This is a genomic window from Actinomadura sp. SCN-SB (assembly GCF_043906805.1).
Classification (GTDB): Bacteria; Actinomycetota; Actinomycetes; order Streptosporangiales; family Streptosporangiaceae; genus Spirillospora.
Genome location: NZ_JBIMPP010000012.1, coordinates 1 through 112460, shown reverse-complemented (window position 1 = coordinate 112460; position 112460 = coordinate 1). Strand labels below are relative to the sequence as shown.

Annotated in this window: 105 protein-coding genes, 1 tRNA gene, 1 pseudogene and 1 riboswitch (1 of these 108 running past the window's edge); of the genes and pseudogenes, 45 read left to right on the top strand and 62 right to left on the bottom strand. The window is 72.9% G+C overall.

From position 1 onward, the window contains the following. Window positions 1-43, bottom strand: partial view of an FHA domain-containing protein gene (locus ACGWYJ_RS10910; RefSeq protein WP_395105702.1) — the 5' portion only. 491 nt of this gene lie to the left of the window's left edge; only the first 43 of its 534 coding nucleotides appear in the window; the start codon lies at window positions 41-43; its stop codon lies beyond the left edge, outside the window. Window positions 44-362: 319 nt separating this feature from the next. Beyond that, on the bottom strand, window positions 363-1016 hold the full coding sequence (locus ACGWYJ_RS10905; protein WP_395105700.1) for a LysE family translocator: 654 nt from the start codon (window positions 1014-1016) through the stop codon (window positions 363-365). A 104-nt stretch (window positions 1017-1120) separates the two neighbouring features. Between ACGWYJ_RS10905 and ACGWYJ_RS10900 the strand changes: the two genes are divergently transcribed. Beyond that, entirely contained in the window at window positions 1121-2473 is a 1353-nt protein-coding gene (locus ACGWYJ_RS10900) for a PLP-dependent aminotransferase family protein (RefSeq protein WP_395105780.1), read from the top strand. Window positions 2474-2475: 2 nt separating this feature from the next. Here the strand turns inward: ACGWYJ_RS10900 and ACGWYJ_RS10895 are convergent, their stop codons facing one another. Next, complete coding sequence (locus ACGWYJ_RS10895) at window positions 2476-4974, bottom strand: sugar phosphate nucleotidyltransferase (protein WP_395105698.1); 2499 nt, start codon at window positions 4972-4974, stop codon at window positions 2476-2478. Then, window positions 4971-5618, bottom strand: a complete 648-nt coding sequence (locus ACGWYJ_RS10890; protein WP_395105778.1) for a CDP-alcohol phosphatidyltransferase family protein — start codon at window positions 5616-5618, stop codon at window positions 4971-4973. The genes ACGWYJ_RS10895 and ACGWYJ_RS10890 overlap by 4 nt, the downstream gene beginning before the upstream one ends. Before the next feature lie 138 nt (window positions 5619-5756). Between ACGWYJ_RS10890 and ACGWYJ_RS10885 the strand changes: the two genes are divergently transcribed. From ACGWYJ_RS10885 to ACGWYJ_RS10850, 8 genes are all read left to right on the top strand, one after another. Beyond that, window positions 5757-6284, top strand: coding sequence for an NUDIX hydrolase (locus ACGWYJ_RS10885; protein ID WP_395105696.1), 528 nt, complete (start codon window positions 5757-5759; stop codon window positions 6282-6284). Between the two features lie 59 nt (window positions 6285-6343). Continuing rightward, window positions 6344-6457: riboswitch (TPP riboswitch) on the top strand. Continuing rightward, window positions 6450-8186 carry a phosphomethylpyrimidine synthase ThiC gene (thiC, locus tag ACGWYJ_RS10880; RefSeq protein ID WP_395105694.1) on the top strand — a complete coding sequence of 579 codons (1737 nt, stop codon included), beginning with the start codon at window positions 6450-6452 and terminating at the stop codon, window positions 8184-8186. It overlaps the preceding riboswitch by 8 nt. 250 nt (window positions 8187-8436) lie before the next feature. Beyond that, window positions 8437-9006, top strand: coding sequence for an RNA polymerase sigma factor (locus tag ACGWYJ_RS10875; protein WP_395105692.1), 570 nt, complete (start codon window positions 8437-8439; stop codon window positions 9004-9006). Window positions 9007-9120: 114 nt separating this feature from the next. Continuing rightward, window positions 9121-10089, top strand: coding sequence for a maleylpyruvate isomerase family mycothiol-dependent enzyme (locus ACGWYJ_RS10870; RefSeq protein WP_395105691.1), 969 nt, complete (start codon window positions 9121-9123; stop codon window positions 10087-10089). Window positions 10090-10236: 147 nt separating this feature from the next. Then, complete coding sequence (locus ACGWYJ_RS10865; RefSeq protein ID WP_395105689.1) at window positions 10237-11781, top strand: DUF4331 family protein; 1545 nt, start codon at window positions 10237-10239, stop codon at window positions 11779-11781. A gap of 94 nt (window positions 11782-11875) precedes the next feature. Then, window positions 11876-13207 (top strand): tetratricopeptide repeat protein, encoded by a 1332-nt coding sequence (locus ACGWYJ_RS10860; protein WP_395105687.1) that lies wholly within the window; start codon window positions 11876-11878, stop codon window positions 13205-13207. Then, window positions 13204-14598 (top strand): nickel/cobalt transporter, encoded by a 1395-nt coding sequence (locus ACGWYJ_RS10855; RefSeq protein ID WP_395105685.1) that lies wholly within the window; start codon window positions 13204-13206, stop codon window positions 14596-14598. The genes ACGWYJ_RS10860 and ACGWYJ_RS10855 overlap by 4 nt, the downstream gene beginning before the upstream one ends. Window positions 14599-14774: 176 nt before the next feature. Then, window positions 14775-15032, top strand: coding sequence for an EF-hand domain-containing protein (locus ACGWYJ_RS10850; RefSeq protein WP_395105684.1), 258 nt, complete (start codon window positions 14775-14777; stop codon window positions 15030-15032). A 49-nt stretch (window positions 15033-15081) separates the two neighbouring features. Here ACGWYJ_RS10850 and pgi read toward each other — a convergent pair whose 3' ends face one another. Then, complete coding sequence (gene pgi / locus ACGWYJ_RS10845) at window positions 15082-16728, bottom strand: glucose-6-phosphate isomerase (RefSeq protein ID WP_395105682.1); 1647 nt, start codon at window positions 16726-16728, stop codon at window positions 15082-15084. Window positions 16729-16872: 144 nt separating this feature from the next. Continuing rightward, window positions 16873-18159 (bottom strand): MFS transporter, encoded by a 1287-nt coding sequence (locus ACGWYJ_RS10840; protein ID WP_395105681.1) that lies wholly within the window; start codon window positions 18157-18159, stop codon window positions 16873-16875. Window positions 18160-18342: 183 nt separating this feature from the next. Here ACGWYJ_RS10840 and ACGWYJ_RS10835 point away from each other — a divergent pair, with 183 nt between their 5' ends. Then, window positions 18343-19719, top strand: coding sequence for an NADP-dependent succinic semialdehyde dehydrogenase (locus tag ACGWYJ_RS10835; RefSeq protein ID WP_395105679.1), 1377 nt, complete (start codon window positions 18343-18345; stop codon window positions 19717-19719). Window positions 19720-19867: 148 nt separating this feature from the next. On the opposite strand, the gene ACGWYJ_RS10830 is transcribed toward ACGWYJ_RS10835, so the two are convergent. Then, the gene (locus ACGWYJ_RS10830) at window positions 19868-20854 is read right to left on the bottom strand and encodes an aldo/keto reductase (RefSeq protein ID WP_395105677.1); all 987 of its coding nucleotides are present in this window, start codon (window positions 20852-20854) and stop codon (window positions 19868-19870) included. Between the two features lie 35 nt (window positions 20855-20889). Between ACGWYJ_RS10830 and ACGWYJ_RS10825 the strand changes: the two genes are divergently transcribed. After that, a complete protein-coding gene (locus ACGWYJ_RS10825) occupies window positions 20890-21414 on the top strand; it encodes a hypothetical protein (protein WP_395105776.1) in 525 nt (174 codons plus the stop codon). 342 nt (window positions 21415-21756) lie between these two features. Here ACGWYJ_RS10825 and ACGWYJ_RS10820 read toward each other — a convergent pair whose 3' ends face one another. The 8 genes from ACGWYJ_RS10820 to paaZ form a co-directional block, all read right to left on the bottom strand. Continuing rightward, window positions 21757-23181 (bottom strand): aldehyde dehydrogenase (NADP(+)), encoded by a 1425-nt coding sequence (locus ACGWYJ_RS10820; RefSeq protein ID WP_395105676.1) that lies wholly within the window; start codon window positions 23179-23181, stop codon window positions 21757-21759. Window positions 23182-23797: 616 nt separating this feature from the next. Beyond that, window positions 23798-24799 (bottom strand): proline racemase family protein, encoded by a 1002-nt coding sequence (locus ACGWYJ_RS10815; protein ID WP_395105674.1) that lies wholly within the window; start codon window positions 24797-24799, stop codon window positions 23798-23800. Continuing rightward, window positions 24799-25728 carry a dihydrodipicolinate synthase family protein gene (locus tag ACGWYJ_RS10810; protein WP_395105672.1) on the bottom strand — a complete coding sequence of 310 codons (930 nt, stop codon included), beginning with the start codon at window positions 25726-25728 and terminating at the stop codon, window positions 24799-24801. The genes ACGWYJ_RS10815 and ACGWYJ_RS10810 overlap by 1 nt, the downstream gene beginning before the upstream one ends. Then, window positions 25715-27301: an NAD(P)/FAD-dependent oxidoreductase gene (locus ACGWYJ_RS10805; RefSeq protein ID WP_395105670.1), complete on the bottom strand. Its 1587-nt coding sequence runs from the start codon at window positions 27299-27301 to the stop codon at window positions 25715-25717. Before ACGWYJ_RS10805 ends, ACGWYJ_RS10810 begins: the two co-directional genes overlap by 14 nt. Beyond that, window positions 27298-28053, bottom strand: coding sequence for a (2Fe-2S)-binding protein (locus tag ACGWYJ_RS10800; RefSeq protein ID WP_395105669.1), 756 nt, complete (start codon window positions 28051-28053; stop codon window positions 27298-27300). The genes ACGWYJ_RS10805 and ACGWYJ_RS10800 overlap by 4 nt, the downstream gene beginning before the upstream one ends. Then, complete coding sequence (locus ACGWYJ_RS10795; RefSeq protein WP_395105668.1) at window positions 28050-29249, bottom strand: NAD(P)/FAD-dependent oxidoreductase; 1200 nt, start codon at window positions 29247-29249, stop codon at window positions 28050-28052. Before ACGWYJ_RS10795 ends, ACGWYJ_RS10800 begins: the two co-directional genes overlap by 4 nt. An 85-nt stretch (window positions 29250-29334) precedes the next feature. Continuing rightward, the gene (locus ACGWYJ_RS10790) at window positions 29335-30003 is read right to left on the bottom strand and encodes a helix-turn-helix domain-containing protein (protein ID WP_395105666.1); all 669 of its coding nucleotides are present in this window, start codon (window positions 30001-30003) and stop codon (window positions 29335-29337) included. A 106-nt stretch (window positions 30004-30109) separates the two neighbouring features. Then, window positions 30110-32140, bottom strand: coding sequence for a phenylacetic acid degradation bifunctional protein PaaZ (gene paaZ, locus ACGWYJ_RS10785; RefSeq protein WP_395105774.1), 2031 nt, complete (start codon window positions 32138-32140; stop codon window positions 30110-30112). Between the two features lie 240 nt (window positions 32141-32380). On the opposite strand from paaZ, the gene ACGWYJ_RS10780 reads away from it, so the two are divergent. Together ACGWYJ_RS10780 and ACGWYJ_RS10775 are read left to right on the top strand one after the other, a co-directional pair. Beyond that, window positions 32381-32824: a YbhB/YbcL family Raf kinase inhibitor-like protein gene (locus tag ACGWYJ_RS10780; RefSeq protein ID WP_395105664.1), complete on the top strand. Its 444-nt coding sequence runs from the start codon at window positions 32381-32383 to the stop codon at window positions 32822-32824. A gap of 3 nt (window positions 32825-32827) precedes the next feature. Then, window positions 32828-33148 (top strand): DUF6343 family protein, encoded by a 321-nt coding sequence (locus ACGWYJ_RS10775; RefSeq protein WP_395105662.1) that lies wholly within the window; start codon window positions 32828-32830, stop codon window positions 33146-33148. A gap of 55 nt (window positions 33149-33203) precedes the next feature. On the opposite strand, the gene ACGWYJ_RS10770 is transcribed toward ACGWYJ_RS10775, so the two are convergent. Next, window positions 33204-35048, bottom strand: a complete 1845-nt coding sequence (locus ACGWYJ_RS10770) for a transketolase (RefSeq protein ID WP_395105660.1) — start codon at window positions 35046-35048, stop codon at window positions 33204-33206. Between the two features lie 58 nt (window positions 35049-35106). Beyond that, a complete protein-coding gene (locus tag ACGWYJ_RS10765; RefSeq protein ID WP_395105658.1) occupies window positions 35107-35943 on the bottom strand; it encodes a serine protease in 837 nt (278 codons plus the stop codon). A 150-nt stretch (window positions 35944-36093) separates the two neighbouring features. Here ACGWYJ_RS10765 and ACGWYJ_RS10760 point away from each other — a divergent pair, with 150 nt between their 5' ends. Continuing rightward, the gene (locus tag ACGWYJ_RS10760; RefSeq protein WP_395105656.1) at window positions 36094-37071 is read left to right on the top strand and encodes a Gfo/Idh/MocA family protein; all 978 of its coding nucleotides are present in this window, start codon (window positions 36094-36096) and stop codon (window positions 37069-37071) included. 10 nt (window positions 37072-37081) lie between these two features. Here ACGWYJ_RS10760 and glpK read toward each other — a convergent pair whose 3' ends face one another. Both glpK and ACGWYJ_RS10750 read right to left on the bottom strand, forming a co-directional pair. Then, window positions 37082-38599, bottom strand: a complete 1518-nt coding sequence (glpK, locus tag ACGWYJ_RS10755; protein WP_395105654.1) for a glycerol kinase GlpK — start codon at window positions 38597-38599, stop codon at window positions 37082-37084. Between the two features lie 77 nt (window positions 38600-38676). Next, on the bottom strand, window positions 38677-39519 hold the full coding sequence (locus ACGWYJ_RS10750; RefSeq protein WP_395105652.1) for an MIP/aquaporin family protein: 843 nt from the start codon (window positions 39517-39519) through the stop codon (window positions 38677-38679). 268 nt (window positions 39520-39787) lie between these two features. Here ACGWYJ_RS10750 and ACGWYJ_RS10745 point away from each other — a divergent pair, with 268 nt between their 5' ends. Next, window positions 39788-41041, top strand: a complete 1254-nt coding sequence (locus ACGWYJ_RS10745) for a nitrate/nitrite transporter (protein ID WP_395105651.1) — start codon at window positions 39788-39790, stop codon at window positions 41039-41041. Here the strand turns inward: ACGWYJ_RS10745 and ACGWYJ_RS10740 are convergent. Then, window positions 41038-42759, bottom strand: coding sequence for a thiamine pyrophosphate-binding protein (locus tag ACGWYJ_RS10740; RefSeq protein WP_395105650.1), 1722 nt, complete (start codon window positions 42757-42759; stop codon window positions 41038-41040). The genes ACGWYJ_RS10745 and ACGWYJ_RS10740 overlap by 4 nt on opposite strands. After that, window positions 42756-43529, bottom strand: coding sequence for a cyclase family protein (locus ACGWYJ_RS10735; RefSeq protein ID WP_395105649.1), 774 nt, complete (start codon window positions 43527-43529; stop codon window positions 42756-42758). Before ACGWYJ_RS10735 ends, ACGWYJ_RS10740 begins: the two co-directional genes overlap by 4 nt. 57 nt (window positions 43530-43586) lie before the next feature. On the opposite strand from ACGWYJ_RS10735, the gene ACGWYJ_RS10730 reads away from it, so the two are divergent. From ACGWYJ_RS10730 to ACGWYJ_RS10720, 3 genes are read left to right on the top strand one after another with little or no spacing between them, the layout of a single operon-like run. Continuing rightward, window positions 43587-43991, top strand: a complete 405-nt coding sequence (locus ACGWYJ_RS10730) for a hypothetical protein (RefSeq protein WP_395105647.1) — start codon at window positions 43587-43589, stop codon at window positions 43989-43991. Window positions 43992-44029: 38 nt separating this feature from the next. Then, a complete protein-coding gene (locus ACGWYJ_RS10725) occupies window positions 44030-45538 on the top strand; it encodes a carboxylesterase/lipase family protein (protein ID WP_395105646.1) in 1509 nt (502 codons plus the stop codon). Window positions 45539-45564: 26 nt separating this feature from the next. Then, entirely contained in the window at window positions 45565-46419 is an 855-nt protein-coding gene (locus tag ACGWYJ_RS10720; RefSeq protein ID WP_395105645.1) for an IclR family transcriptional regulator, read from the top strand. A gap of 89 nt (window positions 46420-46508) precedes the next feature. Here the strand turns inward: ACGWYJ_RS10720 and ACGWYJ_RS10715 are convergent, their stop codons facing one another. Next, complete coding sequence (locus tag ACGWYJ_RS10715) at window positions 46509-47384, bottom strand: PaaX family transcriptional regulator C-terminal domain-containing protein (protein ID WP_395105643.1); 876 nt, start codon at window positions 47382-47384, stop codon at window positions 46509-46511. Between the two features lie 382 nt (window positions 47385-47766). On the opposite strand from ACGWYJ_RS10715, the gene ACGWYJ_RS10710 reads away from it, so the two are divergent. The 6 genes from ACGWYJ_RS10710 (at window position 47767) to ACGWYJ_RS10685 (ending at window position 53709) form a co-directional block, all read left to right on the top strand. Next, entirely contained in the window at window positions 47767-48972 is a 1206-nt protein-coding gene (locus ACGWYJ_RS10710; protein WP_395105641.1) for an ABC transporter substrate-binding protein, read from the top strand. Further along, complete coding sequence (locus tag ACGWYJ_RS10705; RefSeq protein WP_395105639.1) at window positions 48969-49739, top strand: ABC transporter ATP-binding protein; 771 nt, start codon at window positions 48969-48971, stop codon at window positions 49737-49739. The genes ACGWYJ_RS10710 and ACGWYJ_RS10705 overlap by 4 nt, the downstream gene beginning before the upstream one ends. Continuing rightward, window positions 49736-50404, top strand: a complete 669-nt coding sequence (locus ACGWYJ_RS10700; RefSeq protein ID WP_395105638.1) for an ABC transporter ATP-binding protein — start codon at window positions 49736-49738, stop codon at window positions 50402-50404. Before ACGWYJ_RS10705 ends, ACGWYJ_RS10700 begins: the two co-directional genes overlap by 4 nt. 214 nt (window positions 50405-50618) lie before the next feature. Further along, complete coding sequence (locus ACGWYJ_RS10695) at window positions 50619-51479, top strand: branched-chain amino acid ABC transporter permease (protein WP_395105636.1); 861 nt, start codon at window positions 50619-50621, stop codon at window positions 51477-51479. Further along, entirely contained in the window at window positions 51476-52567 is a 1092-nt protein-coding gene (locus tag ACGWYJ_RS10690; protein WP_395105634.1) for a branched-chain amino acid ABC transporter permease, read from the top strand. The genes ACGWYJ_RS10695 and ACGWYJ_RS10690 overlap by 4 nt, the downstream gene beginning before the upstream one ends. 11 nt (window positions 52568-52578) lie before the next feature. Further along, window positions 52579-53709, top strand: a complete 1131-nt coding sequence (locus ACGWYJ_RS10685) for a 5-methyltetrahydropteroyltriglutamate--homocysteine S-methyltransferase (RefSeq protein ID WP_395105632.1) — start codon at window positions 52579-52581, stop codon at window positions 53707-53709. A 32-nt stretch (window positions 53710-53741) separates the two neighbouring features. Here ACGWYJ_RS10685 and ACGWYJ_RS10680 read toward each other — a convergent pair whose 3' ends face one another. From ACGWYJ_RS10680 to ACGWYJ_RS10610, 15 genes are all read right to left on the bottom strand, one after another. Then, complete coding sequence (locus tag ACGWYJ_RS10680; RefSeq protein WP_395105630.1) at window positions 53742-55070, bottom strand: ABC1 kinase family protein; 1329 nt, start codon at window positions 55068-55070, stop codon at window positions 53742-53744. 122 nt (window positions 55071-55192) lie between these two features. Beyond that, the gene (locus tag ACGWYJ_RS10675) at window positions 55193-55807 is read right to left on the bottom strand and encodes a QsdR family transcriptional regulator (RefSeq protein WP_395105628.1); all 615 of its coding nucleotides are present in this window, start codon (window positions 55805-55807) and stop codon (window positions 55193-55195) included. Window positions 55808-55848: 41 nt separating this feature from the next. Further along, window positions 55849-56892 (bottom strand): LCP family protein, encoded by a 1044-nt coding sequence (locus ACGWYJ_RS10670; RefSeq protein ID WP_395105626.1) that lies wholly within the window; start codon window positions 56890-56892, stop codon window positions 55849-55851. 96 nt (window positions 56893-56988) lie between these two features. Then, window positions 56989-58170, bottom strand: coding sequence for a 4-hydroxybenzoate 3-monooxygenase (locus ACGWYJ_RS10665; protein ID WP_395105624.1), 1182 nt, complete (start codon window positions 58168-58170; stop codon window positions 56989-56991). 54 nt (window positions 58171-58224) lie between these two features. After that, a complete protein-coding gene (locus tag ACGWYJ_RS10660; protein WP_395105622.1) occupies window positions 58225-59058 on the bottom strand; it encodes an IclR family transcriptional regulator in 834 nt (277 codons plus the stop codon). A 21-nt stretch (window positions 59059-59079) separates the two neighbouring features. Beyond that, window positions 59080-59481, bottom strand: a complete 402-nt coding sequence (pcaC, locus tag ACGWYJ_RS10655) for a 4-carboxymuconolactone decarboxylase (RefSeq protein ID WP_395105620.1) — start codon at window positions 59479-59481, stop codon at window positions 59080-59082. Next, window positions 59478-60242 carry an alpha/beta fold hydrolase gene (locus tag ACGWYJ_RS10650; protein WP_395105619.1) on the bottom strand — a complete coding sequence of 255 codons (765 nt, stop codon included), beginning with the start codon at window positions 60240-60242 and terminating at the stop codon, window positions 59478-59480. Before ACGWYJ_RS10650 ends, pcaC begins: the two co-directional genes overlap by 4 nt. After that, window positions 60239-61489 (bottom strand): 3-carboxy-cis,cis-muconate cycloisomerase, encoded by a 1251-nt coding sequence (gene pcaB, locus ACGWYJ_RS10645; protein WP_395105617.1) that lies wholly within the window; start codon window positions 61487-61489, stop codon window positions 60239-60241. The genes ACGWYJ_RS10650 and pcaB overlap by 4 nt, the downstream gene beginning before the upstream one ends. Further along, entirely contained in the window at window positions 61479-62027 is a 549-nt protein-coding gene (gene pcaG / locus ACGWYJ_RS10640; protein WP_395105616.1) for a protocatechuate 3,4-dioxygenase subunit alpha, read from the bottom strand. Before pcaG ends, pcaB begins: the two co-directional genes overlap by 11 nt. Further along, window positions 62028-62705 (bottom strand): protocatechuate 3,4-dioxygenase subunit beta, encoded by a 678-nt coding sequence (gene pcaH, locus ACGWYJ_RS10635; RefSeq protein ID WP_395105614.1) that lies wholly within the window; start codon window positions 62703-62705, stop codon window positions 62028-62030. After that, window positions 62702-63343, bottom strand: a complete 642-nt coding sequence (locus ACGWYJ_RS10630; protein WP_395105612.1) for a CoA transferase subunit B — start codon at window positions 63341-63343, stop codon at window positions 62702-62704. Before ACGWYJ_RS10630 ends, pcaH begins: the two co-directional genes overlap by 4 nt. Beyond that, window positions 63343-64113 carry a CoA transferase subunit A gene (locus tag ACGWYJ_RS10625; protein ID WP_395105772.1) on the bottom strand — a complete coding sequence of 257 codons (771 nt, stop codon included), beginning with the start codon at window positions 64111-64113 and terminating at the stop codon, window positions 63343-63345. Before ACGWYJ_RS10625 ends, ACGWYJ_RS10630 begins: the two co-directional genes overlap by 1 nt. A gap of 163 nt (window positions 64114-64276) precedes the next feature. Further along, window positions 64277-65278 carry a sigma-70 family RNA polymerase sigma factor gene (locus ACGWYJ_RS10620; RefSeq protein ID WP_395105611.1) on the bottom strand — a complete coding sequence of 334 codons (1002 nt, stop codon included), beginning with the start codon at window positions 65276-65278 and terminating at the stop codon, window positions 64277-64279. A gap of 147 nt (window positions 65279-65425) precedes the next feature. Next, on the bottom strand, window positions 65426-66475 hold the full coding sequence (locus tag ACGWYJ_RS10615) for a zinc-dependent alcohol dehydrogenase family protein (protein ID WP_395105609.1): 1050 nt from the start codon (window positions 66473-66475) through the stop codon (window positions 65426-65428). A gap of 77 nt (window positions 66476-66552) precedes the next feature. Then, a complete protein-coding gene (locus ACGWYJ_RS10610) occupies window positions 66553-67083 on the bottom strand; it encodes an XdhC family protein (protein ID WP_395105608.1) in 531 nt (176 codons plus the stop codon). A gap of 161 nt (window positions 67084-67244) precedes the next feature. On the opposite strand from ACGWYJ_RS10610, the gene ACGWYJ_RS10605 reads away from it, so the two are divergent. Next, window positions 67245-67799 (top strand): universal stress protein, encoded by a 555-nt coding sequence (locus ACGWYJ_RS10605; protein ID WP_395105606.1) that lies wholly within the window; start codon window positions 67245-67247, stop codon window positions 67797-67799. A 63-nt stretch (window positions 67800-67862) separates the two neighbouring features. Here the strand turns inward: ACGWYJ_RS10605 and ACGWYJ_RS10600 are convergent, their stop codons facing one another. The 4 genes from ACGWYJ_RS10600 to ACGWYJ_RS10585 form a co-directional block, all read right to left on the bottom strand. Then, window positions 67863-68936, bottom strand: coding sequence for an acyl-CoA dehydrogenase family protein (locus ACGWYJ_RS10600; RefSeq protein ID WP_395105604.1), 1074 nt, complete (start codon window positions 68934-68936; stop codon window positions 67863-67865). Then, the gene (locus ACGWYJ_RS10595; protein WP_395105602.1) at window positions 68933-70141 is read right to left on the bottom strand and encodes an acyl-CoA dehydrogenase family protein; all 1209 of its coding nucleotides are present in this window, start codon (window positions 70139-70141) and stop codon (window positions 68933-68935) included. The genes ACGWYJ_RS10600 and ACGWYJ_RS10595 overlap by 4 nt, the downstream gene beginning before the upstream one ends. 464 nt (window positions 70142-70605) lie before the next feature. Then, window positions 70606-72333 carry an ankyrin repeat domain-containing protein gene (locus ACGWYJ_RS10590; protein WP_395105600.1) on the bottom strand — a complete coding sequence of 576 codons (1728 nt, stop codon included), beginning with the start codon at window positions 72331-72333 and terminating at the stop codon, window positions 70606-70608. Window positions 72334-72387: 54 nt separating this feature from the next. Further along, a tRNA-OTHER gene (locus tag ACGWYJ_RS10585) sits at window positions 72388-72459 on the bottom strand. Window positions 72460-72627: 168 nt separating this feature from the next. On the opposite strand from ACGWYJ_RS10585, the gene ACGWYJ_RS10580 reads away from it, so the two are divergent. Together ACGWYJ_RS10580 and ACGWYJ_RS10575 are read left to right on the top strand one after the other, a co-directional pair. Further along, complete coding sequence (locus tag ACGWYJ_RS10580) at window positions 72628-73206, top strand: TetR family transcriptional regulator (RefSeq protein WP_395105598.1); 579 nt, start codon at window positions 72628-72630, stop codon at window positions 73204-73206. 90 nt (window positions 73207-73296) lie between these two features. Next, the gene (locus ACGWYJ_RS10575) at window positions 73297-74481 is read left to right on the top strand and encodes an acyl-CoA dehydrogenase family protein (RefSeq protein WP_395105597.1); all 1185 of its coding nucleotides are present in this window, start codon (window positions 73297-73299) and stop codon (window positions 74479-74481) included. 13 nt (window positions 74482-74494) lie between these two features. Here ACGWYJ_RS10575 and ACGWYJ_RS10570 read toward each other — a convergent pair whose 3' ends face one another. Next, a complete protein-coding gene (locus ACGWYJ_RS10570; protein ID WP_395105595.1) occupies window positions 74495-75334 on the bottom strand; it encodes an enoyl-CoA hydratase/isomerase family protein in 840 nt (279 codons plus the stop codon). A gap of 55 nt (window positions 75335-75389) precedes the next feature. Continuing rightward, window positions 75390-76142, bottom strand: a complete 753-nt coding sequence (locus ACGWYJ_RS10565) for a gamma-glutamyl-gamma-aminobutyrate hydrolase family protein (RefSeq protein ID WP_395105593.1) — start codon at window positions 76140-76142, stop codon at window positions 75390-75392. Window positions 76143-76615: 473 nt separating this feature from the next. On the opposite strand from ACGWYJ_RS10565, the gene ACGWYJ_RS10560 reads away from it, so the two are divergent. Then, on the top strand, window positions 76616-77731 hold the full coding sequence (locus tag ACGWYJ_RS10560; RefSeq protein WP_395105591.1) for a globin domain-containing protein: 1116 nt from the start codon (window positions 76616-76618) through the stop codon (window positions 77729-77731). Between the two features lie 18 nt (window positions 77732-77749). On the opposite strand, the gene ACGWYJ_RS10555 is transcribed toward ACGWYJ_RS10560, so the two are convergent. Further along, window positions 77750-78550, bottom strand: coding sequence for a helix-turn-helix domain-containing protein (locus ACGWYJ_RS10555; protein WP_395105770.1), 801 nt, complete (start codon window positions 78548-78550; stop codon window positions 77750-77752). 127 nt (window positions 78551-78677) lie between these two features. Between ACGWYJ_RS10555 and ACGWYJ_RS10550 the strand changes: the two genes are divergently transcribed. Next, window positions 78678-79073: a PaaI family thioesterase gene (locus ACGWYJ_RS10550; protein WP_395105590.1), complete on the top strand. Its 396-nt coding sequence runs from the start codon at window positions 78678-78680 to the stop codon at window positions 79071-79073. A gap of 47 nt (window positions 79074-79120) precedes the next feature. Here ACGWYJ_RS10550 and ACGWYJ_RS10545 read toward each other — a convergent pair whose 3' ends face one another. Both ACGWYJ_RS10545 and thyX read right to left on the bottom strand, forming a co-directional pair. Continuing rightward, a complete protein-coding gene (locus tag ACGWYJ_RS10545) occupies window positions 79121-79834 on the bottom strand; it encodes a dienelactone hydrolase family protein (RefSeq protein ID WP_395105588.1) in 714 nt (237 codons plus the stop codon). Window positions 79835-79928: 94 nt separating this feature from the next. After that, window positions 79929-80726, bottom strand: coding sequence for an FAD-dependent thymidylate synthase (gene thyX / locus ACGWYJ_RS10540; protein ID WP_395105586.1), 798 nt, complete (start codon window positions 80724-80726; stop codon window positions 79929-79931). Window positions 80727-80879: 153 nt separating this feature from the next. Between thyX and ACGWYJ_RS10535 the strand changes: the two genes are divergently transcribed. After that, window positions 80880-82937, top strand: a complete 2058-nt coding sequence (locus ACGWYJ_RS10535) for a molybdopterin-dependent oxidoreductase (RefSeq protein ID WP_395105584.1) — start codon at window positions 80880-80882, stop codon at window positions 82935-82937. 13 nt (window positions 82938-82950) lie between these two features. On the opposite strand, the gene add is transcribed toward ACGWYJ_RS10535, so the two are convergent. Further along, window positions 82951-83970, bottom strand: coding sequence for an adenosine deaminase (gene add, locus ACGWYJ_RS10530; RefSeq protein ID WP_395105768.1), 1020 nt, complete (start codon window positions 83968-83970; stop codon window positions 82951-82953). Window positions 83971-84058: 88 nt separating this feature from the next. Between add and ACGWYJ_RS10525 the strand changes: the two genes are divergently transcribed. Further along, the gene (locus ACGWYJ_RS10525) at window positions 84059-85096 is read left to right on the top strand and encodes a helix-turn-helix transcriptional regulator (protein ID WP_395105582.1); all 1038 of its coding nucleotides are present in this window, start codon (window positions 84059-84061) and stop codon (window positions 85094-85096) included. Between the two features lie 16 nt (window positions 85097-85112). Here ACGWYJ_RS10525 and ACGWYJ_RS10520 read toward each other — a convergent pair whose 3' ends face one another. The 3 genes and pseudogenes from ACGWYJ_RS10520 to ACGWYJ_RS10510 all read right to left on the bottom strand — a co-directional run. Next, entirely contained in the window at window positions 85113-86048 is a 936-nt protein-coding gene (locus tag ACGWYJ_RS10520; RefSeq protein WP_395105580.1) for an SDR family oxidoreductase, read from the bottom strand. 119 nt (window positions 86049-86167) lie between these two features. Continuing rightward, on the bottom strand, window positions 86168-86317 hold the full coding sequence (locus ACGWYJ_RS10515; protein ID WP_395105579.1) for a GPGG-motif small membrane protein: 150 nt from the start codon (window positions 86315-86317) through the stop codon (window positions 86168-86170). A 60-nt stretch (window positions 86318-86377) separates the two neighbouring features. Beyond that, window positions 86378-88537 (bottom strand): annotated as a pseudogene (locus ACGWYJ_RS10510) (anthranilate synthase component I); the annotation flags it as partial. 25 nt (window positions 88538-88562) lie between these two features. On the opposite strand from ACGWYJ_RS10510, the gene ACGWYJ_RS10505 reads away from it, so the two are divergent. From ACGWYJ_RS10505 to mctP, 4 genes are all read left to right on the top strand, one after another. Beyond that, on the top strand, window positions 88563-88766 hold the full coding sequence (locus ACGWYJ_RS10505) for a hypothetical protein (protein ID WP_395105786.1): 204 nt from the start codon (window positions 88563-88565) through the stop codon (window positions 88764-88766). 213 nt (window positions 88767-88979) lie between these two features. Next, window positions 88980-89537, top strand: coding sequence for a VOC family protein (locus tag ACGWYJ_RS10500; protein ID WP_285693582.1), 558 nt, complete (start codon window positions 88980-88982; stop codon window positions 89535-89537). 247 nt (window positions 89538-89784) lie between these two features. Then, entirely contained in the window at window positions 89785-90018 is a 234-nt protein-coding gene (locus tag ACGWYJ_RS10495) for a DUF3311 domain-containing protein (protein ID WP_395105576.1), read from the top strand. A gap of 3 nt (window positions 90019-90021) precedes the next feature. Further along, window positions 90022-91629, top strand: coding sequence for a monocarboxylate uptake permease MctP (gene mctP / locus ACGWYJ_RS10490; protein WP_395105575.1), 1608 nt, complete (start codon window positions 90022-90024; stop codon window positions 91627-91629). An 84-nt stretch (window positions 91630-91713) separates the two neighbouring features. Here the strand turns inward: mctP and ACGWYJ_RS10485 are convergent, their stop codons facing one another. After that, window positions 91714-92058 carry a DUF6285 domain-containing protein gene (locus ACGWYJ_RS10485; protein ID WP_395105573.1) on the bottom strand — a complete coding sequence of 115 codons (345 nt, stop codon included), beginning with the start codon at window positions 92056-92058 and terminating at the stop codon, window positions 91714-91716. Window positions 92059-92151: 93 nt separating this feature from the next. Between ACGWYJ_RS10485 and ACGWYJ_RS10480 the strand changes: the two genes are divergently transcribed. Beyond that, window positions 92152-93360 (top strand): acyl-CoA dehydrogenase family protein, encoded by a 1209-nt coding sequence (locus tag ACGWYJ_RS10480; protein WP_395105572.1) that lies wholly within the window; start codon window positions 92152-92154, stop codon window positions 93358-93360. Window positions 93361-93399: 39 nt separating this feature from the next. Here the strand turns inward: ACGWYJ_RS10480 and ACGWYJ_RS10475 are convergent, their stop codons facing one another. The 6 genes from ACGWYJ_RS10475 to ACGWYJ_RS10450 all read right to left on the bottom strand — a co-directional run bounded on the left by ACGWYJ_RS10475 (window position 93400) and on the right by ACGWYJ_RS10450 (window position 99504). After that, window positions 93400-94368: a phosphotransferase family protein gene (locus ACGWYJ_RS10475; RefSeq protein ID WP_395105570.1), complete on the bottom strand. Its 969-nt coding sequence runs from the start codon at window positions 94366-94368 to the stop codon at window positions 93400-93402. After that, complete coding sequence (locus tag ACGWYJ_RS10470) at window positions 94368-94769, bottom strand: phosphomannose isomerase type II C-terminal cupin domain (protein ID WP_285693574.1); 402 nt, start codon at window positions 94767-94769, stop codon at window positions 94368-94370. Before ACGWYJ_RS10470 ends, ACGWYJ_RS10475 begins: the two co-directional genes overlap by 1 nt. A gap of 10 nt (window positions 94770-94779) precedes the next feature. Continuing rightward, the gene (locus ACGWYJ_RS10465; RefSeq protein WP_395105568.1) at window positions 94780-95403 is read right to left on the bottom strand and encodes a TetR family transcriptional regulator; all 624 of its coding nucleotides are present in this window, start codon (window positions 95401-95403) and stop codon (window positions 94780-94782) included. A 158-nt stretch (window positions 95404-95561) separates the two neighbouring features. Next, window positions 95562-96791 carry an acyl-CoA dehydrogenase family protein gene (locus ACGWYJ_RS10460; protein ID WP_395105566.1) on the bottom strand — a complete coding sequence of 410 codons (1230 nt, stop codon included), beginning with the start codon at window positions 96789-96791 and terminating at the stop codon, window positions 95562-95564. Window positions 96792-96939: 148 nt separating this feature from the next. After that, window positions 96940-97914: a glucosyl-3-phosphoglycerate synthase gene (locus tag ACGWYJ_RS10455; RefSeq protein ID WP_395105565.1), complete on the bottom strand. Its 975-nt coding sequence runs from the start codon at window positions 97912-97914 to the stop codon at window positions 96940-96942. 153 nt (window positions 97915-98067) lie between these two features. Further along, window positions 98068-99504, bottom strand: a complete 1437-nt coding sequence (locus ACGWYJ_RS10450) for a helix-turn-helix domain-containing protein (RefSeq protein WP_395105563.1) — start codon at window positions 99502-99504, stop codon at window positions 98068-98070. A 150-nt stretch (window positions 99505-99654) separates the two neighbouring features. On the opposite strand from ACGWYJ_RS10450, the gene aceA reads away from it, so the two are divergent. The 5 genes from aceA (at window position 99655) to ACGWYJ_RS10425 (ending at window position 105523) form a co-directional block, all read left to right on the top strand. After that, window positions 99655-100938, top strand: a complete 1284-nt coding sequence (gene aceA / locus ACGWYJ_RS10445; protein WP_395105562.1) for an isocitrate lyase — start codon at window positions 99655-99657, stop codon at window positions 100936-100938. A 392-nt stretch (window positions 100939-101330) separates the two neighbouring features. Beyond that, window positions 101331-102827 carry a M1 family metallopeptidase gene (locus ACGWYJ_RS10440; protein WP_395105560.1) on the top strand — a complete coding sequence of 499 codons (1497 nt, stop codon included), beginning with the start codon at window positions 101331-101333 and terminating at the stop codon, window positions 102825-102827. Window positions 102828-102929: 102 nt separating this feature from the next. After that, window positions 102930-103718 carry an ABC transporter permease gene (locus ACGWYJ_RS10435; protein ID WP_395105558.1) on the top strand — a complete coding sequence of 263 codons (789 nt, stop codon included), beginning with the start codon at window positions 102930-102932 and terminating at the stop codon, window positions 103716-103718. After that, window positions 103711-104526, top strand: coding sequence for an ABC transporter permease (locus ACGWYJ_RS10430; RefSeq protein ID WP_395105557.1), 816 nt, complete (start codon window positions 103711-103713; stop codon window positions 104524-104526). Before ACGWYJ_RS10435 ends, ACGWYJ_RS10430 begins: the two co-directional genes overlap by 8 nt. A 13-nt stretch (window positions 104527-104539) precedes the next feature. Continuing rightward, complete coding sequence (locus ACGWYJ_RS10425; protein WP_395105555.1) at window positions 104540-105523, top strand: ATP-binding cassette domain-containing protein; 984 nt, start codon at window positions 104540-104542, stop codon at window positions 105521-105523. A gap of 15 nt (window positions 105524-105538) precedes the next feature. Here the strand turns inward: ACGWYJ_RS10425 and ACGWYJ_RS10420 are convergent, their stop codons facing one another. Then, the gene (locus tag ACGWYJ_RS10420; RefSeq protein ID WP_395105553.1) at window positions 105539-106009 is read right to left on the bottom strand and encodes a hypothetical protein; all 471 of its coding nucleotides are present in this window, start codon (window positions 106007-106009) and stop codon (window positions 105539-105541) included. Window positions 106010-106274: 265 nt separating this feature from the next. Between ACGWYJ_RS10420 and ACGWYJ_RS10415 the strand changes: the two genes are divergently transcribed. The 3 genes from ACGWYJ_RS10415 (at window position 106275) to ACGWYJ_RS10405 (ending at window position 107981) form a co-directional block, all read left to right on the top strand. After that, window positions 106275-106835 carry a hypothetical protein gene (locus ACGWYJ_RS10415; protein WP_395105551.1) on the top strand — a complete coding sequence of 187 codons (561 nt, stop codon included), beginning with the start codon at window positions 106275-106277 and terminating at the stop codon, window positions 106833-106835. Window positions 106836-106848: 13 nt separating this feature from the next. Continuing rightward, entirely contained in the window at window positions 106849-107373 is a 525-nt protein-coding gene (locus ACGWYJ_RS10410) for a hypothetical protein (protein ID WP_395105550.1), read from the top strand. Window positions 107374-107441: 68 nt separating this feature from the next. Next, window positions 107442-107981 carry a hypothetical protein gene (locus tag ACGWYJ_RS10405; protein ID WP_395105548.1) on the top strand — a complete coding sequence of 180 codons (540 nt, stop codon included), beginning with the start codon at window positions 107442-107444 and terminating at the stop codon, window positions 107979-107981. A gap of 29 nt (window positions 107982-108010) precedes the next feature. Here the strand turns inward: ACGWYJ_RS10405 and ACGWYJ_RS10400 are convergent, their stop codons facing one another. From ACGWYJ_RS10400 to ACGWYJ_RS10390, 3 genes are read right to left on the bottom strand one after another with little or no spacing between them, the layout of a single operon-like run. Then, on the bottom strand, window positions 108011-108340 hold the full coding sequence (locus ACGWYJ_RS10400) for a DMT family transporter (protein ID WP_395105546.1): 330 nt from the start codon (window positions 108338-108340) through the stop codon (window positions 108011-108013). A gap of 52 nt (window positions 108341-108392) precedes the next feature. Further along, window positions 108393-109265, bottom strand: coding sequence for an LLM class flavin-dependent oxidoreductase (locus ACGWYJ_RS10395; protein ID WP_395105544.1), 873 nt, complete (start codon window positions 109263-109265; stop codon window positions 108393-108395). Then, window positions 109262-110416: a helix-turn-helix domain-containing protein gene (locus tag ACGWYJ_RS10390; RefSeq protein ID WP_395105542.1), complete on the bottom strand. Its 1155-nt coding sequence runs from the start codon at window positions 110414-110416 to the stop codon at window positions 109262-109264. Before ACGWYJ_RS10390 ends, ACGWYJ_RS10395 begins: the two co-directional genes overlap by 4 nt. Before the next feature lie 143 nt (window positions 110417-110559). On the opposite strand from ACGWYJ_RS10390, the gene ACGWYJ_RS10385 reads away from it, so the two are divergent. Then, window positions 110560-111372: a class II aldolase/adducin family protein gene (locus ACGWYJ_RS10385; RefSeq protein ID WP_395105541.1), complete on the top strand. Its 813-nt coding sequence runs from the start codon at window positions 110560-110562 to the stop codon at window positions 111370-111372. 63 nt (window positions 111373-111435) lie between these two features. On the opposite strand, the gene ACGWYJ_RS10380 is transcribed toward ACGWYJ_RS10385, so the two are convergent. After that, window positions 111436-112460, bottom strand: a 1025-nt coding sequence (locus ACGWYJ_RS10380; RefSeq protein ID WP_395105539.1) for an alcohol dehydrogenase catalytic domain-containing protein, incomplete at its 5' end; no start/stop codon positions are given.

Here is a 112460-nt window from a genome sequence, read left to right as displayed (position 1 = left end):
CCGGGTTGGCGTGACCGCACTGCGTGCAGTAGACGCTCGGCATCGATCGGCTCGGCCTCCTACCATCGGCGTGCCACCGGACGTTCCCCGCTGCCGCGGAGCCCGTCCTGCGCCACGCGCATCCTGTAACCAACCCACGCCGGGGACCGTCCCCCGACCACGGTCCGACCCGCCGCCTGCCTACACGACGGTTGCCGCAACTTACGCGGGTCGGGCCCGAGGGGTCAACTGAAACGACGCGCCCGGCTGCCCCCAAGCTACCGCCGTCAATGATCGCAGGTCTACGACGCCGCGCGCACGCGGGTCCCATCCCCGCCCGGCGGCGCCGCGCGTAACCCCGTAAAGGAAGCAGCCTACTCGGATCACGGACCCGTCGTGGCCGTGGCGCGCGAACGGTCGAGCCCGAGATGCAGCGCCATCCCCGCCAGGACCGATCCCATCAGGTAGCGCTGGACGCGCTGCCAGACCGGCCGCCGGGCCAGGAACGCCGCGATCGAGCCCGCGCCGAGGACGATGAGGCCGTTGACCGTGATCGCGACGCTGATCTGGGTGAGGCCGAGCAGCAGGCTCTGCACGGCGACGCTGCCGCGGTCGGGGTCGGTGAACTGGGGCAGCAGTGAGACGTACAACACGGCGATCTTGGGGTTGAGCAGGTTGGTGACCAACCCCATCGTGAACAGCCGGCGCGGCGGGTCGGCGGGCAGGTCGCGGGGCGCGAACCCCGCGTTGCCTCCGGGGCGCAGCGCCTGCCAGGCCAGCCAGAGCAGGTAGCCGGCACCGGCCAGCTTGATCACGGTGTAGACCGCGGGGACCAGCGCGAAGATCGCGGTCAGCCCGGCGGCCGCGGCGGTCACGTACACCAGGAAGCCGGCCGCCACCCCGCCGAGGGAGATCAGGCCCGCCATGCGGCCCTGGGTCACCGACCGGGACACCAGGTAGATCATGTTGGGTCCCGGGGTGAGGACGAGCCCCAGCCCGACGAGGGCGATCCCGGCCAGCGCGGTCGTGGAGACCAATGGACCCCCCGTGGTCGATGTTGTCGCGTACCACGTTAGGCATCGTGGTGGCTCGGTGCAATACTAGGGATTGTTCTCGGTGCAATTTGGAGGTCGTGAGGGCAATGGACGACTTCCGGCGGGTGGCCGACGCGGTCGCGGCCGACATCGCGGCGGGACGCCTGCGTCCCGGGCAGCGGCTGCCTCCGCAACGAGCGTTCGCGCGCCGCCACGGCATCGCCAACTCGACCGCGACCAGGGTCTACGGGGAGCTGGCCAAGCGTGGTCTCGTGGTCGGCGAGGTGGGGCGGGGGACGTTCGTCCGCGCCGCCGCCCCCGGGGCCGCCTCAGGCCCCGCCCTGGTCGAGCCGTCCACGGCCAGGGTGGATCTGGAGTTCAACTATCCGGTGGTGGACGGCCAGGCGGAGCGACTCGCCGCCGGGTTGGCCCGGTTGCTGCGGCCGGACGTCCTGGACGCGGCGCTGCGTCCCATCGGTCCCTCGGGCACTCCCGTCGCCCGCGCCGCTGCGGCAGGTTTCCTGCCGGGACGTGTCGATCCCGAACGCGTCCTGTTCTCCGGAAACGCCCGCCAGGCCATCGCTGGGGCGGTGTCCGCCCTCGTGCCCACCGGAGGCCGGCTCGCCGTGGAGGAGGTCACCTATCCGGTCGTGAAGGCGATCGCGGCGCGCCTGGGGGTCACGCTCGTGCCCGTGGCCACCGACCGGGACGGGCTCCGGCCCGAAGCGCTCGCCGAGGCCCACCGCCGTGCCCCGTTCCAGGCGGTGTACGTCCAGCCGACCCTGCACAACCCGTACGGGACGACGATGCCGCAGGGGCGCCGTGCCGCGCTCGCCGCCGTCCTGGACGACCTCGGCCTGACCGCGATCGAGGACGCGACCTGGGCGTTCCTGCACGCGGACGCGCCACCGCCCCTCGCCGCCACCGCCCCCGACCGGACGATCTTCATCGACGGCCTCTCCAAGCGCCTGTCGCCCGGACTGACCATCGGCTTCGCCGTCCCGCCCCCGCACCTGGCCGACCGGGTCGCCACGGCGCTGCGCTCGGGAGCATGGACGCCCACCGGGTACGCCCTGGAGGCGGCCACCGGCTGGCTCACCGACGGCAGCGCCGAGGCGGTCGCCCAGGCCAAGCGTGAGGACGCGCTGGCCAGGCGGCGGATCGCCGCCGCGCGGCTGCCGCGGGACGCCGTCCGCGCCGCGCCGTGCTCGTATTACTGCTGGTGGGAGCTGCCGGCTCCGTGGCGCGCCGAGACGTTCGTCGCGGCCGCGGCCCGGCACGGCATCGCGGTCACGCCGGGCGCCGCGTTCATGGTCGGACCGGGCCCGCGGGGCGACGGCCGGACGCCCGGCGCGGTGCGCATCGGCCTGGCCTCACCCCCGCCCGGCGTGCTCGCCGACGCGCTGGACACGCTCGCCCGCCTCGCCCGCTCCTCACCGGAGGACACCTGGGACGGCTGACCCTAGGAGCCGGCGCGCTCGACGACCGCGGCCCACTCCTCCAGGACCTCCTGCGCGGCGTCGTCGTCCGGCCCCTCGGCCCACAGATGGGTGACGGCCTCCGCCGGGTCGGGCAGGACGAGCACCCAGCGCCCGTCGCCCTCCGTCACCCGCACGCCGTCGGTGGTGTCGATGGCCCGGCCGCCCGCCGCCTCCACCACGTGGCGCATCACGCCGCCCTTGGCCGCCCACGCCGTCGGGACCGAGCGCCGCAGCAGGTGCGCCTCGGGGATGCGGCGGTCGATCTGCGAGAGCGTCAGCCGGGTCCTGGCGACCAGGCCGACCAGGCGCACGAACGCGGCGATCCCGTCCACGGTCGCGCTGAACTCGGGCATCAGGAAGCCGCCCCGGCCGTCGCCCGCGAACACCACGTCCGGGCGGGCGGCCGCCTTGGTGAGCACGTCCTGGGACGTGGAGGTCCACTCCACCTGCACGCCGTGGAACCGGCAGACCTGCTCGGCCACCCGGGTCGTGGTCACCGGCAGCGCGACCCGGCCGCCGCGCCGCTCGGCCGCGACCAGGTCCAGCATCACCAGCAGCGCCCGGTCGTCGCCGATCAGCTCGCCGTTCTCGTTCACCAGCGAGATCCGCTCCCCGACCGGGTCGAACCTGACCCCGAACGCGGCCCGTGAGGACGACACCAGTTCCCCCAGCCGCTGGAGGTCGCGCATCCGCTCGGCCAGCGTCTCGGTCGGGTTGGCCTCGTCCAGCCGGTTGTTGCGGGTGAGCACCTCCACCCCGACCTTGCCCAGCAGCGTCGGCAGCACCAGCGACGCCGTCCCGCCCGCGCAGTCCAGCACGATCTTCAGCCCGGCCTCGCGGACCCCGCTCATGTCGACCCGGCGCAGCAGGTCGCGGGTGTAGGTCTCGATGGTCCTGGCCGGATAGGTCAGCTCGGCGATCTCGCCGGGGAACGCCCGCCGGTACTCCTGCCGCCCGAACACCCGCTCCAGCTTGCGCTGCGCCGCCAGGGACAGGTCGGCGCCGCCGGCGTCCAGGAACATGATGTCGACGCTCTGCGAGTCGCCGGGCGTGGTGCGGATGTAGACGCCGCCGACGCAGTCCTCCCGCGCCGTCTCGAACCTGGCCATCGGCAGCGCGCACGCCTCAAGGTCCTGGACGTCGATCGCGGTGGAGGTCAGCGCGCTGATCATCGCGCGCTTGAGGGTGCGGGCGGCGCGCGAGGCGTCGCAGCCGGTCACCACGGCGGCGCCCTTGCGCAGCGTGGTGGCGTACGCGCTGGCCAGCCGGACCGCCAGCTCGGGAGTGATCTCCACGTTGATCAGCCCGGACACCCCGCGCGGCCCGAACAGGGTGCGCTGCCCCCGCGACTCCCAGATCACGCTGGTGTTGACCACCGCGCCGGCCTCGACGGTCTTGAACGGGTACACCTTGACCTGGCTGGACACGTACGCCTCGGCCTCGATCACGCACTCGTCGCCGACGATCGCGCCCTCCTCGACCCGCGCGCCGGTCATGATGTCGGTGTTCTTGCCGATCACGCAGCCGCGCAGGTTGGTGGACGGCGCGATGAACACGTTGTCGTGGACGACGGCGCGGTGCAGGAACGCGCCCTCCTTCACCACCACGTTGCTGCCCAGCACGGTGAACTCGCGCAGCTCCACCCCTGGCTCGACCTTGGCGTAGTCCCCGACGTACAGGGGGCCCTTGAGGACGGCCTCGGCGTCGACCTCGGCGCCCTCCCCCACCCACACGCCCGGTGACAGCTCGAAGCCGTGCAGGTCGACGTCGACGAGGCCGGAGAGCATGTCGGCCTGTGCCTTCATGTAGCTGGCGTGGGTGCCGACGTCCTCCCAGTAGCAGTCGGCGACGTACCCGTACAGCGGGGCGCCCTCGGCCAGCAGGCCGGGGAACACGTCGCCGGACCAGTCCACCGGCGTGCCCTCGGCGACACGGCCGAGCACCTCCGGCTCCATGACGTAGATGCCGGTGTTGACGGTGTCCGAGAACACCTGCCCCCAGGTGGGCTTCTCCAGGAACCGCCGGACGCGGCCCCGTTCGTCGACGATGATGATCCCGAACTCCAGGGGGTTGGGCACCCGCTTGAGCCCGATCGTGACCAGCGCGCCGTTCTCCTCGTGGAACCGCACCATGTCGGTGAGGTCGATGTCGGTGAGCGCGTCCCCCGAGATCACCAGGAAGCGGTCGTCGCGCAGCGCCTCCGCCGCGTTGCGCACGCTGCCCGCCGTGCCCAGCGGGACCTCCTCGGTGGCGTAGCTGAGCGCCATGCCGAGCTCCTCGCCGTCGGCGAAGTAGTTGCGGATCAGCGCCGCCAGGAACTGGACGGTCACCACCGTCTCGGTGAACCCGTGCCGCTTGAGCAGCCGCAGCACATGCTCCATGATCGGCCGGTTGACGAGGGGGAGCAGGGGCTTGGGCTGGTTGGCGGTCATCGGACGCAGCCGCGTCCCCTCCCCGCCCGCCATCACGACGGCCTTCATCTGGGGGTCTCCGCTCCCTTCTGATCGCCTGCCGGGCCGGCCTCCGCCGGGCCCGGCGGCCCGGGGGACGCGGCGCGGTCGGCCGTCCACAGCCGCCTGGTCTGCTCCCAGTAGAGGAGGGCCGCCCACCAGTACAGGACCGTCCCCCAGACCGCGAAGGACCAGCCGATCACCTTGGCGGCCGTGGCCACACCGCCGTCGTGGTCGCCCAGCAGCAGCAGCGGGAACGCGTACAGCAGGCACAGCGTGGCGGCCTTGCCGGCGAAGTGCACCGGCAGCGTCCCCGAGTAGCCGAGCCGGCGGATGATCGGGGCGATCGGGACGATCGCCACCTCCCGGCCCACCAGCACGAGCACCAGCCAGAGGGGGATGATGTCGCGGACGGTGAGCCCGATCAGCGTGGCCAGGATGTAGAGCCGGTCGGCGGCCGGGTCCAGGACCACGCCGAGCCTGCTGGTCTGGTCCAGCATCCGGGCGAGCTTGCCGTCGAGCCAGTCGGAGAGGCCGGCGAACACCAGCACGCCCAGCGCCCACCAGTCGGCCTCGATCAGCACCAGCCACAGGAACAGCGGGACGCCGAACAGCCGCGCGAAGCTCAGGACGTTCGGAACCGTCCAGATCCGGCCCGACACGTACTCGGCCAGCGGCGCGGTCCGCTGCTCGCGGCCCGGCTCCGGCGGCCCTCCGACATCAGGACTCACTGACGCGTTCGCCTCCCCTGTCCCCCAATGCCCTTGACCCTACCGTCAGGGTCCGGTGATGCCCGGGGTAGCCTGCGGTGCATGCGATGGACGTTGCACGGGGAGACCTGCGTCTATCGCAGCCCCTGGATGAACCTGTGCCTGGCCGACGTGGAACTGCCCGACGGGCGCCGGTTCGACCACCATCTGGTGCGGGTCCGCGACGCCGCCGGAGTGGTCGCGCTGGACGGCGAGGGGAGGGCGCTGCTCATCTGGCGGCACCGCTTCATCACGGGCCGGTGGGGGTGGGAGATCCCCGGCGGCCGGGTCGAGGAGGGCGAGGAGCCCGAGCACTCCGCGGCGCGTGAGCTGCTGGAGGAGACGGGCTGGCGTCCCGGCCCGCTGCGGCACCTGTTCGACGTCCCGGCCTCGCCCGGCCTGCACGACGGGGTGCACCACCTGTACGCGGCCGACGGCGCGGAGCGCGTCGGGGATCCGACCGACGTGGAGGCGGAACGGATTGAGTGGGTGCCGCTCGCCTCCGTGCCCGCGCTGGCGGCCCGTGGCGAGATCGGCTCCTCCTCCAGCCTCGCCGCGCTGCTCTACCTGCTGGGCGGGAACGGGCGGTAGGCCGCGGCGGCGTCCATGATCGGGTGTGGACGGCGGGGCGGCCGCCGGGTTACGGTCGAGACGAAGATCGCGGGGGCCCGGCGAACCGGGCTGAGATAGCGGCTGAGACGGCCGCTGACCGCTGGAACCTGACCGGGTAATGCCGGCGTAGGGAGAGATCCAGTGATGACCGAGCACGGCTCTGTTCAGCACGCCCGAAAGACGTACCTTCCCGGCTCGCGGGACGATCTGCGGGTGCCCATGCGGGAGGTGCCGCTGAGCAACGGGGGCGCGGTGGTGCTGTACGACACCTCCGGCCCGTACACCGACCCCTCGTACGAGGCCGACGTGCGGCGCGGGCTGCCGCCGCTGCGTGAGGCGTGGATCGCCGAGCGCGGCGACACCGCCGAGTACGAGGGCCGGGCCGTCCGTCCCGAGGACGACGGCAGGCGATCGGGTGACCCGTTGCGGAACGAGGCGAGGTTCCGTGAACGCAGACCGCGCAAGGCGACCGGCGGCGCGGTGACGCAGCGCGCCTACGCGATGCGCGGCGAGATCACCCCGGAGATGGAGTTCGCGGCGCTGCGCGAGGGCGTCGAGCCGGAGTTCGTGCGGTCCGAGCTGGCCGCGGGCCGGGCGGTGCTGCCCGCCAACGTCAACCACCCCGAGATCGAGCCGATGGTGATCGGCCGGAACTTCCTGGTGAAGGTGAACGCCAACATCGGCAACTCGGCGGTGGCGTCCTCCATCGAGGACGAGGTGGAGAAGCTGACCTGGGCGATACGGTGGGGCGCCGACACGGTCATGGACCTGTCCACCGGCCGTGACATCCACACCACCCGCGAGTGGATCCTGCGCAACTCGCCGGTGCCGGTCGGCACCGTCCCGCTGTACCAGGCGGTGGAGAAGGTCGGCGGCGACCCGGCCGAGCTGACCTACGAGGTGTTCCGGGACACCGTGATCGAGCAGGCCGAGCAGGGCGTGGACTACATGACCGTGCACGCGGGCGTGCTGCTGCGGTACATCCCGCTGACCGCGCGGCGCAAGACCGGGATCGTGTCCCGGGGCGGTTCGATCATGGCGGCCTGGTGCCTGGCCCACCACCGCGAGAACTTCCTCTACACCCATTTCCGGGAGCTGTGCGAGATCTTCGCCGCCTACGACATCACCTGGTCGCTGGGCGACGGGCTGCGCCCCGGCTCCATCGCCGACGCCAACGACGAGGCGCAGTTCGCCGAGCTGCGCACGCAGGGCGAGCTCACCGCGATCGCGGCGGAGTTCGGCACCCAGGTCATGAACGAGGGCCCGGGCCACGTCCCGATGCACAAGATCAAGGAGAACGTGGACCTGCAACAGGAGCTGTGCGGCGGCGCGCCGTTCTACACCCTCGGCCCGCTCACCACCGACATCGCGCCCGGGTACGACCACATCACCTCGGCGATCGGCGCCGCGATGATCGGCTGGCACGGCACCGCGATGCTCTGCTACGTCACGCCCAAGGAGCATCTGGGGCTGCCGGACCGGGAGGACGTCAAGGCCGGCATGATCGCATACAAGATCGCCGCGCATGCCGCCGACGTGGCCAAGGGGCATCCGGGCGCTCAGGCGTGGGACGACGCGCTGTCGGACGCCCGGTTCGAGTTCCGCTGGGAGGACCAGTTCAACCTGGCGCTGGACCCGGAGACGGCCCGCTCGTTCCATGACGAGACGCTGCCGGCCGAGCCCGCCAAGACCGCGCACTTCTGCTCGATGTGCGGCCCGCACTTCTGCGCCATGAAGATCACGCAGGATGTGCGCGCGTACGCGGCGGCGCGCGACCTGGACGAGCGCGAGGCGCTGGAGGAAGGGATGCGGGCGAAGGCCGCCGAGTTCACCGCGTCCGGCGGGCGGATCTACCTGCCGGTGACGTCCGCGGACTCCTGAGCCGTCACCGGGCCGCCGCCACGCCTCCGCGAGGGGACGTGGCGGCGGCCCGGGAACGTGGCCGGGTTCGGCCCGCGCCGCCCGTACCGCCACCCATCGTCCTGCCGGAACGACGCACCGTGACCATCGGCTTCCATGTCGATCTCTTCTGCCCGGGACGGCTACGCGAACGCCCCAGATCCGGGAGAGTATGAAGCGGCGCCGCCCGACGCGGCGCGCGAACCTTCGGTCTGGACGGGTGGTGGTACCGGTGGACTCGCCAGGACCCGCGGTCGCCCGCGACGAGGAGCTGCGGGCCCGGCTCGCCGCGGGCGACGAGGAGGCGCTGGCCGAGATCTACGACCTGTTCGCACCCCTGGTGTACGGGCTGGCGCGGCGGGTGACGGCGGACGCCGAGGCGGCCGGCGACGTGACGCAGGAGGTGTTCGTCGGGCTCTGGGAGCGGCCGCTGTCGTTCGACCCGGCGAAGGGCTCGCTGCGCACGTGGCTGGCGACGCTGGCGCACCGCCGGGCGGTCGACTGGGTGCGCAGGGAGAGCCGGCACCGGCGGCCGCCGCCGTACCTGGAGCGGGAGGGCAACGGGCATCCCACGGTCGAGGAGGTGGTCGTCGAGGGCGAGCTGGCCCAAGGGGTCCGCCGCGGCCTGCACGCGCTGCCCGGCCCGTTACGCGAGGTGCTGGAGCTGGCCTACTACCGCGGCCTGACCTACCGGGAGGTGGCGGTGACGCTCGGCATCCCGGAGGGGACGGCCAAGTCCCGGATCCGCAGCGCCCTGGCCAGGCTCGCCTCGGACCTCGAACGCGAAGGGCTGAGCACGTGACGGCCCGCGCCATCGGTCACGGCGTCCCCGGGTCGCCGTACCCACTGGTGAATCGGTCGGCGGAAGCGTACCTTCGGAGGGAGGCCGGGCTTGAGCGAGGAAGGACATCCTGACGTGGACAGGGCTCTCGCCGCCTGGGCACTGCACGCGTGCCCTCCCGACGAGGCCGCCCGGATCGACGAGCATCTCGCGTCCTGCCCCGGCTGCGCCGCCGAGGCGGACCGGATGCGCCGCACCGCCGCGCTGCTCGCGGCGGTCACCGAGACGGCCCCGCCCCCTTCGCTGCGCGCCGGAGTGCTGTCGGCCGCGCGCCGCAGGCGCAGGCCCGGCGTCGCCATGGGCCTGTCCCCCGGCCTCGCCGACGCCTACGCCCGCCAGGTGGCCCGGATGGACGACCTGCTGGCCTCGCTGACCACCGACGACTGGCGCGCGCCCGTCGCCAAGTACGACTCCGTGCGGCAACTGGTGGACCACCTCAACCGCAACGACGCCGCGTTCGCCGGCGACCTCGGCCTCGTCGCCCGGGCGCACGACCCCGGCCCGCGCGGCGTCTGGCACGCGCAGGCGGAGGCGGTGCTGCGCGGCGTGTCCGCCGACACGACCCTGCTGGAACGTCCGGCGGCCCTCGCCGTTCCCGGTCCCCGCGTCGTCCGCGCACCGGCGCGCACCGGCCTGGTGCAGCGGACGTTCGAGACCTGGACGCACGCCGACGACATCCGCGCGGCCGTGGGCCGTCCCGCCGAGCCGCCGCCGGGCGAGCACCTGCGGCTGATCGTCGAGATGGCCGTCCCGATGCTGCCGCAGGCGCTGCGCGACACCGGCCGTGCCCGTCCCGGGCGCACGGCGCGGCTCAGGCTGACCGGGCCCGGCGAGGGCGAGTGGCTCGTCCCGATGGCGCCCGGTCCCGCCGGCGCGGGTCCGGGTGCGGAACGTCCCGACGTCACGGTCACGGCCGACGCGGAGGAGTTCTGCCGGCTGGTGGCCAACCGGCGCAGGCCCGAGACGTTCGCGCACGTCACCGAGGGCGACGCGGCGCTGGCGGCCGACCTCCTGCACGCCGCCGCGACCCTGGGCTGCGACTGAGCCGTCCTGAGACGGCGTTTGGATGAGGCGAGTTCGGAAGTTGGCCCTATCCGGCCACTCGCCCATCCGTAACGGGCGGCGGGTCCGAAAGCGGGACGGATGCGGTGCCGGACGAAGGCACCGCCGACCCGCGCAAAGGACACTGCGATGTCACTACTCCTACCCGCCCGGCTCCGCGGCGCGGCCATGCTGGCGGCCGGCGCGGCGCTCGTCGCGAGCGGGCTCGCCGGGCTGCAACCGGGAGCGGCCACGGCCTCCAGCCACCGCGAGGCGCCGCTGATCTCGGGCATGGCCCCCTACGACAACGTGGACGTGTACGCGTTCGTCAGCCCCGACAAGCCCGACACGACCACGCTGATCGCCAACTTCTGGCCCTTCGAGGAGCCCGCCGGCGGACCCAACTTCTTCAAGTTCGCCACCGACGCCCGGTACGAGATCCACGTCGACAACGACGGCGACTCGCTGCCGGAGTTCACCTACCGTTACACCTTCAAGGACACCTACCGGAACCGTAACACCTTCCTGTACAACGTGGGACCCGTCCGCAGCCTGGACGACCCCAACCTCAACTTCCGCCAGTTCTACGACCTGACGCTCATCTCGCGGCGCGGCGGCGCGGTGCACAGCACCCGCACGCTGGCCGGCGACGTGCCGGTGGCGCCGTCCAACGTGGGCAAGGCGTCGATGCCCGACTACCGGGCGCTGCGGCAGCAGGCGATCAAGACGCTGCCCAGCGGCACCGCCACCTTCGCCGGCCAGTCGGACGCGCCGTTCGCGCTGGACCTGCGGGTCTTCGACCTGCTGTACGGCGGCGACCTCAAGGAGGTCGGCAACGACTCGCTGCGCGGCTTCAACGAGCAGTCCATCGCCCTCCAGGTGCCGACCAAGGCGCTGACCAAGCCCGGCCAGCCGATCCTGGGGATCTACTCCTCGGTGTCCCGGCAGAGCGCCTCCGGGCAGTGGCACCAGGTGTCCCGCCTGGGCCACCCGCTGGTCAACGAGGTCGTCATCCCGCTGAAGGACAAGGACAAGTTCAACGCGTCCATCCCGTGGCACGACGCGCAGTTCCTCAAGTACGTCACCGACCCCGAGGTGCCGAAGCTGATCCAGCAGATCTACAACATCCCGGCGCCCAAGACCCCGCGCAACGACCTGGTGCAGGTGTTCCTGACCGGCGTGCCGGGCCTGAACAAGCCGCCGAACGTGCGTCCCGCCGAGCTGATGCGGCTGAACACCTCCATCCCGCCGTCGCCGAACCCCAAGCGGCTCGGCGTGCTGGAGGGCGACAACGCCGGGTACCCGAACGGGCGGCGCCTGCAGGACGACGTCATCGACATCACGCTGCAGGTCGCCGAGGGCGAGCTGGTCGGCAACAAGAACGACCTCGGGGACGCCGTCAACGCCAACGACGTGCCGTTCGAGAAGAGCTTCCCCTACGTCGGGCTGCCGACCTCCGGGTCGGACGTCCGCGGCGGCAAGCCGATGAGCGGTGCCGGCAGCGGCTCCGGGGGCGGCGGCAAGGCCAAGCCCGCCGGCGCCACGATGATCAACGGCGGGAACGTGGCGAACAATTCGCCGGCCGATGAGGACGGCGGCTCGCCGGCGATCCCGCTGCTGGCGATCGGCGCGGGCGCGGCCTTCGTCACCGGCGGCGGGCTGCTGTGGTGGCGCCGCCGCGGCATGGCGGGCTGACAACCCCCGTCCACGGCATCCCGATCCGATCCGAGAGAACGGCGGCCGGGCCGCGTGCCCCGTGCGCGGCCCGGCCGTCCGGAGGACCTCCCCCATGACTCGTCTCGCCCTGGCGCGCCTGCTGACGGGCGGCCTCATCCTCGCGATGGTGGCCGGGCTGACGCTGGCCGCCGCCATCAAGCCCCGCGACGACGCCCCCGCGTCGCAGAACACGGCCGTGACCGGGTCCGTGGAGCAGGTCTCCGCGTCGACGCTCAGCGCGAGCATCGGCCGGTTGCAGCGCCATCTGCGCGAGCAGCCCAACGACGCCCGCGGCTGGGCGGCGCTCGGGCTGGCGTACGTGGAACGCGCCCGGACCACCGCGGACTCGTCCTACTACCCCAAGGCCCAAGGGGTGCTCGACCGGTCGCTGAAGGTGGCGCCCGAGGACAACGACACCGCCTACGCCGGCCTGGCCGCGCTCGCCGCGGCACGGCACGACTTCACCAAGGCACTCGCGCACGCCGACCAGGCCCTGCGCATCAACCCGTACAACGCGCGGGCGCTCGCATCCCGTGTCGACGCGCTGGTCGAGCTGGGACGCTACGACGATGCGCTGAAGGCCGCGCGCAAGGCCGACACGACCTCACCGGGGATCCCGGCGTTCACACGGCTGGCGTACGTCGAGGAGCTGCGCGGGCGGACCGGTGAGGCGCGGCGGATCCTCAACCTCGCCGCACGCGCGGCGACCGACCGGGGCGACCTCGCCTACGTCCGTACCCGGCTCGGTGAGCTCGCCTTCGCCCAGGGCGACCATGCCGCGGCGGGACGGGAGTTCGCCACCGCGCTCAAGGCCGACCCCGCGGACCTGGCCGCGCGCATCGGGCAGGCCCGCGTGCTCGCGGCGACCGGCGACCTGGCCGGCGCGATCAGGGAGCAGGAGTCCGTCGTCGCCCGCGCCCCGCTGCCCGGCCACGTCACCCTGCTCGGCGAGCTGTACGAGGCGCGCGAGCAGCCGGACAAGGCGCGGCAGCAGTACGCCGTCGCCGGGACGTGGGCCACGCTCGCGCAGGCCAACGGCGTCACACCCGACCTGGAGACGGCCCTGTACGCGGCCGACCACGGCGACAAGGCGGCGGCGCTGCGCGCGGCCCGGGCCGAGTGGAAGCGGCGGCGCAGCGTGCACGTCGCGGACGCGCTGGCCTGGGCGCTGCACGTCAACGGCCGCGACACGGAGGCCCTCGGGTACGCGCGCCGGGCGCTGCGCCACGGTTACCGGGACGCCACCTTCCTGTACCACCTCGGCATGATCGAGAAGTCGCTGGGCCGCCGCGCCGACGCGCGCCGCGACCTGGCGGCGGCGCTGCGGCTCAACCCGGCGTTCTCCGTCCACCACGCGCCACCGGCCCGCGCGGCGCTGGCCGACCTCGGCGGAGGCGGGAAGTGATCACGGCACTGGCGGTGGCGGGGGCGATCGCGGTCGCGCCGGTCGCGCACCCGCTCGGCAACTTCACGGTCAGCCGGTACGACGGCCTGATCGCCGCGCCGCGGGAGCTGCGCGTCGACCACGTCCAGGATCACGCGGAGATCCCCGCGTCGCAGGTGCTCCGCACGACGGCCGACCTGCCGCGCTGGGCATCGGCGGAGTGCTCGGAGGCCGCCGCGTCGTTCCGCGTGACGGTGGACGGGCGCCCGGCGGCGGCGACCGTCCGCACGGCGTCGGCGCGCGAGCTCACCGGGCAGGCCGGGCTGCCGACCCTGCGGCTGGAGTGCGGCATCGCCGTCCCGTACGGGGAGGGCTCCCACCGGATCTCCTTCCGGGACGAGGGCGCGGCCGGGCGGCTCGGCTGGCGCGAGGTCACGGCGGCGGGCGACCGGATGACGCTGACCTCGTCCAACGTGGCCCGCACCTCGCGCAGCGGCCGTCTGACCTCCTACCCGGAGGATCTGCTGGACTCGCCGCCCGACCAGCGGGGCGCCGAGCTCACCGTCCGCGAGGGCGGGCCCGCGCTCGGGCAGGGCGCCCGCGAGGGGACCGACCGGATCCTGCCGAACGACGCCTCCTTCACCGAGCTGGTGAGCCGGCACAGGCTCACACCGGCGTTCGCGCTGCTCGCGCTGCTCATCGCGCTGGGCCTGGGCGCCCTGCACGCGCTGGCACCCGGCCACGGCAAGACGATCATGGCGGCGCAGGCCGCCGGGCAGGGGCGCCGTTCCAAACGGGACGTGCTCACGCTCGGGCTGACGGTCACGGTGACCCACACCGCCGGGGTGCTGGCGCTCGGGTTGCTCGTCGCGAGCGGTTCCGCGTTGGCCACTCCCGCCCTGTTCCCCTGGCTGGGGGCGGTCTGCGGGACGGTCGTGGCGTTCGCCGGGATCACCCTCCTGCGCCGTGCCCTCCGCACGTCCCAGCGTCACCACGCGCACGGCCACGGTCATGGTCATGGACACGGTCATGGGCACGGACACGGACACGGACACGGCCATGGGCACGGTCAGGAGGATGGGCGCGGGCGTAGGAACGTGCTGCTGATGGGGTTCGCGGGCGGGCTGATGCCGAGTCCTTCGGCGGTCGTCGTGCTGCTCGGTGCGAGCGCCCTCGGGCACGCCTGGTTCGGGCTGCTCCTGGTGCTCGCGTACGGGATGGGCCTGGCGATCACGCTGGTGGCGATCGGGATGCTGGTGACCGGCACCGGGCGACTGCTGGCCCGCCGCATCCCCGCGCTGGCGGCCAGGGTACGGGCCGTGCCGGCGCTGCTGCCCGCCGGCACGGCCACCATGGTCATCCTGCTCGGCCTCGGCCTGACCGCGCGCAGCCTCGCCACCCTCGCCGCCTGAGCGGCCGGCCCGCCGGTCGGCGGCGTTCCGTGGTGCGCGCCGATCGCCGGTGAGCGCGGCGGGAACCACCGCCCGCGCGGTGTCGTTTCTCAGCAGAACGGGTCCCGATCGGTATGACATGATGCGGGGCACACCGGACCTAGCGCGACCGACGACGACCTACCGCAAGGAGCGAAATGACCATCAAGCCGACCGGGGACGACCTCCACACCGTCTTCGCGCGGTCGGACCTCGGCGGTGATGACAGGCTCGACCTGATGGAGTTCGGACTGCTCCTCGACAGCCTGGGGCTGTCGTGGACGCGTTCGGAGATCCAGGACAGGTTCGAGCGCGCGGACACCGACCGGGACGGTTTCATCTCGTTCGCCGAGCTGCGCGTCCTGCTGGAGGCGCAGGGATGGGCCCCGGGCGGCGTCCGCTTCGCCCGGGGGTGACCGGCGGCCCCGGCCGGGGGCGGCCCGCCCGCCGGGCCGGGAGCCGGTGTCACACGGCGCGGCCGCGCATCCTGCGGTAGGCGCGCACCAGCGCGGCGGTGGACGGGTCGGGCACCGCGTCGGCGGACGGCGGCTCCGCCGAGGTCAGCGCGGGCGTCAGATCCTGGGCCAGGACCTTGCCGAGCTCCACGCCCCACTGGTCGAAGGAGTCGATCCCCCAGATCGTCCCCTCCACGAACACGATGTGCTCGTACAGGGCGATCAGCTGCCCCAGCGTGGACGGCGTCAGCCGGGGCGCCAGGATCGTGCTGGTCGGGCGGTTGCCCGGCATCACCTTGTGCGGGACGAGGTCCGCGGGCGTCCCCTCGGCGGCGATCTCCTCGGCGGTCCGGCCGAACGCCAGCGCCGAGGTCTGCGCGAACAGGTTGGCGGTCAGCAGGTCGTGCATGCCGCCCCCGTCGGCCTGCACGTCGGTGAACGGCTCGGCGAACCCGATGAAGTCGGCGGGGACCAGCCTCGTCCCCTGGTGCAGCAGCTGGTAGAAGGCGTGCTGGCCGTTGGTGCCCGGCTCGCCCCAGAAGATCGCGCCGGTCTGCGCGACCACCGGGGCGCCGTCCGCCCGCACCGACTTGCCGTTGGACTCCATGGTCAGCTGCTGCAGGTACGCGGGGAAGCGCGCCAGGCGCTGGCTGTAGGGCAGCACGGCACGGGTCTGGGCGCCGAAGAAGTCGGTGTACCAGACCCCCAGCAGGCCCATGATCACGGGAAGGTTGGCCTCGAACGGGGCGGTGCGGAAGTGCTCGTCGATCGTGTGGAACCCGTTCAGCATCTCCCGGAACCGCTCCGCGCCGATGGCGATCATCAGTGACAGCCCGATCGCGGAGTCCATCGAGTACCGGCCGCCGACCCAGTCCCAGAACCCGAACATGTTGGCGGTGTCGATGCCGAACGCGGCGACCCGCTCGGCGTTGGTGGACACCGCGACGAAATGCCGCGACACCGCCTTCTCGTCCCCGAGCCGGTCGACCAGCCAGGCGCGCGCCGCGCGGGCGTTGGCCAGCGTCTCCAGGGTGCCGAACGTCTTGGAGCTGACGATCACCAGGGTCTGCTCCGGGTCGAGCCCGTCCAGGACGCCGGTCACGTCCGCCGGGTCGATGTTGGAGACGAAGGAGCAGGAGATCCCCGCGTCGGCGTAGTCGCGCAGCGCCTCGTAGGCCATGGCGGGCCCCAGGTCGGAGCCGCCGATGCCGATGTTCACGACGCTGCGGATGGGCTTGCCCGTGAAGCCCGTCCACTCGCCCGAGCGGACCCGTCCCGCGAAGTCGGACATCGTGTCGAGGACGGCGTGCACGTCGGCGACCACGTCCTGGCCGTCCACCGTGAGCCGCGCGTCCCCGGGCAGGCGCAGCGCCGTGTGCAGGACGGCGCGGTCCTCGCTGACGTTGATGTGCTCGCCGGAGAACATCGCGCCGATGCGCTCGCGCAGGCCCGCCCGCTCGGCCAGCGCCACCAGCAGCCGCAGGGTCTGGTCGGTCACGCGATGCTTGGAGTAGTCCAGCAGCAGGTCCCCGGCGGTCGCGGTCATCCGCTCGGCACGTCCCGGGTCCTCGGCGAACAGCTCCCGCAGATGCATCCCGGCCAGCAGCGGGTGGTGCTCGGCCAGCGCGGACCACTCGGAGCTCTCGGTGATGTCCATGTCCCCTCAGTCCCCTCATCTCCTCGACGTGCCGGCGGTCCGTTCCCGGGCCGCTCCCCTGTCCTTGCCCGGGCCACCGGCCGCACACCACACGTGATCATAGGAGGGACGCCCGCGGTCACGCGGCCGGTCCGGCGATCCGCTCTACCGCACGGCCATCCGCCGGCCGGCCGGCCCGCGGGGTAGCGCGGGGGGAGCCTGGTCGGGACCCGTACGGGCCAGGGCGCCCTTCCGGTGCAGGCGCAGCAGCGCGGCGCCGGCGGCGAGCGCGGCCGTCACGCTGACCGCCCCGGCCAGCACCAACGCGGCGCGGGGGCCCAGCAGGTCGCACAGGGCGCCCAGCGCGGGACCCCCGGCGGCGCCGGACGCGGCGCCCACCATGCCCTGCGCGGCGATCACCCGGCCGCGCAGCCCTCCGGGGCTGTCGAGCTGCACCCGGGTGCTCACGGTGGTGTCGATCACCACCGCGGCGGCGGCGATCGGCAGCATCAACGCGCCGAACACCGCCAGGTTCGGCGCGACGCCGCTGGCCATCTGGCCGACCGAGCACGCCACCGCCATGACCGGCAGCAGCGCCAGGGAGAGCCGCGAGCGGGACGCGGCGAACAGGCCGCCCAGCACCGTGCCGACCGCGAAGAGCACCGACAGCGCGCCGTACCCTCCGGCGCCGCCGTGCAGCGGGCCGTCGCTCATCGCGGCCATGGTCACCTGGTAGTTGCGGCCCAGGCTGCCCAGGACGAACGCCAGGCCCAGCGTGACCAGCAGCCAGGGCGTCCGCAGGACGTGGCGCAGCCCCGCGACGACCCCGCGCTCGCCCGGCGCCGCCTTGGGCACCTCGTGCAGCTCACGGTGCCGCATCAGCATGAGGGCGGCGAGCACGGCGGCGAAGCTGGCGGAGTTGGCCGCGAACGCTCCCGGCACCCCGACCACGGCGATCACCACGCCGGCCATGCTCATCCCGAGGATCCGCCCGCCGGAGCTGAGCACCGAGCCCAGCGACAGCGCGTTCGACAGGTCCTCGGGGCCGACGATCTCCATCCCGAACCGCGCCAGCGACGGGCTGGTCAGCGCGGTGACGGCGCCGGACACGAACGAGATCGCGTACAGGCCCATGGGGCCCGAGGGGTCACCGGCCGCCAGCAGGGCCAGGAGGGCGGACAGGGCCATCTGGGCCGTCTGACCGGCCATCACCACCCGGCGGGAGGGCAGCCGGTCGGCGATGGCGCCGCCCAGCGGGGCGAGCGCGAGCGTGGGCACCGCCTGCAGGAGCAGGCCCAGGCCCACGCTCGTGGCCGAGTGGGTGATGGACAGGACCAGCCAGTTGAGGGCCAGGACCTGCATCCAGGTCCCGGTGACCGAGATCAGGTCGGCCGCCGCCCACAGCCGGTAGTTGTGGTGGCGGAGGGAGCGCAGCATGGCGGGGAGAGCCAAGGTTTGGGCTTCTTCCATCGGGGGCAGAACGACAGTTTGAACGTCACGCCTTTTTCTCGACTTCCGGCCAGGCCGGAATATGAGGCAGCTCACTGGCCCGGAGCGGCGGGCGCGGGATGCGGTTTCCCTCGAAACCCATCGGGCACGACCCCCACAAAACCGCAGCTTCTGGGGGAATCGGGCATGAGCATCGCGACGACCAATCCCGCGACCGGGGCGGTGGAGGCGACCTTCGAGGCGCTGAGCGGCACCGAGATCGACGCCCGCCTCGAACGCGCCCGCGAGGCGTTCGCCCGGCAGGGCTCCACCACGATCGAGGAGCGCGCCGGCTGGATGGAGGCCGCCGCCGGCATCCTGGACGGCGAGGCCGACCAGATCGCGGCCATGCTGACCACCGAGATGGGCAAGACGATCAAGGCGGCGCGGGCCGAGGCGCGCAAATGCGCCGGCGCGTGCCGCTTCTACGCCCGCAACGCCGCGCGCTTCCTGGCCGACCGCCCCGCCGACGCCCAGGCGGTCGGGGCCGAACGCGCCTGGATCCGCTACCGGCCGATCGGCCCCGTGCTGGCGGTGATGCCGTGGAACTTCCCGCTCTGGCAGGTGATCAGGTTCGCCGCCCCCGCCCTGATGGCGGGCAACGTGGGCCTGCTCAAGCACGCCTCCAACGTCCCCAGGACCGCGTTGTTCCTGGAAGAGCTGTTCCGCCGCGCCGGCTTTCCCCCGGACGCCTTCCAGACCCTGCTCGTCGGCTCCGGCCAGGTCGAACGGATCATCCGTGACCCGCGCGTCAAGGGCGCCACGCTGACCGGCAGCGAGCCCGCCGGACGCTCGGTCGGGGCGACCGCCGGGGCCGAGATCAAGCCGAGCGTCCTGGAACTGGGCGGCAGCGACGCCTTCGTGGTCATGCCCTCCGCCGACATCACCCGCGCCGCCGACGTCGCCGCCACCTCCCGCTGCCTCAACAACGGGCAGAGCTGCATCTCCGCCAAACGGTTCATCGTGCACACCGACGTGTACGAGGAGTTCGAGCGCCGCTTCGTCGACAACATGCGGGCCCGGCGCGTCGGCGACCCCATGGACGAGTCCACCGACATCGGGCCGCTGGCGTCCGAGCAAGGCCGGTCCACGATCGAGGAGCAGGTGGCGGACGCGGTCGGCTCGGGCGCCACCGTCCTGTGCGGGGGCCAGCGGATCGAAGGCCCCGGCTGGTTCTACCCGCCCACTGTGATCACCGGGGTCACGCCGGGGATGCGGATGTACCACGAGGAGGTCTTCGGACCGGTCGCCTCGCTGTTCCGCGTCGACGGCATCGACCAGGCCATCGACCTCGCCAACGACACCACCTTCGGGCTCGGCGCCAACGCCTGGACACGGGACGCCGACGAGCAGGAGCGTTTCGCCGACGACCTGGACGCCGGCCAGGTCTTCATCAACGGGATGGTCACGTCCTTCCCCGACCTGCCGTTCGGCGGCACCAAACACTCCGGCTACGGCCGCGAGCTGGCCGACCTCGGCATGCACGCCTTCTGCAACATCAAGACCATCTGGGCGGGCGCCTGACCGCCCTTCCAGCACCACCCTGAACCGCAGACGCCGCCCGGAAGCAGGACAGGAGGCGCTGGAACACTCCGCCGCTCCCCCCGCCCCCGGGCGGACGCCTCTCCGATGACGGACGCGATCTGCGGTGTCGCCAACGAGGCGGGCGGGCTCAATCGGTGTCGATGTTGGCCAGGTATGCCTCGTTGCCCTGGGCCCCGGCCGCCGTACCGGGCGGGACGAGCTCCTCCAGGCGCCGGAACGCCGACGGATCCAGCTCCAGGTCGCCCGCCGCGGCGTTGGCCCGGGCGTTGGCGGCCTTGCGCGTCCCCGGGATGGGCAGCGCGCCGCGCTCGATCACCCAGGCCAGCGCGAGCTGGGCGGACGTCACACCGTACTCGGCCGCCAGGGTCGCGACCCGGTCCGCCAGGGAGACGTTGCGCTCCAGGTTGGGACCCTGGAAGCGAGGGTTGCCGCGCCGCCAGTCGTCCTCGGCCAGGTCGGCTCCGCTGCGCACCTGCCCGCCCAGCAGACCGCGCCCCAGCGGGCTGTACGCGACGAAGGTGATCCCCAGTTCCTCGCACACCCCGAGGATCTCGTTCTCCGGCGCACGCTGGAACGGCGAGTACTCGGTCTGCAAGGCCGTCACCGGGTGCACCGCGTGCGCGCGGCGCAACGTGCTCACGGACACCTCCGACAGCCCGTACCCACCGATCTTCCCCGCCTCGATCAGCTCGGCGAACACCCCCGCGGTCTCCTCGATCGGCGTGACGGGGTCGAAACGATGCAGGTAGTACAGGTCGACATGGTCGGTCCGCAGCCTCTGGAGACTGGCGTCCAGGGCCCGCCTGATGGTCTCGGGACGGCCCTGCCCGGGAATGACGACCCCGTTCTCGTCCTGCGTCGCACCGGACTTGGTGGCCAGGACGATCCCGTCACGGCGGCCCGCCAGCACCCGGCCGATCAGGCGTTCGCTGGCACCGGCGCCGTACCGGTCGGCGGTGTCGACGAACGTGATCCCCGCGTCCAGTGCGGCCAGCAGCGTGGCGGCGGCCTCATCCTCCTCCACATGGCCGTACACGCCCGGCGCCAGGGTCATCGCGCCGAACCCCACGACCGACACCTGCGGCCCGTCCTTCCCCAAATTACGAAAACGCACGATGTAATGACCTTCCTGTTGGATGCGCCTTCACCCTGCCCGCGGCAACGTGTGACGGCCAGCATGCCGTCCCCACCGCCGGCCCTCCCTGCTGGAACCGCACCGCGGCGGCGCTTTTACAGGACATGGCCGAGGTGCCCGAACCCCGGCGCAACATGCTCCGGTACGTCTTCGCCGATCCCCGCGCCCGAACCTTCTACGTCGAGTGGGAGGAGGTGGCCCGCCACGGCCTGGCCCAACTGCGGACCGCCATGGGCCGCGACCCCGGCGACCCGCGGATCAAGGCCATGATCGACGAGCTGTCCCAGTGCAGCCCCCATTTCCGCACCTTATGGGAACGCCAGGACGTCAAGGGCCCCGGCATAGGCCGCAAGGAGTACCACCACCCGGCGGTCGGCCGGCTGACCCTCGACTACATAGGAATGGTCCTCCCGGGCACCCAAGACCACCAGTTCATCACCCTCACCGCCCCCGAAGACAGCCCCTCCCACACCGCCCTGGAAAAACTGGCCACCCTAGCCCCACCACCGATAACGCACCCGGCCCCCACGCCAACCTAAGCCTTTGCCATGCGCAGCCGGTCGGCCAGCGACACTACGCGGTCGGCGCGGCGGTGACTGAAGGGCACATCCTTTGCACGTACAACGCCAACGCCGCCGGATGCAGCCCGGACAGCGCCACCCACCGCCCCGGCCTCACCTCCACCGCCCCTCACCGATGTCATGGCCCGTCGTCCTTGGTGTGGTCCCACGCCTCTTCGCGTCCCCCAAGCCGGGCGGGGTGCCCGGCGAGCAGCCGAACAGCCTCACTGGCACGGCGCGGGCAGCCGGGCGGACGCCCCGGGTTGCCCTGACAACTTGGTTGAGAGTGGTCGCGGGTAGGGGACCGGCTTGCGGGTGGGTTCAGTGGATCCGCTGGGGGACGTTCCAGGGGTTGCTGTCGCGGAGGGGTGGTGGGAGGAGGTCCTGCGGCCAGTTCTGGTAGGTGACGGGACGCAGGAAACGTTCGATGGCGGCCGTTCCGACGGAGGTGGTGGACGGCGCGGTGGTGGCGGGGAAGGGGCCGCCGTGTTGCATGGCGTGGGTGACGGAGACGCCGGTGGGCCACTGGTTCCAGAGGACGCGGCCGCTGCGGTCGGCCAGGACGCCCGCCAGACCCGACAGCTCGGCGGTCTCGTCGGGTTCGGCGTGCAGGGACGTGGTGAGCTGGCCGGGCAGCTTCGCCAGGACCACGGCGACGTCCCGGAGGTCCTGGTAGGTGACCACCAGGCCGAGCGGGCCGAAGCACTCCTGGGAGGCGGCCTCGCTGTCGGCGGCGAACGCGGCCAGGTCCATGGTGAGCAGGCGGGGCGCCGTCGAGGTGTCGTCGTCGGGCCAGAGGACCCGGCGGACGCCGGGGCGCTGGCCGAGCCGCCGGGCGGTGTCGAGGAAGCCGGACTCGATCCGGTCGTTCAGCATCGGGGCCGCCCCGACCTCGGACAGGAGTCCCGCGATGCGATCCACGATGGCGTCGCCCGCGGGGACGAACATGAGCCCGGGGTTGGTGCAGAACTGGCCCGCGCCCATGGTCACCGAGCCGGCATAGCCCTTGGCGATCTCCTCGCCGCGGTTCTTGGCGGCCGCGGCGGTGACCACGACCGGGTTGATGCTGCCCATCTCGGCGTAGAAGGGGATGGGCTCGGGACGCTCGGCGGCGATCTTCGCCAGGGCCAGCCCGCCGCGTTCGGAACCGGTGAACGCGGCCGCCGCGATCCCCGGGTGGCGCAGGGCCTCGACTCCTTCCCGCTCGCCTTCGATCAGGGCGAACGTCCCCTCCGGCGCTCCCGCGTCCGACAGCGCGGCGGTGACGATCTCGGCGGTGCGCCGGGAGAGCCGGGGGTGGCCCGGGTGCGCCTTGACCACGACGGGGCAGCCCGCGGCGAGCGCGGAGGCCGTGTCACCGCCCGCGACGCTGAACGCGAACGGGAAGTTGCTCGCCGCGAAGACCAGCACGGGCCCCACCGCCGTCCGGTAGCGGCGCAGGTCGGGACGGGGGCCGGTGGGCCAGTCCGGGTCGGCGCGGTCGATCCGCGCATCGTAGGACCGGCCGGAGGCGGCCTCTTCGGCGAACAGCTTGAGCTGGAAGACCGTCCGGGTCAGTTCCCCGTTCAGCCGGGGCGTCTCACCCAGATGGGACTCGGCGTCGGCCAGAGGCACCAGTTCGGAGCGTGCCGCCTCCAATGCCTCGGCGACGGCGGTCAACGCCCGCGCCCTGGCCTCGGGGGGCGTCGCCGCCCATTCCTCGGCCGCCGCCATCGCGGCGGACACCGCCTGATCCGGCGTGCTCATGCGCTGCTCCTCTCGATCGGTCCCCGGGCTGACCGCACCGCGGTGGGCACGACCGCCGTCCGATGGCGCGGCCTCATTGCGATCACAATCCTTGGACGTCGTCAAGCCCTTGCCCCTTCGCCCGATGCCGTCCGCCCGGTGATCGCTCGTCCACGCTGATCATCGGCGCCACGATACCGAGGCCCGCAATACCCGGCTCGCGGCGATCCGCAGGCTGTCTCGCACCGCTGTCCGCGTCTCCATGCTTCAGGGGGTGAAGCGTTTGGGCGATTCGCATGTTCCTGGTCGGTCCTGGATTCGGCGCGGTGGCTCTGGTGCGGGTGTGTACGGCGGCGTGGAGGGCGAGGTCGCCGCCACGCTGCTGGACGGGGCACACGTTCTCCGGCGCTGAGCCTCACCGTGTGGTCGGTGTGAGGTGTGCACCCCGTCCGGTCACCGGCGGAGTAACTCGCCGGTCGCCGTGAGGATGTCGGTGGCGGCATCGATGGACTCGTGGGTCATCGGAAGGGGTCGGGGTGTGGGTTGTGGGCTGGATTACGAAAGGGAAGGGGTTGCGCCCTGTGGTGGTGATGGTCGGGTCATCGGTGTAGGGCTGGTGGGTGGGGCGGGCTGGTGTTCATAGGACGAAGCCTTCCGGAAAGGGGTCGGTGGGGTCCAGGAGGTAGTCGGCGGTGCCGGTGATCCAGGCCCGGCCGGTGAACTCGGGGATGACGGCGGGGAGGTCGCCGATCGTGGTTTCGGAGATCAGGCGGCCGGTGAAGCGGGTGCCGATGAAGGACTCGTTGACGAACTCGGTGTGGAGGGGCAGGCCGCCGCGGGCGTGAAGCTGCGCCATACGGGCGGAGGTGCCCGTGCCGCAGGGCGAGCGGTCGAACCAGCCGGGGTGGATGGCCATGGCGTTGCGGGAGTGCTTGGCGTCCGATCCGGGCGCCAGGAACTGGACGTGCTTGCAGCCGCTGATGGCCGGGTCGGCGGGGTGGTGGGGCGGGGCGTGCTCGTTGATGGCGGCCATGATGTCCAGGCCCGCGCGGAGGATGTCGTCCTTGCGGGAGCGGTCGAAGGGAAGCCCGAGGGGTTCCAGTTCGGTGATGGCGTAGAAGTTGCCGCCGTACGCCATGTCGTAGCGGACCTCGCCCAGCCCGGGGACGGGGACGACGGCGTCCAGGGCGAGGGAGAACGACGCGATGTTGCGCAGGGTGACGTTCTCGGCGACGCCGTCGCGGACGGCGACCCGGGCCTCGACGAGACCGGCGGGGGTGTCCAGGCGGACGACGGTCTCCGGCTCGGTGACCTCGACCATCCCGGTCTCGACGAGGACGGTGGCGACGCCGATGGTGCCGTGCCCGCACATCGGCAGGAAGCCGCTGACCTCGATGTAGATCACGCCCCAGTCCGCGTCCGGGTGGAGGGGCGGCTGGAGGATCGCGCCGCTCATCGCCGGGTGCCCGCGCGGTTCGTCCACCAGGAAGCGGCGCAGGCCGTCGAGGTGCTCGGCCGCGTAGCTCCGGCGTTCGGCCATGGTGGCTCCGGGGATCGGCGCCACGCCGCCGGTCACCACGCGGGTCGGCATGCCCTCGGTGTGGGAGTCGACCGCGTGGATCGTACGGACGGACCGCATCAGCCCGCCCGCCGCTGGAGTGCGTCGATGGCGCGGGTCATGTCGGCGGTGACGGCCTCGCGGTGCGCCGGGACGAGGGGGCCGCGCGGTGGCCTGCACGGGCCGCCGTACCGGCCGACCATGTCCATGCCGAGCTTGATGGCCTGGACGAACTCGGTGCGCGAGTCCCACCGGAACGCGGCGACCAGCGGCTCGTAAAGCGCCTTCGCCTCCTCCGGCTTGCCCGCCGTGGCCAGCTCGAACAGCTCGGCCGACTCGGCGGGGAACACGTTCGGGAACCCGGCGAACCACCCGGTGGCGCCCATCAGCAGCGCCTCGAGCGTCACGTCGTCGGCTCCGGCCACCACCTCCAGGCCCGGGGCCCGCTCCTTGATCTCCAGTACGCGGCGGACGTCGCCGGAGAACTCCTTGACCGCGACGACCCCGTCGATCTGCGCGATCTCGGCGAGCAGGACCGGGGTGAGGTCCACCTTGGTGTCGATCGGGTTGTTGTAGACCATGACCGGCAGTCCTACGGAGGCCACGGCCTCGAAATGGGCGATGACCTCGCCGTGGTTGGCGCGGTACATGGTGGGCGGCAGGCACAGGACGCCGTCCGCGCCGTCCTCGGCGGCCAGTTCGGCCCAGTGCTTGGCCTGGTGGGAGCCGGGGCCGTGCACCCCGACGACCACGACGCCGTCGCCGCCCACGGTCTCGACCGCGGTGCGGGCCACCCGGCGGCGTTCCTCGTCGGTCAGGGAGGAGTACTCCCCCAGCGAGCCGTTGGGCCCGACGCCGCGGCAGCCGTTGTCGACCAGCCACCGGCAGTGCTCGGCGTACCGGTCGTAGTCGACCGCGAGCCCGGCCGGCGCGGAGGGGTCCTCGCGGTACGGCAGGGCCGTCGCCACGATGACTCCGCCCAGCGTCTCGACCTTCTTATCGCCGCTCATCGGGCGTCCACCTCTCATCGTCGTGCGGATCATGGGTGTCGGGGCGCCCCGCCGACCGCCCTTCCCGTTGCGGGACCGCCTCGGAGGCACGGCCGTTCGCGGCCGTGGCGCCCGGCCCGGCGTCTTCGGGGGTGAGCGCCGCCAGTTCTCCGAGGCGGATGGGCTGGGCGATGGGACGGTGGTGCGGCGTCGCCGGGGGAAGGCCCGTCTCCGGGCGGCCCGGGCCGCCGGCGGCCCGGCGGGCGAGGAGTTCGGCGACCGTGGGGCCGCAGACGCGGGCTTGGCAGGGGCCCAGGCCCGCGCGTGTCCTCAGCTTGACCGGGCGGGCCGCGGCGCCCGCCGGGTCGCCTGCCGCTTCGCAGAGGGCGCCGTACGTGGTCCCCTCACAGCGGCACACGACCGTGCCGGGACGCAGCCACCCCGGCCAGCCGTCGCCGATCGGGTGGGCGGCGGCGAGCCGGGCCGCGAACGCGCGGCCCTGGTCGCGGCGGCGACGCGCGAGATGGCTCTCGGGCGCCGCGGGCGAGCCGCCCGCCGCCAGCCATCCCGCCAGCAGACCCTCGGCGCGAGCGGCCGGGGCGCCCGCGATCCCGGTGATCTCCCCTGCCGCGTACACCCGGGGGACGCTGGTGAGCTGATCGTCGTCGACCCGTACGTAGACCTCGGCCGCGGAGACCTGACGCAGGGCGCAGCCCGCGGCGACGGGCAGCTCCAGCTGGGGCGTGAAGCCGTGGGAGACGCAGACGGCGTCGACGGGCCGAGTGCGTTCGGTGCCCGGGATCACCGACCAGTCGGGACGCAGCCCTGCCGTGACGACCTCTTCGACCCGTCCGTCGCCCCTGGCCTCGATCACCGCGCGTCCCATCCGGTACGGGACGCGGTGCCGGGCCAGCAGGGACGTGTAGGAGGCGAGTTCGGCGGCCTTGGCACGCTGGGAGGCCAGCTCCCAGAGGCGGCGCGTCCACCCGCGCAGAACGGCGGCGGGCCGCCCCGCCTCCAGAACCTCCACGACGTGCGAGCCCGCGTGCAGCAGCGAGGCGGCGACGGGCAGCAGGAACGGCCCGGCGCCGGCCACCACCACCTTGTCCCCCACCGCGAGGCGTTCGCCCTTGGCCAGTGCCTGTGCCGCGCCGGCGGTGAAGACACCGGGCAGGTCCCACCCGGGGAAGGGCAGCACCCTGTCGTGCGCTCCGGGCGCCAGAACGAGCGCGTCGGGGTCCAGCACGTGAGCTTCCCGTCCGCCGCCGTCGGCCGGGCCGCGCAGCACATGCACCCTGGGCGGTCGTGGAACGGTGGGGTCGCCGCGTTCCAGGGACCAGACCGTGCTCCCGGGCCACCACGCGCAGCGCGGGTGACCGAGAACGTGGCGGCGCATCCGGTCGAAGTCGCGGTGGACGCCGCCCGCACTGCCGAGGTCATCGGCGTCGTAGGGCATCCGGTGGTACTGACCTCCGGGCCGGTCGGCCGCGTCGATCAGGGTGACCTCGGCCCCGGCGCGCAGCGCCGCCGCGGCGGCCGCCAGCCCGGCCGGACCCGCCCCGATGACCGCGACCCGCCGGCGAAGCCCGCTCATCGCGCCTCCCCCGCTTCGTCCGGCTCCCCGGAGCCGACCGCCTTCCTCGACCGGCTCGGCTTCCCGGTCTCGCTCGCTCCCTGAGCACGCTCCGCGACGCGAACCCGCCCGTCCTCCCCGGACGGGCTCGACTCGTCGGACTCTCCTCCCTCGCTCGACCCAGGCGTGCCCAGCTCACTGCCAGCGCCCGACGCAACGGGAGCGTTCGGACCCGCGGACCCGCTCGGCTCCCCAACCGTGTCCAGCGCGCCGCCGACGCTCGGTTCGCCGCCGGGGCTCGGCGCAACGGGCGTCGCTGGAGCTACAGACCCGCCTGGCTCTCCGGGCGTGCTCGGCGGGCCACCAGCGCCCGCCTCACCGCCAGCGCCCGGCGCGACGGGTGTGTCCGGCCCTGCGGATCCGTTCGGCTCTTCGGGGGTGCTCGGGTTGGTGGGTGGGCTTGGTTCAGGGGGGTCGCTGGGTTGGTTGGGGGTGCGGGATTGGGTGGTGATGGTGTCGCCGTTGGTGGCGCGGCGGCGGCAGGCGCGGACGTCGGGGATGCCGTTGACGGTGAGCAGGCAGTCGAAGCAGGCTCCGATGCCGCAGAAGACGCCGCGGGGCGCGCCGGAGGGGCCGCGGCGCCAGGAGAGGCGGCCGGCGGAGAGCAGGATGCCTGCGATGGTCTGCCCCTGGACGCCCTCGAAGGGCTCGCCGTCGACCGTGATGCGCAGCGGTGAGCCGGGGCGGGGGCCGGGGGCCGGGCGCGGGGTCATGGCTGCTCACCGCCGGGGACCGCCCGTCCGGCGGGCGTCTTCGCACCGGGCTCTACCAGGGCCAAAGGGCGGTCGACTCGGAACGGGGTGATGTCCATTTCGGGCTCGCGGGAGAGCAGGCCGTCGGCCAGGAGCCGGGCGGTGCCCACGGAGAGGCCGATGCCGGCGCCCTCGTGGCCGGTGGCGTGCCAGAGGCCGGAGAGGCGGGGGTCGGGGCCGATCAGCGGAAGGTGGTCGGGCACGTAGGGCCGGAAGCCACCGTAGGCGCGCATCACGGCGGCGCCGGACAGGCAGGGGAACAGCCGGAGGGCCTTCGCCGCGATCCGGGACAGCACGCCGGGGTGGAGGCGGTCGTCGAATCCGACGCGGCGGCGGGACGAGCCGAGCAGGATCGTGCCGGCGCGGGTGGACTCCACGACCGCCGAGGTCTGGAGGTCGCCGGAGCCGCTGCCCACGGCGCCCACATAGTCGGCGTCGTAGACCTTGTGGAACACGGTCGGGGGCATGGGGGCGGTCACCAGCACCTCGCCGCGGCGGGGACGGACGTCGACGGGGGCGCCGAGGCGGGCCGACAGCTCGCCGGACCAGGGCCCGGCGGCGTCGACGAAGGCGTCGCCCTCGATCAGGCCCAGCGTGGTGCGGACACCGGTGACGCGCCCGCCCCGGCTCACCGCGCCCAGCACCTCGCATCCGGTGCGGAGGATGGCGCCCGCCCGCAGGGCCGCGCCCAGCAGCACGCTCGCGGCGCCGGACGGCTGGACCTGGGCGTCCTCCGGGTAGGCGAAGGCGGCGGTGACGTCGCGGGTCAGGTGGGGCTCGGCGGCGGCGAGCTCGGCGGCGCTCAGCGGCTCGGCGCGGACGCCCGCCTCGCGCTGGGAGGCGGCGAAGCCCCGCAGGTCTTCGGCGCCCGCTTCGGTGGTGGCGACGACGATGCCGCCCTTGGGTTCCCATTCGGCGGGGCGGCCCCCTTCGGCGAGGACCTCGGGCCACAGGCGCCGGGAGAGGCGGGCCAGCTCCAGTTCGGGGCCCGGTCCCTTGTCGGAGACCAGGACGTTGCCCTCGCCGTGCGCGGTGGTCGCCGCGGCGGGGCCGCCCCGGTCGACGACGATGACCTCGCATCCGGCCAGGGCCAGCTCGCGGGCGCAGGCGGCGCCGATGATCCCGGCCCCCAGCACCACGATCCGCGTCGCCCGCACCTCGCCCCCTCTCCAGCGTCGGTCGTTCGGTTTACCGAACGGCTTCGAGGGTAGGTGCCCGCTCGCGTCCTGTCAACGCGCCCGCTCAGCGCTCCCGCCCGGCCGTGCCCGCCAGGCAGGCCGCGCCCGAGGCCGAGGAGTGAAGTCGCTGGTCAGAGCGGTATTGCAGGAGCAGGACCGAGCGTACCCGGCCTTCCAGAGCGGTGTACGAGTGCGACCGCGCGGCGTCGAAAGCGACATAGTCCCCCGGCCCCAGCTCCAGGTACCGGTCGTCCACCCGAACGCCGAGCCGTCCCGCCTGCACGATGGTGTGCTCGGTGCCGGCATGGCCGAGCGAGTCCTGACGCGCGCCGGCCCGCACCACCTGGTCGTACACCTCGAAGATCGCGTCGCCCGCCTCGATGCCGCGCAGCGGGCGCAGGTCGACGCCGGCGCCGCGCAGCACCTCGACGTCGGCGGCGCGCACGACGGTCGGGCCGGACGGGCGGTCATGGTCCAGCAGGTCGGAGATCGCCACTTCCAGGGCTCTGGACAGGCTGAACACCGTCTCGATGGTGGGGTTGCCCGACCCGGACTCCAACTGGGAGAGCGTCGCCTTCCCGATCCTGGAGCGGCGGGACAGCTCCGACAGGGACAGGCCCCGTTCGGTACGGGCGCGCCGCAGGTTGGCGGCCAGCATGTCGCGCACCGACCCGGGGCGCGGCTCCGGACCGGCGTCCTCGCCGCCTGTGTCCGGGCCGGCGTTGTCCACCATGCGTCCTCCCTCGTCCCCCTGGGCCTGGGCTTGGGGCGCCCAGGCCCAGGTGATGTTCGCTATACCGAACGAGGGTACAACCTAAGGACGCCTAGATGACGCCCCCTCATCCCGTGGGGCGCTTGGCCACAAGGGTGAGGACGTCGTATTTGGCAACGGACTTGCCGTCCTGGTTGGTGACGTCGGTGTCCCACCGCACCTCGCCGTAATCGGCGCCATCTCGCGGGGAGATCTGCTTGGCGGTCAAGGTGACCGTCAGTTCGTCTCCCGGGTAGACGGGGGTGAGGAACCGCAGGTTCTCCAGGCCGTAGTTGGCCAGGACGGGCCCGGGCTCGGGCGAGACGAACAGTCCTGCGGCGAAGGACACCACCAGGTAGCCGTGCGCTACCCGACCGCCGAAGAACGGGTTGGCCTTGGCCGCCTCGTCGTCCATGTGGGCGTAGAACGTGTCCCCTGTGAATTCGGCGAACCGTTCCACGTCCTCAAGGGTCACCGTACGGGGACCGGCGACGACGGTGTCACCCACGCGCAGCTCTTCGAGGTGCTTACGGAACGGGTGGACGTCAGTGACCGTACGTTCGGCCCCAGGAACCCAGCGTCCGGTCAGGGCGGTCAGCATGCCGGGCCCGGCCTGCACGGCGGTGCGCTGCATGTGATGGACGATCCCCCGGATGCCGCCCATCTCCTCCCCGCCACCGGCGCGCCCGGGGCCACCGTGGATGAGGGGCGGCAGGGGCGATCCGTGCCCAGTGGACTCCTTGGCGTCCTCCTCGTTGAGGACGAGCACACGACCGTGCCAGGGGGCCAGGCCCAGGACGACCTCACGGGCGAAGCCGGTGTCGGCCGTGACCACCGAACCGGCAAGGCTGCCACGGCCACGCGCCGCCAGCTCCACCACCTGCGCCGCGTCACGGTACGGCAGCAGCGTGCTCACCGGGCCGAACGCCTCCACCTCGTGCGGTTCGGCCCGTTCCGCGTCCTCGGCGCGGATCAGGATCGGCGAGATGAACGCGCCGCGCTCGGCGTCGGCGTCCACCACCTCCACCCGGTCGGGGTCGCCGAAGAGCAGGCGGCCCGCGTCCAGCAGCGGCTTCAGCGACCGGCGCACCTCCTCGCGCTGGCCCAGGCTCGCCAGCGCGCCCATCCGCACGTCCGGGTTGGCGGGGTTCCCGACGGCGACCTCGGCCAGCCGTGCCCGCACGGCCTCGGCGACCTCGTCCACCAGGGCCTCGGGGACGAACGCGCGGCGGATGGCGGTGCACTTCTGCCCCGCCTTCACCGTCATCTCCGCGACGAGCTGCTTGACGTACAGGTCGAACTCGGCCGTACCGGGCGTGGCGTCCGGGCCGAGGACGGAGCAGTTCAGCGAGTCGGCCTCGGCGTTGAACCGGACGGAGCGGCCCACGATGGCGGGATGGGCGCGGAGCCTGCGCGCGGTGTCGGCCGAGCCGGTGAACGAGACCGCGTCCTGCTCGGTGAGGTGGTCGAGCAGGTCGCCCGCGTCCCCGCAGAGCAGTTGCACCGAGCCCTCGGGGAGCAGTTCGGACTCGACGATCAGCTCGACCAGCCGGGCGGTCAGGTAGGCGGTCTGGCTCGCGGGCTTGATCAGGCTCGGCATCCCGGCGACGAACGCGGGCGCGAGCTTCTCCAAGGGCCCCCAGACGGGGAAGTTGAACGCGTTGATCTGGACGGACACCCCCGGCAGTGGCGTGCACAGGTGCTGTCCCACGAACGTGCCGCCCTTACCGAGCGGCTCGACGTCGCCCTCCACGAACACGGTGTCGTTGGGAAGTTCGCGCCTCGCCTTGCTGGCGTACGCCGACAGGACCGCGATGCCCCCGTCCACGTCGAACTTCGAGTCACCCAGCGTCGCACCCGTACGGGACGACAGCGCGTACAACTCGTCCCGATGCTCGCGCAGGTAGGAGGCGAGCGCCTTCAGCAGCGCCGCCCGCTGATGGAAGGTCAGCTCGCGGAGCGCGGGACCCCCGACCTTGCGGCCGTACTCCAGGGCCGCCCCGCGGTCGATGCCCGCCGTGGAGACCCGGGCGACCTCCTCCCCCGTCACGGCGTCCGGCAGCGGCGTCCCCTCCCCCACCGGGAGTTCCCAGGCACCCGACACGAAGCTGCGCAACATGACCACAGGGACCTCCTCGTCCGGCCTCGCTCGCACGCCGCCCGGCACCGGCCGCACCGGACGGGCGTCCACGGTCCAGCCTTTCACCGATCCCGCCGATCCATGCGTCGCAGAGATGACAGGTCCCGGCGGGATTCTTTGTGAAGACCGCGATCGTCCGCGGGTTCGTCCCCGAGGCGGTCATCCGGGACGCGGCTGCATTCCCGTGGGCTGAGCGGGCACGGGAACACCATGGAGCACATGACGCTGCGTAGTCCGGCCTTCAACGACCACACCGAGATCCCGGCCGAGTACTCGCACGCCAACGGGGACCTCTCGCCGCCGCTGGAGTGGTCCGAACCGCCCGAGGACGTGGTGGAGCTCGCGCTGGTGTGCGAGGACCCGGACGCGCCGAGCGGCACCTTCGTCCACTGGCTCCTCGCCGGGATCCCGCCGGACACCACCGAGATCGCCGAGGGCGACACGCCCACCGGGGCCGTGGTCGGACGCAACGACTACGGGACGCCCGGGTACGGTGGCCCGCACCCGCCGAAGGGGGACGAGCCGCACCGCTACATCTTCCGTCTCTACGGGCTGTCGGAGCCGACGAATCTCGAAGAGGGGTTCTCCATCGAGGACCTCAGGGACGCCGAGGACGGCACCGTCGTGGCGACCGGCACGCTCGTCGGCCTCTACGGACGGTGAACCATGACAGGCCCCTCGCACGACCCCGAGCCCACACCCGGCCCCCATGAGCAACCCCATGGGGAGCCGCAACGGGCGGAGGGGCCGCCGCATCACCGGCAGCCGCCCGGGACGGAACCGCTCACGGCGCGCAGCCCCCTGCGGCTGCGCGCCGTGATGTCGTCGATCGCCCTGGTGTCGGGCGTGGTGGCGGCGGTCCTGTTCTCCCTGGTGTCGGCCCGGGACGACAGCACGGGCGCCGCGGTCGCCGCGGGGATCTGCGCCGTGCTCGCCCTGATCGCGCTGACCGACCTGATCGTGATCACCCGGCGCTTCCGCGTCTGAGCCCTGCGCCGCCGCCCCCGCCGGAGGCCGGCGCGAGCCGCCCGAGCGCCGCCGATCAGGGCAGGGCGGCCAGGTCGACCATGTCGTGCGCCGCCGCGACGATCGCGTCGGCGTCGATGCCCGCCACCGCCATCTGCTCCTCCGGGGTGGCCGAGCCGGGCATGTCCCGTACGCCCAGGCGGATCACGCGGGGCGGGGCCCAGCCGTCGGCGAACGCGCTCATCACGGCGTCGCCCAGGCCGCCCTCGGGCCAGTGGTCCTCGACGATCACCATGTGGCCGGTGACCTCGGCGGCCTCCCGCAGCGTGTCCACGTCCACCGGCTTGACCGAGTACAGGTCGATCACCCGGGCGGGGATGCCGGCGACGTCCAGGCGGGCGGCGGCCTTCAGCGCCTCGTGCACGGTCACCCCGGCCCCGACCAGGGTGACCTCGTCGTTCTCGGTGGCGCGGAGTACCTTGCTGCCGCCGATGCGGAAGCGCTCGTCCGGCCCGTAGATCACCGGGGTCTTGCCGCGGGTGGTGCGCATGTACCGGATGCCGGACGCCCCGGCCATCTCGCCGACCAGCCATGCGGTCTGGTTGGCGTCGCACGGGTACAGGACGGTGCTGCCGTGCACCGCGCGGAGCGCCGCCAGGTCCTCCAAGCCCATCTGGGACGGACCGTCCTGCCCGATCGCGACGCCCGCGTGGGAGCCGGACAGGTTGAGGTCGGCGCGGCTGACCGCCGCCATCCGGATGAAGTCGTAGGCCCGGGTCAGGAACGCGGCGAAGGTGGACACGTACGGCATCCAGCCGCGTGCCTGCATCCCCACGGCCGTCGCGACCATCAGCTGCTCGGCGATGTAGATCTCGAAGAACCGCTCCGGGTGCGCCTTGGCGAACATCGCGGACCGGGTGGAGTCGCTGACCTCGCCGTCCAGCGCGACCACGTCCCCGCGCGCGTCGCCCAGGGCGGCCAGCGCCTCGCCGTAGGCGTTGCGCGTGGCGACCTGTTCGCCCTTCTCGTACCGGGGAGGGTGGAAGGTGCCGTGGTCCAGCGGACGGGAGCAGGGCGCGGACTCGGGGTGCCGCGGCTCGGCCGTGATGTGGCGGCGCCCGCCGAGCTCGGCGACCGCCTCCTCGGTGTCCGGCAGCGGCTTGCCGTGCCGGCCCTCCTGATCGGCGACCGCGGCCACGCCGTGCCCCTTCTCGGTACGGGCGATGATCGCGGTGGGGCGTCCGCCGGTCGCCGCGGCCTCCGCGTACGCGTCGTCGATCGCGTCCACGTCATGGCCGTCGATCTCGATCGTGTGCCAGCCGAACGCGCCGAAGCGGGCGGCGTAGGCGCCGGTGTCCCAGCCGTGCCGGGTGGGGCCGCGCTGCCCCAGCCGGTTCACGTCGATGATCGCGCAGAGGTTGTCCAGGTTCTCGAAGCCGGCGTGCTCGGCGGCCTCCCAGACCGATCCCTCGGCCATCTCGCTGTCGCCGCACAGCACGTACACCCTGTACGGGAGCTGGTCGAGGTGCTTGGCCGTCAGGGCCATGCCCACGCCGACGGGAAGTCCCTGGCCCAGCGACCCGGTGGCCACGTCCACTCCCGGCAGGCGCGGCGTGGGATGGCCCTCCAGGCGGCTGCCCAGCTTGCGGAACGTCAGCAGTTCCTCGTCGCTGATCGCACCGGCCGCCGCGTACAGGGCGTACAGCAGGGGCGAGGCGTGCCCCTTGGAGAAGATCAGCCGGTCGTTGGCGGGGTTGGAGGGGGCCTCGAAGTCCGAGCGCAGGTGGTGGGCGAGCAGGACCGCCATCAGGTCCGCCGCCGACATCGACGAGGTGGGGTGCCCCGACCCGGCGGCGCCGGAAGCGCGGACGGCGTCCACGCGCAGCCTCTGCCCGAGTTCGCGCAGCTCATGTTGGTCCATGCCCGGCCCCTACCCGGCATAGGGGAAGGAATGCGACCAATACCCCCAAACACCCCGCCTAGCGGGACGCGGGACGGGGCAGGCGGCACGAGCCGCCGAGGACGACGTCGCTGCCACGCCCCAGGCAGCGGGCCAGCAGGTACGTCTGCTGGCCGTAGCCGATGCCCTTCCGGATGGTGACGGTGCCGTCCCGGGCGACCTCGCACGGGTTGTTCAGGGTGCAGCGCTCGCCGTCCTCGTTGCCGGTGTTGTTGACGCCGATGACCTGGCGGGTGCGGGCGTCCAGGATGGGCGACCCCGAGGTGCCCGCGATGGTGGCGCACTCGGACGTGTAGCGAAGGGAGTCCTTCCACGTCCAGCCCGCCTCACGCATGCGGTACACGAAACCGTCGAGCCCGCAGGAGTAGGTCTTCCTCCAGTAGCCGGACACCACCCGGATCCGCGTCCCGGCCCGGGGGCGGGTGTCGGAGAGCCGCAGCGCGGAGATCCCGTACTTGCGGCGGATCTGGGCGTAGGTGGAGCGGAGGCGGTAGACGGTCACGTCGGTGTCGGTCATGGTGGCGTACTCGATCCTGGTGGCGGTGAGCGTGCCCAGGTCGTGGTCGCCGCCGGGGGCCAGCAGCCGGAAGGCCCGGGACGAGGGGCGGTCGACGATCACCTTTCCGGCCGGGGGCATCCCGGTCTCCAGGCAGTGCCCGTTGGTCAGCACCAGCGCCCTGTCGGCGTCCCGCGTCCACGGGCCGCGCACCAGGGAGCCCGAGCAGTTGCTCAGCGCGACCGTCCCGGCGAAGGGACCGCTCACCACCGGCACGGCGGCCGAGGCCGTACCGGACGTCAGGAGCGGGACGGCGCCCACGGTGCAGGCGAGCGTCGCGGCGGCCAGGCGTCCGGCCATCAGTGTCCTCCCCGGCGTGAGGCATGAGCGTGGAGATAGGGCGTGAGCTACGCTGCGGAGCCGATCCGATCCGCAGCGTCATCATGCCGTCACATGGCACGAGACGCAACCACACCACCCCGTTCGGCAGGCGGTCCTACGATGTCCGCTATGACCGATGAGCCGATTCGCTGGGGAATCCTGGGCACGGGCGCGATCGCCGAGGTCTTCACGGCCGACCTGCTGCGCCTGGACGGCCACGAGGTCGCCGCCGTGGGGTCCCGCACGCCGGAGACCGCCACCGCCTTCGCCCAGCGGCACGGCATCGGGCGGGCGCACGGCTCCTACGCCGAGCTGGCCGCCGACCGGGACGTGGACGTCGTCTACATCGCCACCCCGCATTCGGCGCACGCCGACACGGCGAGGCTGTGCCTGGAGGCGGGACGGGCCGTCCTGGTGGAGAAGCCGCTCACGGTCTCCGCGGACGAGGCGCGGCGGCTGGCGGAGGTGGCGCGCGCCCGCGGCCTGTTCATGATGGAGGGCATGTGGACACGGTTCAGCCCGCTGGTGCGGCGCATGAACGGGCTGGTCGCCGACGGCGCGATCGGTGAGGTCTCGGCCATCTACGCCGACTTCTCCATCGCGCCGCCGTACGACCCGGCCCACCGCATGTGGGCGCCCGAGCTGGCCGGGGGCGCGCTGCTCGACCTGGGCTGCTACGTCCTGTCGATCACCTGGCCGCTGCTGGGCCCGCCCAGCACGGTGCAGACGGTGTCCGCGCCCGCGCCCACCGGCGTGGACGCCAACACCGGGATGCTGCTGGGCTACGAGTCCGGCGCCGTGGCGCTGCTGCACTGCGGGCTGATGGGGTTCTCACCGCACACCGCCGCCGTGGTCGGCACCAAGGGCCGCATCGAGCTGGCGTCGCCGTTCTACAAGCCCTCCGCCATGACGCTCACGCGTGAGGGGCGCGACCCCGAGACCTTCACCGTGGAGCTGGAGGGGAACGGCTTCACCTACCAGGCCGAGGAGGTGGCGCGCTGCCTGCGCCAGGGCCTCACCGAGTCGCCGCGGCTGCCGCTCGCGGAGTCGGTGGCCGTCCTCGAAGTGATCGACAAGGTCGCCGCCTCGTTCACACGGCACGCATGACCCGGCCGGTTCAGTCCACGTCCAGCCAGCGGAAGGTGCGCTCGACGGCCTTCTTCCAGCCGGCGTAGGCCGCCTCCTTCTGTTCCTCCGACCACTGGGGTTCCCAGCGGCGGTCCTCGTTCCAGTTCCGGCGGAGCTCGTCGGTGTTGGACCAGAACCCGACCGCCAGGCCCGCGGCGTAGGCGGAGCCGAGCGCCGTGGTCTCGGCGACGACCGGCTTGGACACCGGGACGCCCAGCACGTCCGCCTGGATCTGCATGGCCAGGTCGTTGGCGGTGACACCGCCGTCGACCTTGAGGACGGGCAGCGAGACGCCCGAGTCCTCCCGCATCGCCTCCGCGACGTCGCGGGACTGGTACGAGATCGCCTCTAAGGTGGCCCTGGCGAGATGGGCGTTGGTGTTGAAGCGGGACAGCCCGACGATGACGCCGCGGGCGTCCGAACGCCAGTACGGGGCGAACAGCCCCGAGAACGCGGGCACGAAGTACACCCCGCCGTTGTCCTCCACCTGCGAGGCCAGCGACTCGCTCTGCGCCGCCGTGGAGATGATGCCGAGCTGGTCGCGCAGCCACTGCACCGCCGACCCGGTCACCGCGATCGACCCCTCCAGCGCGTACACCGGCGCGGCGTCGCCGAAGCGGTAGCAGACGGTGGTGAGCATCCCGGCCTTGGACCGGACCAGCTCGTTGCCGGTGTTGAGCAGCAGGAAGTTGCCCGTCCCGTAGGTGTTCTTCGCCTCCCCGACGGCGAAGCACACCTGGCCGACGGTGGCGGCCTGCTGGTCGCCGAGGGCCCCGGTCAGCGGCACCTCGCCGTGCAGCGGCCCATTGGTCAGCGTCACTCCGTACGGTTCGGGCGCGGACGACGGCTTGATCTCCGGCAGCATGGCGCGCGGGATGCCGAAGAACGACAGCAGTTCGTCGTCCCAGTCCAGGGTCTCCAGGTCCATCAGCATCGTGCGGCTGGCGTTGGTGACGTCGGTGACGTGCACGCCGCCCTCACGGCCGCCGGTGAGGTTCCACAGCAGCCAGGTGTCGACGTTGCCGAAGAGCGCCTCGCCGCGCTCGGCGTCCTCGCGGACGCCGTCCACGTTCTCCAGGATCCACTGGACCTTGCCGGCGGAGAAGTAGGTCGCCGGGGGCAGCCCGGCGCGCTGCCGGATGACGTCGCCGCGGCCGTCGCGTTCCAGCGCCGAGGCGATGCGGTCGGTGCGGGTGTCCTGCCACACGATCGCGTTGTAGTACGGGCGGCCGGTGCGCCGGTTCCACACGACCGCGGTCTCCCGCTGGTTGGTGATGCCGAGGGCGGCCAGGTCGGAATGGTGCAGCCCGGCGCTGTTCATCGCGGTCTCGGTCACCGCGCGGGCGCGCTCCCAGATCTCGGTGGGGTTGTGCTCCACCCAGCCGGCCTGGGGCAGGATCTGCTCGTGTTCCAGCTGGTGGCGGGCGATCTCGTTCCCGCCGTGATCGAAGATCATGAACCGGGTGCTGGTGGTGCCCTGATCGATCGCTCCGACGAAGTCGGCCATGCGGCCACTCCCTTCCTGCCGTGGTCGGCCGGCGCCGGGCCGGGCGCCGGCCGGGGACGTTCACGCCGCGGGGCGGGTCACGGCTCGTACTCGGGCTTGGTCTCCTTTTCCTCCGCCGGCGTCTCCTCCGGCGGCGGCAGGTTGCGGCCGATCAGGAACAGGTACAGCCCGGCGCCGATGGCACCGCCGATCAGCGGTCCGGCGATCGGCACCCAGAAGTACAGGTCCCCGTGCTGGTCGCGCCACGCGCCGCCGTATCCGGTGAGGTACTGCGCCAGCCTCGGCCCGAGGTCACGGGCGGGGTTGATCGCGTACCCGGCGTCGGTGCCCCACGCCATGCCGATGCCCACCACCACCAGCCCGATGATGAACGGGGTGAGGTTGGCGAGCGGGGGGTTGTTGCGCAGGTCGGTCAGCGCCATGACCAGGAAGAGCAGGATCGCGGTGCCGATGACCTGGTCGCGGAAGCCGCCCCACATGCCGACCGGCAGCGTGCCGTTGCCCGGCAGGGTGCTGAAGACCAGCTGGCTCTTGATGGTGTGGCCGGGGTCGAACGCGGCCAGCACCTCGGTGTAGTTCCACCGGACGAACAGGGCCGCCACGAACGCGCCGGCCGTCTGCGCCAGGACGTACGGCGCCACCTTGTTCCAGGGGAACCGCTTGAACAACGCCAGGGCGACGGTGACGGCCGGGTTGATGTGGCCGCCGGTCATCCGCGCGGCGACGTACACGCCGAGCGTCACGCCGATGCCCCACGCCCAGGCGATGCTGTCGTGGTCGCCGAGCGCGCCGTCGGTCAGGCCGGAACCCGCGATGACCTGCGCCACCACCCCCACACCGAAGAGGATCAGGATCAGGGTGCCGGCGAACTCCGCGGCCATCTCCTTGGCCAGCGGAGGAAATCTCAGTCGTTCCGCCATCTCTCCTCCTCGGGGCGGTGTGACTTGAGACACAACTGCCGCGAACGTAAGTAGACGGGACAAATCGGGTCAACCAGCAAGTCGCGACAAATCCCGTCGCGGCGCTGTCACGGTCCGTGCGCATCACGGACGCCGATCCGGGTACTGGCCGTGCGTGGCGGGCACGTCTCCCGTGGCGGCGAGCCACGATCGACAGTGTGCCCAGCCACGGGCGATTCATGGCCGAGAGAACCGCTGCTGCGGGTATTGAATTCTTTGGGGGTGGGTCATGGCGGCGACGACCGCACACGGGGCCACGGAGGCCGGGACCTCGGCGCGCGGCCGGTGGGGGCTCCTGCTTCTCGCCTGCTGGACCGTCCTGATCAACTCCTGGGCCTGGACCATGATCGCCCCGCTGGGACCGGCGGAGATCTCCGACATCGAGCTGACCGGGGCCGAGCGGACCGTCCTGGTGGCGGTGCCGTTGCTGACCGGGGCGTTCGGGGCCGTGCCGATCGGCGCCATGACCGACAGGCACGGCGGCCACACGATGTTCCCCGTGGTCAGCTTCCTGGCGTTCTTCCCCACCCTGTATCTGGCGTTCATGGACGACTCGTTCACGTTCATGGTGGCGGGCGCGCTCGTGCTGGGCGCGGCGGGCACGGCGCTCGCGGTGGCGGTCCCCGCCGTGGCCGCCTGGTTCGAGCCGTCCCGCCGCGGGCTGGTCACCGGGATCGTGGGCGCGGCCACGGGCGGGGTCGCGCTGTCGGCACTGGCGACGCCGCCGCTGGTGGGCGCGATCGGCCGCACCGCCACCTTCCTGTTCCTGGCGGCTCTCCTGCTGGTCACCGGGGTGGTGACGCTGCTGTGCAGCCGGGACGCCCCTGGCATGGGCACCACCGACGAGGTGGTCTGGGAACGGGTGCGCTACGCCCGCGAGCGGGAGGCGACCCGCCGCGTGTGGCCCCCGTACGCGCTGGCGTTCGGCGGCTTCCTGGCCATGGTGATCTACCTGCCCGCCTATCTCCGCAACGTCCACGGCACCGCGCCGCGGGACGCCGTCGTGCACGCCGGGGCCTTCGCGGTCGCCGCGGTGGCCGCGCGCCCGCTCGGCGGATACCTGGGCGACCGGTTCGGCCCTCGCCCGGTGCTGATCGCCGGGTTCGGGGCGGCGGCCGCCCTCACGCTGGCCGCGGCGCTGGACACGGACGCGGGCGCCGCGGCGACCATCACGTTCGTCCTGCTGGCGTTCGCGCTCGGGCTGGCGGCGGGGGCGGCGTGCACGCTGATGACCCAGATGGTCGAGCCGCGGGACCTGGGCGTGACCACCGGCTTGGCCACCGCGGCGGCCGTGCTGACCGGACTGGTCATGGCGGTGCTGATGGGCGCCGCCCAGGTCCTCACCGACTCCTACCTCATCGGGCTGCTGATCCTGGCCGTCGCGGCGCTGGCCGCCGCGCTGGCCGGAGCGGCCGCGCCGGGCCGGCGGCCGCCCGGCCGCCGGGAGCCCGCCGAACCACGGGCGCGCGGCGAACGCGCCTAGTGGCCGCGGAAGGCGTCCTCCAGCCACCAGGACGGGGCGTTCCTCGTCACCTTGGCGTGGACGACCATCGGACGGTCGCGCGGCCCGGCCAGCCAGTCCGCCACCCCGGCCAGGTCCTCGCGCCGGGAGACGGTGACCGCGTCGCAGCCGAAGCCCCGCCCGATCGCCGCCAGGTCGGCGGGCGGGAACGTCACCGTGTCCAGCGGATGCCCGTCCGGGCCGAAGTGGTGCACCTCGGCGCCGTACGCCTCGTCGTCGTACACGACCACCAGCAGGCCGAGCCCGAGCCGCACCGCGGTCTCCAGCTCGGAGATCGACATCAGCGCGCCGCCGTCGCCCAGCGCCGCGACGGTGAGACGGTCGGGGCGTGCCAGCGCCGCGCCGACGGCGGTGGCCAGGCCCAGCCCCACCGACTGGAACGCCTGGGTGAACACCAGGCCGTCGCCGTCCGGGACGTCCAGGTACATCGCGGGGTAGCCCATGAAGTTGCCGGAGTCGACGGCGACGGTGCGCTCGGCGGGCAGCAGGTCGTCCAGGGCGATCGACAGGGTCCGCGGGTCGATGCGGGACCCGTCGGACGCGTCGTCATAGGGGTGATCGCGCCAGCGCCGCTCGCGCGCCAGCCGTCCGGCCACCTCCGGTAACCGGTAGCCCGGCCCCGGCTCGCCGCCCGCCCGGCCGCGCGCGTCCAGTTCCGCCAGGACGGCCCGCGCGGTCTCGGCCACGTCGCCGGTCAGGCTCAGGTCGGCGGGCTGGTGCGCGCCCAGCGACGCGGGGTCCAGGTCGACCTGGATCAGGGTGGCGTTCTTCCCGACCAGCGTCCCGTGCCGCATCGTCCACATGTTCAGCGAGGCGCCCCAGCCCACCAGCAGGTCGGCGCCGGCGATCAGCTCGGCGGCGGTGGGGGTGGCGAACCCGCCGCTGACGTCCAGGTCGTAGGGGTCGCCCTTGAACAGGCCGCGCGCCACCGCCGAGGTCGCCAGCAGCGCGCCGCACCGCGCGGCCAGCTCCCGCAGCGGGCCGCGCGCCCCGCTGAGCCGGGCGCCGCGCCCGGCGATGAACACCGGCCGCTCGGCGGACTCCAGCGCCGAGGCGAGCCGGGCGATCGCCGCGGGCGGCGGCACGGGCAGGAACGGCACCTGGCCCGGCCCGGCGAACGCCGCCGCGGCCTGGCCGGGCGGCACCACGGGACGGCTCATCAGCTCCGGCCCGGTGTACTCGGCGGCCTGGACGTCCAGCGGCAGGCCGAGGATCACCGTGCGGCGCTCGGCCACCGCCGTGCGGCAGGCGCGGGCCGCGTCGGCCAGCGCGGTCCGCGGCGAGTGCACCCGCTCGGGGACCGCGCCGACCGCGGCGGCCAGGGCGGCCTGGTCGATACGGAAGTTGGAGCGCACCGCGCCGGAGGCCACCTCCCCGGTCAGCACCAGCAGCGGGGTGCGGCTCTTGGCGGCCTCGGTGATGCCGGTGAGCGCGTTGGTCAGCCCCGGCCCCTGGTGCACCGACAGCACGCCGAGGCCGCCGGACACCCGCGCGTACGCGTCGGCCATCGTGGCGGCGCCGCCCTCGTGCCGTGCCGCCACGAACCGGGCGCCCCCGGCGACCAGCGCGTTGGTGACGTGGAAGTTGCCGCTGCCGACCACGCCGAAGACGGTGCGGGCGCCCAGGCGCGCGATCGCGCCGCCCACCGCCTCGGCGACCGTGATGACCGGCTGGGTCATCGCTCGACCAGGGCCAGCACGCGCGCCGGGCTGCCGGAGCCGCCGACGATCGGCAGCGGCGTCGCGACCAGCACCGCGCCGCGCACGGGCAGCCGCTCCAGGTTCTGCAACTGGGTGAGGCCGTACTTGCCCGCGCCCAGGAAGTAGGAGTGGCAGGGGAAGGGCGGGTCGAACGAGTGCGCCGCGCCCGCGTCGGTGCCCACGGTCTCCACCCCGAGCCCCTGGAGCGGGGTCTCCTCGGCCAGCCACCGCGCGCATTCGGCGGAGATGCCGGGGGTGTGCGACCCGGTCTCGTCGGCGTTGAGGAAGGCGTCGCCGTCGCCCGAGCGGGCGTCCCAGCCGGTGCGGTACAGGAGCCAGCCGCCCTCGGGCAGCGGCCCGTTGCTCTTCTCCCAGTCCCGGACGTGGTCGATCTCCAGCAGGAAGTCGGGGTCGGCCGCCGCGTGCGCGGAGGCGTCCAGCACCACGGCGGGCGCGACCAGGCGGCGCGGCGGAACCTGCGACACGTCCTCGCGCTCCCGCCCGGTCACCCAGTGGACGGGCGCGTCGAAGTGCGTCCCGACGTGCTCGCCGGTGCGGATGTCGTTCCAGTACCAGGCGGGCCCGCGGTCGTCGTACCGGCTGATCTCGGTCAGCGAGAACGGCACGGTGTTGGCGAACGGCTCGGGCAGGTGCAGGATCGGCGTGGACTCCGACAGCGGCGCGGTCAGGTCCACCACCTCGACCGAGCCGTCGGCGAGCGCGGCGAGCAGGTCGTTGAGCACGGGCATAGCGTCGTTTCCCTTCCCCAGATGCGCGACTGAACGGGCCGTCGGCGCCTCGCCGCGGTGATCCCGAACGTACCGGTCCCGCCGTGTGACCTGCTACAGGCGACACCGCGCAAGTCGTACCTGCCCGACCTGTCCGGCTGCGGCTACGATGGCGTGTCCCGCTTCGGCCTGCTCTACCTGCGGGGAGGACGCGCCAACGGCCGCCAGGTGGTGCCCGAGGCGTGGGTGAAGGAGTCCACCACGCCCTCGGCGCCGTTCAACCAGGGCTACGGCCTGCACTGGTGGCTCGGGACGAACGGTGATTACATGGCGAGCGGCCTGGCCGGGCAGAAGCTCTACGTCTCGCCCGAACACCAGGTGGTCATCGTCACGTCGACGCTGGCCACGGTGCTCGGCGAGGAGGAGACCGAGACCGCGTTCCGCGCGGTGGCGGCCGCCGTGGCCAGGACGCGCGTGTCCTGACGAGAGCCCGCACCTTCGGGCCGCGAGGAGGCCGAGTCGTGAGCGTCACCGAACCGACCGTGAAGATCGCCACAGGCAGGGTGAGGGGCCACGCGGCCGGCCCCGCCGGCGGTTCGGTGACGGCCTTCAAGGGCATCCCGTTCGCGGCCGCGCCGTTCGGAGCCGACCGCTTCCTGGCTCCCCGGCCGCCCGGCCCCTGGGACGGGACCCGCGACGCCACCGCGTTCGGGCCCCGCCCGCCGCAGGGCGGCCTGGGCATGCCCTCCTCCTGGTCGTCCGCCGACGGGCTGGACTGCCTGACCGTCAACGTGTGGACGCCCGACGCGGGCGGCTCCGGCCTGCCGGTGATGGTGTACCTGTACGGCGGCGGCTACATGATCGGCTCGTCCGACCAGCCCGACTACGACGGCACCCCGCTGGCCACCGAGGGCGTCGTGGTGGTGACCTTCAACTACCGGCTCGGCATGGAGGGATTCGGGCTGGTGGAGGGCGCGCCCCCCAACCGCGCCCTGCTCGACCAGGTCGCCGCCCTGCGCTGGGTGCGCGACAACATCGCCGCGTTCGGCGGCGACCCGGCGGCCGTGACGGTGTTCGGGGAGTCCGCGGGCGCGGGCTCGATCGCCGCGCTGCTGGCGATGCCGTCCGCCCGGGGCCTGTTCGGCCGCGCGATCATCCAGAGCCTTCCCGGGCCGTTCTTCACCCCCTCCTTCGCGCGGCGCGCCGCCGAGAGCATCGCCGGCGAGCTCGGCAGGCGCCCCACCCTGGACGACCTGGCCGGGGCCGCGCCGGAGGACCTCCTGCGCGCCACCGACGCGGCCATGGCGCGGGCGATGAACGACCGCGCGCCCTGGGGGTCACCGGCCCCGTCGGCCATCCCGTTCGGCCCGGTCGTCGACGGGGAGGTGCTGCCCGAGTCCCCGTGGGCGGCGGCCGAGCGCGGCGCGACCCGCGGGGTGCCGCTGATCGCCGGGTACACCCGCGACGAGTACCGCCTGTTCATGGCGCTGCGCGAGCAGTTCGGGACGATCACCGACGAGCTGCTGGCGTGGACGATGGAGACGCTGGCCCCGGCCGGCGCCGAGAGCGTCTACCGCTCCGGCCATCCGGACGCCGACCTCGACGAGCTGTACTCCCTGGTCGTCTCCGACTGGCTGTTCCGGATGCCCACCGCGCACCTGGCCGCCGCGCACGCCAGGGCGGGGGGCACCGTCCACGCCTACGAGCTGACCTGGCCGAGCCCCGCCATGGGCGGCCTGCTCAGGTCCTGCCACGGGCTGGACGTCCCGCTGACCTTCGGGACGCTGGACGGCTGGATCGGCCTGATCGTCTTCGGCGACGCGGCGCCGCCGGAGGCGGAGGCGCTGTCGCGGCGGTTCCGCACGGCGTGGACCGCGTTCGCCTCCACCGGCGATCCCGGCTGGCCGGCGCACGAGCCCGACGGCGGCGACCTCACCCGCGTCTTCGACGTGGAGACGGCGGACGTTCCCGGCGCCGAGGCCGCGTCCCGCCGGCTCTGGGCCGATCACCGCTTCGACGCGCTGCGGTGATGGCGTCCGGCGCATCGCGTCCGTCCGTGACCGCGCGGGTGCTCGGGATCCTGGACGCGTTCACCCCGTCCAACCCCGCGCTGTCGCTGTCGGACATCAGCCGGCGCACCGGCCTGCCGCCCGCGACCGCCCACCGGCTGGTGGGCGAGCTGACCAGGTGGGGCGCGCTGGAACGCGACGAGCAGGGCATCTACCGGATCGGCCTGCGCCTGTGGGAGGTCGCGGCCCTGGCACCGCGCGGGCTGGGGCTGCGCGAGACCGCGATGCCGTTCCTGGAGGACCTGTACGAGGCCACGCACCAGAACGTGCAGCTCGCCGTGCTGGACGGCCTGGAGGTGCTGTACCTGGAGCGGATCGCCGGACGGGACGCGGTGCACGTGTTCACCCGGGTCGGGGGGCGTTTCCCGGCGCACGCGACCGGTGTGGGCCTGGCGATCCTCGCCCACTCCGACCCGGAGGTGCAGGAACGCGCGATCGAGGGCCCGCTGCCCCGCTTCACCGAGAAGACGATCTCCACGGGCGCCGAGTTGCGCCGCGCCCTCGCGGAGGTGCGCAGGACCGGGCTGGCGGTCAGCGACGGGCAGGTGGAGCTGATCGCGTTGTCGGTGGCGGCCCCGGTCTTCGGACCGGACGACAAGGTGGAGGCCGCGGTGTCGATCGTGGTGCCGTCGGAGGGCTACGACTGGCGGGTGCTGGCCCCCGCGGTGCGGGCCGCGGCGCGCGGCATCTCGCGGGCGCTGGGATCGCCGCGCGCGGCGCGGCAGCCGACGTCGGCCGTGCACGGCCACCGTCTGGAGGCGCGGCCATCGGGCCCGGTCACGCGGCCCGCCTCGGGACCGTCCCGCAGAGGGTTTCCGCTGGATGGAAGTCCCATAGCCTGACCTGCGCGGCATTGGCAAAGGTCGGGGCAGCGAGGTTCACCGCCCCGACCGACCGCAGGAGCCCGTCCCCCATGTCCGCCGGCCGCCCATCAGTGATCCGCCGCCGCGTCGCGTCCGGCGCCGGCGGTGGCGGGGCAGGCCACGGGGACGTATTCGATGATCTCGTCCGCGATGGCGCGGGCGCTGTCCTCGTACCGGCCGCGAAGCTCGTGCAGGACCTCCTGGGCGCGCAGCGCGGGCCAGCCGGGCGGCAGGTGCTGCACCGGCAGGCCCGGGTCCACCCGGACCAGGCCGAGCCACTGGGTCATCAGCCACAGGAACCTGACCAGGTCGTCGGGCGCGCCGGGGACGGGCTCCGGGCGGTCCCAGCGCTCCAGGAACGACCGGTACCCGGCGGCCAGGCCCTCCAGGTCGAACGCGTCCCGGATCATCGCGCTCACGTCGGTCGGCTCCTCCGCCGTGCCGTGGAAGACCTTGACCCGTCCGGCCAGGCCCAGGTCCGCCCCGCCGGGGGAGATCACCTCGGTGACGTCCACCCGGGACGGGGCGATCCAGGTGCCGTTGCCCAGTGGCCCGAACCCGGCCCACACCAGGCGGGAGCGCAGGTCGTGCCGCTGGCGCTGCCACGACTCGGGCATCGAGAAGGACAGCACGGTCCAGCCGCCGTCCCAGTGGGCGTTGACCGCGCCGCGCCGCAGCACCCGGGCCTCGCCGTCCAGCAGGATCCGCTCCGACCGCGCGGTGAGCCCGAAATGCATCCGGCGGCCCCTGCGGTGCCGGGCCAGCATGCCATGGCGCGCCATCCGGGTGAGGGTGGAGCGGATCGCGTGCTCGCCCACCCCGAGCCGTCCGAACACCTCGATGAAGCTGCCGGAGAACACGGCGATCTCGCGCCTCAGCACGCAGTTGCCAAGGAAGGTCAGCATGAGGGACTGGGGCCGCAGAGACGGGTATGGACGGTCCAAGGGTCGTGCTCCGATCGCTCCGCTCCTATGTTGGGCAGAATATTGACTGCCACAACATATACGCCTATGTTCGCACTACCCGCTGGCCGCCCGGCCCGCACCCGCTTCCGGCACACACGGCTCCAGCCGGCCCCACCCCAGCGATCGACCGCCCGCCCCAGCGATCGAGGAGCGCCGATGCACGACGAGGGACCCGGGTCGCCGGGCACGGCGCCCGCACCCGACGCTCCGAGCCTGAGGCCCCGCGGCACCGCCGGGACACCGCTGAGACCGCCACCGTGCGCCGGCCATGGCGGCGGCCCCTGATCCCCCGGCCAGAGGCGACGACCGGATTCCACGACGACCCCCCGTCGGGAGCGACCGAGAGAAGGTGCAGAGCACCGTGGGCAGAACCCTCACCAAAGCAAGGACGGCCGCGCTGGCCGCGCTCACCCTGCTGGCTCCCCTCACCGCCGCGTGCGGCGACTCCGAGGGCGGCGGCTCCGGCGACCCCATCAAGGTCGGCCTGATCGTCTCCGTCACCGGCAACTACACCCCGCTGGGCAGCGAGGACAAGAAGGCGGTCGAGCTGGCCGTCGAGCAGGTCAACGCCAAGGGCGGGCTGCTGGGCCGCAAGGTCGAGATCGTGTTCCGGGACGACAAGACCCAGCCCGACCAGGCCGTGCTCGGCTTCAACGCGATCAAGCGTGATATCGACGCGGTCATCGGGCCGGTGTTCTCCAACTGCGCGCTGGCGGTCGAGCCGATCGCCGAACGGGAGAAGATCCCCTACCTGTCGCTGGCGCCCGTGACCGAGCAGGTCCAGCCGATCAAGAAGTACATCTTCGTGACCCCCGCGCTGTCGGCCATGTACGCGGAGCGCTACCTCCAGTACTTCCAGAGCCAGAAGATCACCAAGGTGGCGGTGGCGCACGACCGGACCGCCAGCTACTCCGTCGCGGGCCGCAGGACGGTGGTCGAGCTGGCCGGCAAGTACGGGGTGCAGATCGTCAGGGACGAGACGTTCGAGACCACCACCAGCGACTTCAGCCCGATCTTCACCAGGATCAAGGACTCCGGCGCGCAGGCGTTCCTGTTCTGGGGCAGCGGCGCGCCCGGCGTCACGATGACCAAGCAGTACGTCGCGTCCGGCGTCAAGATCCCGCTGATGCTGACCGGTTCCCAGGCCAGCACCCTGTGGACCAAGCCCGTCGGCCAGGCCGCCGAGGGCGTCACCGTGCAGAGCGCCATCGGCGTGGTCGGCGACCACCTGCCGCCCGGCCCGCAGAAGCAGGTCATCGACCAGCTCGCCAAGCCGTACCAGCAGAAGTACGGCTACTACCCGCCGCAGTTCGCCCAGGACGGCTACAGCGCGGCGCTGCTGCTGTTCGAGGCGATCAGGAAGGCCGACAGCACCGACGGCGAGAAGATCCAGCAGGCGCTGGAGAGGATGGACCTGATCACGCCCAACGGCCGGTTCCGCTACTCCCCGACCGACCACTCCGGTCTCAGCCCCGACTACATCTCGGTCAACACCGTCAAGAACGGGCAGTTCGTCCCGACACCGTGGGCCAAGGAGCAGCTCACCAAGACGGTCTCCGGAGGGTGACGGGCTTGCTCCACATCGAAGGGATGTCCAAGCACTTCGGCGGCGTCTACGCGGTGCGCGACGTGGACCTGACCGTCGAAGAGCGTGAGCTGCGCGGCGTCATCGGGCCCAACGGCGCGGGCAAGTCGACGCTGTTCAACCTGATCGCCGGGCATCTGACGCCGGACCAGGGGACGATCGCGTTCCGCGGGCGCCCCCTGGGCCGGCTGGCCGCGCACCGCCGCGCCGCGCTCGGCATCGCGATCGTGTTCCAGGCGGCGCGGGTGTTCCGCGGCATGTCCGTCCGGGAGAACGTCATGGTCGGCGCGCACGCCGGCACGCGGGCGGGCTTCCTGACGGCCGCGCTGCGGCTGCCCGCGCACGCCCGCGAGGAACGGCTGATCAGGACCAAGGCCGACGCGGCGCTGGCCCGGGTCGGCCTGGCCGGCTGGGCCGACCGGCCCGCCGAGGCGCTGCCGCTCGGCCAGCAGCGCTCGCTGCAGCTCGCGCGGGCGCTGTGCGCGGATCCCGAGCTGCTGCTCCTGGACGAGCCCGCGTCCGGGCTGCGCGCGGCCGAACGGACCGCGCTGGCCGACCTGATCGGCGAGCTGCGCGCCACCGGGCTGACGATCATGCTGGTGGAGCACGACGTGGCGATGGTGACCCGGCTGGCCGACCGGATCACGGTGCTGGACCTGGGCCGGGTGATCGCCGACGGCACGCCCGACGAGGTCCGTTCCGACCCCCGGGTCATCGCCGCCTACCTCGGCGAAGAGGTCCGGTCATGATCGAGGTCGCGGAGCTCACCGTCCGGTACGGGTCCGCCACCGCCCTGGACCGGGTGTCGCTGACGGTCGGCGAGGGCGAGATGGTGGCGCTGGTGGGACCCAACGGCGCCGGGAAGTCCACGCTGGTGAACACGCTGTCGGGGATCGTCCCGGCGGCGTCGGGAACGGTCCGCGTCACCGGCAGGTTCGCGCACGTCCCCGAGGGCCGCCAGCTGTTCCCCGACATGACCGTCGAGGACAACCTGCGGCTGGGCGCCTGGCGCGTCAAGGACCGCGACACCACCCCCGTGTACGACCTGCTCCCCGGGCTGGACCGGCTGCGCGGACGCCGCGCCGGGAACCTGTCGGGCGGCGAGCAGCAGATGGTCGCCGTCGGCCGGGCGCTGATGGCCAAACCGGAGGTCATCGCCGTGGACGAGCTGTCGCTCGGCCTGGCGCCCATGGTGATCGACGACCTGGCCCGGCATCTGCGCGAGCTGAACGCCGAGCACGGCACCGCGGTGCTGCTCATCGAGCAGAACGCCCGGCTGGCGTTCGAGCTGTGCTCGCGCGCGTACGTGCTGGAGGCCGGGCGGATCGTCGCCGAGGGCCCGTCCTCCGAGCTGGCCAGCAGCACCGAGGTCGAGGGGGCCTACTTGGGCGGGCCCATTCAGGAGAGCCCATGAGAAGCAGCGGAGCTGTTCGGGGGGTCTGGGGGACCACCCCCAGGGGGAGCAGGGCAAGCAGCGGAGCTGTTCGGGGGGTCTGGGGGATCACCCCCAGGGGGAGCAGGGCAAGCAGCGGAGCTGTTCGGGGGGTCTGGGGGACCACCCCCAGAGAGAACACAGCAAGCAGCGGAGCTGTTCGGGGGGTCTGGGGGACCACCCCCAGGGGGAGCACATGAGTAATTTCCTGAGCTACCTGATCAACGGGCTGGCGGTGGGCTGCGGGTTCGCGCTGATCGGCAGCGGCCTCGTCGCCATCCACCGGGTCACCCGGGTCGTCAACTTCGCGCAGGCGATGTTCGCCGTCGTCGCCGGGCTCAGCGCCGCCTCCTTCCTGTCGGCCGGGCTCCCCCACGGGGTGGCGGAGCTCGCGGCGGTGCTGGTCGCGGCCGCCGCCGGGCTGGTGGTCGGCGTGCTGGCGATCGGCAGGCCCGGCACCTCCCCGTTGTCGGCGCTGATCGTCACGCTGGGCATCGGCATCTTCGCGTACGCGGTGGAGATCGTGGTCTGGGGCGACCAGCCCCGCTCGTTCACCGGGCTGCGCGGGTCGTTCACGGTCGCGGGCGTCACCGTCCAGAAGCAGTACCTGCTGATCGTCGCGGTCACCGCCCTCACCTTCACGGCGCTCGCGCTGTTCTTCGGCCGCACCTACGCGGGCAAGGGCCTGACCGCGTGCGCGTCCAACCCGTACGCGGCCCGCGTCGTCGGCATCGACGTGCGGCGGATGGGGCTGCTGGCCTTCGGGCTCGGCGGCGCCCTCGGCGGCATCGCCGGGGTGCTCGTGACGCCGCTGCAGCCGATCTCGTTCGACTCCGACGTCACGCTGATCGTCAACGGCTTCGCGGCGGCCATCTTCGGCGGCCTGCAACGGCCCGGCGCCGCGCTGGCCGGAGGGCTGGTGCTGGGCGTCGCCGAGGCCATGATCGCCGGGTATGGACTGGGCTCGTACCAGATCGAGGTGGCGCTGGGCCTGATGCTCGCCCTGATGATCTGGCAGGCCGTCCGCACCCCCGCACTGCAAGAGGAGACGGCATGACCGCGCAGGCCCAGGGGACGAGCGTCGCCTCGCTGCTGGCGCGGCTGCGCGGGCGCGGCGAAGAGGCCGGGATCCGGCTGCCGCACCTGGCCGGGCTGCTGGTGTTCACGATGGCGCTGGCCGCGGTGCTCGGCGAGGCGCAGCTGTCGGTGTTCATCCTGCTCGGCCTGGCGGCGATGGTCACCGTCGGCGTGTCCCTGCTCATGGGGTACGCGGGGCAGGTGTCGCTCGGCCAGGCCGCCTTCTACGCGGTCGGCGGGTACACGGCCGGGCTGATGAGCGTGCACGGGCTGCCGCCCCTGCTCGGGCTGGCCCTCGCCCCGGTCACGGCCGCCGTGTTCGCCGTGGTCATCGGAATCCCGCTGCTGCGGCTGCGCGGGCACCACCTGGCGTTCGCGACACTGGCGACCCAGCTGATCCTGCTGTCGCTCGCCGGCGAGCTGGAGTTCCTCGGCGGCAGCATCGGGCTCCAGGGCATCCCCCGCTTCGGCGTCGGCGGGTTCGAGCTGGAGGACGACCGCGGCTACGCGTTCCTGGTGTGGGCCGCCGTGGCCGTGGTGGTGCTCGTGGCCCGCAACGTGATCGAGTCCCGGCAGGGCCGGGGGCTGCGCGCCCTGGCCACCAGCGAGGTCGCCGCCGAGTCGGCGGGCGTCGCGGTGGGACGGTCCAAGCTGGTGGTGTTCGCCCTGTCGGCGGCGTTCGCCGGGCTGGCGGGCGGAATCTACGCCTTCTACGTCGGCTACATCGCGCCCGGCTCGTTCCCCATCCTGCTGTCCATCGAGTACGTGGTGATGGCGGTCGTCGGCGGCCTCGGCACCATCTGGGGTGCGCTCGTCGGCGCCACCGCGATCATCCTGCTGATCCAGCTGCTCAACAACATCGGAACGATGGAAGGCATGCCCAGCTACGCGCCGAGCGTGCTGTCCTACGCGGTCTACTCGGTCCTCCTGATCGCGGCCGTGCTGTTCCTCCCCGGCGGCCTCGTACCGGCCGCGCGGGAACGCCTCGTCCGCCGCCGGAACGCACCGGTGGACGGCGCCCACGTGAAAGCGCCCTCCCGGGACACGGGAGGCGAGATAACCAGGTGAAAGGGAGTCCCATGGCCCTCCGAGACACACCGCCCTTCCGCGCCGACCACGTCGGCAGCCTGCTGCGGCCCCCGGAGCTGCGCAGCGCGCGCGAAGAGCACAAGGCGGGACGGATCACGGACGAGCGGCTGCGTGAGACCGAGGACGCGGCGATCACCGAGGCCATCGCGATGCAGCGCGCCGCCGGGCTGCGCACCGTCACCGACGGCGAGTTCCGCCGCGCCTTCTGGCACATGGACTTCATCTACCAGATCGGCGGCATCGGCTCGAACGCCGACGAGCGGCTCCAGGTGAAGTTCCACCGCGCCAACGGCGACATCGAGTTCAACGTGGCCGCGCTGAAGGTCACCGAGAAGCTCCACCTCAAGGAGACGATCTTCGGGGACCACTTCACCTTCCTCAAGGAGAAGGCCGCCGGGACGGGCATGACCCCCAAGCTGACCATCCCGTCGCCGAACATGGTCCACTACCGCGGCGGGCCCGCCTCGATCTCCCCCGACGTCTACCCCGACGTCGAGGAGTTCTGGTCCGACCTGGCCGCCGTGTACGCCGACGAGGTCGCCCGGCTGGGCGACCTCGGCTGCACCTACCTGCAGTTCGACGACACCAGCCTGGCCTACCTCAACGACCCCGACCAGCGCGCCATGCTCAAGGAGCGCGGCGACGACCCCGACCACCTCCACCTGCGCTACATCAAGCAGATCAACGGCGCGCTCAAGAACCGCCCGGCCGGGATGTCGGTCACCACCCACATGTGCCGCGGCAACTTCCAGTCCGCCTGGACCGCCGCGGGCGGCTACGACTTCGTGGCCGAGGCGTTGTTCGGCGAACTCGAAGTGGACGGGTTCTTCTGCGAATGGGACGACGAACGCTCCGGCGGCTTCGAGCCCCTGCGGTTCGTCCCCAAGGGCAAGCACGTCGTGCTCGGCCTCGTCACCACCAAGACCGGCGAACTGGAGAGCAAGGACGACCTCAAGCGCCGCATCGAAGAGGCCGGCCGGTTCGTCGACGTCGACCAGCTGTGCCTGTCGCCGCAGTGCGGATTCTCCTCCACGGAGGAGGGCAACGAACTCACCCACGACGACCAGAAGCGCAAGCTGGAACTGATCGTGGAAACAGCCCAAGAGGTCTGGGGGGACTGACATATGTGGGGGGGCGACCCCCCACACCCCCCTTATGAGGCGTTGGTCGTGGTGAAGCCTGGGAGCCAGCGTTCGGCTTCGGCTCGGAAGGGGCCTTCGGCCTCCAGTTGGCAGAGCACGCCGCCGCAGCTGGTCAGGGCGCGGGCGACGGCCATGTACTGCGGGGGCAGCCGCAGTTGCCTGGCCAGGCCGCCGGGGCGCATGTCGGTGGCGATGGTGAAGCCGCGGGTGGTCTCCTGGCGCATCCACTCGCGGGTGTAGTGGAACGTCTCGGTGGTGAACGGGTAGGAGTGCGCGGACACCACCGCCGCCCACTCTTCGGCGTTCACCTCCCCGTCGGGGGCCAGGAAGCCCTCGTCACGGGCGGCCTGCACCATCTCCTCGGGGCTGCCCAGGGTGCCGATCCGCAGCAGCCGGCCGATCGACCATTGCAGCTCGGCCGGGACGCGGGCGGCGCCGCCGAAGTCCAGGACGCCCAGGCGGCCGTCGTCCAGCATCCGGAAGTTGCCGGGATGCGGGTCGATGTGGATCAGCTCGCAGCGGGCGGGGCCCGACAGCAGGAACCGGAACAGCAGGAGGCCGGCCCGGTCGCGCAGCTCCTGCGGCCCCTCGGCGATCACCTTGGACATCGGGGTGCCGTCCAGCCACTCGGTGACCAGCACGTGGCCGGACTGGGCGACGACGGCGGGGACGACGAAGTCGGGGTCGCCGTCGTAGGCGGCGTGGAAGGCCGACTGGGCACGGGCCTCGTCGTCGTAGTCCAGCTCCTTCTCCAGCCGCCGCTTCAGGTCGGCCACGACCGGCTTGACCTCGACGCCGGGGAACAGCGGGGTGATCAGGCGGCTGAGCCTGGAGATCTGGTTGAAGTCGCTCATCAGCGCCTTCCCGGCGCCGGGGTACTGGACCTTGACGGCGACGGCGCGGCCGTCGTGCCAGACCGCCTTGTGCACCTGGCCGATGGACGCGGCCGCGGCGGGGTCGTCGTCGAACTCCAGGAAGTGGTCGCGCCAGTCCTCGCCCAGGTTCTCCGCCAGGACCCGGTGCGTCGTGGCGACCGGCATCGGCGGCGCGGCCTCCTGCAGCCGGGTGAGGCTGGCGCGGAACGGGCCGGCGACCTCCTCGGGCAGGCCGGCCTCGAAGACCGACAGGAGCTGGCCGACCTTCATCGCGCCGCCCTTGAGCTCGCCCAGCACCCGGAAGAGCTGGTCGGCGGTGCGCCGCTGCACCTCCAGCGCCACCGCCTCGGCGGGGCGGCCGAAGGTGCGCTTGCCGAGGCCCAGCGCCGTCCTCCCGGCGAAGCCCAGGGGGAGGCTCGCCAGTTTGGCGCTTCGCGTGACCGCGCGGCGGGGGATGTCACTCACGGCCGACCGTCCCTTGGTATCGACAGACCGCTCGGTGGGGGTGGATCACCGGATCCGGTGATCGCAGCCTTTCATGCACAGCGATCCGCGGTGAAGGAAGATTCCCCCACCGGGGAGGGAACTCAGGCGTCCCCGCGGCCGTCCCTTCCGGCCGGGCGCAGCAGCAGCTCGATGACCTCCAGCGCCGTGTCGATCTCCGGCCGGCTGCCGCCGAGGTGGTGCGCGTACAGGAACGAGTCGGAGATCCGCACGATCGCCTGGGCGAGCGTGCGGGTGGGCAGCGGCACGTCCAGCGCGCCGCGGTCGATCTCACGCTGGATCTCCCTGCTGAGGAGCGCCGTGGCACGTTCCTCGATCGGGCCGGGGGTGGTGGCGAGCCGTACGAACAGCCGCGGCTCGCGCTCGGTGAACGCCTTGAGCGGCGCGGCGTCCACGACGGCCCGCATGAACCGCTCCAGGACGTCCAGCAGCCTGTCCGCGCCGGTGCCGCGCGCCCCGCGCAGCGCGACCCGGAAGGTGCGCTCGGTCATCTCCGCCAGGATGGTGGCCAGCAGCTGCTCACGGCTGCCGACCCAGCGGTAGAGGGTGGCGCGGCCCACACCCAGCTCGGCGGCCAGCGCGGACATGTCGATCGGGTCGCCGTCCAGGTAGTGCGCGGTCGCCACCGCGATCGCCTGTTCCGGCCCCAACGCGCGGCCCTCCGGGTCCTCGGCCGTGGCTCTTCGAACCCGACTCACCCACCAAGGATCGCATAGACCACGCCGCCGGGCCGCGTCCTTCATCCCTCCAGGTCGAGGTCGGTCTCCAGGTCGTGTTCGTCCAGGTGGTCCTCCAGGTCGCCGTCGAGCAGCGCGTCGAAGAGGCCGTCGGTGCCCTCCTCGTCGGGCAGCAGCACGTTCTGGTCGTCGATCCAGGCGCTCGCCCCGGTCGGGAGGGTCACGAACGTGACGCGGCCGGGACCGATCCGGGCCAGCCGCAGCGCGAGCGTCCGCAGCGTCCCGAACTCGGTCTCCGAGTCCACCGCCAGCGAGCCGCTGGCGGCCCGCAGGAACGCGTCCAGCCGCCACGGGTTGGTCATCAGGCCCGAGTCCGCGGCCTTGTCGGCCAGCGCCTTCAGGAACGCGTGCTGGCGCCGTACCCGGTCCAGGTCGCTGCCGGACAGGCCCTTGCGCTCGCGGACGAACCGCAGCGCCTCCTCGCCGTCGAGGTGGTTGCGGCCGGCGGGCCACGACCAGCCGTTGCTGGGGTCGTGGATCGGCCGGTCGAGGTGGATGTCGACGCCGCCGAGCGCGTCGGTCATGGTCTTGAAGCCGGTGAAGTCGAGGGCGGCGACATGGTCGACGCGCACCCCGCTGATGGACTCCACCGTCTCGGCCAGCAGCCGCGACCCGCCCTTCGCGAACGCGGAGTTGATCTTGCCTTCGTCGCCGCCGGGGATGTCCACCCACAGGTCGCGGGGGAAGGAGATGACGTAGGCCCGGCCGCCCTCCTCCGGCATGTGCAGCAGCATGATCGTGTCGGCGCGGGCGCCGCCGCCGGGGCGCCACTTGTCCGCGGCGGGGGCGCCGCGCAGGTCCGACCCGACCAGCAGCCAGTTCTGCCCGGCGTCCTCGGCGGGACGCTCCCGCGAGCCGGTCGGCAGCGCGTCGGGAAGGCGCTGGATGTTGCGGTCGTAGGTGCCGGTCCGCCAGGACACCAGGGCCACCACCGCCAGGGCCGTCGTCACACCGGCGATCATGAATCCGGTCAGGAGCCGCAGGCCCCTGCCCCGGCGGCTCCACGACCCGCCCCGCAGCCGTCCGCGCGACGACGGGCCGCCCATGACGCGTCACCTCCGGCGCCGGTGTACGTTTTGCCCTGGTTTGATCCCCTTTCCGGGAAACGACGATCACATCGCCAGGGTTCCGTCCGGACGCGATCAGGTGCCGGCCGGCTCGTTCGCTCCGGTCAACGGCAGGCCCACGTAGTTCTCGGCCAGGCTTGCCGCGGCGGCCCGGGACGAGGCCACGTACTCCAGGTGCGAGCGTTGCAGCCTGCGGGCGAACTCGTCGGCCTGCGGGTCGACATGCAGCAGGGTGGTCATCCAGTACGAGAAGTGCTCGGCCCTCCAGACCCGCTTCAGGCACGCCCGGGAGTAGTCGTCCAGCAGCGACTCCGAGCCGGAGGCGTACCGCTCGGCGAACGCCCGTGCCAGCAACGTCACGTCCGAGACCGCGAGGTTGAGGCCCTTGGCGCCGGTCGGCGGGACGATGTGCGCGGCGTCCCCGGCCAGGAACAGCCGGTCATGCCGCATCGGCTCGGCCACGAAGCTGCGCATCGGGGTGATCGCCTTGTCGGTGATCGGGCCCTCCCGCAGCGTCCAGCCGTCGTCGGTGGCGAACCGCGCCGCCAGCTCGGACCAGATCCGCTCGTCCGGCCAGGCGGCGAGGTCCTCGTCCGGGGAGACCTGGAGGTAGAGGCGGCTGACCTTGGGCGAGCGCAGGCTGTGCAGGGCGAAGCCGCGGTCGTGGTTGGCGTAGATCAGCTCGTCGGTGGACGGCGGGACGTCGGCCAGCACGCCCAGCCACGCGAACGGGTACTCGCGCGAGAACGTGCGCAGCCCCGGCACCGCCGGCCTGCTCACGCCGTGGAATCCGTCGCATCCGGCGATGTAGTCGCACTCCAGCACGTGCGTGCGGCCGTCCTGCCGGAAGGTGACGCTCGGCCCGGACGGATCCACCTCCAGCGCCGGCGCCTCGAACCGGACGTCGCCGCCGTCGGCCAGCCGCCGCGCCACCAGATCCTTGACGATCTCGGTCTGGGCGTAGATCGTCACGGTGCGGCCGGTCAGCTCGTACAGCGGGATGCGGTGCCCGGCGCCGCCGAACCGCAGCTCAAGGCCGTGATGCACCAGGCCCTCGCGGTCGAGCCGGTCCCCCACCCCGCTGTCGCGCAGGACGTCGGTGGTGCCCTGCTCCAGCATCCCGGCGCGCTGCCGGTGCTCCACGTACTCCCGGTCGCGGCTCTCCAGCACCACCGAGGCGATGCCCTGCCTGTGCAGGAGATGCGACAGCAGCAGTCCGGCCGGTCCGGCGCCCACGATGGCGACCTGGGTCCGCATGGTTCCTCCTCCTCGGCCTGTCTCCCTGCGATCTTCGAGGGCTCCACCGCGGGTTCAGGAGCTGAGCTTCCGCACAGTGGAAGGCGGTTCGGGTACCGGGCCGGCCTCGTCCGCGATCGCGACCGGGCCGCTGCGCCAGTGCGCGGCCACGTCCCGCGACAGCGCGCGGGCCGCCGTGGTCAGCGGAGGCAGCAGCCGCCGGATGTCGGCGCTGCGCGTGTGGGTCACCAGGGACAGCGCGGCCACCACGGCGCCGCGGCCGTCCCGCACGGGCACGCCGACCGACGCGGCCCCGACCGACATCTCGTCGCGGGTGAGGGCGAACCCGTTGTTCCGCACCAGCTCCAGGCACCGGCGCAGCTCTCCGGGATCGGTGATGGTGCGGGGCGCGTGCCGCTCCAGCCCCTTGGCCAGGATCGCCTCCCTGACCTCCTCGGGCGCGTACGCCAGCAGCACCTTGCCGACCCCGGTGGTGTGCAGCGGCAGGGTGCCGCCGACCTGGGTGAGGAGCGGGACCGACCGGGTGCCGCGCAGCCGCTCGACGAACAGCGCCTCCCCGTCGCGCATCACCGCGAGCTGCACGTTGTCGTGGGTGGCCTCGTACAGGTCCTCCATGTGCGGCAGCGCCAGCTCGCGCAGCCCGGTGACCGCCGGGGCCTGGCTGCCGATCCGCCACAGCCGGGTGCCGATCCGGTACGTGCCGTCCGGCACGCGTTCCAGGAAGCCGCCCGCGACCAGCTCGCCGACCAGCCGGTGCCCGGTGGCCAGCGGCAGCCCGGCACGCCGGCAGATCTCGCTCAGGTTGAGACGGACCCCGCCGAGCGCGAACGCGTCCAGGATCGCCATCACCTTGCCCGCCACGCTCGGCGGACGCCCGCGCTCCGGCATGGTCCCCTCGGTCTCGTCCCGCTACGGCTCCCCCGCGCCCCGGTCGTCCTCCTCCTCGGCGAGCGCCCGCTGTGCCACGGCGAAGGCCGAGTTGGCCGCGGGGACTCCACAATAGATGGCCGTCTGCAGCAGGACCTCCTTGATCTCGTCCGGGGTGAGCCCGTTGCGCAGCGCGGCCCGCACGTGCATGGCCAGCTCCTCCAGGTGGCCGCGGGCGACCAGCGCGGTGAGGGTGACGCAGCTACGGGTCCGGCGATCCAGCCCGGGACGGGTCCAGATCTCGCCCCAGGCGTACCGGGTGATCAGGTCCTGGAAGTCGGCGGTGAACTCGGTGGTGCGGCCCTGGGCGCGGTCCACATGGGCGTCGCCGAGCACCTCGCGGCGCACCTTCATGCCGGCGTCGTACCGCCGCTCGTCGTTCATCGGGGCCCCTCCCAGGCACGGTCCAGATGCTCGTTGATCGCTCGGGCGGCCTCGGCGGGACGCTCCACCACCGCCAGATGGCCCGCGCCCTCCAGGACGGTGAGCGCGGCGCCGGGGATGCCGCCGGCCAGCCGGTCGGCGTGACCGGCGGGCGGGGTGGGCAGGTCCTCCGCACCGGCGATCACCAGGGTCGGCGCGGACACCTCGCCCAGCCGGGCGGTCGCGTCGAACAGCGCGAGCGCGTCGCAGCACTGCGCGTACCCCTCGGGGTCGGTGCCGCGCAGCATCTCCACGTACGGTCCGGCGCCGGTGAAGCCGGGGGCGAACCAGCGTCCCGCGGCGGTGTCGGCGACCGGGCCGACGCCCTCGCGGCGGACCAGCGCGGCGCGTTCCCGCCACGCCTCGGGCGGTCCGAACCGCGGCGAGGTGCAGATCAGGACGAGGGCGCCGACGCGTTCGGGCGCCGCCAGCGCGAGCGCCGTGCCGACGGCGCCGCCGAGCGACACCCCGGCGTAGGCGACCCGGCCGGCGCCGAGGCCGTCGAGCGTCTCCTCCAGCGCCGCGGCCACGTCCTCCACGGTGAAGCCGCGGTCGGGGGACGGTGATCCGCCGTGGCCGGGCAGGTCGTAGCGCAGCACCCGCCGGTGGGCGGTCAGCGCGGGCAGGACCGGGTCCCACAGGCCCGTGGTCGTGCCCAGGGACGGGCCGAGGACGACGACGGGCGCGTCCGGCGGCCCGTCGAACCGATGATGCAGGATCATGCTTCTCCGTGGGCGGGGTCGTCAGGGGGGCGGCCCGCGCGGTAGGTCCCGGCCGCGCGGTCGGCGAGCACGGCCGCCGCGCCGGTGCCGGTGGACGAGCCGGTGTCCCTCAGGATCTCCAGCAGGCCGTCCAGATTGCCGGCCATCCGCTCGGGCGCGACCTCCAGGCCCGCGGCGAGGTCGGCGGCCAGCTCGGCGGCGCCGCCGGTCAGCCGCAGGCACTCGCGCAGCGGCTGCCATTCGGCGTGCCACTCCCCGAACGGCCGCTCGTGCGCGGCGTTCAGCGCGGCCAGCAGGACCTGCGCGTACGCGGGGACCTGGAGCGCCGCGGAGCGGATCATGATGGCCATCGCCGGGTTGCGCTTGTGCGGCATCGCCGAGGACCCGCCGCGTCCGGGCGCCGCCGGCTCGGCGAGCTCGTCGACCTCGCTCTGCGCGAGCAGGACGACGTCGGTGGCGAGCTTGCCGAGCGCCCCCGCGGTCACCGCCAGCGCGGCGCCCAGGTCGGCCACCGGGGTACGGCGGGTGTGCCAGGGCGCGGGGGGCGCGGCCAGCCCGGTCTCGCCGGCGTACGCGGCCATCAGGTCGAACGCCTGGCCGCCGTACGCGTCGAGGGTTCCGGCGGCGCCGCCGAGCTGGACGGGCAGCGACACCGCCGCGAGCCGTTCGCGGGCGTCGAGCAGGCCCCGCAGCCACCCGCCCGCCTTCGCGCCGAAGGTGGTGGGCAGCGCCTGGCGGCCCAGCGTGCGGCCCGCGATCGGGGTGTCGCGGTACCGCTCCGCGATTCCGGCCAGCGCGCCCGCCGCCCGGTCCAGGTCGCCGAGGACGACGCGCCGGGCGCGGGACGCGACGAGCATGGCGGCGGTGTCGAGGACGTCCTGGCTGGTGGCGCCGTGATGGACGTACCGCCCGTTGTCCCCCGCGAGCCGCCGCAGGTCGGCGACGAGGGGCACCACCGGGTTGGCCGCCGCCCGCGCGCGCACGGCCAGGCCGGGCAGGTCGAACCGGTCCGGCACGGCCGCCGCGGCGATGGCCTCGGCCGCCGGCGCCGGGATGATCCCGAGCTTCGCCTGTGCGCGCGCCAAGGCGGTCTCGGCGTCCAGCAGCGCCCCCAGCCACGCGAGGTCACCCGTGGCCTTCTCGGCCTCGGTGCCCGCCCGGACCGGTGACAGCAGACCCGCGTCCGGCGAGACCGGCGCCCCGACCTCCGGGAAGGCTTCGCCCTTCGGCGGGCGATCAGATGGCAAGGAAGACCGTCTCCCGTTCACCCTGGAGGCGGACGTCGAACCGGTACGTGCCGTCCGCCTCACGCTCGGCGATCAGCGTAGCGCGGCGTTCCTCCGGCACCTCGCCGAGGAACGGGTCGGTGGTGTGCGCCTCGGCGTCCTCGGGGAAGTACAGGCGGGTGAACACGGGCTTGAGCAGGCCCCGCGCGAACACCAGCACCGAGATGTAGGGGGCGCCCTCCCCCACCGCGCCGGGCTTGACCGTGCTGAACCAGAAGCCGCCCGCGGCGTCGGAGGCGCAGCGGCCGAACCCGGAGAAGCCGTGCCCGGCGCGGCGCAGCCCGCCGGGCCGCCGGGGGATCTCGCCGTTCTCGTCCGCCTGCCGGATCTCCACCAGCGCGTCGGGCACGGGGTCGCCCGCCCCGTCCAGGACGCGGCCGCGGATGGTGATCGCGCCGGGCGCCCAGCCGGGGGTGACCAAGGGGCCGTCGTCGTAGGGCAGCCCGAAGCCGAAGAACGGGCCGACGGTCTGCGACGGCGTGAGGGCGGGCGTGGTCATTCAGTCCTCCACCGGGGTGTCGCCGAGCAGGATGTCCCACTGGTAGCCCAGCGCCCATTCCGGCTCGGTGGTGTCCAGGTCGAAACGGGAGACCAGCAGCTCCCTGGCCTTGGGGTCGGGGATCGAGTTCATGATCGGGTCGTACTCGAACAGCGGGTCGCCGGGGAAGTACATCTGGGTGACCAGCCGCTGGGTGAACGCGGTCCCGAACACCGAGAAGTGGATGTGCGCGGGCCGCCAGGCGTTGTGGTGGTTGCGCCACGGGTAGGCGCCCGGCTTGATCGTGACGAACCGGTAGCGGCCCTCGTCGTCGGTGAGGCAGCGCCCGGCCCCGGTGAAGTTGGGGTCGAGCGGCGCGGGATGCTGGTCGCCCTCGTGGATGTACCGGCCGCACGCGTTGGCCTGCCAGATCTCCACCAGCGCGCCGCGCACGGGCCTGCGCGTGCCGCCCTCCAGCACCCGCCCGGTGACGATGATCCGTTCCCCGATCGGCTCGCCCGCGTGCCGCCGGGTCAGGTCGGCGTCCAGCGGGTGCAGCTCCTGGTGCCCGAACACCGGGGAGGTCAGCTCGACGCTGTCCGGCCCCAGCTTGGGCATGACCAGCTCCTGCGACGGCGCGCGGAGCACGGTGCTGCGGTAGCCGGGGTACAGGTAGGGAGGATGGTTGGGGTGGGTCATGCCCGGAGACCTTCCTTCACGTCGGGTTCGGTGCGCGCGCGGATCTCGTCGGCGGTCACGCCGGGCGCGGTCTCGACCAGCACGAGGCCGCCGCCGGTGACCTCCAGCACGCCCAGCTCGGTGATGATCAGGTCGACGCAGCCGGCGCCGGTCAGCGGCAGGTCGCACTCGTTCACGATCTTGGGGGAGCCGTCCCTGCTGGTGTGCGCCATCACCACGATGACCCGGCCGGCGCCGTGCACCAGGTCCATCGCCCCGCCCATGCCCTTGATCATCTTGCCGGGCACCGACCAGTTGGCCAGGTCGCCGCGGGCCGACACCTGCATGGCGCCCAGCACCGCCACGTCGATATGGCCGCCGCGGATCATGCCGAAGGACAGCGAGGAGTCGAAGTAGGCGGCCCCCGGCCGCACGGTGACCGTCTCCTTGCCCGCGTTGATCAGGTTCGGGTCGACCTCGTCCTCGTACGGGTACGGGCCGACGCCGAGGATCCCGTTCTCGGCGTGCAGGACCACCTCGCGTCCCGGCGGGATGTGCGCGGGGATCAGCGTGGGCAGGCCGATGCCGAGGTTGACGTAGGCGCCGTCGGGCAGCTCGGCGGCGGCCCTGGCCGCGATCTCGTCCCTGGACCAGGGCATCAGTCCCGTCCCTCCCGCTCGGTGACCGTGCGCTTCTCGATCGGCTTGTCCGCGGCCTGCTCGGGGGTGAGCCGGACGACGCGCTGGACGAACACGCCCGGCAGGTGCACCGCGTCGGGGTCGAGCTCGCCGGGCTCGACCAGCTCCTCGACCTCGGCGAGGGTGACGCGGCCCGCCATGGCGCACAGCGGGTTGAAGTTGCGGGCGGCCTTGTCGAAGATCAGGTTGCCGTGCCGGTCCCCGCGGGCGGCGCGCACCAGCGCGAAGTCGGTGGTGATGCTCTCCTCCAGGACGTACTGGCGGCCGCCGAACTCCCGCACCTCCTTGGGCGGTGAGGTCACCGCGACGGTGCCGTCGGGGGCGTACCGCCACGGCAGCCCGCCCTCGGCGATCATGGTGCCGACACCGGCGGGGGTGTAGAACGCGGGGATCCCGGCGCCGCCGGCCCGCATCTTCTCGGCCAGCGTGCCCTGCGGCATCAGCTCCAGCTCGATCTCCCCGGCCAGGTACTGCCGGGCGAACTCCTTGTTGTCGCCGACGTAGGAGCCCTGCGCCCGCGCGATCCGCCCGGCGGCCAGCAGCCTGCCCAGCCCGCGCCCGTCGAGCCCGCAGTTGTTCGACACCACGCGCAGGCCGCCCGAGCCTCGCTCGTAGAGGGCGTCGATCAGGACGGTGGGCACCCCGCACAACCCGAACCCGCCGACGGCCAGCGACGCCCCGTCGCCGATGTCGGCGACGGCCTCCGCCGCCGAGGCCACGACCTTGTCCATGCCCGTACCAAGGCCCATACCGTGCCGTGCCTCCCCACACGCAGCGCGGCCACGCCTCCGGGCCGCGGGTGCCTTCACACTGGCATGCGTCGTCCCCGATGACACACCCGAGTTTCCGCCGAGTGGAAGAGTCCGGGAAGGTTCCCGGCGGTGCCCGGACCGGTCAGGCCGGGAGCGTCCTGGGGAGCCCGAAGGTGGCGAACAGGTCGCCCTCGAAGTCGAAGAAGGCCGACACGTGGCCGACGCTCTCGCGGCCGTCCTCGCCGCGGACGACGTCGAGGACCTGGAGCTGGAACGGGTGGTAGACGCCGTCGTCGCCGCGCCGGTACATGGCGAAGGCGGGCTGGCCGTTGGCGCCCGTGGGCACCATCCGCAGCTCGCCGGGCTCGGGACCGCACTGGGCGATGATGAGCCGGACGATCGGCTCGGCGCCGCGGAACCACTGCGGGAACGGCGGCATCTCCCAGACCGCGTCCTCCTTGAACAGCTCGACCAGGCCCTTGATGTCGGCGTTCTCGAAGAGGGAGGCGTAGCGGTCCAGCAGCCGGCGCTGGTCGGGGTCGGTGGGCTCGACCAGCTCGTCCTCGCTGGGCCCGACCTCCTTGAGCTGGGCGCGGGCGCGCTGCAGGGCGCTGTTGGCGGACGCGACGGAGATCTCCAGCAGCTCGGCGACCTCGGCGGCCTTCCACTTGAGCACGTCCCGCAGGATCAGCACCACCCGCTGGTTGGGCGGCAGGTGCTGGAGCGCGGCGACGAAGGCCAGCCGGGTGGACTCGCGGGAGGCGACGATGGTGGCGGGGTCGGCGGCGTCGGCGCCGATCACCGCGTCCGGCACCGGCTCCAGCCACGGCACCTCGGGGGAGGCCACGACGGGGCGCTCGGGCTCGTCGCTGGGCGCGCCCAGGCCGGAGGGCATGGGACGGTTGCCGCGCTGGTCGATGGCGGTCAGGCAGACGTTGGTCGCGATCCGGTACAGCCAGGTGCGCAGGGACGAGCGGCCCTCGAAGTTGCCGTAGGAGCGCCAGGCGCGCAGGTAGGTCTCCTGCACGAGGTCTTCGGCGTCGTGGATGGAGCCCAGCATCCGGTAGCAGTGCGCCAGCAGTTCCCTGCGGTAGGGGTCGGTGACCCGCTGGAAGTCCTGCTCGTCGACGGCGCTGTTCGCCATGGTGTCGTCACCTTCTTCGGGGGGCGTGCCGGGCCGTTCACGACCGTAGGCGACGCCACCGACAGTTCTGGCGCGGGACCCACATGATACGGGCCGGCCTGCGGTGCCTCAGATCCTTGCCGGACGCGGCCCGGCCGTCCCGGCGGGTCACCGCGGGACGATCATGGTGACGCCCGCGGGGCCCGGGGCGTCCATGGCGGCCAGGGCGGCGGGCGCCTCGTCCAGGCCGATGATCCGGTGCACCAGCGCGCCGGGGCGCAGCGTGCCGGCGCGGACCTGCTCCAGCATCGGCTCGTAGGCGTGGGCGGCCATCCCGTGGCTGCCCAGGATCTCCAGCTCCAGGGCGATGACCCGGTCCATGGGCAGGTCGGCGCGTCCCGCGGCGGCCGGCAGCAGGCCGACCTGGACGTGCCGGCCGCGCCGCCGCAGGCACTCCACCGAGGCGCGGGCGGTGGCCGGGGCGCCGAGGGCGTCCAGCGACACGTGCGCGCCACCGCCGGTGATCTCGCGCACGGCCGCGGCGGGGCCGGAGGCGCCGAGGGCGGAGGCGTCGACCACGGCCGCGGCGCCGAGGCCGCGGGCCAGGTCGAGGGCGCCGGCGGAGATGTCGACGGCCACCACCCGCGCGCCGGCCGCGACCGCGATCATCACGGCGGACAGCCCGACGCCGCCGCAGCCGTGCACCGCCACCCACTCCCCCGGCGCCGCGCGTCCCTGGGCCAGGACGGCGCGGTACGCGGTGGCGAACCGGCATCCCAGGCCCGCCGCCGCGGTGAAGGCCATGTCGTCGGGCAGGCCGATCAGGTTGAGGTCGGCGTTGCGCACGGCCACGTGCTCGGCGAACGACCCCCAGTGGTCGAAGCCCGGCTGCGCCTGGTTCTCGCAGACCTGCTGGTCGCCCGCGGCGCAGGAGGCGCAGCGCCCGCACGCGCACGCGAACGGCACGGTGACGCGGTCACCGGCGCGCCACCGGGTGACCCGGGCGCCGGTCTCGGCGACCACGCCCGCCAGCTCGTGGCCGGGCACGTGCGGGAACGCGGTGATGCCGGGGTCGTGCCCCTGCCAGCCGTGCCAGTCGCTGCGGCACAGGCCGGTCGCCTCCACCCTGATCACGGCCCCGTCCTCGGGGACGGCGGGGTCGGGCACGTCCCGCACCTCCAGCGGCCCGCCGAACGCCTCGTACACCACGGCCCTCATGGATCACCCTCCCGCGCTGTCCCCCGGCCGCGCGTAACGGTAGCGCGGACCCCGGCCGGTCGCGGCGGGCCTCCGGCTCAGAACTCGAAGCCGCCCGGCCGGCCGTTGCGGTCGGCCAGCAGCCCCGCCAGGGTCGCGATCGCGATCTCCGGGGGCGTGCGGGAGCCGATGTTGAGACCGATCGGCCGGTGCACCCGGGCGATGTCGTCGGCGGGCACTCCCAGCTCGGTGAGGGCGGGGACGTGCGGGGCCGGGTGCCGCGGGTTGCCCATGACGCCGACCCACCGGACCGGCAGGGCCAGCACGTCGCGCAGAACGGGCCCCAGCTCGGCACGGTGATGGTCGGTCACCACGACGTCGGCCGCGGCCCCCAGGCCGCCGGGCGGCTCGGTGACGACCTCGAAGGGCGCGAAGCGCGGATCGTCGGCGCGTTCCTTGTCCGGCTCCAGGAGCAGGCCGCGGAAGCCCAGGTCGGTGCCGTACCGCAGCAGGTGCTCGGCGACCGGTGAGGAGAACACGGCGACCAGGACGCGGTCGGAGCGCTCGGGCGCGACGTCGCCATGGGCGACCGCGCACGCGGGATCGGTGGCCGGATCGTTGGAGACCATGCCCGCAGTGTGCCCCGCCGCCCGCGAGGCGGTCCAGCCGGGCGACGCGGGCAAAGCCGGGCGCAACCTTTCGTCAACGGCGACGAAACACTTTCTTCTGAGCGGGTATACCTCCACCCTAGAGTGCACATCATTTCGTGGCGTGCGGCTCGGGAGGAACAGTGAACGCGAGACCGGAGGGCGGCCCGCGCGTGGTCGTGGGAGTCGACGACTCCGCCGGGGCCCGCTGCGCGCTGTCATGGGCCATCGGGGAGGCGCGGCTGCGCGGTCTGCCGCTGGTGGTCGTCCACGCCGCGCCGCTGCCCCCGCACGTGTCGGCCGCGGGCCAGCTCGGCTGCGGCGTGACCGAGGCGCTCCGCGGCGCGGGCGCCGAGCTGATCGCCAGGCTGCTGGACGAGGTCGCGGGCGGCGCGCCCCACGGGCTGGAGCTGACCGCGCTGGCCCTGGTCGGCGAGCCGGGCGCGACGCTGGTGAGGCTGGCCAGGGAGAACGACATCCTGGTCGTGGGGCGCGGTGAGCGCGGGCTGCTGTCCCGGCTGCTGAGACCCTCGGTGAGGTTGCATTGCGCGCGCCGCGCCAAGGCCACGTTCGTGTGCGTCCGGCCGCCCGCGCTGGAGAGCCTGCTGGAGACCCTGACGTCCCGGCAGGGGGCGCCGGAACAGGCGTCCGACCGTTCCCTGATCCGCCGCCTGAGCCGCCGCCCCCGCCACATCTGACACCGGGCCGCGTCTGACCGGGTCCCGTCTCCGAGTGGCAGGGGTGCGGGCGGCGGGCGGCCGTCAGGCCGGCGGGAGGTCCACCAGGTCCGCCAGGGCGGCGCGGTGGTGGTCGGCGGTGCCCAGGGCGATCGCGGCGCTCTTGGCCCGTTTGAGGTAGAGGTGCGCGGGGTGCTCCCAGGTGAACCCGATGCCTCCGTGCATCTGGACGCACTCCTCGGCGGCCTTCACCGCGATCGGCGAGCAGTGCGCCTGGGCGACCGCGACGGCCACGGGGGCGTCGGCGTCGTCGTCGGCCACGCAGGACGCCGCGTACCTGGCCACCGCGCGGACCTCGGCGACCGCGGTCCACAGGTCGGCGAGGCGGTGCTTGAGTCCCTGGTAGGAGCCCACGGGACGGCCGAACTGGTACCGGGTCTTGAGGTACTCGACGGTGGTGTCCAGGCAGCGTCCGGCCAGGCCGAGCTGCTCGGAGGCCAGCATCGCGGCGCCGGTGGACAGCGCGGCGCGCACCGTGCCGTCCCCTTCGGCGACGAGCCGCGCCGGGGCGGCGGCGAAGGACAGGTCGCACAGCCGCCGGGTCATGTCGAGGGAGATCACGGGTGTGCGGGCGGCGTCAGCGGCGTCCACCGCGTACAGGGCGCCCGAGGCGGGGACGAGCAGCACGTCGGCGGCCTGCCCGTCCGCGACGCCCGCGACCTCGCCGGTGAGCGTCCCGTCGTCCGCCCGGACGGTGCCGCCCACGGGCGCGCCGGGCGCGGTGCCCAGCGGGACGGCGAGCACGGCGATCCGCTCGCCCGAGGCGACCTGGGGCAGCAGGTCGCGGTCGCCCGCGGCCAGCAGCGCCGCCGCCCCGAGCACGGCCGACCCCAGGAACGGCACGGGCGCCACCGCCCGTCCCAGCTCCTCCATGACCACGGCCGTCTCCCGCCAGGTGGCGCCCGCGCCGCCCAGGTCCTCGGGGACGGGCAGCCCGGTCACGCCCATCTGGGCGAGCGCCTGCCACAGCGCGGTGTCGTACGGGTCGTCCTTCTCGACGCCGGCGAGCACGCCGGTCCACTGGGCCTTGTCGTCGAGCAGCTCGCGGACGCCGGCGCGCAGATCGTCCTCGATCTCGCTGTAGAGCAGGTCCTTCACTTGGGCAGGTCCTTCCAGGGCACGTCCTTGTCCACGCGGATCTCCCCGGGCAGGCCCAGGATCCGCTCGGCGATGATGTTGCGCAGGATCTCCGAGGTGCCGCCCTCGATGGAGTTGCCCTTGGCGCGCAGGTAGCGGTAGCCGCCGGAGCGGCGGGTGAAGTCCACGCCCGCGGGGCGCCGCATCGTCCAGTCGTCGTAGCGCAGGCCCTCGTCGCCGAGCAGCTCCAGCTCCAGGCCGGAGACCTCCTGATTGACGCGGGCGTAGGCGAGCTTGGTGGCCGAGCCCTCGGGGCCGGGCATGCCCGCCGCCAGCGACTGCCGCAGGCGCGCTCCGGTGAGCCGTGCCGCCTCGGCCTCCACCCACAGCCGCAGCAGCCGGTCGTGCAGGCCGGAGGTGCGCAGCTCGGGACGATCCCGCCACAGCGCCGCGACGACGCCGATGATGCCGCCCTCGCGCGGGACGGCCGCGCCGCCGATCGCGACGCGCTCGTTCATCAGCGTGGTGGTGGACACCTTCCAGCCGTCGCCGACCGCGCCGAGCCGGTGCTCGTCGGGGATCCGCACGTCGGTCAGGAAGACCTCGTTGAACTCGGCCTCGCCGGTGATCTGCCGCAGCGGCCGCACCTCGACGCCGGGAGCGTGCATGTCGCAGATGAAGTAGGTCATGCCGCGGTGCTTGGGCACGTCGGGGTCGGTCCGGGTGACCAGCAGCGCCCAGCGCGCCTCGTGCGCCAGCGACGTCCACACCTTCTGGCCGGTGACGAGCCAGCCGTCGCCGTCGCGGACGGCACGGGTGGCCAGCGCGGCCAGGTCCGATCCGGCGCCGGGCTCGCTGAACAGCTGGCACCAGATCTCCTCGCCCGTCCACAGCGGGCGCAGGAACCGTTTGCGCTGCTCTTCGGTGCCGACCGCGAGGATGGTGGGAGCGGCCATGCCGAGGCCGATCGGGTTGCGCTCGGCCCGCTGGCGGGGCGCCCCGGCCGCGGTCAGCTCGGCCTCCACGACGGCCTGCAGCTCGCGGGGCAGGCCCAGCCCGCCCAGCCCTTCGGGGTAGTGCACCCAGGCGAGCCCGGCGTCGAACCTGGCGCGCAGGAACTCCAGCGGCTCGGTGGCCTTCGGGTCGTGCTCGTCCAGGAAGGCACGGACGCGCTCGCGCAGCGCGGCGGCGTCGGGCGGTGCGGTGCTCGGGGGTGCGGTGCTCACGGGGGGCCAACCTCCATTGCACATACCAACCGGTCGGTACGTGCTCACCCTAGGAACCGCGCCCGCCCGCGTCAACGGAACCCGGTGGTTCCCCGCGAGCCCTGTGGCCGGGCACAACGCCGCCCGGCATCCGCGTGTTGCGCGCACGATCGCCGGGCGGAGGGGTACGGGCCGGTCCGGGGTTACTTCCGGCGCGCCACGTCGTACAGGGCGCAGCCCATCAGCTCCAGGGGCACCCGGAGCCGCGGGCGACGGGGCCCACGACCTGGTCGACGTAGCCCAGCCGCCGGGCCGCGGCGTTGACGGGGCGGTGGTGACGTTGCCGGAGCCGTCCAGGGACAGCAGCCGGTAGGTGGTGGCGGGCGCGTGGCTGGTGGCGACGATGTCGTTCTGGAAGCAGAACAAAGGCGTGCGACCCAAACGTGATCGGCACGCCGGAAGGCGGGCGCGGGCCTGTGACGGGCTCAGTAGTCGAGCAGGTGGGGGTACTCCTCGGCGATCAGCTCCTCCAGGAACCCCAGGTCCTTGCGGCCGGCGCGGTATATCAGGCGCGGGATCGTGGTCTCCTCCTTGTCGACCAGGTCGATGCGGGCGCCCGCGTCCAGCAGCGCCCTGACCAGCGCGACGGAGCCGTCCAGCTCGACGGCCCTGTGCAGGGCCGAGGCGCCGATGACGTCAGGGGTGTCGACGTCCAGGCCCGCCGCCAGGAGCCGGGGCAGCAGCACCTCATGGTCGAGCATGTACAGCTTGTGCAGCAGCGTCCGTCCGTTCTTGTCGCGGACGCGCGGGTCCACGCCCAGGTCGAGCAGCCGCAGCACGCCCGGGGTGTCGCCGTGGTGGGCGCGGTCGAACAGGTCGCGACGCTGGTCGCGCAGGGCCTTGGGCAGCCGTCCGGCGCCCGTCCGCCACGCCTTCTGGACGGCGAAGCACCCGCCGACCGCCCCGCCCAGCGCCGCCAGCGCCTCCTCGCGCTTCCGCTCCTCGGCGCTGTGCGGCAGCCGCAGGGCTCCGCCCTCGAAGGCGACCTCGTGCCAGTCGCCGCGGCAGCGCACCCGTACCGGATCGGGCCGCTCGGGCTCCGGCGGACCGACCCCGCTCGACGGCCGTGCCGGGCACAGGGCGTCGTGGACGAGCGGATGCAGCCATTCGGGCGGGGTGCGGCCCTCGCGCAGCAGGTCGATGTCGGGCAGACGCTGCCAGCGTGCCTCCGCGAGCACGGGCTCGGTGTAGTCCCAGGCGGGCATCGCCCCCATCTCGGCGCGCACGCCACGGTCGCCGTCGTGTTCGAGGAGCAGGGTGGAGAACGCCCCGCAGGGGATCGCGAAACGGGCGGCCGGCCTGCCGGGCGCGCGCCGCAGCTCCGGTTCGAGCCGGGTCAGGGCCAGCGGCATCCGGGCGAGCCTGTCCAGCGAGCCGACCTCGTTGTCCCGCTGGTACTCGACCGACTCGGGCTCCAGCGCGATGCCCGCCGCCGTGAAGGCCGCCTCGACCTCGCCGCGCTCGTGCAGCATCGTGACCCACTCCGCGTGCCCGACCGGGTCGTCGGCACCGGGGTCGGACGTGGGCAGCTTCGCGGCGGCGCGCGGCGTGCCGTCGGGCTCGAGGAACGGGACGCGCTCGTCGTCGCCGCCGCAGCGCCTCCTCAGCTCGTGCGCGCGGCGGACGTCCCACAGGTGCCTGGCCCGGACCCAGGACTGGGCGATGCCGCGCCAGAACTGGTTGAAGGGGTAGTCGTCGCACATGTGGACGGCATCCCTCCGCATGTCGACCGGGGCGAAGTACAGGGTGAGACGCTGCGACGTCTGGAACAGCCAGGGATGGGCGGTGATGTACAGGCGCGGGGCGGCCCTGCCCTCCAGCCCGTGCGCGCCGTAGTGATTGAGGATCAGCGCCCCTCCCGGCTGCAGGGTGGTGCCCGAGGGACCGACCCTGGGGGCGTGCCAACGCACCAGGTCGGGGGCAAGGTGGAGCAGGTCGTCCTCCACGGCGGCCGCCACCTCGGCGCCGTATCGCGCGGCGATGTCGTCCAGGTCGAAGGTGACGTCCACCGCGGCGGCGGCGCAGGCTCCGCGCCAGTCTCCGGCCAGGCGGCGCTCGGTCGCCCGCTCGATCATCCAGCGCGGGACCGCGTACCGGCGGATCCGCCGTAGCCGCGCCAGCCGGGACCCGGCGGCGATGTTCCCCTGTGGCAAGGATCGCCCCCTCGAAAGCGTTCTGGTCCCGGCTGATCCGGCGGAAATGAGCGGCAAGGCCGGTCGGATTCGAACCGACGTCCTCCAGCCCGCTGCAAGGCGCGACGACCTCTGCGCTACGGCCCTGCCTGGCGGGGACTATATCGATCATTCCGCCCGGCCGCGAGCGAACGGCACGTTCGGCCGATGCCCGGAGGCGGCGCACGGAGGATAATGTGCACCGCCGCCCCGTTCCGCGGGACCCCGCCTTCCAGCTCCGATACCTTCCAGCCCCGACACCTGGAGGAAACGCCGATGACCGCCGCCCGCCCTTCGCACCGTGAGGCCCTGCTGGACGCCGCGGCCGAGCTGCTGGTGCAGCGCGGCTACCGCGGCGTCCGGATGCAGGACGTCGCCGCCGCCGTGGGGGTGAGCAGGCAGACCGTCTACAACGAGTTCGGCGACAAGTGGGGGCTGGCGCAGGCGGTGGTGCTGCGCGACAACGACCGCTACCTGGAGAGCATCAACCGGCTGCTGTCCGAGCACGAGGACCTGCACACGGCGGTGGAGGCGGCGGTGCTGTTCACGCTGGAGACCTCCGCCGACGACCCGATCAAGAAGGCGGTGCTGACCGGCGCGGGCGGGGACGAGCTGCTGCCGCTGCTGACCACCAAGGCCGAGCCGGTGCTGTTCACCGCCAGCGCCCGCATCGTCGAGCACGCGATGCGGCAGTGGCCGCAGGTGGAGCGCGCGGAGCTGGCCACGATCGCCGACGCGGCGGTGCGGCTGACGATGAGCCATATCGTGCTGCCGTCCGAGCCGCCCGAGCGGGTCGCCCGGTTCATCGCCGACATGGTCACCCGTTACCTGGGCACCGCCACGGGACGCGGCTGACCGCCCCCCGCCCGAACCCGGCGGCCTGCGTCAGCGCGCACTTACCGCGTGGGCTACGGTGGCCGTGCACGCAAGCCGGAGGAGGCGCGGATGGAGTTCGACCTGCCCGACAGCGCGATCGCGGTGCGCGACGGCGTAGGGGCGATCGCGAGCAAGTACGGCCAGGACTACTGGGACCGGTGCGACGCCGAGAAGCGCTGGCCCGAGGAGGTCTGGCGGGAACTGGTCGATGGCGGCTGGCACAGCCTGGCCATCCCCGAGGAGTACGGCGGCGGCGGCCAAGGGCTGCTGGAGCTGGCGGTGGCGCTGGAGAGCCTGGCCGGGGGCGGCGCGGGCGGCGCCGCCTCGTTCATGTACCTGCTGACCCCCGCGTTCGGCGGGCTGACCATCACCCGGCACGGCACCGAGGAGCAGCGGCGCGCGTTCCTGCCCGCCATCGCCGCCGGCGACCTGGACACCTGCTTCGCGATCACCGAGCCGGACGCCGGCAGCAACGCCATCCAGATCGCCACCCACGCCCGCCGCGAGCCGGGCGGCGACTTCGTGGTCGGCGGGCAGAAGATCTGGATCTCCGGGGTGGAGCGCGCCGACCTCATGGTGCTGGTCGCCCGGACGATTCCCGCCGCCGAGGCCGGCCCGCGCACCGCGGGGTTCACGGTGCTGCTGGTGGACGTGCGCGAGGCCGTCGCCCAGGGCACGCTGTCCTACCGCCCGATCCCCAAGCTCGGCACCAACACCGTCGCGTCCAGCATGGTGTTCCTGGACGGGGTGCGCGTCCCGGCCGACCGCGTCCTGGGCGAGCCCGACCGGGGTTTCGCGGTGCTGTGGGACATCCTCAACCCCGAGCGGATCCTGGCCGCCGCCGGTGGGGTCGGCTCGGGCGAGCTGGCGCTGGAGATCGCGTGCTCGTACGCGCGGGAACGGGCGCCGTTCGGCAGGCCGATCGGGGCCAACCAGGGCGTCGCGTTCCCCCTCGCCAGGATCAAGGCGCAGCTGGAGCTGGCCCGGCTGATGACCCACAAGGCCGCCTGGCTGTGGGACCGGGGACGGCCCTGCGGCTCGGAGGCCAACATCGCCAAGCTCACCGCCGCCGACGCCGCCTGGCAGGCCGCCGACCGCGCCTTCCAGACCCACGGCGGCATGGCCTACTCGCTGGAGTACCCGGTGGCGCGGCTGTTCAGGGACGCCCGCATCGCCAAGAACATCCCCGTCGCCGAGGAGCTCGTCCTGGCCCACATCGCGCAGCACGAGCTGGGCCTGCCCAAGTCGTACTGACGCCCGGCGCGGGTCAGGTGAACGTGGGCGGGCGCTTCTCGCGGATCGCGGCGACGCCCTCCCGCGCGTCCGGCCCGGTGAAGCCCAGGAACTCCAGGGCCAGGGACGCGTCGAAGGTGGGACCGGCCAGCCGCAGCCAGTTGTTGAGCGCGTGCTTGGTGTTGCGGATCGCCTCGGCCGCGCCCGCGGCCAGGCGCCCGGCGACCTCCAGGGCGCGCTCGTGCACCTCCTCGTCGTCCACGCACAGGCTGACCAGGCCGATCCGCTCGGCCTCGGCGCCGCTGAGGGTGTCGCAGAGCATCAGGTAGTACTTGGCCTTGGCCATGCCGCACAGCAGCGGCCAGATGATCGCGGCGTGGTCGCCCGCGGCCACGCCCAGCTTGGTGTGCCCGTCGATGATCTTTGCGGTGCGTCCCGCGACCGAGATGTCGGCCAGCAGCGCCACCGCCAGGCCCGCGCCCACCGCCGGGCCCTGGATCGCGCTGACCACCGGCTTGGAGCAGCCGATCAGGTTCATCACGATGTCACGGGCCTCGCGCATGATCCGGGTGCGGGCGGCGTGGCTGTCCAGCATCTCCTCGACCATGGCCAGGTCGCCCCCGGCCGAGAACGCCGTCCCCTCGCCGCGCACCAGCACCGCGCGCACCGCGTCGTCGGCGTCCACGTCCCGCCAGATCGCCGTCAGTTCGCCGTGCGCGACGGCGTCGACGGCGTTCAGGCGCCCCGGGGCGCTCAGCGTGACCCGCAGCACCCCCGGCGCCGCCCAGTCGATCCTCAGCCGCTCGTAGTGGCCGTACCCGTCAGCGTTCGGGCTGTTCCGGCCGAGCCTCTCCTGTGTCATGTCCTGTGTCATGCGGCACCTCCGCTCCCCTCGGGGGCGCCATCGTCGCACAGGGCGCTCCAGTGGCTCAGCCGCCCCCGGCCTCAGCGACCAGGGCCTCGAACAGGCGCCGGTCGTCGCCCTCCTCGGGGTGCCACTGGACGCCCAGGCCGAACCGGTGACCCTGGAGCTCCACTCCCTCGACGACCTGGTCGTCGGCCCAGGCCACGGCGGTCAGGCCCTTGCCGAGCCTGCCGACCGCCTGGTGGTGGTACGCGGGCACCTCGGCCGCCTCGCCCAGGATCTTGCCCAGGACGCTGGTCCCGCTGATCCGCACCCGGTGCCGTCCGATCATCCCGGCCGCCGGGGCGTGCCGCTCGTGCCCGACCGCCTCCGGCAGGTGCTGGACCAGCGCGCCGCCGCGCGCCACGTTCAGCACCTGCATCCCACGGCAGATCGCCAGGAACGGCAGGTCGGCGTCCACCACCGCGCGGACCAGCGCCAGCTCGAACCGGTCGCGGTGCGGCTGCGGCGGGCCGGTCTCGGCGTGCCGCTCGGCCCCGTACAGCCGCGGGTCCACGTCGCCGCCGCCGGCGAACACGATGCCGTCGAGCCCGCGCAGCAGGGTCCGCGTCCCGCCCAGGCCCGCCAGCGGCGGCACCAGCACGGGCACGCCCCCGGACCGCTCCACCGCGCGCACATACGGGGCGGGCAGCAGGGCCGCCTCCCGTACCCACACACCCCAGCGGGCCGGTTCGAGGTAGGTGGTGATGCCGATGAGCGGTGGAGCGTTGGCGGTGCCGCCGGGATCGCCCGGCGCCCCCCTTGTCACCTCTCGCATGCTTATTCCTCCCCTAGTACGCCTCCCCCCTCGGCCAGCTTGCCGCATGGACCCTCGTCGCGCAGGGCGAAGGGAGCGGATCCACCTCGGACGGGCGGGCCGGGGCCGCCGGCGAGCCCGCACCGCCCGGGTAGAGATTTTTCCTCCGCAGAAGGCGAGAGATCATCGCGGGCACGGACCCCTACGCCAGATAAAACAGGCGATACCGGAGCAATTCCCCCCGGCTTTCCCCAATCATTGGGGCGATTCCGGTCGATACCGACAAGTATCTTTACACCCAACGATCAACCAGGAAATCCAGCGAAATTCGCAAAGGCATACAGAACGCCCTCCGGCCGCGTCACCTGGCCCGAACCGGTTGAGGACCGCGGCTCCCGGTGCGAAACTCTCACAAAGTCGGACAGCACGGGGGAACTGCCAAGGGCGCCGGGAGTCCCGGCGCCGTACCCGACGGCCGAGAAGGCGGCTGGCCTATGCCATGGGAAGCGCGCGTCGCGCAAGAAAGCCTCGACTGGATCGAACCCGTCGCACAGAAGGCCGCCGGCTATTTCTACGGCCGGCTGTTCGCCTCCGACCCCCGGCTGCGGGAACTGTTCCCGCCCGCCATGGACCGGCAGCGCGACCGCATGTTCCGCGCCCTCATCGAGATCGTCGGCAGCCTGGACGACCTCGCCGCGCTCGACCGCACGCTCGCCCGCCTCGGCCGCTGCCACCGCAAGTTCGGCGTGCTGCCCGAGCACTATCCCGTCATGGGCGCGGCCCTCATCGCGACGCTGCGCAGGTTCGGCGGGACCGCCTGGACGGCCGAGACCGAGACCGCCTGGACGGCCGCGTACCGGTCCGCGTCCCGGCTGATGATCGCCGCCGCCGAACGCGACGCGGCCCTCGCGCCGCCCTGGTGGGTCGCCGAGGTCACCGCCCACGACCGCCGCGCCGCCGACCTGGCCGTGCTCACCCTCCGCCCGGACCGCCCCCTGCCCTACGAACCGGGCCAGTACGTCCCCGTTCAGGTCCGGCGCTGGGCCAGGGTGTGGCGGCCCTACTCGCCCGCCGGCGCGCCCCGCCCCGACGGCACCCTCCACCTGCACGTGCGCGCCGTCCCCGGCGGCTGGGTGAGCGGGACGCTGGTGCGCCACACCGCGCCGGGCGACACCGTCCTGCTCGGCTCCGCGGACGGCACCATGACCCTCGACGGCACCGGCGGCCGCGACCTCCTCCTGGTCGCGGGCGGCACCGGCCTCGCTCCCCTCAAGGCCATCGCCGAGCAGGCCGCCACCTCCGCCCGCGACCGCTCCGTCCACCTCCTCGTCGGCGCCCGCACCCAGGACGGCCTGTACGACATCGACTCCCTGCGGGCGCTCGCCGCCGCCTGGCCCCGGCTCCAGGTGACCCCCGTCGTCTCCGGCGACCCCGACCACCCCGGGACCCGCGGCAGCCTGCCCGACGTGCTCGGCCGGTTCGCCGACCCCGGCCGCCACGAGGTCTACCTCGCCGGTCCCGCCGGGATGGTCAGGGCCGCCGCCGGCGTCCTGAGCGACCTCGGCGTCCCGCCCGAGCACGTCCACCACGACCCGATCGAGCCCCCATGACGAGCCGCCCGCCGCCGCTCACCAGCCGCCGCGCTCCTTCAGGAACCTCGTCGTGGCCGCGTCCGCGGGATAGAACGCCTCGATCGCCAGCTCCGCCACCGTGATGTCGACGGGCGTGCCGAACGTGGCGATCGTGCTGAAGAACGACAGCTCGGCCTCCCCCGACCGGATCCGCAGCGGTACCACCACCTCCCCGCCGGACGGCGGCGGCGCGGGCCCCTCCACCGGCTCCGGGTACTCGCGCAGCTCCCGGTACAGCTGCGCCAGCGCCGGGTCCGCGGTCAGCGCCACATGACGGCGCACCCGGTCGATCATGTGCGCGCGCCACTCCGCCAGATTGATGATGTTCCGCGCCATCCCCTCCGGATGCATGCTGAGGCGCAGCACGTTCAGCGGCGGCTCCAGCAGCTCCGGGGACGCCCCCTCCATGAACAGCGCGGCCGCCGCGTTCGCCTCGATCAGGTTCCAGAACCGGTCCACCACGACCGCCGGGAAGGGCTCGTGGCCCCGCAGCACCTGGCGCAGCGCCTCCCGCACCGAATCCATCCGCGGCTCCTCGAACGAGGTCTCGGAGTACACCGGCGCGAACCCCGCCGCCACCAGCAGCAGATTGCGATCGCGCAGCGGCACGTCCAGGTGCTCCGACAGCCGCAGCACCATCTCCCGGCTCGGCAAGGACCGCCCCGTCTCCACGAAGCTCAGATGCCGCGTCGAGACACCGGCGTCGGAGGCCAGCTCCAACTGGCTCATCCGGCGCCTCTGCCGCCACGCCCGCAACTGCTCCCCGACCGGCCGCACGTCACTCAGCGAGGTCGTCATCGTCGTCACGCCCCGACGGTATCCAGCCGATGTCATGGCGGCGATTACCTCCCACGTCATGGACCGGGCCCGCACACCCCGGGCAGGGTGACCCGCCAGGAGAACCCGACACCCGAGAGGGACCGAGATGACGACGGACCAGTTCCTCGACGCCATGCCGTTCGCCCGCACGCTGGGCGTGGAGATCGACGCCGCCGCGCCCGGCGAGGTCACCGGGCGGCTGGCCTGGGCACCGGGCCGCTGCACCGCGGGCGGGACGATGCACGGCGGCGCCCTGATGGCGCTCGCCGACAGCCTCGGCGCCGTCTGCGCGTTCCTCAACCTCCCCGAAGGCGCGAGCACCACCACCGTGGAGTCCAAGACCAACTTCTTCCGCGGCGTACGGTCCGGGACCGTCCGCGGCGTCGCCCGGCCCCTGCACACCGGCCGCCGCTTCCTCGTCGTCCAGACGGATCTGTACGACGACGCCGAACGCCGGATCGCGCAGGTGACCCAGACCCAGGCGGTGCTGGCCGGGTCCTGAGCGGCGGGCGTGTCAGGGCACCGAGCCCGTGGCCTTTACATTGTAGATCAGGTCTTGGTGAGGTGGGTGTCGAAGAAGGCGAAGATGCGCTCCCACGCCTCGGGGGCGGCGTCGCGGCCCTGACCGTGCGCCATGACGACCTTGGACAGCAGGCTCATCGGGGCCGGAGTGCGGCTGCCGGTGAGGAAGCTGTGCCCCGCGTCCGGGTACTCCCTCACATCGTGCGGCACGTCCAGCTCGGTCAGGGCGCGGTCGAGCTTGGCGGCGGCGCGCCGGAGCGAGCGGTCGCGGCCGCCGTAGCTCGCGACGACGGGGCAGGCGCCCTCCAGCGCCTCGGGCAGTGCGCGGGGCAGCATGCCGTAGTTCACCGAGGCGGCCTGGAAGTCGTACTCGGCGGCGGCCACCAGGGCGAACCCGCCGCCCATGCAGAAGCCGATCACGCCCACCCGTCCCGTGCAGTCGTCGCGGGCGGCGAGCCAGGCGCGGGCGGCCTCGATGTGGTCGTACATGGGCCCGCGCCGCGCGAACATCTGGCGCATCGCGGAACGGACGCACCGCAGCCACGGCGCCCCGTTGTAGAAGTCGGGAAGGACGGCCAGGTAGCCCCGGCCCGCCAGACGGTCGGCCTGGGCGCGCATGTCCTCGTTCACGCCGAACGCCTCGAACACGACGACGACGGCCGGCCACGGGCCCTCCCCCTCCGGGACGGCGAGGTAGGCGGGCAGGTCCTGAGCCCCTGCGGGGACGGTGATGTCAGGCATGCGCCCAACCTGGCGTAACCGGCGCCTTACGCCCAGGCCCAATCTTCCGCGGATCGATCACGTGCTCGTGTGACGCCGGTCTCGTTCAGGCGCGTCAGACCTTGCGCCATCTGGGGATCCAGGCGCCGTCCTCGACCTCGTAGTCGCCGAACAGGGCGGGCGCCTCGCGCCGCATCACCTCGCCGACCCGGCCGAACAGCAGCCGGATCTCCTCCTCCGCGCCGGGGGCCGTGCGGTTCTCGATCACATGCCGGAGGGTGCGGACGTTGGCCGTCCAGACCAGCCCGGTGGCGACGCCCTCGGGAGCGAAGCGCCGCATGAACGACGTCTTATGCTTCTTCTCCGCGAACGGGACGCCCTCGTCGTCGAGCCCGAAACGGGCGGCCATCCAGCCCTGGAACTCCTCCATCTGCTCCAGGAGCGCGGTGGCCCGCTTCATCAGCTCGGCGTCCTCGCGGGCCCACTCGGGGAACCAGAACGGGATGTCCTGGAGCCGCACGAAGCGCAGGGACTCCTGGGAGATCGCCGTACCGGGACGGTGCCGCACCAGCTCGTGGGTCAGGACGCGGCTGACGTTGTGCAGGACGAAGCTGAAGCTGATGTGCTCCAGCACCGACCCGTGCATGCTGCGCAGGATGTTCTCCAGATACGCGTCCTGGTCGGTGCGGATCCTGGTTACGTTGGGGTTGAGACCCGGCTCCCAGGACCGGTAGCACAGCCGGCCGGCGAACTCCGCGAGGTTCTGCGGGTCGTTGAGCTCGGCGTCCAGCTCCCCCCGGTCGAGCCGCCCGAGCCAGGACTCGCCGCCGACGTCGCGCAGATAGCGGGCCACCTCGTCGTAGTCCAGCTCCGGACGTGCGACCAGGTACACCTTTGGCTCGACGCTCTTCACGCTGTCATCTCCCCATGCGTCACGTTCACCCCTTGAGGGATGCCGTCCCAAGGAAACCAGGTCGGGACGGAGTTGGCGACACCGCACCGGGCGCCGCGATGTCAGGGGTGTCGGCCGGTGACACTCCTGGAGCTCATGCCGCAGACTGGGGTCGTGACAGAGCTGAAGGTGCTGGGCGCGTGCCCGCTGGACTGCCCGGACGGCTGCTCGTGGGTGGTGACCGTACGGGACGGCGAGGCGGTGGAGCTGCGCGGCAACCCCGACCACCCCTACACCAGGGGCGCGCTGTGCACCAAGGTCAACCGGTGGCTGGAGCGCGCGTCCCAGCCGGACCGCATCCTGTACCCGCTGCGCCGCGCCGGCCGCAAGGGCGAGGGACGGTTCGAGCGCATCACCTGGGACGAGGCGCTGGACGAGATCGCCGGCCGTCTCCACCGGATCATCGAGGAGCACGGCGGCCAGGCGATCTGGCCGTACTGGGGCACCGGCACGCTCGGCTATCTCCAGGGTCTGGAGGGCTTCGCGGGGCGGCGGCTGTTCAACGCGCTCGGCGCGTCCGGCCACGACGCGAACATCTGCTCGGCGGCGGGCACGACCGGGCTGCGGTACACGATCGGGCGGGGCGGCGGCATGGACCCCGAGGACTTCGCGCATGCCCGGCTGATCATCCTGTGGGGCTCGAACCCGCTGACCAGCGGCCACCACGTGTGGACGTTCGTGCAGGCCGCGCGGCGCGCGGGGGCGTACCTGGTGGCGATCGACCCCGTGCTGACCCGCTCCGCCGCCCAGGCCGACGAGCACCTGGCGCCGCTGCCGGGCACGGACGCGGCGCTGGCCCTCGGCCTGCTGAACGTGGTCGTCGGCCTCGGCGCGCAGGACGAGGAGTTCCTGGAACGGCACACCCTGGGCTGGCCGCGGTTCCGGGAGCGGATCGAGGAGTTCACCCCGTCCCGCGCCGCCGCCATCACGGGAGTGCCCGAGGAGGCGATCGTCGCGCTCGGCGAGCGCATCGCGCGCACGCGGCCCACCGCGATCCGCGCCACGCAGGGCGTACAGCGGCACGCGGGCGGCGGGTCGGCGCTCCGGACGCTGGCGTGCGTCCCCGGGGTGACGGGCGACTGGGCGCGGCGGGGCGGCGGACTGTCGTTCTCGACCTCGGGCCATGCCCGGCTGAACCGCCGGGCGCTGTTCCGCGACGACCTCTACACAGGCGGCCCCCGCCGCGTGCTGTCGATGAGCCGGCTCGGCGAGGCGCTGCTGGAGGCGGACGACCCGCCCGTCCAGGCGCTGTTCGTGATCGCGGCCAACCCGGTGGGCAGCACGCCCCACCAGAACCGGGTCCGCGAGGGGCTGTCCAGGGACGACCTGTTCACCGTGGTCCTGGAGCAGTTCCCGACCGACACCGCCGACTACGCCGATATCGTCCTGCCCGCGACGATGCAGCACGAGCACGCCGACCTGCACGAGGGGTACGGCCATCTCTACCTGGCCTGGAACGAGCCCGCGGTCGCGCCGCCCGGCGAGTGCCTGTCCACCACGGAGACCTTCCGCCGCCTGGCCCTGCGCATGGGCCTGGACGACCCGGCACTCCAGGACTCCGACGAGCGCCTGGCCGAGCAGGCGCTGGCGTCGGGCCACCCCTACCTGGAGGGCATCACCCTCGACCGGCTCCGCAAGGAAGGGTTCGTGCGGCTGGCGGTGCCCGACCCGTTCCTGCCGTACGCCGAGGGGTTTCCGACGCCGTCGGGCAGGCTGGAGTTCGTCTCGCGGCGCGCCGCGGGCGCCGGGCTCGACCCGGTCGCCGGTTACACGCCGCCGGCCGAGGTCACCGATCCGGAGCGCGCCGCGCGCTACCCGCTGGCGCTGATCTCGGCGGCGTCGCACCACTTCCTCAACACGGTGTTCGGCAACAACGAGGAGCTGCGCCGCCGTTCCGGGGACGGCCCGTCCCTGCGCATGCACCCCGTGGACGCGGCGGCCCGTGGCCTGGAGAGCGGGCGGCGCGTGCGCGTCCGCAACGACCGGGGCGCGTTCGAGGCGGTGCTGGACGTCACCGACAGGGTGCGCCCCGGGGTCGTCGCGACGTCCAAGGGGCATTGGGCGAAGTTCTCCGGAGGCGCCAACGCCAACGCCGTGGTGAACGAGCACGACACCGACCTGGGCGGCGGCCCCACCTTCCACGACACCCGCGTCGAGGTGGAGCCGCGCTAGGGACGCGCACGCGCTAAGGGAGCGCGTCGATCTCGTCCAGGATGGCCTGCTTGCCCTTCTCGTCGAGGCCGGACGCGAGGACGGCGTTGCGGGCGAGCGCGGTCAGCTCGTCCCGGCCGAACCCGAAGACCTCGGCGGCGGCGCGGTACTCGCCGGTCAGCGAGGTGTTGAACATGGGCGGGTCGTCGCTGTTGAGCGTGACGAACAGACCCTCCTCCAGCATCCGCGGCAGCGGGTGCGCGCCGAGGCTCTCGACCTGGCCCGTGCAGACGTTGGACGTGGGGCACACCTCCAGCGGGATCTGCGTCTCGCGCAGGTGCGCGACCAGCCGCGGGTCCTGGAGGCAGCTGATGCCGTGCCCGATCCGCTCGGCGCCGAGGCCGTCGATGACCTCCCAGATCGTCTCCGGACCGGTCATCTCGCCGCCGTGCGGGAGGCTGCGCAGGCCGGCGGCGCGGGCGGCGCGGAACGCGGCGCGGAAGTCGTCCCGGTACGGCGGGCGCATCTGCTCGATGCCCGCGAGGCCGAAGCCGGTCAGCGCCCGCGGCGGGTGCCGCAGCGCGTGCTCGGTGGTGGCGGCGGCGCCCTCGGCCCCGAACTCGCCGGGGATGTCGAAGATGTAGGCCAGCTCGACGCCGTGCAGGGAGAGCGCCTCGCCCGCGGCGCGGTCGAGCGCCTCGGTGATCGCCGGCATGGCCATCCCGGCGCGCTGGTGGGTGTACGGGGTGACGGTCAGCTCCACGTACCGGACGTTCTGCGCGGCTAGGTCGCGTGCCGTGCCCAGCACCAGCGTGGCGACGTCGTCGGGCGTCCTGACCAGGCTGGACACCGCCTCGTACACCTCGGCGAAGTGCGGGAAGTCGCGGAAGGCGTAGAAGTCGCGCAGCTCGTCCTCGGTGGTGGGGACCGGGCCGTCGGGATGCCGCCGGGCCAGTTCGAGGACGGTGGGGACGGAGGCCGAACCCACGAGGTGGACGTGCAGCTCGACCTTGGGGAGCGCGTCGATGAACGCGGTCAGGGAGGGTTCGATCATTGTGGTCACGCGGCGACGCTAGCAACCGGCCCGCCGCCCGCGACAGCGACATTCCCGCTTTCTAACACGAAAATGGAAGAATGGGTGGGTGCGTGCGTCCCGGCTGATCTCCCTGGTCCTCCTGCTGCAGTCGCGGGAGTCGATGACCGCCGCCGAGCTGGCCCGCGAGCTGGAGGTCTCGGAGCGGACGGTGTACCGGGACGTGGAGGCGCTGTCGGCGGCCGGCGTCCCGGTGTACGCCGAGCACGGCAGGGGCGGCGGGTACCGGCTCGTCGGCGGGTACCGGACGCGGCTGACCGGCCTCAGCAGGGAGGAGGCCGAGGCCCTGTTCCTGGCCGGGCTGCCGGGACCGGCCGAGGACATGGGCCTCGCCGACGCGGTGGCGGCGGCGGAGCTCAAGGTGCTGGCGGCGCTCCCCCCGGGTCTGCGGGACGCCCCCGAGCGCGCGGGCCGCCGCTTCCACCTGGACGCCCCCGGCTGGTTCGGCGAGTCCGGCCCGCCGCCCGTCCTGCGCGACCTGACCCGGGCGGTCTGGCATGACGAGGTGGTCGAGTTCCGCTACCGGCGCGCACGCGCGTCCGGCACGGACGGCGCATCCGGCGCGGACGGCGCATCCGGCGCGGACGGCGATGGCGTGCGCACGGTGGAGCCGTACGGGCTGGTCCTGAAGAACGGCACCTGGTACCTGGTCGCCAAGGCGGGCGACCGGCACCTCACCTACCGCGTGGACCGGATCGGCGACCTGCGCCCGGCCGGGCGGCGCTTCGACCGGGACGAGGGCTTCGACCTGCCCGGTCACTGGGCGGCCCAGGCCGGGGACTTCCTGCGGTCGATGCTGCGGGAGGAGATCACCGTCCGGCTCAGCCCGCGCGGGCGGCGGCTGCTGCGGTACGCGGTCGAGCCGTACGCGGCGCGCCGCGCGCTGGAGGACGCCGGGGAACCCGACGCCGACGGGTGGGTGACCACCACCCTGCCGATCGAGTTCCCCGAGGTGGCCTGCCACGAGATGCTGCGGCTCGGGACGGAGGCCGAGGTGCTGGACCCGCCCGAGCTGCGCGACCTCATCGCCTCCACCGCGGCCGGCGTCGCCGCCCTCTACCGGCGTCCCGCCGACCGCGCCCCGTGACCCGACCCCTGATGTCTCAGCGGTACCCCGTGACGTCGGCGGGCTTGCCCGCCCACTGGACCTCCATGACATAGCGCCAGGCGTCCGGGCGGCTGCCGTCGACATCGGTGAACCCGTACTCCTGGGCCAGGCCGCCACTGGACAGCGACCGCCCGTTCCAGCGATGCCGGTCGGGATCGGAGGCCAGCGCGACCACGGCCCGCCCGGTGAACGCGGGCGTCTCGGAGATCGCGAAGTGCGCCTCGACCCGTGTCGCGTCCCGCCAGTTCTCCTCGGTGACGCCGAAGCCGTCCAGCATCGCCTCCGACCGCAGCCAGCCCGGCGTGAGCGCCACGGCGGTGCAGCCGTACGGCTTGATCTCCTCGCCCAGCGTCATCCCCATCCGGATCCCGGCCCACTTGCACAGGTCGTAGAAGAAGCCGGACTCCCAGCGGTAGGAGGCGTTGGACTCGGCCGTCCCGTCGGTCATCTCGACCACCAGCCCGCCGGGGTTCCTGATCAGCAGCGGCAGCGCGCGGTGGCTGGTGATGGCGTGGGTGTCGATGCCCAGGCGCAGCAGCCGCAGGCCGTCCTCGACCGGGCGGTCCCACAGCCTCTCGCGGAAGCTCCAGAGGTGGTCGGCGCCGAAGATGTCGTTCACCAGCACGTCGAGCCGGCCGTGGTCGGCGTCGATCCGCTCGACCAGCCGGGTCACCTGCGCGGGGTCGAGGTGGTCCACCCGGACGGGGATGCCCTCGCCCCCGGCCGCGGTGACCCGTTCCGCGGTCTCCTCGATGGTCTCCGGCCTGTCCACCTCCGAGCGTCGCTCCCGGGTGGAACGGCCGGTGCAGTAGACGGTGGCGCCCGCGGCGCCCAGTTCCACGGCGGTGCCCCTCCCGGCGCCGCGCGTCGCCCCCGCGACCAGGGCGATCTTCCCGGCCAGCGGGCGGTCGTCGGTCGTGTTCTCGCTCATGACGAGGATGCTCGCAGCCAAATCTGACAGGTCACGTCAGGTTTTCCCGGCGCCCCGAAATGGCGCCCGCCCGGACATCCGTCCGGGCGGGTGGTCTCGGGGAGGGCGCTGGGCGCCGGTCAGGGATTGAAGATGCTGACACCGCCCGGCCCCACCAGGAAGCCGAGCACGATCAGCACGATGCCGAAGATCAGCTCGCGCCGGGCGATGATGACGTAGATACCGGCGATGATCAGGACTACCGCGATGAGCCAGAGCAAGGTGAGCATGGGCGCGGGGTCCCCCGCCCCGCGCCCGGTAAACGCCGGACCAAGGAGGGATGTCCGTTTTTACCTTTTCGGCGTGGCCGGAACGGCGGCGGGCGCGCGGCACAGCCGCAGCGCGTTCGCCACGACCCGGTGCCCCGCCCGCCCGGTCGCGGTGAGGATCGACTCGGGGTGGAACTGCACCGCCCAGCGCCGCCGCTCGGGGTCCTCGATGGCCATCACGACGTCCCCGGTCAGCGCCGTGACCTGGTAGCCCTTCACCCGTTCCGGGGTGGCGTGCAGCGAGTGGTAGCGCGCGGCGGTGAACTCCTCCGGCAGCCCTTCCAGCAGTTCGCCACCGCACACCCGCACGCGGCCCGGCTTGCCGTGCGACGGCTCGGGCAGCAGCGCCAGCTCGCCGCCCGCGTGCTCCACCATCGCCTGGAGGCCCAGGCACACCCCGAACACCGGCAGGCCCCGCTCGTCGAGGGCGTCCAGCAGCGCCGCGGTGGCGAAGTCCTCCGGGCGTCCCGGGCCGGGCGACAGCACGACCAGGTCGGGGGCAAGCTCGTCCAGCATCCGCAGGGGGAAGCCGTGCCGCAGCGTGACCGCCTCGGCGCCCTGCTGCCGGAAGTAGTCGGCCAGGGTGTTGACGAAGGAGTCCTCGTGGTCGACCACGAGGACCTTGAGGCCCTCCCCCGCCCGCTCGTCCTCTGCGCCGTCCGGCTCCGCGGTGTCGCCTCCGGCCGTTCCCGCCTGTGACTGGGCCAGCGCCTGGAGCAGCGCGCTGGCCTTGAGGTGGGTCTCCCGCTCCTCCTCCTCGGGGTCGGAGTCGTACAGCAGCGTGGCGCCCGCGCGGACGGTCGCGACGCCGTCCTTGATCTGGGCGGTGCGCAGGGTGAGACCGGTGTTCATCGACCCGTCGAAGCCGACGAACCCGACGGCGCCGCCGTACCAGCGGCGCGGCGCGTCCTCGTGGTCCTCGATGAACTGCATCGCCCAGGTCTTGGGCGCGCCGGTGACGGTGACCGCCCACATGTGCGTGAGGAACGCGTCCAGCGCGTCGAACCCGGGACGCAGCCGCCCCTCGATGTGGTCGACGGTGTGGATCAGCCGCGAGTACAGCTCGATCTGCCGCCGGCCCAGCACCTTCACGCTGCCGGGGACGCAGATCCGCGACTTGTCGTTGCGGTCCACGTCGGTGCACATGGTCAGCTCGGACTCGTCCTTGGCCGAGGACAGGATCGCGCGGATCTGCTCGGCGTCCTCCAGGGGGTCGCCGCCACGACGGATCGTCCCGGCGATGGGGCAGGTCTCCACGCGGTCCCCGTTCACCCGGACGAACATCTCCGGCGACGCCCCGACCAGGTGCTCGCCCTCGCCCAGGTTGAACAGGAACTCGAACGGCGCGGGGTTGGTCTCGCGCAGCCGCTCGAAGAACGCCGAGGGCGAGTCGCAGCGCCCGTACATCGCGTGCCCGGGGGTCACCTCGAACAGGTCGCCGCGGACGAACTTCTCCTTGGCCTCCCGCACCATCCGCGCGTACGCGCCGGGGACGGGCTGGGGCGGCAGCTCGGCGGCCGTGGTGAGGGGCGTCGGCTCCGTCTCGCGGGGGAGGCCGGCGGTGCTCGTCCCGTCCACCACGAAGTCGTAGGACACCCGGTGGGAGATCTCCAGCTTCCGGTCCACGACGATCAGCTCGTCCGCCAGGTGCAGGACGAGGTCGCGCTGGTCGGCGGGCCGCTCCAGGCGCGTGCGCAGCGGCTCGAACTGGAGCGACAGGTCGTACCCGAACGCCCCCCACAGGCCCAGGTGGGGGTCGTCGCAGCGGAACAGGTCGATCACGGCGCGCAGGGCGGTGAAGACGGTGGGCCGGCGGCTGCGCTCCTCCTCGGTGAAGAACTCCCCGCTCTCCGGCACGAACACCTCGACCCGTCCCGGCTCGTCGGCGCGGGTCTCCCCGATGCCGCGCAGGACGGGGCCGATCGCGCGGATCAGCACCCGGCCCCGCTCGTTGAGGGCCCGCGCGGTGACCGTGCGGCCACGCGCGACGACCTCCAGGCAGGGGTCGCGGTAGCCCATGTGCCAGCGGCTGTAGCGGCCCGGATACTCCATGCCGGAGCTGAGCACGCCGCCGCGCCGCTCCCCCAGCGCGGCGACGAGGGCGTTCAGCGCGTCGGACTTGCGCTCCGGGTCGACCGGGACGGCCGTGCGGATCACCCGCACGCCCCCGGCCGTCACGTACTCGCCGTGCCGCGATCCTTCACTGGTGGAACGCTCTGTGCTGGGCGGCTCAGCGCTGGACGGCTCAGCGCTGGGCGGCTCAGCGCTGGACGGCTCAGCGCTGGACGGCTCAGCGCTGGATCGCTGCGGGCGCGATTCTTCTGGGACGGTCTCCACCGCGGTGGCCCCTCAAAGTGTCAGGCCCTCGACCCTGGCCGGCCGCGAAGAAACGGCGGCGACCGCCGGGTGAGGGCGGTCGCCTGGATGTCGGAATGCTCGAACCGGCGCCGCCTTAGCGGCGCCACCACCAGTCCTGATGAGGGCGGTTCACGGTTCGCATGCACAGAGGGTACCGGGCGTGCGGGCCGGCGTCCAAGCGCCGCGGCCGGGGACCCGGGGTTTGCATCCGGGTCGCGTCTTGCCATGATGAGGATGCAAGGGATCGCTTACGAAGGGCCCGCTCATGGACCGCAAGAACCCCGAGTTCGAGCTTCGCGGGGTGAACCACGTCGCCCTGGTGTGCAGCGACATGAAGCGAACGGTCGACTTCTACCAGGGCGTGCTGGGCATGCCGCTGATCAAGACGATCGAGCTGCCCATGGGCTGGGGCCAGCACTTCTTCTTCGACTGCGGCGGCGGGAACGCGCTGGCGTTCTTCTGGTTCCCCGACGCGCCCGAGGGGGTGCCCGGCGTGTCGGCCCCGAAGAACCTCCCGGACCGGGGCGAGCTGCTGTCGGCGGTCGGGTCCATGAACCACATCGCCTTCGACGTGCCGCCGGAGAGGATCGAGGAGTACCGGGACCGGCTGATCGCCAAGGGCATCGACGTGGGCACCCTGCTCAACCACGACGACAGCGAGTTCGGCGTGGCGCGGGAGATGCACGACGGGGTGTTCGTGCGCTCGATCTATTTCAAGGACCCCGACGGCATCCTGGTCGAGTTCGCCGCCTGGACGCGGGAGCTGGACTCCCCCGACGACGTCCGGCACGAGCCGAAGACCGCCGCCGACCGTACGGTGTGACGCCCCGGGCGGGGAGGCGACGCGGCGGCCGAGCGGGGAGGCGACGCGGCGGACGGCGGATGGAACGATCCAGCCAAGTCGTGCCGCCGCCGAGATCTCACTGTGATCATCTTCACGGTAGGCTCGCGCCCGCCTATCACCCCCTGTGACCGGGCGTCCCTCCCGTCCACAGCTCCCAAGACGGCCACCGGACGGGCGGAACCCGGTCGTTCGACCGGCGCGCCACCGCGCGCCAGAGGAGGACCTCTTGGCCGCAAGCTCCCACGAGGAAACGCCCGCGGAGACCCGCCGCTCCGACCGCAGCCACTGGAACTGGCTGCTGATCGTCCCGGTCGTCGTCCCGCTGCTCACGTTGATCTACAACCGGGACGAGCCCCGGCTGGCCGGCTTCCCCGCCTTCTACTGGATCCAGCTGCTGATGATCCCGCTCAGCGTGCTGTGCACCGTGCTGGTCTACCGCGGCACCAGGAGGCGGGGCTGAGCCATGTCCGACCACCTCACCGAGATCATCGTTTTCGGCGCGCTGTTCCTGCTGGTCAGCGGGATGGGTTTCGTGGCGGCCCGGTGGCGCCGCCCCGACTCCATGGACAGCCTGGACGAATGGGGCCTGGGCGGCCGCAGCTTCGGCAGCTGGATCACCTGGTTCCTGGTCGGCGGCGACCTGTACACCGCGTACACCTTCGTCGCCGTCCCCGCCCTGGTGTTCGGCGCGGGCGCGGCCGGCTTCTACGCGGTGCCGTACACGATCGTCGTCTACCCGCTGGTGTTCCTGGTGCTGATCCGGCTCTGGTCGGTGTCGCACGTGCACGGCTTCGTCACCCCGGCCGACTTCGTCCGGGCCCGGTTCGGCTCGCCCACGCTGGCGCTGGCCGTGGCCGTCACCGGCATCGTCGCGACCATGCCCTACATCGCGCTGCAGCTGGTCGGGATCGAGGCCGTGCTGAAGGCCATGGGCGTGCACGGCCATCTGCCGATCATCATCGCGTTCGGCATCCTGGCCGCCTACACCTACCAGTCGGGGCTGCGGGCGCCCGCGCTGATCGCCTTCGTCAAGGACGTGCTGATCTACCTGGTGATCATCGTGGCGGTGCTGTACATCCCGGCCAAGCTGGGCGGCTGGGGCGACATCTTCGACGCGGCGCAGGCCAAGTTCGAGAAGACCCCCGCCCCTTCGGACGGCATCCTGCTGGACGGCACCAACCAGCTCAACTACGCGATGCTGGCGCTGGGCTCGGCGCTGGCGCTGTTCCTGTACCCGCACAGCATCACCGGCGTGCTGGCCAGCAGGAACCGTGACGTCATCAAGCGCAACATGTCGGCGCTGCCCGCCTACAGCCTCGTGCTGGGGCTGATCGCGCTGCTGGGCTTCATGGCCATCGCCGCGGGGATCGTCCCGATCAGCAGCGACGGCTCGGCCGACAACAACACCGTGGTGCCGCTGCTGTTCGACCGGATGTTCCCCGACTGGTTCACGGGGGTCGCGTACGCGGCGGTCGGCATCGGCGCGCTGGTGCCCGCGGCGATCATGTCGATCGCGGCGGCGAACCTGTTCACCCGCAACATCTACAAGGAGTATGTGAACCGCGACGCCACCGAGAAGCAGGAGGCCAACGTCAGCAAGCTGGCCTCGCTGGTGGTCAAGATCGGCGCGGTGGCCTGCATCCTGCTGCTGGACCCCGAGTTCTCCATCGACCTGCAGCTGATCGGCGGAGTGATCATCCTGCAGACGCTGCCGTCGGTCGGCCTGGGGCTGTTCACCCGCTGGTTCCACCGCGGCGCGCTGGTCGCGGGCTGGGCCGCGGGCCTGGCGGCGGGTCTGTGGATGCTCTACCAGATCCCCAACCCGGCCAAGGGCAAGGAGCACTTCGGCGGCTCGGCGTACAAGCTGGGCGAGCTCGGCCTGGACACCAAGATGACCGTGTACGTGGGCATCCTGGCCCTGGCCGTCAACCTGGTGGTGGCGGTCGTGGGCACGCTGGTCTGCCGCGCGGCCAAGCTCCCCGACGGCGCCGACATCACCAAGGACGGCGACTACACCGCCGACGAGGGCGACCCGAAGGTCAAGGAGCTGGAACCGGCCTCCAGCACCTGACCGGCCTTCTCTCGCCGGAGGGCGGCGACCCGGGTACCGGCTCGACGGGTCCCGGGCCCGCCGCCCTCCGGGCCCCGTACCGGCTCAGGACTCCAGGTACGGCGGGTTGGCGACCAGCAGCTTGTCCCGGACGGTCTCCACCAGCGCGTCCTTGACCTCGGCGGCGCGGCCGTCGATCTCCCCCGCCCTGATCGCCGCGGCCAGCTCGGCGTCGTCCGCGAACCCCAGCGCCGCCAGCCGCGCCCGGTGCCGCTCGGCCTGGCCGGCGCCCAGCTCCATCTCCCGTTCCGCGATCGACAACGCGTTCACCGCGACCAGCGCGTGGAATCGGGCGCGGCCGGACAGCGCGCCCACCACGTCGGTCTCCAGGAATTCGCGGACGGCCTCGACCAGTTCCCGCGCGGAGGGCGCGTCATGGGGTGGTGTCACGGAGGCGATCCTAGATCCTCGGCACGCTTGCCACAGAACGGCATTCGGTAGCAGGGTGGCGGGCAGCCGGACGATCCTGGAGAGGCGGCGCCGATGAGCTTCGAGGTCCCCGCGTCCGTACGTCCCGTCCGGGACGCGGTGCACGCGTTCATGACCGAGCGGGTGGAGCCCGCCGAGCCCGTGCTGCGCAAGGGCGGCGAGGAGGCCGCCGAGACGCTGGCCGGCTTGCAGCGCGAGGCCAAGCGCGAAGGGCTGTGGGCACTGGGCCACCCCAAGGAGCTGGGCGGTGGCGGCCTGCCGTTCCTGGACTACGTGTACGTGAACGAGGTACAGGGGCGCAGCGAGTTCGGGCAGCTCGCGCTGGGCACCTACAGCCTCCAGGACTCGCTCATGCTGCACCTGTACGCCAGCGAGGCCCAGCGCGAACGGTTCCTGGAGCCGCTGGTGGCGGGCGAGATCTTCCCCAGCTTCGCCATGACCGAGCCGGGCGTCTCCAGCTCCGATCCGACCCAGCTCACCACGACGGCGACGCTGGAGGGCGGCGAGTGGGTGATCCGGGGACGCAAGTGGTTCACCACGGCGGCGAACGTGGCGGCCTACACCACGGTCATGTGCCGCACCGAGCCGGAGGACACCTCACCGTACCTGTCGTTCAGCATGATCCTGGTGCCGACGGACACGCCCGGCTACACGATCGTCCGCGACACCCCGGTGCTCGGGCTGGACGGCGGGCACTGCGAGGTCGTCTATGACGACGTCCGCGTGCCGGAGAGCAACCTGCTGGGGCCGCGCGGGCACGGCTTCGTCATCGCGCAGGAGCGCCTCGGCCCTGGGCGGATCTTCCACTGCATGCGGTTCCTCGGCCAGGCGCAGCGCGCGTTCGACCTGATGTGCGAGCGGCTGCACCAGCGGACGGCGTTCGGCGGGCCGCTGCACGAGAAGCAGCTGCTGCAACAGCACGTGTTCGACTCCTACACCGAGATCCAGGCGTCCCGCCTGCTCACCCTGCACGCCGCCCACAAGATCGACTCGACGGGCGACGGCCTGGGAGCGGAGGCGAGGGTCGAGATCGGCGCCATCAAGGTGGTGGCGGCGCGGATGCTGCACAACGTCATCGACCGGGCCATCCAGGTGCACGGCGCGGAGGGCCTGACCGAGGACACCCCGCTGGGCCACATGTACCGGCACGCCCGCGCGGGCCGGATCTTCGACGGCCCGGACGAGGTGCACATCACCACGACCGCGCGCCGCATCCTCCGCGAGTACCGCAAGGGACGCAACTGGGAGTTCGGGCTTCGCTGACGCGCCCCTTCCCCGGAACGGAGAGCGGGACCGGCTCCGCTACGGGAGCATCCGCAGCAGGTCCCACTCGTTCTCGGCGACACGGCGTCCCAGGGTGGCCAGCTCGACCGAGCGTTCGCCGCCCGACATGTGGCGCCGTGCCTGCATGGCGCAGATGATGCCCCACCGGGTCACGCCGAACGTCTCCCACCAGTGCAGCGCGCCACGGTCGACCCGGGTGCCGCCGGCCCTCTCGTACGCCTCGATGAGCTGGTCGTAGGCGCCGAAGCCGCCGACAGGCGGCTCGGCCCCGAATCGCCATGCCTTCACGCACAGCCAGCCCAGGTCCTCCAGGGGGTCGCCGAGGTGGGCCAGTTCCCAGTCGAGCACGGCTCTGATGCCGTCCTCGCCGACGATGAAGTTGCCGTTACGGAAGTCGCCGTGGACCACGGTGGGCGTGACCCGGGGCGGGCGGTTGCGCTCCAGCCATCGCAGCCCGAACTCCAGGGCCGGGTGCGGCTCGCCGATGCCGTCCAGGATGTCCGTCCAGAGCCGCAGCGGGTCGTCGCGTTCCAGCCCGGGGACGGCGTCCACCGGGATGCGGTGGACGGCCGCGAGGATCTCGCCGCACTGCCCGGCGAGCCGCGCGCGGGCCGCGGCGAGCGCGGGGTCGCGCAGGATGCGGCGCGGGATGGTCTCGCCCTCCACCCGCTCCATCACCACGAACTCGGTGCCGAGCGGGCCGTCCTCGCCTCCGGACGCGATGACCTCGGGGCTCGGCACGCCGGCGGCTCCCGCGGCGCGCATCAGCTCGGCCTCGCGCGTCAGCGGGGCACCGGCCATGGCGCCGCGCGTGGAGAGCCTCAGGATGAGGGGATGGGCCACGCCCTCCGCCGTCACGACCTCGAACGCGCAGGTCACCCTGGACGCGCCGCCCTGCGCCCGGCTGAGCCCGCGCACCTCGGCGCCGGGCCCGTACCGTTCGGTGAGCACGCCGGCCAGGGGGCCGGCCAGCCGTTCGAGGTCCATCAGGCACGCCCGTAGGCGTCGTCGAGGCGTTCGATGTCGTCCTCGTCGAAGTCCCCGAAGGCGATCTCCATGACCCGCACGGCCGGTCCCGACGAGCCGAGCCGGTGCGTCTCGCCCCGGCGGATGAAGACCCGCTCGCCCACCTCGGGCTCGAAGCGGCGCCCGGCCACCTCGAAGACGGCGCCGGGGTCCAGCGCGACCCACAGCTCGTCGCGGTCGCGGTGGCGCTGGAGGCTGAGCCGCTGCCCGGGCCGCACGTGGATGAGCTTCACCGTGGACGGCTCGTTCAGCGTGAAGCGTTCGAAGCCGCCCCAGGGGCGCTCATCGGACACGACGGCGGGTTCGGGCAGCGGGCCGGAGCGGGGGTCGGTGGTCTGCACGGTCACCTCGGTGCTGTTCATGGGGCGCTTCTCACGCAAGGCCGGCGTCCCGGGGGAACCCGGCGAGGATCAGGTCCGTCAGCGTATCGACCACCACGGACCGGGGCACCTCGCCGGCGTGATCCAGCCACCAGTCCCCGGCCGTCTGCACCATCCCGACGACCGCGTGCCCCCACACGTAGGCGCGGGTGCGGTCGATCGGGCCGCCCGCTCCGTCCCCCTCGGCGATCACCACCTCGGCCAGCTCCCGGCTCACCCCGCGGATCATCGTGCTCATCGCGCTGCGGGTGGCCGCGTCCTCGGCGCTGGCCCGGTGCATCAGGAACCGGTACAGGTTCGGATTGGCCGAGATGATCGCCAGGTAGGTGTCGATGGAGGAGCGGGCGCGGGCACGGGTCGAGTCGGACCGGGAGAACTCCGCGCGGATGCCCTCGACCAGGCGGCGCGTGTGCCGCTCGGCCAGCGCCTGGTAGAGACCGCTCTTGTCGCCGAAGTGGCGGTACAGGATCGGCTTGCTGATCCCGGCCTCGGCGGCGATGGACGCCATGGACGCCTCCGGGCCCTCCCGCTGGATCACCCGGTCGGCCGCCTCCAGCAGGGCACGCCGCCGGTCGGGATCGCGGCGCGACCCCGTGCTCGCCGCCTCCGCCGTCATGGGCAGCACCGTACGCCACCACGCCGCGTCACCCGACGCCGGGCCCGATGGTCGGCCACCGGGTGTCTCCCGAGAGAGGGACCGCGCGGGTAAAGGTCTCGTCCGCGCGGACCCGTCAGCGGGGGGCGGGAATGTCAAGCGGAGGGCAAACGCGCTGGTCAGCGGACCGGGAGGCCGGTGATGCTGCGGCCGATGACCAGGCGCTGGATCTCGCTGGTGCCCTCGAAGATGGTGAAGATCTTGGAGTCGCGGTGCATCCGCTCGACCGGGTACTCGCGGGTGTAGCCGTTGCCGCCGAGGATCTGGATGGCCTCCTCGGTGCAGCGGACGGCGGCCTCGCTGGCCATCAGCTTGGCCATGGAGCCCTCGGCGCTGGTGAACTCCTTGCCGTTGCGGGCCATCCAGGCGGCCCGCCACACCATGAGCCTGGCCGCGTCGATCTGGCATTTCATGTCGGCCAGCTTGAACGCGACGGCCTGGAAGTCGCCGATCTTGCGGCCGAACTGCTCGCGCTCGCGGGCGTACTCCAGCGCGTAGTCGTAGGCGGCGCGGGCGACGCCGAGGGCCATCGCGCCGACCGAGGGACGGGTGGTCTCGAACGTCTTGAGGGCCGCCTGGGCCTTGGCGCTCTTGCCCTCGCGCACCCGGGCGATGCGCTCGTCGAACCGTTCCTTGCCGCCCACGATCAGCGAGCCGGGCAGCCGTACGTCGTCCAGGATCACCTCGGCGGTGTGCGAGGCGCGGATGCCGTGCTTCTTGAACTTCTGGCCCTGCTTCAGCCCCGGCGTGTTCGGCGGGACGATGAAGCTGGCCTGGCCCCGGCTGCCCAGCTCCGGGTGGACCGAGGCGACCACCACGTGGACGTCGGCGATGCCGCCGTTGGTGGCCCAGGTCTTCCGGCCGTTGAGCACCCACTCGTCGCTGGCCTCCTCGTAGACCGCCCGCGTGCGGATGGCCCCCACGTCGCTGCCCGCGTCCGGCTCGGAGGCGCAGAACGCGCCCAGTTTCACGTCATCGGGCGTGCCGAACATCTGCGGCACCCACTCGCCCGTCTGCTCGGGCGTGCCGACCGCCGCGATGGACGCCGCGGCCAGCCCGGTGCCCACGATCGACAGCGCGATGCCCGCGTCCCCCCAGAACAGCTCCTCGAAGGCCACCGGGATGCCGAGGCCGGTGGGCTCCAGCCATTGGGTGGCGAAGAAGTCCAGCGAGTAAAGGCCGATCTTGGCGGCCTCCTGGATCAGCGGCCACGGGGTCTCCTCGCGCTCGTCCCATTCCTCGGCGGCTGGACGGATCACGTCGCGGGCGAACTCATGCACCCACCTCTGAACCTCGCGCAGGTCGTCGCCCGGTTCCAGGGAGAACGGAGCGGCCTCGGTGCTCGTCATCGTTATTGACCCTCTCTCCAATACGGCCGTGTTACCAACGGTAGCACCTTGGCGCGGCGGAGATCGACGTGCCCCCGAGCGGACGCCTCAAAGGTAAGGCCGGATCGTCCCTGGTGACAGGGGCGATCCGGCCTTGACGGCGGAAGCCTCAGGAGACCGGCCGGCGCATCGCGGCGTACGCCGGCACCTCGGCCATGGGCGGGCGTTCGCCCACGCTGACGTCGTTGACGTTGATGTCATAGCCGTCCGGGCCCCTGCGGAACTGGGTGAGCGCCGACGACGGCGTCTCCAGTGGCAGCATCCGGCCGTGCCGCTGGAGCCGTGACCAGGCGGTCATCATGATCTGCGCCGACATCGCGCCCAGCGCCTCGGTGGACTGGTGCGCGTGCTCACGGCGGCCCAGGTCCACCTGGGCGATGGCGTCCAGCCCCGCGTCCTGGAAGACGTCCAGGAGCAGGCCGAGCTCGACGCCGTAGCCGGTGACGAACGGCAGCCGTTCCAGCAGGGCGCGGCGGCCGGCGTACTCGCCCCCCAGGGGCTGCATGACGCCCGAGAGCAGCGGCCAGTGCAGGTTGATCAGTGGCCGGGCGACCAGCTCGGTGACCCGCCCGCCGCCGCCCTCGACCCGGTTCTTGCCGTGCCCCAGCGGACGCTCGTAGGCGCCCTTGACGTAGCCGACCGAGGGGTCGGTCAGCAGCGGGCCCAGCAGTCCGGTCACATAGGACGTGGTGAAGGCGCGCAGATCGGCGTCCACGAAGACGATCAGATCGCCGGTCGTGACCGCCAGGGACTTCCAGAGTGCCTCCCCCTTCCCCGACAGGCGTCCCATCTCGGGCAGCACGGCGTCCTGCGCGACCACCTCGGCCCCGGCCGCCGCGGCGGCCTCGGCCGTGCGGTCGGTGGAGCGCGAGTCGACCACCACGAGCTCGTCGACCAGCGGGGCCTGCTCGACCAGAGCGGTGCGGATGGCGGAGACGATGCCCCCGACCGTCTCCTCCTCGTCACGGGCCGGCAGCACGACGCTGATGCGGGTGGCGCCCTTCGCCGCGAGCAGGATGTCGAGCGGCCAGTCCGCCGAGTCACTGGTACGGCGGCGCCACCATGACGCGACCTCAGGCAGCACGCGATCTCCCTTCCGTCGGGACCGTCCGGGGGAACGCCCTTTCGGGCGAGATGTTCCCTTAGCTAGGAAACGCCATGTCAGCGCGATTGATTCACTCTTGGAACGCGCCCATGGCAGCCGACCCGAGAACTTAACGTCCCCACAACACATCGGTCATCCGGCGGCATGCCGATCCAAGAACGCGTAAACGTCGGCCTCGTCCACGCCGGGGAACGCGCCCGGCGGCAGCACCGACAGGACGTGCGAATGGGCCCGCGCCGACGGCCAGGCCATGCCCTCCCAGCGCTCGGCCAGCTCGGCCGGGGGGCGCTGGCAGCAGTCGCCGTCCGGACAACCCGACTTGACCCGGTTGGTGGTCTCCCTCCCGCGGAACCAGCGGGAGTCCTCGTACCGGACGCCCAGGGTGATCGCGAAGTCGCGCTCGTGGCTGGGGTCGATGTGCGACAGGCACCAGTACGTCCCGGTCGGGGTGTCGGTGTACTGGTAGTAGACCGAGAACCGGTCGGCGGTCTGGAACACGTGCCGGCCCGCCCACTCGCGGCACATCCGCTGGCCCTCGATCGCGCCGTCCTCGTCCTGGGGGAAGACCAGCCCGTCGTTGGCGTACGCCTTGTAGATGGTGCCGTTCTCGTCGTTCTTGGTGAAGTGCAGCTGGAGGCCCAGGTGGTGGGTCGCCACGTTGGTGAAGCGGTGCGCGGCCATCTCGTAGGAGACGGAGAACACGTCGGCGAGGTCCTCCACGGACAGCTCGCGCGCCTCCTTGGCCTCCTGGAGGTAGGGGACGACGGCCCGTTCCGGCATCATCATCGCGGCGCCGAAGTAGTTGGCCTCGACGCGCTGCCTCAGGAAGTCGGCGAAATCCTTGGGCACGTCGTGGTCGAGGGCGATGTGCCCCAAGGTCTGCAAGAGGATGGTGCGGGGCGTGTGCATACCAAGCTGCTCACGCTCCAGGTAGATGCGCCGGTTGCGCAGGTCGGTGATGGACCTCACAGAGCGCGGCAGGTCCTGGACGTACTGCAGACCGAAGCCGAAGTGGTTGACCAGCGTCATCAGCATGCCCTGCGACACCGCGCCGCCCCGGTAGCCGACGGCGTCCAGGGTCTGGGCGGCCAGCCGCTCGATCTCGCCGAAGTAGTTGCCGCGCTCGCGCATCTGGCGGCGCAGCTCGGCGTTGGCCTTGCGGGCCTCCTCGGGGCTGGCGGTGGGCTTGGTACGGCTGCGCTTCAGCTCCCCGTACAAGGCCAGGATGTGTTCGAGGACCTCGTTGGGCAGCCGCTTGCCGACCTTGAGGTGGGACAGGCCCAGCGACCGGTACAGCGGGTCGCGCTGCGCCTCCTCCAGGGCGATCTCCAGCTGCGCGCGGCGGCTGGGGGGCTGGCGGCGCAGCAGCTCCTCGACCGGGACCTCCAGCGCGGCGGCCAGCGACTGCAACAGCGTCAGCTTGGGCTCGCGCCGCCCGTTCTCCAGCAGGGACAGCTGGGACGGCGCCCGGCCGACGCGCTCCCCGAGGTCCGACAACGTCATGCCGCGTGCCTTGCGCAGATGCCGGAGACGCTGCCCGAAGGTGACCAGGTCGACATCGCTCGTCAAGTTGAGGGGTTCTTCTGGTCGCAAGGTCGCCACAGGTTGAGGATAGCGGAAAAAACGCAGAACTTCTGTTACTCGTCGGTTCGGCGGCGCCATGTCCCCAGGGCATAGTTCTGGGCAAGCACCCAGGGGACGACAGGGAAGGGCAAGATCATGACTGAGAGTCGCCTCAAGGGCGCGGCCGACGAGCTGCGGCGCCAGTGGGAGACCGATCCGCGCTGGAAGGGCATCGAGCGCACCTACACCGCCGAGGACGTCGTCCGCCTGCGCGGCACCGTCCAGGAGGAGCACACGCTCGCCCGCCTCGGCGCCGAGCGCCTGTGGCGGCTGCTGCACGAGGAGGACTACGTCCACGCCCTCGGCGCGCTGACGGGCATGCAGGCCGTCCAGCAGGTCAAGGCCGGGCTCAAGGCCATCTACCTGTCCGGCTGGCAGGTCGCCGCCGACGCCAACCTGGCCGGGCAGACCTACCCCGACCAGAGCATCTACCCGGCCAACTCGGTGCCGTCCGTCGTCCGCCGGATCAACAACGCGCTGCTGCGCGCCGACCAGGTGCAGTGGGCCGAGGGCGAGGGCGACACCCACTTCCTCGCCCCGATCGTGGCCGACGCCGAGGCCGGCTTCGGCGGCGTCCTCAACGCCTTCGAGCTGATGAAGAGCATGATCGCCGCCGGTGCCGCGGGCGTGCACTGGGAGGACCAGCTGGCCTCCGAGAAGAAGTGCGGCCACCTGGGCGGCAAGGTGCTCATCCCGACCTCGCAGCACGTCAAGACCCTCAACACCGCGCGGCTGGCCGCCGACATCGAGGGCGTCCCCACCCTGGTGATCGCGCGGACCGACGCCGAGGCCGCCACCCTCATCACCACGGACGTGGACGAGCGCGACCACCCGTTCCTCACCGGAGAGCGCACCGCCGAGGGCTTCTACCGGGTCCGCAACGGCATCGAGCCGTGCATCGCCCGCGCCAAGGCATACGCGCCCTACTCCGACCTCATCTGGATGGAGACCGGCACGCCCGACCTGGAGGTGGCGCGCAAGTTCGCCGAGGCGGTCAAGGCCGAGTACCCCGACCAAATGCTCGCCTACAACTGCTCGCCGTCGTTCAACTGGCGCAAGCACCTGGACGACGCGACCATCGCCAAGTTCCAGCGCGAGCTGGGCCACATGGGCTACAAGTTCCAGTTCATCACGCTGGCCGGCTTCCACGCCCTCAACTACGGCATGTTCGACCTGGCGCACGGCTACGCCCGCGAGGGCATGACCGCCTACGTCGACCTGCAGGAGCGCGAGTTCTCCGCGGTGAAGCGCGGGTTCTCCGCGGTCAAGCACCAGCGCGAGGCCGGCACCGGCTACTTCGACCAGGTGAGCACGGCCATCTCGCCGAACTCCTCGACCACGGCGCTCAAGGGCTCCACCGAGGAGGCCCAGTTCCACTGACGCCATGAGACGGGGCGCCCCGCCGCCCCGTCCCCCCGCCGTCAGGGCGTCTCCCCTCTGGGCGTTCCCTCGTCCCGCCGGGCTCACGGGACCCGTCACACCGGGCTTGCAGAACCCGTCTCGGGCTCACAGGGAAGATGCCGGCCCAGCCCCGGCCGGCATGCGAAGGCCCCTCCTCCGTTCCTACACCCGGAGGAGGGGCCTTCCGGTCGTTCCGCCCGTGCCACACCGGCCACCACCCCCGTCGGCCCGGTTCCGACATCCTGATTCCACCGACTTATTCCGAATTGGCCGCTGATTGGCCACTAACGGCAGAGCCATCGACAGGATCTTCTGACGGGTTCACGATCTCGGGGTCATCCGATCGCCCACGACGCGAGAAGAGGATCCTCATGGCGATGCGCCACCCCCCGCGCACCTTGCCGGTCGCGCTGGCCGCCGCAGGGGTCACCACGCTCCTGCTCGCCGGTCCCGCCACCGCCGCCGCTCCCGCGGGCAAGCACGGACGGTTCACCCCCGGCGCGCCCGGTGTCGGCGACCCCTACTTCCCTCTTGAGGGCAACGGCGGGTACGACGCCCGGCACTACTCGCTGAAACTCGCCTACGACCCCGAGTTCGACCAGCTCGACGGCGTCGTGACGATGACGGCACGGGCCACCCAGAACCTGTCGAGCTTCAACCTCGACCTGTCCGGGATGGACGTGGAACGCGTCACCGTCGACGGCGCCAAGGCGTCCTACACCCGGCGCGGCCAGGAGCTCACCATCAAACCGCGCAAGGGCCTGCGCAAGGGACGCACCTTCAGGGCGGCCGTCACCTACGGAGGCGTCCCGCAGACGATCGTCGGGTCGCCGATCGTGTTCGGGTCGCCGTACGGGTTCCTGCACACGCCGGACGGCGCGTTCGTCGGCGCCGAGCCCAACGGGCCCTCCACCTGGTTCCCGGTGAACGACCACCCCAGCGACAAGGCCACCTACGACTACGCCGTCACCGTGCCCGAGGGCCTGGGCGTGGTCACGAACGGGGTGCTGGTCTCGAAGAAGAAGGAGCGGGCCGCGTTCAGCAGGCGCGCCTCGGCCACCCGGGCGACCACGTACAAGTGGCGCGAGGACAGGCCGATGGCCTCGTACCTGACCACGCTGGACATCGGCAAGTGGGAGGTCAGGACGGGACGCACGCCGCTCGGCACGCCCAACTACACCGCCGTCGACCCGGTCCTGCTCGCCGACCAGCCGGACGCGCTGGACTTCTTCTTCGACACCACCAACGAGGCCACCGACCTGCTGACGAGGCTCTGGGGCCCGTACCCGTTCGCCACCGTCGGGGCCATCGCCGACGACGCCCGCTTCAACGGGCAGCCGCTCGGCTTCTCGCTGGAGACGCAGGGCAAGCCGGTGTACTCGGCCGTGCGCGACACCACCACGATCGCGCACGAGCTCGCCCACCAGTGGTTCGGCGACAGCGTCTCCCCGGCACGGTGGAAGGACATCTGGCTGAACGAGAGCTTCGCCACCTGGAACCACCTGTACTGGAACGAGCTGCACGGCGGGACGGCGGTGCGCGACGCGGTCCGCGCGACCTACAACGCGCGGCCGTTCCCCGACCCGGCGGACCGGCCGTGGTGGTCGGTGGTGATCGCCGACCCGAAGCGAAACACGATGTTCAACAACCGCGTGTACGACGGCGGCGCGATGGTGCTCCAGTTCCTGCGCGAGCGGATCGGCGACGAGAAGTTCTTCTCGCTGCTGCGCACGTGGGCGACCGAGCACCGGTACGGCAACGCCACCACCGAGCAGTTCACGGCACTGGCCGAGCGGGTCTCCGGGCAGGATCTGGACGCCTTCTTCCAGACCTGGATCTACTCCCCCGGCAAGCCCCCGCTGCCCTAGCCGCCTGAACCCGGAGCCTCCGGGCCCGCCCGCGCGGGGCCCGGAGGCCCGCAGCGGTCACCCCATGGATTCGCTGAGCGAACCTCCGTATGCTCTCCGCAAGTGGGGGTGCTTCCGTGGGTCGCCTGGTACGCGTTCCGCCGGCATACCGCCTATCCGCTCAGCGCCTTCGCCGAGGCCCTGACCAACACCGTCTTCGGCTTCCTGCGCGCCTACCTGCTCATCGCGCTGTGGAACGAGCGTCCCGGGCTGGGCGGGTACGACGTCACGGACGCGGTCACGTTCTGCTTCCTCACCCAGGCGCTGATCGGCCCCGTGCAGATCTTCGGCGGGATGGAGCTGACCGAGCGGATCCGCAGCGGGGACGTGGCGATCGACCTGCACCGCCCGGTGGACCTGCAAGCGTGGTGGCTGGCCGACGACCTGGCCCGCGGCATCGCGGCGCTGCTCCTGCGCGGCGGGCCGCCGATGGCGGCGGGCGCGGTGGCGTTCGGGCTGCGCACCCCGGGGCCCGGGCAGTTCGCCGCGTTCGCGCTGTCGGTGGTCATGGCGGTGCTGACCTCCTTCGCGTTCCGTTACCTGGTGGCGGTGGCCACGTTCTGGCTGCACGACGAGCGCGGGCTGCAAGCTGTGGCGCTGGTGCTGTCGCTGTTCTTCTCCGGGATGATCCTGCCGCTGGTGGTCTTCCCCGGCCCGCTGGGCGAGCTCGCGCGGGTGCTGCCGTGGGCGGCGCTCGTCCAGGTCCCCGCCGACATGTTCCTGGGCGTGCACACCGGGTTCGATCTGGCGCGGGCGCTGGCGTTCCAGGCGGCGTGGGCGGCGGCCCTGCTGACGGCCGGACGCGGCCTGACGGTGGCGGCGCGGCGGAAGCTGGTGGTGCACGGTGGCTGAGGTCCTGGACCGGACGGTGCGCGCCTACGGGCTGCTGGCCTGGACGTGGGTGCGCGCGGCCGCGCAGTACCCGGTGTCGATGGTGCTGCTGAGCCTCAGCACCGCCGCCGTGGGCGCCCTGGACCTGCTGGCCATCACGCTGATGTTCGCGCACGCGCCCCGCATCGCCGGGTTCTCCGCGATGGAGGTGGTGTTCCTGTACGGCACGTCCTCGTTGTCGTTCGCGGTGGCGGACCTGGCCTTCGGGACCACCGAGCGGCTGGGCCGGCACATCCGGGAGGGCTCCCTGGACTCGATGCTGGTGCGCCCGGTCAGCCCGCTCATCCAGGTCGCGACGGAGGACTTCTCGCCGCGCCGGTTCGGGAAGCTGATCCCTCCCGTGGCGGTGCTCGTGGTGGTGCTGCCCAGGCTGGAGGTGTCCTGGGACGCGGGGCGGGTCGCCATGGTCCCGCTGATGGTGCTGTGCGGGATCGCGATCTTCTCGGGGCTGTGGGTGCTCACCGCGTCGGCGCACTTCCTGCTGATCGAGTCGCACGGCGCGACCAAGGCCGTCACCTACGGCGGCGGGTTCCTCACCCAGTACCCGATGTCGATGTTCGCCCGCGACTTCGTGCGGGCCGTGACGTTCGTGGTGCCGCTGGCGTTCGTGAACTGGCAGCCCACGCTGTACGTGCTGGACCGTCCCGACCCGCTGGGGCTGCCGGACGGGCTGCGGTTCGCCGCGCCCGTGGCGGCGATGGCGGTGTGCGCGCTCGCGGCGGTGGCGTGGCGGACCGGGCTGAGGCACTACCGGTCGACGGGAAGCTGACGGGGGAACCGGGATGATCGAGGTCGAGGGCGTCACCAAGGCGTTCACGGTACGGCGGCGGACCGGGCGCCGGATCCTGCGCGAGCGCACGACCGTGACGGCGGTGCGCGACGTGTCGTTCACGGTCCCGCGGGGCGGGTTCGTGGGCTATCTCGGGCCCAACGGGGCCGGCAAGTCCACCACGATCAAGCTCCTGACCGGGATCCTCACCCCGTCGTCGGGACGGGTGCGGGTGTGCGGGCTGGACCCGTCCCGGCAGCGGACGGCGCTGGCGCGGCGCATCGGGGTGGTGTTCGGGCAGCGCACCACGCTGTGGTGGGACCTGCCGCTGCGCGACAGCCTCACGCTGATCCGGCACCTGTACCGGGTGGACGCCGCGGCGCACCGGGCGCGGCTGTCCGAGCTGACCGCGCTGCTGGAGCTGGGCCCGTTCCTGGGGACGCCGGTGCGGCAGCTCAGCCTGGGCCAGCGGATGCGCGGCGACCTCGCGGCGGCGCTGCTGCACGACCCGGAGCTGCTGGTGCTGGACGAGCCGACGATCGGGCTGGACGTGGTCAGCAAGGCCACGGTGCGGGAGTTCCTGGAACGGCTCAACGCCGAGCGCGGCACCACGATCCTGCTGACCACCCACGACCTGGGCGACATCGAGCGGCTGTGCCGCCGCGTCCTCATCATCGACAAGGGCCGGCCGGCCTTCGACGGCGACCTCGAGCGGCTGCGCGCGAGCGTCGGCGCCGACCGGATGCTGGTGGTGGAGCTGGACCGTCCCGAACCGCCGCTGGCGCTGCCGCGGGTGGAGGTGGTCCGGGTCGAGGGGCCGCGGCAGTGGCTGCGGCTGCCCCGCGCGTCCAACGCCGCCGCGGTGGTGGCCGAGCTGGCGGGACGGTACGGCGTGCGCGACATCGAGCTGCGGGAGACCGACATCGAGGAGGTCGTGGCCCGGCTCTACCGGGGCGAGGACGCCTACGACATCGGCGGGCGGCCCACCACTCCCTGACCGTTGCGCAGGAGGTCAGCGCGCGGCGGAGTAGAACACCTCGGCGTCCTCGTCATCGTCCTCGCGGTCCGGGCTCCAGCGGCGCGGCGCCCACGTCGGCATGAGCAGGGCGAACCCGAGCATCGCGTAGACGCCCGAGCCCATCAGCGTGCGGATCCCGAGGTCCAGGTCCCCGGCGGGAGGGACCTTCCCGGGCAGGTCGAGCACCGCGCCGGGGTCGACCAGGAAGTAGGCCGACAGGCCCAGCAGCACCAGCGAGGGGATCAGGGAGACCAGCGGCGAGGCCCAGCGCGACACGATGATCACGCCGGTGACCAGCCCGACCGCGGCCAGCAGCGCGAAGGCCCCGTACATCCGGGTGCTGTCGGTGATCTCCTGCCGGGCCCCGTCGAAGGACTGCAGCGCCTGGACATGGCCCCACGCCGCGCCGTACGCCAGCGCGGGGGTCAGCAGGACGCCGAGCACGAATCCGAACGCATGGCGCACCGCGCATCACTTCCCATCCGAGGGCCCGCGCCCCTGTCGCACGAGCGACCGTGTGGACCCCCCATCACAGCACGCGATCACCGTAGAGCGCATCACGTCCGACCGTCTACCGACATGGCGCTATCTCCACTGATCCGCCCGGTTCCGTTGTCGCAGCACGGAGGCCCGTTTCCCCCCGCGCGGGCGGCGCCGTGGGGCCTTACCGCTGTTTTGAGGGCGATTGTCCGGGCATCGGCGGGTCATCGCTGGAACACAGGGAGGACCAATGCCGACGATCCTCATGATCGTGGCCGCCGTGGCGCTCATCGCCCTGGCGGCCGCGCTCGGGTACGCGTCCTGGAACCGTGCCCGCACTCAGCGGCTCAGACGACGGTTCGGGCCCGAGTACGACCGCGCGGTGGAGCGCCACGGCGGCCGCGCGGCCGCCGAACGGGAGCTGATGTCCCGCCGCAGGCGGCACCGTGAGCTGGAGCTGCGCGAGCTCGACCCGGCCCAGCGCGAGCGCTACCGGGAGCAGTGGCTGACCGTCCAGGAGCGGTTCGTCGACCAGCCCGGCGCCGCCGTCGAGCAGGCGGACCGGCTGGTGCTGGTGGTGATGGGCGAGCGCGGCTACCCCACGCGCGACTTCGACGACCGGATCGAGCACCTGTCGGTCGAGCACGCCGGCGCCCTGGACCACTACCGGCGCGGTCACGACATCAGCGTCCGCGCGGGACGCCGGGAGGCCACCACCGAGGAACTGCGCCAGGCGATGGTGCACTACCGCGCCCTGTTCGACGACCTGCTCGGGGCCCTGCCGGGCGACCGGGCCGCCCAGAGCTCATAGGGAGCTGAGCCCCATGCACGGCACACCCCCCGACCCCCGAACCCCCGCCGGCTCCCCCGACATCCGGGTCGCCGGCCCTCCGGAGACCCCGCCCACCCCGAAGCAGGACACGCCCGGTCCACCGCGCACCGCGGAGCCACCCCGTCCGGGCGATGAGCCCCGTCCCCACCAAGGCCCGGAACACGGCGGCGCGCCCGCCCGGCCCGCCGCCCGGCCGATGCCCTCGCGGGCGGCCGACCACGGGCGCGAACGCCCGCGCCTGCTGGACGAGGCGGAGGCCGGCGGGTTCCGCGACCGGTGGCACGTCGTGCAGGCCGCGTTCGTGGACGACCCGGCGGATTCGGCGCGCCGCGCCGAAGAGCTGGCGGCCGAGGTCGTGAACGCCCTCGGCCGGGCCATCGCCGACCGCAAGCGCGTCCTCGACGAGTCGGCGCGGGACGGGGCGGACGGCGACGGAGGCGAGCCGCCCGACACCGAGCGGCTGCGGCGGTCCCTGCGCGCCTACCACGACCTGGTGGACCGCCTGCTCGCCATCTGAGGCCCGCCGCCGGACCCCGGCCACCCGCAGGGGTGGACGCGGCGGCCGTACGGGGTGACGATCCCGCTATGGCGCGCCTGATCCTGCTCGGGGCCGGGGCGGCGCGGTCTCCCCGGTTCGCCCCGGCGGGCCTGCTCGTCGAGTACGGTCACACGCGGGTCGGGATCGACGGCGGCGCGGGCTCCGAGCCGCCCGGGACCGCGGACGCCTGGCTGGTCCGCGACGACGCGCCGCACCCCGACCTGCTGCGGATCGCCCGGGAGACCGGCATGTGCGAACCCGCCGTGGCGCCGTTCCGGCACGGGCCGCTGCGCGTCGATCCCCTCCCGGTGGGCGAGGGGCTCTACGGCTACCGGATCGCCGCCGGTCACCACACGGCGGTCTGGGCACCGGAGCACACGGCGTTCCCGCACTGGGCGGAGGGGGCCGAGCTGGTGTTCTCCGGCCCCGGCGCCGGCATCGCCGAGACGGCCGAGGCCGCGCGGCGGCTCACGGTGCGCCGGCTGGTATTCGTGCTGCTGGACGAGACGGTGTCCGGGATGCTGGACGCCGGCGAGGATCCGCCGTTCGGCGAATGGGGCGAGGAAGGCGGGCGGTATCGCATGTGAACCGGCGCCGTCACGGCCCCGGGCACGGCTCAGCCGTGGCTGACGCCGCCGCCCAGGTTCATCACCACCACCCCGGCCACGACGATCCCCGCGCCCACGATCGTCAGCGGGCGGACCGGCTCGCCGAACAGCATCACCCCGCCCACGAACGCCCCGACCGTGCCCAGCGCCGACCAGATCGCGTACACCGGGCCCACGTTCAGCGCCGTCAGCGCCTTGGCCAGCAGCGCGAACGACACCAGGTAGCCGATGACCACCACCACGGTCGGACCGGCCTTGGACAACCCTTCCGAGCCGCGCAGCGACAGCGTCGCCGCGACCTCCGACACGATCGCCAGGGCCAGCAGGACATAGGGCATTCGGCGGTCTCCTTCGACGGTCGCCCGGCACGGGACCGGGATCGCGCGTGGCTCACCCCGCGGGGGCGATGGACTCGAACACCTTCATATCGCCGTCCAGGTCCAGGTCGCCGTCGAATGCGGTGCGTTCGCGCGGCCAGTGCACCACGATCTCGTCGAAGCCGAGCTCGCCGTAGCGGGCGGACAGGTCCGCGAACGACTGCGGCGACTCCAGCCACGGCTCGCCGGTGAATCCCGTCAGCAGGATCCGGCGCAGCGTGGCGGGGTCGCGCCCCTCCTCCTCGCACACCGCGCTCAGCGTCTCGACCCGGGCGCGGACCGCGCTCCACGGGTCCCCGGCCGCGGCGCGCTCGCCCGTGCTGACCCAGCCCGCGCCGTGCCGGGCCGCCAGGCGCATGCCCCTCGGCCCGTTCCCCGCGATCACGAACGGGACGCGCGGGCTCTGCACGCAGCCGCCGCCGCGCACCTCCCGGGCCGAGTAGTACGTCCCCTCGTAGGTGACCTCGGGCTCGGTCAGGAGCCGGTCGAGCAGCCCCACCCACTCGGCGAAGCGGTCGGCGCGCTCGCGGGGCGTCCAGTCCGGGCCGCCCAGGATGCCGCCGTCCGAGGTGCGGTTGGCGCCGCCCGCGCCGATGCCCAGCGAGAGCCGGCCCCCGCTGACGTGGTCGATGGTCTTGGCCGCGTGCGCCGTCGGCACCGGATGCCGGAAGTTCGGGGAGGTGACCATCGTCCCCAGGCCGATCCGCGACGTCACCGCCGCCGCGGCCGCCAGCGTGGCGTAAGCGTCGTACCAGGGCGTGTTGCCCCGCCACGCGATGTGGTCGTACAGCCATGCGGAGTGGAAACCCAGCTCCTCGGCGTGCCGCCACAACGCTCCGGTCTCGGGCCAGGACCGTGTCGGCCACAGTAAGACGCTGATCTTCATGTCCTCATCCCATCACCGCGGGGACGCCGGATCCAGTCGCGCAGCGCCCACCACCGGTGCGCGGCGAGCACCACGGCCGACCCCTCCCCGCCGGTCAGCCCAGTACCCGTCAGCGCAGTGCCGGTCAGTTCCTGAAAGCGGCGCACCCGGTACTTGACGGTGTTGCCGTGGACGTGCAGCGCCGCGGCCGTGGCCTCGACCCGTCCGCCATGGTCGAGGAACGCAAGGGCGGTCTCGGCCAGCTCCCGGTGGAACGGGTCGTCGGGGTTCAGCCCGTCCAGGAACCGCGCGGACAGCAGCCGCCCCAGCTCCGGCTCGTCCTCGGTGACGGCGGGCAGGGCCAGGTCGGTGAGCCGCCGAAGCCCCGTCAGCCCGGACGCGGCGCCCGCGCGCAGCGCCCTGCGGCACAGCCGGTACAGCGGCGGGATCTCGGCGGGCCGGGCGGGGGGCGAGGCCACCAGCAGCGGCACGTCCTCCAGCGCGGGCAGGCGCGCGACCAGGCCGGCCAGCCTGCCGTCCACCAGGCCGCACAGCGCCTGGCCCGCCGCGGCCAGCGCGCCCTCCAGCCGGCTCGCCACGGCCGGGTCGCTGACGTCGGAGACCACGCAGTGGTACGTCCCGTCCGGGTCCAGCGAGGGCGGCGCCGCCGCCGGTTCGCCGTGCAGCAACTGCCGCAGCGTCTCGACATGGCTCTCGCGGGCGGTGCGGGCCATCTCCAGCTCGGCGACGCGGTGCGCGTGCACCATCCGGTGCACCAGCGCCGTGGTGATCGCGTCGATCCGGGTGACGCCGTCCAGCAGCGTGTCCGCGGACACGCCCAGGCGGCGGCCCTCCTCGATCAGCCGTCCCACCAGATGCGCACGGCCCGCCTGGAAGCCGTCCAGGAACGCGGCGACCGGCACCCCCTGCCGGGCCCGGTCCGACCCCAGCCGCTCGGCCGCGGCCAGCACCTCCTCGCCCGGTTCCCCGCCGTCGCGCAGCGCCGCCAGCGCGCCGCGCAGCAGGGCGCGGGTGTGCCGCCGGGTCTCCTCCTCCGGCAGCGCCGCGACCAGCTCCGACCTGCTGCGGGACGCCCTCACCGTGGATTCCAGCAGATCCGGGTCCGCGGCCCGCTCGAACAGCAGCCGCAGGAAGACGTCGACCTCCGCCATGCGCCCCTCCGGGCCTCCGTTGTCCCCGCCGGACAACGCCCGCCGCGCCCCTTGACCCCCGCCAGCCTAGACGAACCCCCGCAACCTGGGGTTCGGTGGTACCGAACACTGTTCGCCCCATCCCTTGCCGAAGGAGCCGCCCCATGTCCGACGACACCAACCCCGCCGGCGAGGAGAAGTTCCTGGACGCGCTCGCCACGGACCTGATCTTCAGGCTGCCGCCGACCTTCGAGACCGTGGAGGAGGAGCGCAGGCACCGCAAGGAGCGGCTCGCCGCGGCGCTGCGCCTCTTCGGCAAGTTCGGCTTCGAGGAGGGCGTGGCCGGGCACATCACCGCGCGCGACCCCGAGCACACCGACCACTTCTGGGTGAACCCGTTCGGGATGTCCTTCAAGCACATCAAGGTCAGCGACCTCATCCTCGTCAACCACGAGGGCAAGGTCGTGCAGGGCCGCTACCCGGTGAACGAGGCCGCCTTCGCCATCCACTCCCAGGTCCACCAGGCGCGGCCCGACGTGGTGGCCGCCGCGCACAGCCACTCCACCTACGGCCGCGCCATCTCCGCTCTCGGCCAGAAACTGGAGCCCATCACCCAGGACGTGTGCGCGTTCTACCAGGACCACGGCCTGTTCGACGACTACACCGGCGTCGTCACCGACCTGGAGGAGGGCAAGCGCATCGCCGCCGCGCTGGGTGACAACAAGGCCGTCATCCTCCGCAACCACGGCCTCCTCACCGTCGGCGACACGGTGGACGCCGCCGCCTGGTGGTTCATCACCATGGAACGCTCGTGCCAGGTGCAGCTGCTGGCCAAGGCGGCCGGCGAGGTCGTGCCGATCGAGCACGACAACGCCGTCCTCACCCACCAGCAGATCGGCAACGACCTGGTCGGCTGGATCAACTACCAGCCCCTCTACGACCAGATCACCCGCGAGCAGCCCGATCTCTTCGAGTGACCGCGGGGGGCCGCCCCCACGCCCTCGGCGCGGGGACGGCCGGCCGTGCGGCCCGGCATCGGGTCAGAACGTGACCACGGCCTTGAAGCGGGCCCGGCCGTTGCTCGCCGCCTCGTACGCCTCGCCGACGCGCTCCTTCGGGTACACGTCGACCATCGGCCTGACGGCTCCCCGGGCGACGAGGTCGAGGGCCTCGACCAGGTATTCCAGGCCGTTGTGGGCGGAACCGATGACCTCATAACCCTGGAAGGTGAGCGGTCCGGCCGGCAGGGTCATCTCGTCGGTGGCGACGCCCATCATGACGACCTTGCCCCAGGGCTTGATGCCGTCCATGGCGTCCACGACGGCGGCGTGCGAGCTGCTGGTGTGCATGATGACGTCGGCCCCGCCGGCCTCCTTCAGCGCCGCGCCGTCGGCGACGACGTCGTCGGCGCCGAGCCGCCTCGCGAGATCATGCTTGGCGGCCGTGTGGGTCACCGCGGTGACGTGGTAGCCGGCGGCCTTGGCGTACTGGATCGCGAAGTGGCCGAGGCCGCCGACCCCCACGACGGCGATCCTCGCGCCGGGCTTCGGGTCGACCTTGCGCAGCGCGGCCCAGGTGGTGAAGCCGGCGCACAACGTCGGAGCCGCGTCCTCGTAGGAGATCCCGTCGGGCAGCAGCACGGTGCCGTTGGCGTCGGCGGCGAGGTACTCGGCGAAGGCACCGTCGACCGTGACACCCGTCAGCGTCGGATTGGCACAGTTCATGGCGGTGACGAAGCTGATGGGGTGCTCCTCGTGGCAGAAATCGCACACGCCACAGGTCTTCTGGGTCATCGGGATGCCGACACGGTCACCGACCTTGCGCTTGGTCACGCCCTCACCCACGGCGACGACCTCGCCGACGCCCTCGTGCCCGAGGATCAGCGGGAATTCGTTGAAGGACAGGGGGCCATTCGCCATCCAGAGGTCCGTGCCACAGATCGCGCACGCATGAATTCGCACCAGCACGTCGGTCGGCCCGATTTCGGGAACGGGCCGGTCCTCCAGCACCCAGGGCGCATTGACCTCGGAGATGACGGCTGCCTTCATCTGCGCCATGACGATCC

Coding starts and splice junctions, on each gene's coding strand:
- ACGWYJ_RS10580 (WP_395105598.1), top strand. CDS start 72,628: ATGACCGCCGCCCGCCCTTCGCACCGTGAGGCCCTGCTGGACGCCGCG.
- ACGWYJ_RS10780 (WP_395105664.1), top strand. CDS start 32,381: ATGACGCTGCGTAGTCCGGCCTTCAACGACCACACCGAGATCCCGGCC.
- mctP (WP_395105575.1), top strand. CDS start 90,022: ATGTCCGACCACCTCACCGAGATCATCGTTTTCGGCGCGCTGTTCCTG.
- ACGWYJ_RS10565 (WP_395105593.1), bottom strand. CDS start 76,142: ATGCGAGAGGTGACAAGGGGGGCGCCGGGCGATCCCGGCGGCACCGCC.
- ACGWYJ_RS10615 (WP_395105609.1), bottom strand. CDS start 66,475: ATGAGGGCCGTGGTGTACGAGGCGTTCGGCGGGCCGCTGGAGGTGCGG.
- ACGWYJ_RS10610 (WP_395105608.1), bottom strand. CDS start 67,083: ATGGTCTCCAACGATCCGGCCACCGATCCCGCGTGCGCGGTCGCCCAT.
- ACGWYJ_RS10665 (WP_395105624.1), bottom strand. CDS start 58,170: ATGCGGACCCAGGTCGCCATCGTGGGCGCCGGACCGGCCGGACTGCTG.
- ACGWYJ_RS10475 (WP_395105570.1), bottom strand. CDS start 94,368: ATGGACCTCGAACGGCTGGCCGGCCCCCTGGCCGGCGTGCTCACCGAA.
- aceA (WP_395105562.1), top strand. CDS start 99,655: ATGACTGAGAGTCGCCTCAAGGGCGCGGCCGACGAGCTGCGGCGCCAG.
- ACGWYJ_RS10555 (WP_395105770.1), bottom strand. CDS start 78,550: ATGACGACCTCGCTGAGTGACGTGCGGCCGGTCGGGGAGCAGTTGCGG.
- ACGWYJ_RS10860 (WP_395105687.1), top strand. CDS start 11,876: ATGACTCGTCTCGCCCTGGCGCGCCTGCTGACGGGCGGCCTCATCCTC.
- ACGWYJ_RS10760 (WP_395105656.1), top strand. CDS start 36,094: ATGACCGATGAGCCGATTCGCTGGGGAATCCTGGGCACGGGCGCGATC.
- ACGWYJ_RS10570 (WP_395105595.1), bottom strand. CDS start 75,334: ATGACACAGGACATGACACAGGAGAGGCTCGGCCGGAACAGCCCGAAC.
- glpK (WP_395105654.1), bottom strand. CDS start 38,599: ATGGCCGACTTCGTCGGAGCGATCGATCAGGGCACCACCAGCACCCGG.
- ACGWYJ_RS10770 (WP_395105660.1), bottom strand. CDS start 35,048: ATGGACCAACATGAGCTGCGCGAACTCGGGCAGAGGCTGCGCGTGGAC.
- ACGWYJ_RS10460 (WP_395105566.1), bottom strand. CDS start 96,791: ATGACGAGCACCGAGGCCGCTCCGTTCTCCCTGGAACCGGGCGACGAC.
- ACGWYJ_RS10820 (WP_395105676.1), bottom strand. CDS start 23,181: ATGAGCACGCCGGATCAGGCGGTGTCCGCCGCGATGGCGGCGGCCGAG.
- ACGWYJ_RS10575 (WP_395105597.1), top strand. CDS start 73,297: ATGGAGTTCGACCTGCCCGACAGCGCGATCGCGGTGCGCGACGGCGTA.
- ACGWYJ_RS10835 (WP_395105679.1), top strand. CDS start 18,343: ATGAGCATCGCGACGACCAATCCCGCGACCGGGGCGGTGGAGGCGACC.
- ACGWYJ_RS10740 (WP_395105650.1), bottom strand. CDS start 42,759: ATGACCCAGCCGGTCATCACGGTCGCCGAGGCGGTGGGCGGCGCGATC.
- ACGWYJ_RS10695 (WP_395105636.1), top strand. CDS start 50,619: ATGAGTAATTTCCTGAGCTACCTGATCAACGGGCTGGCGGTGGGCTGC.
- ACGWYJ_RS10700 (WP_395105638.1), top strand. CDS start 49,736: ATGATCGAGGTCGCGGAGCTCACCGTCCGGTACGGGTCCGCCACCGCC.
- thiC (WP_395105694.1), top strand. CDS start 6,450: ATGACCGAGCACGGCTCTGTTCAGCACGCCCGAAAGACGTACCTTCCC.
- ACGWYJ_RS10650 (WP_395105619.1), bottom strand. CDS start 60,242: ATGATCCTGCATCATCGGTTCGACGGGCCGCCGGACGCGCCCGTCGTC.
- ACGWYJ_RS10405 (WP_395105548.1), top strand. CDS start 107,442: ATGGCGCGCCTGATCCTGCTCGGGGCCGGGGCGGCGCGGTCTCCCCGG.
- ACGWYJ_RS10465 (WP_395105568.1), bottom strand. CDS start 95,403: ATGACGGCGGAGGCGGCGAGCACGGGGTCGCGCCGCGATCCCGACCGG.
- ACGWYJ_RS10410 (WP_395105550.1), top strand. CDS start 106,849: ATGCACGGCACACCCCCCGACCCCCGAACCCCCGCCGGCTCCCCCGAC.
- ACGWYJ_RS10745 (WP_395105651.1), top strand. CDS start 39,788: ATGGCGGCGACGACCGCACACGGGGCCACGGAGGCCGGGACCTCGGCG.
- ACGWYJ_RS10500 (WP_285693582.1), top strand. CDS start 88,980: ATGGACCGCAAGAACCCCGAGTTCGAGCTTCGCGGGGTGAACCACGTC.
- ACGWYJ_RS10790 (WP_395105666.1), bottom strand. CDS start 30,003: ATGGTGGACAACGCCGGCCCGGACACAGGCGGCGAGGACGCCGGTCCG.
- ACGWYJ_RS10735 (WP_395105649.1), bottom strand. CDS start 43,529: ATGCCCGTGCTCAACGACCTGCTCGCCGCGCTCGCCGACGGCTCGGTC.
- ACGWYJ_RS10550 (WP_395105590.1), top strand. CDS start 78,678: ATGACGACGGACCAGTTCCTCGACGCCATGCCGTTCGCCCGCACGCTG.
- ACGWYJ_RS10885 (WP_395105696.1), top strand. CDS start 5,757: ATGCGATGGACGTTGCACGGGGAGACCTGCGTCTATCGCAGCCCCTGG.
- ACGWYJ_RS10480 (WP_395105572.1), top strand. CDS start 92,152: ATGAGCTTCGAGGTCCCCGCGTCCGTACGTCCCGTCCGGGACGCGGTG.
- pcaH (WP_395105614.1), bottom strand. CDS start 62,705: ATGACCCACCCCAACCATCCTCCCTACCTGTACCCCGGCTACCGCAGC.
- ACGWYJ_RS10415 (WP_395105551.1), top strand. CDS start 106,275: ATGCCGACGATCCTCATGATCGTGGCCGCCGTGGCGCTCATCGCCCTG.
- ACGWYJ_RS10470 (WP_285693574.1), bottom strand. CDS start 94,769: ATGAACAGCACCGAGGTGACCGTGCAGACCACCGACCCCCGCTCCGGC.
- ACGWYJ_RS10395 (WP_395105544.1), bottom strand. CDS start 109,265: ATGAAGATCAGCGTCTTACTGTGGCCGACACGGTCCTGGCCCGAGACC.
- paaZ (WP_395105774.1), bottom strand. CDS start 32,140: ATGTTGCGCAGCTTCGTGTCGGGTGCCTGGGAACTCCCGGTGGGGGAG.
- ACGWYJ_RS10895 (WP_395105698.1), bottom strand. CDS start 4,974: ATGAAGGCCGTCGTGATGGCGGGCGGGGAGGGGACGCGGCTGCGTCCG.
- ACGWYJ_RS10515 (WP_395105579.1), bottom strand. CDS start 86,317: ATGCTCACCTTGCTCTGGCTCATCGCGGTAGTCCTGATCATCGCCGGT.
- ACGWYJ_RS10425 (WP_395105555.1), top strand. CDS start 104,540: ATGATCGAGGTCGAGGGCGTCACCAAGGCGTTCACGGTACGGCGGCGG.
- ACGWYJ_RS10900 (WP_395105780.1), top strand. CDS start 1,121: ATGGACGACTTCCGGCGGGTGGCCGACGCGGTCGCGGCCGACATCGCG.
- ACGWYJ_RS10850 (WP_395105684.1), top strand. CDS start 14,775: ATGACCATCAAGCCGACCGGGGACGACCTCCACACCGTCTTCGCGCGG.
- pcaC (WP_395105620.1), bottom strand. CDS start 59,481: ATGAACGACGAGCGGCGGTACGACGCCGGCATGAAGGTGCGCCGCGAG.
- ACGWYJ_RS10625 (WP_395105772.1), bottom strand. CDS start 64,113: ATGGACAAGGTCGTGGCCTCGGCGGCGGAGGCCGTCGCCGACATCGGC.
- ACGWYJ_RS10385 (WP_395105541.1), top strand. CDS start 110,560: ATGTCCGACGACACCAACCCCGCCGGCGAGGAGAAGTTCCTGGACGCG.
- ACGWYJ_RS10560 (WP_395105591.1), top strand. CDS start 76,616: ATGCCATGGGAAGCGCGCGTCGCGCAAGAAAGCCTCGACTGGATCGAA.
- ACGWYJ_RS10390 (WP_395105542.1), bottom strand. CDS start 110,416: ATGGCGGAGGTCGACGTCTTCCTGCGGCTGCTGTTCGAGCGGGCCGCG.
- pcaG (WP_395105616.1), bottom strand. CDS start 62,027: ATGACCACGCCCGCCCTCACGCCGTCGCAGACCGTCGGCCCGTTCTTC.
- ACGWYJ_RS10520 (WP_395105580.1), bottom strand. CDS start 86,048: ATGAGCGAGAACACGACCGACGACCGCCCGCTGGCCGGGAAGATCGCC.
- ACGWYJ_RS10690 (WP_395105634.1), top strand. CDS start 51,476: ATGACCGCGCAGGCCCAGGGGACGAGCGTCGCCTCGCTGCTGGCGCGG.
- ACGWYJ_RS10440 (WP_395105560.1), top strand. CDS start 101,331: ATGGCGATGCGCCACCCCCCGCGCACCTTGCCGGTCGCGCTGGCCGCC.
- ACGWYJ_RS10670 (WP_395105626.1), bottom strand. CDS start 56,892: ATGGGCGGCCCGTCGTCGCGCGGACGGCTGCGGGGCGGGTCGTGGAGC.
- ACGWYJ_RS10765 (WP_395105658.1), bottom strand. CDS start 35,943: ATGGCCGGACGCCTGGCCGCCGCGACGCTCGCCTGCACCGTGGGCGCC.
- ACGWYJ_RS10805 (WP_395105670.1), bottom strand. CDS start 27,301: ATGAGCGGGCTTCGCCGGCGGGTCGCGGTCATCGGGGCGGGTCCGGCC.
- ACGWYJ_RS10630 (WP_395105612.1), bottom strand. CDS start 63,343: ATGCCCTGGTCCAGGGACGAGATCGCGGCCAGGGCCGCCGCCGAGCTG.
- ACGWYJ_RS10400 (WP_395105546.1), bottom strand. CDS start 108,340: ATGCCCTATGTCCTGCTGGCCCTGGCGATCGTGTCGGAGGTCGCGGCG.
- ACGWYJ_RS10865 (WP_395105689.1), top strand. CDS start 10,237: ATGTCACTACTCCTACCCGCCCGGCTCCGCGGCGCGGCCATGCTGGCG.
- ACGWYJ_RS10775 (WP_395105662.1), top strand. CDS start 32,828: ATGACAGGCCCCTCGCACGACCCCGAGCCCACACCCGGCCCCCATGAG.
- ACGWYJ_RS10800 (WP_395105669.1), bottom strand. CDS start 28,053: ATGACCCCGCGCCCGGCCCCCGGCCCCCGCCCCGGCTCACCGCTGCGC.
- ACGWYJ_RS10815 (WP_395105674.1), bottom strand. CDS start 24,799: ATGCGGTCCGTCCGTACGATCCACGCGGTCGACTCCCACACCGAGGGC.
- ACGWYJ_RS10620 (WP_395105611.1), bottom strand. CDS start 65,278: ATGGCGAACAGCGCCGTCGACGAGCAGGACTTCCAGCGGGTCACCGAC.
- ACGWYJ_RS10545 (WP_395105588.1), bottom strand. CDS start 79,834: ATGCCTGACATCACCGTCCCCGCAGGGGCTCAGGACCTGCCCGCCTAC.
- ACGWYJ_RS10750 (WP_395105652.1), bottom strand. CDS start 39,519: ATGGCGGAACGACTGAGATTTCCTCCGCTGGCCAAGGAGATGGCCGCG.
- ACGWYJ_RS10810 (WP_395105672.1), bottom strand. CDS start 25,728: ATGAGCGGCGATAAGAAGGTCGAGACGCTGGGCGGAGTCATCGTGGCG.
- pgi (WP_395105682.1), bottom strand. CDS start 16,728: ATGGACATCACCGAGAGCTCCGAGTGGTCCGCGCTGGCCGAGCACCAC.
- add (WP_395105768.1), bottom strand. CDS start 83,970: ATGATCGAACCCTCCCTGACCGCGTTCATCGACGCGCTCCCCAAGGTC.
- ACGWYJ_RS10660 (WP_395105622.1), bottom strand. CDS start 59,058: ATGCCGGAGCGCGGGCGTCCGCCGAGCGTGGCGGGCAAGGTGATGGCG.
- ACGWYJ_RS10685 (WP_395105632.1), top strand. CDS start 52,579: ATGGCCCTCCGAGACACACCGCCCTTCCGCGCCGACCACGTCGGCAGC.